At 62.4% G+C, this 112,176-nt stretch carries 105 protein-coding genes, 1 tRNA gene, 3 pseudogenes and 2 riboswitches (1 of these 111 only partly in view); of the genes and pseudogenes, 59 read left to right on the top strand and 50 right to left on the bottom strand.

The window, feature by feature from the left end:
- Positions 1–52: 52 nt before the first annotated feature.
- On the bottom strand, positions 53–394 hold the full coding sequence (locus CQ13_RS34620) for a LysR family transcriptional regulator (protein WP_057847269.1): 342 nt from the start codon (positions 392–394) through the stop codon (positions 53–55).
- 105 nt (positions 395–499) lie between these two features.
- Here CQ13_RS34620 and CQ13_RS34625 point away from each other — a divergent pair, with 105 nt between their 5' ends.
- The 7 genes from CQ13_RS34625 (at position 500) to CQ13_RS46615 (ending at position 8,077) form a co-directional block, all read left to right on the top strand.
- The gene (locus tag CQ13_RS34625) at positions 500–1,660 is read left to right on the top strand and encodes an acyl-CoA dehydrogenase family protein (RefSeq protein WP_057847270.1); all 1,161 of its coding nucleotides are present in this window, start codon (positions 500–502) and stop codon (positions 1,658–1,660) included.
- A 1-nt stretch (position 1,661) separates the two neighbouring features.
- Entirely contained in the window at positions 1,662–3,734 is a 2,073-nt protein-coding gene (locus CQ13_RS34630) for an acetate--CoA ligase family protein (RefSeq protein WP_057847271.1), read from the top strand.
- Positions 3,735–3,748: 14 nt separating this feature from the next.
- The gene (locus CQ13_RS34635) at positions 3,749–4,111 is read left to right on the top strand and encodes a hypothetical protein (RefSeq protein WP_057847272.1); all 363 of its coding nucleotides are present in this window, start codon (positions 3,749–3,751) and stop codon (positions 4,109–4,111) included.
- Positions 4,108–4,950, top strand: a complete 843-nt coding sequence (locus CQ13_RS34640) for an alpha/beta fold hydrolase (RefSeq protein WP_057847273.1) — start codon at positions 4,108–4,110, stop codon at positions 4,948–4,950. Before CQ13_RS34635 ends, CQ13_RS34640 begins: the two co-directional genes overlap by 4 nt.
- A gap of 36 nt (positions 4,951–4,986) precedes the next feature.
- Positions 4,987–6,201, top strand: coding sequence for an ABC transporter substrate-binding protein (locus CQ13_RS34645; protein WP_057847274.1), 1,215 nt, complete (start codon positions 4,987–4,989; stop codon positions 6,199–6,201).
- A 74-nt stretch (positions 6,202–6,275) separates the two neighbouring features.
- Positions 6,276–7,715, top strand: a complete 1,440-nt coding sequence (locus CQ13_RS34650; protein WP_057847275.1) for an NAD-dependent succinate-semialdehyde dehydrogenase — start codon at positions 6,276–6,278, stop codon at positions 7,713–7,715.
- Positions 7,716–7,945: 230 nt separating this feature from the next.
- A complete protein-coding gene (locus CQ13_RS46615; protein ID WP_283807560.1) occupies positions 7,946–8,077 on the top strand; it encodes a hypothetical protein in 132 nt (43 codons plus the stop codon).
- Positions 8,078–8,098: 21 nt separating this feature from the next.
- On the opposite strand, the gene CQ13_RS34655 is transcribed toward CQ13_RS46615, so the two are convergent.
- From CQ13_RS34655 to CQ13_RS34675, 5 genes are all read right to left on the bottom strand, one after another.
- Entirely contained in the window at positions 8,099–8,554 is a 456-nt protein-coding gene (locus CQ13_RS34655; RefSeq protein WP_057847276.1) for a PaaI family thioesterase, read from the bottom strand.
- Between the two features lie 236 nt (positions 8,555–8,790).
- Entirely contained in the window at positions 8,791–10,002 is a 1,212-nt protein-coding gene (locus CQ13_RS34660; protein WP_057847277.1) for an ABC transporter substrate-binding protein, read from the bottom strand.
- A 74-nt stretch (positions 10,003–10,076) separates the two neighbouring features.
- Positions 10,077–11,249, bottom strand: a complete 1,173-nt coding sequence (locus CQ13_RS34665) for an NADH:flavin oxidoreductase/NADH oxidase (RefSeq protein WP_057847278.1) — start codon at positions 11,247–11,249, stop codon at positions 10,077–10,079.
- Positions 11,250–11,310: 61 nt separating this feature from the next.
- On the bottom strand, positions 11,311–12,537 hold the full coding sequence (locus tag CQ13_RS34670; protein ID WP_245309527.1) for a CaiB/BaiF CoA transferase family protein: 1,227 nt from the start codon (positions 12,535–12,537) through the stop codon (positions 11,311–11,313).
- 16 nt (positions 12,538–12,553) lie between these two features.
- Positions 12,554–13,405, bottom strand: coding sequence for an amidohydrolase family protein (locus CQ13_RS34675; RefSeq protein WP_057847279.1), 852 nt, complete (start codon positions 13,403–13,405; stop codon positions 12,554–12,556).
- 248 nt (positions 13,406–13,653) lie between these two features.
- Between CQ13_RS34675 and CQ13_RS34680 the strand changes: the two genes are divergently transcribed.
- Positions 13,654–14,394, top strand: coding sequence for an IclR family transcriptional regulator (locus CQ13_RS34680; protein ID WP_057847280.1), 741 nt, complete (start codon positions 13,654–13,656; stop codon positions 14,392–14,394).
- A gap of 695 nt (positions 14,395–15,089) precedes the next feature.
- On the opposite strand, the gene CQ13_RS34685 is transcribed toward CQ13_RS34680, so the two are convergent.
- From CQ13_RS34685 to CQ13_RS34700, 4 genes are all read right to left on the bottom strand, one after another.
- Positions 15,090–15,875, bottom strand: coding sequence for an SDR family NAD(P)-dependent oxidoreductase (locus CQ13_RS34685; protein WP_063800224.1), 786 nt, complete (start codon positions 15,873–15,875; stop codon positions 15,090–15,092).
- Between the two features lie 177 nt (positions 15,876–16,052).
- Positions 16,053–16,277 (bottom strand): MFS transporter, encoded by a 225-nt coding sequence (locus tag CQ13_RS46620; protein ID WP_197427542.1) that lies wholly within the window; start codon positions 16,275–16,277, stop codon positions 16,053–16,055.
- A complete protein-coding gene (locus CQ13_RS46625) occupies positions 16,265–16,603 on the bottom strand; it encodes an MFS transporter (RefSeq protein ID WP_057847283.1) in 339 nt (112 codons plus the stop codon). Before CQ13_RS46625 ends, CQ13_RS46620 begins: the two co-directional genes overlap by 13 nt.
- On the bottom strand, positions 16,600–17,358 hold the full coding sequence (locus tag CQ13_RS34700) for an SDR family NAD(P)-dependent oxidoreductase (RefSeq protein WP_063800221.1): 759 nt from the start codon (positions 17,356–17,358) through the stop codon (positions 16,600–16,602). Before CQ13_RS34700 ends, CQ13_RS46625 begins: the two co-directional genes overlap by 4 nt.
- A 379-nt stretch (positions 17,359–17,737) precedes the next feature.
- On the opposite strand from CQ13_RS34700, the gene CQ13_RS34705 reads away from it, so the two are divergent.
- The 3 genes from CQ13_RS34705 to CQ13_RS34715 all read left to right on the top strand — a co-directional run bounded on the left by CQ13_RS34705 (position 17,738) and on the right by CQ13_RS34715 (position 20,267).
- Positions 17,738–18,433, top strand: a complete 696-nt coding sequence (locus CQ13_RS34705; RefSeq protein WP_057847285.1) for an ABC transporter substrate-binding protein — start codon at positions 17,738–17,740, stop codon at positions 18,431–18,433.
- Positions 18,434–18,464: 31 nt separating this feature from the next.
- Positions 18,465–19,100 (top strand): response regulator, encoded by a 636-nt coding sequence (locus tag CQ13_RS34710; protein WP_057847467.1) that lies wholly within the window; start codon positions 18,465–18,467, stop codon positions 19,098–19,100.
- 81 nt (positions 19,101–19,181) lie between these two features.
- Entirely contained in the window at positions 19,182–20,267 is a 1,086-nt protein-coding gene (locus CQ13_RS34715) for a baeRF11 domain-containing protein (RefSeq protein ID WP_245309528.1), read from the top strand.
- Positions 20,268–20,660: 393 nt separating this feature from the next.
- Here the strand turns inward: CQ13_RS34715 and CQ13_RS34720 are convergent, their stop codons facing one another.
- Positions 20,661–22,301: an alpha/beta hydrolase gene (locus tag CQ13_RS34720; protein WP_057847286.1), complete on the bottom strand. Its 1,641-nt coding sequence runs from the start codon at positions 22,299–22,301 to the stop codon at positions 20,661–20,663.
- A 124-nt stretch (positions 22,302–22,425) separates the two neighbouring features.
- On the opposite strand from CQ13_RS34720, the pseudogene CQ13_RS34725 reads away from it, so the two are divergent.
- A pseudogene (locus tag CQ13_RS34725) lies at positions 22,426–23,136 on the top strand (ABC transporter substrate-binding protein); the annotation flags it as partial.
- Here the strand turns inward: CQ13_RS34725 and CQ13_RS34730 are convergent.
- The 3 genes from CQ13_RS34730 to CQ13_RS34740 all read right to left on the bottom strand — a co-directional run bounded on the left by CQ13_RS34730 (position 23,133) and on the right by CQ13_RS34740 (position 25,654).
- Positions 23,133–23,405, bottom strand: coding sequence for a hypothetical protein (locus CQ13_RS34730; RefSeq protein WP_057847287.1), 273 nt, complete (start codon positions 23,403–23,405; stop codon positions 23,133–23,135). The pseudogene CQ13_RS34725 and the gene CQ13_RS34730 sit on opposite strands and share 4 nt — an antisense overlap.
- 583 nt (positions 23,406–23,988) lie before the next feature.
- Positions 23,989–25,359 (bottom strand): tyrosine-type recombinase/integrase, encoded by a 1,371-nt coding sequence (locus tag CQ13_RS34735; protein WP_057847288.1) that lies wholly within the window; start codon positions 25,357–25,359, stop codon positions 23,989–23,991.
- A gap of 210 nt (positions 25,360–25,569) precedes the next feature.
- A tRNA-Leu gene (locus CQ13_RS34740) sits at positions 25,570–25,654 on the bottom strand.
- A 171-nt stretch (positions 25,655–25,825) separates the two neighbouring features.
- On the opposite strand from CQ13_RS34740, the gene CQ13_RS34745 reads away from it, so the two are divergent.
- Positions 25,826–26,368, top strand: a complete 543-nt coding sequence (locus CQ13_RS34745; RefSeq protein WP_057847289.1) for a disulfide bond formation protein B — start codon at positions 25,826–25,828, stop codon at positions 26,366–26,368.
- Between the two features lie 273 nt (positions 26,369–26,641).
- Here CQ13_RS34745 and CQ13_RS41995 read toward each other — a convergent pair whose 3' ends face one another.
- Positions 26,642–26,923, bottom strand: a complete 282-nt coding sequence (locus CQ13_RS41995; RefSeq protein WP_245309530.1) for an IS110 family transposase — start codon at positions 26,921–26,923, stop codon at positions 26,642–26,644.
- A gap of 886 nt (positions 26,924–27,809) precedes the next feature.
- Here CQ13_RS41995 and tolQ point away from each other — a divergent pair.
- The 7 genes from tolQ (at position 27,810) to pal (ending at position 35,637) form a co-directional block, all read left to right on the top strand.
- Entirely contained in the window at positions 27,810–28,523 is a 714-nt protein-coding gene (gene tolQ, locus CQ13_RS34755) for a protein TolQ (protein ID WP_057847291.1), read from the top strand.
- A 37-nt stretch (positions 28,524–28,560) separates the two neighbouring features.
- The gene (locus CQ13_RS34760; protein ID WP_057847292.1) at positions 28,561–29,040 is read left to right on the top strand and encodes a biopolymer transporter ExbD; all 480 of its coding nucleotides are present in this window, start codon (positions 28,561–28,563) and stop codon (positions 29,038–29,040) included.
- A gap of 53 nt (positions 29,041–29,093) precedes the next feature.
- Entirely contained in the window at positions 29,094–30,020 is a 927-nt protein-coding gene (locus tag CQ13_RS34765) for a cell envelope integrity TolA family protein (protein WP_057847468.1), read from the top strand.
- Positions 30,021–30,092: 72 nt separating this feature from the next.
- Positions 30,093–31,424 carry a Tol-Pal system beta propeller repeat protein TolB gene (gene tolB / locus CQ13_RS34770; protein ID WP_057847293.1) on the top strand — a complete coding sequence of 444 codons (1,332 nt, stop codon included), beginning with the start codon at positions 30,093–30,095 and terminating at the stop codon, positions 31,422–31,424.
- 181 nt (positions 31,425–31,605) lie between these two features.
- Positions 31,606–33,936, top strand: a complete 2,331-nt coding sequence (locus tag CQ13_RS34775) for a putative bifunctional diguanylate cyclase/phosphodiesterase (RefSeq protein WP_057847294.1) — start codon at positions 31,606–31,608, stop codon at positions 33,934–33,936.
- Positions 33,937–34,101: 165 nt separating this feature from the next.
- Positions 34,102–34,842: an N-acyl amino acid synthase FeeM domain-containing protein gene (locus tag CQ13_RS34780; RefSeq protein WP_057847295.1), complete on the top strand. Its 741-nt coding sequence runs from the start codon at positions 34,102–34,104 to the stop codon at positions 34,840–34,842.
- Between the two features lie 303 nt (positions 34,843–35,145).
- Positions 35,146–35,637, top strand: coding sequence for a peptidoglycan-associated lipoprotein Pal (gene pal / locus CQ13_RS34785; protein ID WP_028351332.1), 492 nt, complete (start codon positions 35,146–35,148; stop codon positions 35,635–35,637).
- Between the two features lie 69 nt (positions 35,638–35,706).
- Here the strand turns inward: pal and CQ13_RS34790 are convergent, their stop codons facing one another.
- Positions 35,707–36,582 carry an alpha/beta fold hydrolase gene (locus CQ13_RS34790; protein WP_057847296.1) on the bottom strand — a complete coding sequence of 292 codons (876 nt, stop codon included), beginning with the start codon at positions 36,580–36,582 and terminating at the stop codon, positions 35,707–35,709.
- A 181-nt stretch (positions 36,583–36,763) separates the two neighbouring features.
- Between CQ13_RS34790 and ybgF the strand changes: the two genes are divergently transcribed.
- Positions 36,764–37,906 (top strand): tol-pal system protein YbgF, encoded by a 1,143-nt coding sequence (ybgF, locus tag CQ13_RS34795; RefSeq protein WP_057847297.1) that lies wholly within the window; start codon positions 36,764–36,766, stop codon positions 37,904–37,906.
- Positions 37,907–37,961: 55 nt separating this feature from the next.
- Here the strand turns inward: ybgF and CQ13_RS34800 are convergent, their stop codons facing one another.
- Positions 37,962–39,233 (bottom strand): DUF892 family protein, encoded by a 1,272-nt coding sequence (locus CQ13_RS34800; RefSeq protein WP_057847298.1) that lies wholly within the window; start codon positions 39,231–39,233, stop codon positions 37,962–37,964.
- 225 nt (positions 39,234–39,458) lie between these two features.
- On the opposite strand from CQ13_RS34800, the gene tilS reads away from it, so the two are divergent.
- On the top strand, positions 39,459–40,490 hold the full coding sequence (gene tilS / locus CQ13_RS34805; RefSeq protein ID WP_057847299.1) for a tRNA lysidine(34) synthetase TilS: 1,032 nt from the start codon (positions 39,459–39,461) through the stop codon (positions 40,488–40,490).
- A 266-nt stretch (positions 40,491–40,756) separates the two neighbouring features.
- Positions 40,757–42,679: an ATP-dependent zinc metalloprotease FtsH gene (ftsH, locus tag CQ13_RS34810; RefSeq protein WP_057847300.1), complete on the top strand. Its 1,923-nt coding sequence runs from the start codon at positions 40,757–40,759 to the stop codon at positions 42,677–42,679.
- A gap of 222 nt (positions 42,680–42,901) precedes the next feature.
- Here ftsH and CQ13_RS34815 read toward each other — a convergent pair whose 3' ends face one another.
- Together CQ13_RS34815 and metE are read right to left on the bottom strand one after the other, a co-directional pair.
- Positions 42,902–43,102 carry a hypothetical protein gene (locus CQ13_RS34815; RefSeq protein WP_057847301.1) on the bottom strand — a complete coding sequence of 67 codons (201 nt, stop codon included), beginning with the start codon at positions 43,100–43,102 and terminating at the stop codon, positions 42,902–42,904.
- 44 nt (positions 43,103–43,146) lie between these two features.
- Positions 43,147–45,522 (bottom strand): 5-methyltetrahydropteroyltriglutamate--homocysteine S-methyltransferase, encoded by a 2,376-nt coding sequence (gene metE, locus CQ13_RS34820; RefSeq protein WP_057847302.1) that lies wholly within the window; start codon positions 45,520–45,522, stop codon positions 43,147–43,149.
- Between the two features lie 113 nt (positions 45,523–45,635).
- Positions 45,636–45,848: riboswitch (cobalamin riboswitch) on the bottom strand.
- Between the two features lie 132 nt (positions 45,849–45,980).
- A riboswitch (cobalamin riboswitch) is annotated at positions 45,981–46,200 on the top strand.
- A 115-nt stretch (positions 46,201–46,315) separates the two neighbouring features.
- On the opposite strand from metE, the gene CQ13_RS34825 reads away from it, so the two are divergent.
- Entirely contained in the window at positions 46,316–49,219 is a 2,904-nt protein-coding gene (locus CQ13_RS34825; RefSeq protein WP_057847303.1) for a ribonucleoside-diphosphate reductase subunit alpha, read from the top strand.
- A gap of 25 nt (positions 49,220–49,244) precedes the next feature.
- The gene (locus tag CQ13_RS34830; protein WP_082637828.1) at positions 49,245–50,375 is read left to right on the top strand and encodes a ribonucleotide-diphosphate reductase subunit beta; all 1,131 of its coding nucleotides are present in this window, start codon (positions 49,245–49,247) and stop codon (positions 50,373–50,375) included.
- A gap of 88 nt (positions 50,376–50,463) precedes the next feature.
- On the opposite strand, the gene CQ13_RS34835 is transcribed toward CQ13_RS34830, so the two are convergent.
- A complete protein-coding gene (locus CQ13_RS34835) occupies positions 50,464–51,276 on the bottom strand; it encodes a sialate O-acetylesterase (RefSeq protein WP_057847304.1) in 813 nt (270 codons plus the stop codon).
- A 355-nt stretch (positions 51,277–51,631) separates the two neighbouring features.
- Here CQ13_RS34835 and CQ13_RS34840 point away from each other — a divergent pair, with 355 nt between their 5' ends.
- Positions 51,632–52,306 carry a TetR/AcrR family transcriptional regulator gene (locus tag CQ13_RS34840; RefSeq protein WP_057847305.1) on the top strand — a complete coding sequence of 225 codons (675 nt, stop codon included), beginning with the start codon at positions 51,632–51,634 and terminating at the stop codon, positions 52,304–52,306.
- Positions 52,307–52,394: 88 nt separating this feature from the next.
- Positions 52,395–52,820, top strand: coding sequence for an OsmC family protein (locus tag CQ13_RS34845; RefSeq protein WP_057847470.1), 426 nt, complete (start codon positions 52,395–52,397; stop codon positions 52,818–52,820).
- Positions 52,821–52,890: 70 nt separating this feature from the next.
- On the opposite strand, the gene pyk is transcribed toward CQ13_RS34845, so the two are convergent.
- Together pyk and CQ13_RS34855 are read right to left on the bottom strand one after the other, a co-directional pair.
- The gene (pyk, locus tag CQ13_RS34850) at positions 52,891–54,327 is read right to left on the bottom strand and encodes a pyruvate kinase (RefSeq protein WP_057847306.1); all 1,437 of its coding nucleotides are present in this window, start codon (positions 54,325–54,327) and stop codon (positions 52,891–52,893) included.
- On the bottom strand, positions 54,324–54,902 hold the full coding sequence (locus CQ13_RS34855) for a DUF1036 domain-containing protein (protein ID WP_057847307.1): 579 nt from the start codon (positions 54,900–54,902) through the stop codon (positions 54,324–54,326). Before CQ13_RS34855 ends, pyk begins: the two co-directional genes overlap by 4 nt.
- Positions 54,903–55,101: 199 nt before the next feature.
- Here CQ13_RS34855 and CQ13_RS34860 point away from each other — a divergent pair, with 199 nt between their 5' ends.
- Both CQ13_RS34860 and CQ13_RS34865 read left to right on the top strand, forming a co-directional pair.
- On the top strand, positions 55,102–55,404 hold the full coding sequence (locus CQ13_RS34860; protein ID WP_057847471.1) for a DUF1244 domain-containing protein: 303 nt from the start codon (positions 55,102–55,104) through the stop codon (positions 55,402–55,404).
- A gap of 321 nt (positions 55,405–55,725) precedes the next feature.
- The gene (locus CQ13_RS34865) at positions 55,726–55,998 is read left to right on the top strand and encodes a DUF2312 domain-containing protein (protein WP_057847308.1); all 273 of its coding nucleotides are present in this window, start codon (positions 55,726–55,728) and stop codon (positions 55,996–55,998) included.
- A 167-nt stretch (positions 55,999–56,165) separates the two neighbouring features.
- On the opposite strand, the gene mepK is transcribed toward CQ13_RS34865, so the two are convergent.
- From mepK to CQ13_RS34885, 4 genes are all read right to left on the bottom strand, one after another.
- On the bottom strand, positions 56,166–57,794 hold the full coding sequence (gene mepK / locus CQ13_RS34870) for a peptidoglycan L,D-endopeptidase MepK (RefSeq protein WP_057847309.1): 1,629 nt from the start codon (positions 57,792–57,794) through the stop codon (positions 56,166–56,168).
- Between the two features lie 255 nt (positions 57,795–58,049).
- Positions 58,050–60,197: a L,D-transpeptidase family protein gene (locus tag CQ13_RS34875; RefSeq protein ID WP_057847310.1), complete on the bottom strand. Its 2,148-nt coding sequence runs from the start codon at positions 60,195–60,197 to the stop codon at positions 58,050–58,052.
- Positions 60,198–60,556: 359 nt separating this feature from the next.
- A complete protein-coding gene (locus tag CQ13_RS34880) occupies positions 60,557–62,056 on the bottom strand; it encodes a sigma-54-dependent transcriptional regulator (RefSeq protein WP_057847311.1) in 1,500 nt (499 codons plus the stop codon).
- Between the two features lie 102 nt (positions 62,057–62,158).
- Positions 62,159–62,803 carry a TerC family protein gene (locus tag CQ13_RS34885; RefSeq protein WP_057847312.1) on the bottom strand — a complete coding sequence of 215 codons (645 nt, stop codon included), beginning with the start codon at positions 62,801–62,803 and terminating at the stop codon, positions 62,159–62,161.
- 585 nt (positions 62,804–63,388) lie between these two features.
- On the opposite strand from CQ13_RS34885, the gene CQ13_RS34890 reads away from it, so the two are divergent.
- From CQ13_RS34890 to CQ13_RS34945, 12 genes are all read left to right on the top strand, one after another.
- A complete protein-coding gene (locus CQ13_RS34890) occupies positions 63,389–65,266 on the top strand; it encodes a M3 family oligoendopeptidase (protein WP_057847313.1) in 1,878 nt (625 codons plus the stop codon).
- Positions 65,267–65,370: 104 nt separating this feature from the next.
- Positions 65,371–65,958 (top strand): dioxygenase family protein, encoded by a 588-nt coding sequence (locus CQ13_RS34895; RefSeq protein ID WP_057847472.1) that lies wholly within the window; start codon positions 65,371–65,373, stop codon positions 65,956–65,958.
- 165 nt (positions 65,959–66,123) lie between these two features.
- Positions 66,124–66,405 (top strand): AbrB/MazE/SpoVT family DNA-binding domain-containing protein, encoded by a 282-nt coding sequence (locus tag CQ13_RS34900; RefSeq protein ID WP_082637832.1) that lies wholly within the window; start codon positions 66,124–66,126, stop codon positions 66,403–66,405.
- Entirely contained in the window at positions 66,402–66,788 is a 387-nt protein-coding gene (locus CQ13_RS34905) for a type II toxin-antitoxin system death-on-curing family toxin (RefSeq protein ID WP_057847314.1), read from the top strand. The genes CQ13_RS34900 and CQ13_RS34905 overlap by 4 nt, the downstream gene beginning before the upstream one ends.
- A gap of 83 nt (positions 66,789–66,871) precedes the next feature.
- Entirely contained in the window at positions 66,872–67,024 is a 153-nt protein-coding gene (locus CQ13_RS34910) for an aa3-type cytochrome c oxidase subunit IV (RefSeq protein WP_057847315.1), read from the top strand.
- A 133-nt stretch (positions 67,025–67,157) separates the two neighbouring features.
- Positions 67,158–68,285, top strand: coding sequence for a Re/Si-specific NAD(P)(+) transhydrogenase subunit alpha (locus tag CQ13_RS34915; RefSeq protein ID WP_057847316.1), 1,128 nt, complete (start codon positions 67,158–67,160; stop codon positions 68,283–68,285).
- An 11-nt stretch (positions 68,286–68,296) separates the two neighbouring features.
- Positions 68,297–68,614, top strand: a complete 318-nt coding sequence (locus CQ13_RS34920; protein WP_057847317.1) for a proton-translocating transhydrogenase family protein — start codon at positions 68,297–68,299, stop codon at positions 68,612–68,614.
- Between the two features lie 43 nt (positions 68,615–68,657).
- Positions 68,658–70,055 (top strand): NAD(P)(+) transhydrogenase (Re/Si-specific) subunit beta, encoded by a 1,398-nt coding sequence (locus CQ13_RS34925; protein WP_057847318.1) that lies wholly within the window; start codon positions 68,658–68,660, stop codon positions 70,053–70,055.
- An 18-nt stretch (positions 70,056–70,073) separates the two neighbouring features.
- Positions 70,074–70,931, top strand: coding sequence for an alpha/beta hydrolase (locus CQ13_RS34930; RefSeq protein ID WP_057847319.1), 858 nt, complete (start codon positions 70,074–70,076; stop codon positions 70,929–70,931).
- A 4-nt stretch (positions 70,932–70,935) separates the two neighbouring features.
- Positions 70,936–72,033 (top strand): calcium:cation antiporter, encoded by a 1,098-nt coding sequence (locus CQ13_RS34935; protein WP_057847320.1) that lies wholly within the window; start codon positions 70,936–70,938, stop codon positions 72,031–72,033.
- Positions 72,034–72,048: 15 nt separating this feature from the next.
- Positions 72,049–72,333 carry a cupin domain-containing protein gene (locus CQ13_RS34940; RefSeq protein ID WP_057847321.1) on the top strand — a complete coding sequence of 95 codons (285 nt, stop codon included), beginning with the start codon at positions 72,049–72,051 and terminating at the stop codon, positions 72,331–72,333.
- Between the two features lie 215 nt (positions 72,334–72,548).
- On the top strand, positions 72,549–73,580 hold the full coding sequence (locus CQ13_RS34945; RefSeq protein WP_057847322.1) for a hypothetical protein: 1,032 nt from the start codon (positions 72,549–72,551) through the stop codon (positions 73,578–73,580).
- A gap of 24 nt (positions 73,581–73,604) precedes the next feature.
- On the opposite strand, the gene CQ13_RS34950 is transcribed toward CQ13_RS34945, so the two are convergent.
- Together CQ13_RS34950 and rpsU are read right to left on the bottom strand one after the other, a co-directional pair.
- The gene (locus CQ13_RS34950) at positions 73,605–74,309 is read right to left on the bottom strand and encodes a tetratricopeptide repeat protein (RefSeq protein WP_245309531.1); all 705 of its coding nucleotides are present in this window, start codon (positions 74,307–74,309) and stop codon (positions 73,605–73,607) included.
- A gap of 158 nt (positions 74,310–74,467) precedes the next feature.
- Positions 74,468–74,770, bottom strand: a complete 303-nt coding sequence (gene rpsU / locus CQ13_RS34955; RefSeq protein WP_028350145.1) for a 30S ribosomal protein S21 — start codon at positions 74,768–74,770, stop codon at positions 74,468–74,470.
- A gap of 242 nt (positions 74,771–75,012) precedes the next feature.
- Here rpsU and aqpZ point away from each other — a divergent pair, with 242 nt between their 5' ends.
- Positions 75,013–75,735: an aquaporin Z gene (aqpZ, locus tag CQ13_RS34960; protein WP_057847323.1), complete on the top strand. Its 723-nt coding sequence runs from the start codon at positions 75,013–75,015 to the stop codon at positions 75,733–75,735.
- Positions 75,736–75,759: 24 nt separating this feature from the next.
- Here the strand turns inward: aqpZ and CQ13_RS34965 are convergent, their stop codons facing one another.
- Together CQ13_RS34965 and purE are read right to left on the bottom strand one after the other, a co-directional pair.
- Positions 75,760–76,863: a 5-(carboxyamino)imidazole ribonucleotide synthase gene (locus CQ13_RS34965; protein ID WP_057847324.1), complete on the bottom strand. Its 1,104-nt coding sequence runs from the start codon at positions 76,861–76,863 to the stop codon at positions 75,760–75,762.
- Positions 76,860–77,348, bottom strand: coding sequence for a 5-(carboxyamino)imidazole ribonucleotide mutase (gene purE / locus CQ13_RS34970; protein ID WP_028350148.1), 489 nt, complete (start codon positions 77,346–77,348; stop codon positions 76,860–76,862). The genes CQ13_RS34965 and purE overlap by 4 nt, the downstream gene beginning before the upstream one ends.
- 151 nt (positions 77,349–77,499) lie before the next feature.
- Between purE and CQ13_RS34975 the strand changes: the two genes are divergently transcribed.
- Positions 77,500–78,186: a GGDEF domain-containing protein gene (locus CQ13_RS34975; protein WP_057847325.1), complete on the top strand. Its 687-nt coding sequence runs from the start codon at positions 77,500–77,502 to the stop codon at positions 78,184–78,186.
- 114 nt (positions 78,187–78,300) lie between these two features.
- Here the strand turns inward: CQ13_RS34975 and CQ13_RS34980 are convergent, their stop codons facing one another.
- The 3 genes from CQ13_RS34980 to CQ13_RS34990 form a co-directional block, all read right to left on the bottom strand.
- A complete protein-coding gene (locus CQ13_RS34980; RefSeq protein ID WP_028350150.1) occupies positions 78,301–78,552 on the bottom strand; it encodes a hypothetical protein in 252 nt (83 codons plus the stop codon).
- A 28-nt stretch (positions 78,553–78,580) separates the two neighbouring features.
- Positions 78,581–78,886 (bottom strand): hypothetical protein, encoded by a 306-nt coding sequence (locus tag CQ13_RS44795; RefSeq protein WP_197427552.1) that lies wholly within the window; start codon positions 78,884–78,886, stop codon positions 78,581–78,583.
- Between the two features lie 199 nt (positions 78,887–79,085).
- A complete protein-coding gene (locus CQ13_RS34990) occupies positions 79,086–79,292 on the bottom strand; it encodes a YdcH family protein (protein WP_028350152.1) in 207 nt (68 codons plus the stop codon).
- Between the two features lie 240 nt (positions 79,293–79,532).
- Here CQ13_RS34990 and CQ13_RS42005 point away from each other — a divergent pair, with 240 nt between their 5' ends.
- On the top strand, positions 79,533–79,718 hold the full coding sequence (locus CQ13_RS42005; protein ID WP_057858669.1) for a YdcH family protein: 186 nt from the start codon (positions 79,533–79,535) through the stop codon (positions 79,716–79,718).
- Between the two features lie 85 nt (positions 79,719–79,803).
- Here CQ13_RS42005 and CQ13_RS34995 read toward each other — a convergent pair whose 3' ends face one another.
- Positions 79,804–80,967 carry an NAD(P)/FAD-dependent oxidoreductase gene (locus tag CQ13_RS34995; protein WP_197427543.1) on the bottom strand — a complete coding sequence of 388 codons (1,164 nt, stop codon included), beginning with the start codon at positions 80,965–80,967 and terminating at the stop codon, positions 79,804–79,806.
- A gap of 198 nt (positions 80,968–81,165) precedes the next feature.
- On the opposite strand from CQ13_RS34995, the gene CQ13_RS35000 reads away from it, so the two are divergent.
- The 3 genes from CQ13_RS35000 to CQ13_RS35010 all read left to right on the top strand — a co-directional run bounded on the left by CQ13_RS35000 (position 81,166) and on the right by CQ13_RS35010 (position 87,356).
- Positions 81,166–83,871 (top strand): sensor domain-containing protein, encoded by a 2,706-nt coding sequence (locus CQ13_RS35000; RefSeq protein WP_057847326.1) that lies wholly within the window; start codon positions 81,166–81,168, stop codon positions 83,869–83,871.
- Between the two features lie 404 nt (positions 83,872–84,275).
- Positions 84,276–85,802, top strand: coding sequence for an ABC-F family ATP-binding cassette domain-containing protein (locus CQ13_RS35005; RefSeq protein WP_057847327.1), 1,527 nt, complete (start codon positions 84,276–84,278; stop codon positions 85,800–85,802).
- Between the two features lie 93 nt (positions 85,803–85,895).
- Positions 85,896–87,356, top strand: a complete 1,461-nt coding sequence (locus CQ13_RS35010) for a glycerol-3-phosphate dehydrogenase (protein ID WP_057847328.1) — start codon at positions 85,896–85,898, stop codon at positions 87,354–87,356.
- Positions 87,357–87,537: 181 nt separating this feature from the next.
- Here the strand turns inward: CQ13_RS35010 and CQ13_RS46120 are convergent, their stop codons facing one another.
- Complete coding sequence (locus CQ13_RS46120; protein WP_245309533.1) at positions 87,538–87,708, bottom strand: hypothetical protein; 171 nt, start codon at positions 87,706–87,708, stop codon at positions 87,538–87,540.
- Between the two features lie 77 nt (positions 87,709–87,785).
- Between CQ13_RS46120 and CQ13_RS46125 the strand changes: the two genes are divergently transcribed.
- Positions 87,786–88,388: an adenylate/guanylate cyclase domain-containing protein gene (locus CQ13_RS46125; RefSeq protein WP_245309535.1), complete on the top strand. Its 603-nt coding sequence runs from the start codon at positions 87,786–87,788 to the stop codon at positions 88,386–88,388.
- 24 nt (positions 88,389–88,412) lie between these two features.
- On the opposite strand, the gene CQ13_RS35020 is transcribed toward CQ13_RS46125, so the two are convergent.
- Together CQ13_RS35020 and CQ13_RS35025 are read right to left on the bottom strand one after the other, a co-directional pair.
- Positions 88,413–89,723, bottom strand: coding sequence for a tetratricopeptide repeat protein (locus CQ13_RS35020; RefSeq protein WP_057847476.1), 1,311 nt, complete (start codon positions 89,721–89,723; stop codon positions 88,413–88,415).
- 38 nt (positions 89,724–89,761) lie between these two features.
- Positions 89,762–90,261 (bottom strand): annotated as a pseudogene (locus tag CQ13_RS35025) (GlcG/HbpS family heme-binding protein).
- A gap of 169 nt (positions 90,262–90,430) precedes the next feature.
- Here CQ13_RS35025 and CQ13_RS35030 point away from each other — a divergent pair.
- From CQ13_RS35030 to CQ13_RS35040, 3 genes are read left to right on the top strand one after another with little or no spacing between them, the layout of a single operon-like run.
- Positions 90,431–91,609: an ABC transporter ATP-binding protein gene (locus tag CQ13_RS35030; RefSeq protein WP_082637843.1), complete on the top strand. Its 1,179-nt coding sequence runs from the start codon at positions 90,431–90,433 to the stop codon at positions 91,607–91,609.
- Positions 91,606–92,520: an ABC transporter permease gene (locus tag CQ13_RS35035; RefSeq protein ID WP_057847329.1), complete on the top strand. Its 915-nt coding sequence runs from the start codon at positions 91,606–91,608 to the stop codon at positions 92,518–92,520. The genes CQ13_RS35030 and CQ13_RS35035 overlap by 4 nt, the downstream gene beginning before the upstream one ends.
- Entirely contained in the window at positions 92,520–93,335 is an 816-nt protein-coding gene (locus tag CQ13_RS35040; RefSeq protein ID WP_057847330.1) for an ABC transporter permease, read from the top strand. Before CQ13_RS35035 ends, CQ13_RS35040 begins: the two co-directional genes overlap by 1 nt.
- Here the strand turns inward: CQ13_RS35040 and CQ13_RS35045 are convergent, their stop codons facing one another.
- The 8 genes from CQ13_RS35045 to CQ13_RS35075 form a co-directional block, all read right to left on the bottom strand.
- On the bottom strand, positions 93,336–94,187 hold the full coding sequence (locus CQ13_RS35045) for a carbohydrate ABC transporter permease (RefSeq protein WP_057847331.1): 852 nt from the start codon (positions 94,185–94,187) through the stop codon (positions 93,336–93,338).
- The gene (locus CQ13_RS35050; RefSeq protein WP_057847332.1) at positions 94,184–95,056 is read right to left on the bottom strand and encodes a carbohydrate ABC transporter permease; all 873 of its coding nucleotides are present in this window, start codon (positions 95,054–95,056) and stop codon (positions 94,184–94,186) included. The genes CQ13_RS35045 and CQ13_RS35050 overlap by 4 nt, the downstream gene beginning before the upstream one ends.
- Before the next feature lie 180 nt (positions 95,057–95,236).
- Positions 95,237–96,616: an ABC transporter substrate-binding protein gene (locus tag CQ13_RS35055; RefSeq protein WP_057847333.1), complete on the bottom strand. Its 1,380-nt coding sequence runs from the start codon at positions 96,614–96,616 to the stop codon at positions 95,237–95,239.
- 371 nt (positions 96,617–96,987) lie between these two features.
- The gene (locus CQ13_RS35060) at positions 96,988–97,464 is read right to left on the bottom strand and encodes a DUF2269 family protein (protein WP_057847334.1); all 477 of its coding nucleotides are present in this window, start codon (positions 97,462–97,464) and stop codon (positions 96,988–96,990) included.
- The gene (locus CQ13_RS35065) at positions 97,464–98,717 is read right to left on the bottom strand and encodes an SDR family oxidoreductase (protein ID WP_057847335.1); all 1,254 of its coding nucleotides are present in this window, start codon (positions 98,715–98,717) and stop codon (positions 97,464–97,466) included. Before CQ13_RS35065 ends, CQ13_RS35060 begins: the two co-directional genes overlap by 1 nt.
- A 21-nt stretch (positions 98,718–98,738) precedes the next feature.
- Positions 98,739–99,293 carry a hypothetical protein gene (locus CQ13_RS35070; protein WP_057847336.1) on the bottom strand — a complete coding sequence of 185 codons (555 nt, stop codon included), beginning with the start codon at positions 99,291–99,293 and terminating at the stop codon, positions 98,739–98,741.
- Positions 99,294–99,320: 27 nt separating this feature from the next.
- Entirely contained in the window at positions 99,321–99,482 is a 162-nt protein-coding gene (locus CQ13_RS42010; RefSeq protein ID WP_082637844.1) for a DUF2934 domain-containing protein, read from the bottom strand.
- Between the two features lie 311 nt (positions 99,483–99,793).
- Positions 99,794–99,973 (bottom strand): DUF3072 domain-containing protein, encoded by a 180-nt coding sequence (locus CQ13_RS35075; RefSeq protein WP_057847337.1) that lies wholly within the window; start codon positions 99,971–99,973, stop codon positions 99,794–99,796.
- 96 nt (positions 99,974–100,069) lie between these two features.
- Here CQ13_RS35075 and CQ13_RS44800 point away from each other — a divergent pair, with 96 nt between their 5' ends.
- The gene (locus CQ13_RS44800) at positions 100,070–100,456 is read left to right on the top strand and encodes a hypothetical protein (protein ID WP_057847338.1); all 387 of its coding nucleotides are present in this window, start codon (positions 100,070–100,072) and stop codon (positions 100,454–100,456) included.
- Positions 100,457–100,604: 148 nt separating this feature from the next.
- Complete coding sequence (locus CQ13_RS42015; protein WP_082637833.1) at positions 100,605–100,835, top strand: hypothetical protein; 231 nt, start codon at positions 100,605–100,607, stop codon at positions 100,833–100,835.
- A gap of 169 nt (positions 100,836–101,004) precedes the next feature.
- Here CQ13_RS42015 and CQ13_RS35090 read toward each other — a convergent pair whose 3' ends face one another.
- Positions 101,005–102,945: an AsmA family protein gene (locus tag CQ13_RS35090; RefSeq protein WP_057847478.1), complete on the bottom strand. Its 1,941-nt coding sequence runs from the start codon at positions 102,943–102,945 to the stop codon at positions 101,005–101,007.
- Positions 102,946–103,211: 266 nt separating this feature from the next.
- Between CQ13_RS35090 and CQ13_RS35095 the strand changes: the two genes are divergently transcribed.
- From CQ13_RS35095 to CQ13_RS35105, 3 genes are read left to right on the top strand one after another with little or no spacing between them, the layout of a single operon-like run.
- Entirely contained in the window at positions 103,212–103,949 is a 738-nt protein-coding gene (locus tag CQ13_RS35095; protein ID WP_057847340.1) for a CoA transferase subunit A, read from the top strand.
- Positions 103,949–104,599 (top strand): 3-oxoacid CoA-transferase subunit B, encoded by a 651-nt coding sequence (locus CQ13_RS35100; protein WP_057847341.1) that lies wholly within the window; start codon positions 103,949–103,951, stop codon positions 104,597–104,599. Before CQ13_RS35095 ends, CQ13_RS35100 begins: the two co-directional genes overlap by 1 nt.
- A 4-nt stretch (positions 104,600–104,603) precedes the next feature.
- Positions 104,604–105,257 (top strand): GNAT family N-acetyltransferase, encoded by a 654-nt coding sequence (locus tag CQ13_RS35105; protein WP_057847342.1) that lies wholly within the window; start codon positions 104,604–104,606, stop codon positions 105,255–105,257.
- A 48-nt stretch (positions 105,258–105,305) separates the two neighbouring features.
- Here the strand turns inward: CQ13_RS35105 and CQ13_RS35110 are convergent, their stop codons facing one another.
- The 3 genes from CQ13_RS35110 to CQ13_RS35120 all read right to left on the bottom strand — a co-directional run bounded on the left by CQ13_RS35110 (position 105,306) and on the right by CQ13_RS35120 (position 109,347).
- Positions 105,306–106,952 (bottom strand): ABC transporter permease, encoded by a 1,647-nt coding sequence (locus tag CQ13_RS35110; RefSeq protein ID WP_057847343.1) that lies wholly within the window; start codon positions 106,950–106,952, stop codon positions 105,306–105,308.
- Between the two features lie 213 nt (positions 106,953–107,165).
- The gene (locus tag CQ13_RS35115; RefSeq protein ID WP_057847344.1) at positions 107,166–108,191 is read right to left on the bottom strand and encodes a Fe(3+) ABC transporter substrate-binding protein; all 1,026 of its coding nucleotides are present in this window, start codon (positions 108,189–108,191) and stop codon (positions 107,166–107,168) included.
- Between the two features lie 196 nt (positions 108,192–108,387).
- Positions 108,388–109,347, bottom strand: coding sequence for a threonine/serine dehydratase (locus CQ13_RS35120; RefSeq protein WP_057847345.1), 960 nt, complete (start codon positions 109,345–109,347; stop codon positions 108,388–108,390).
- A 59-nt stretch (positions 109,348–109,406) separates the two neighbouring features.
- Here CQ13_RS35120 and CQ13_RS35125 point away from each other — a divergent pair, with 59 nt between their 5' ends.
- Positions 109,407–109,715 carry an ArsR/SmtB family transcription factor gene (locus CQ13_RS35125; protein WP_245309536.1) on the top strand — a complete coding sequence of 103 codons (309 nt, stop codon included), beginning with the start codon at positions 109,407–109,409 and terminating at the stop codon, positions 109,713–109,715.
- Positions 109,716–109,850: 135 nt separating this feature from the next.
- Positions 109,851–110,336 carry a Crp/Fnr family transcriptional regulator gene (locus tag CQ13_RS35130; RefSeq protein WP_057847479.1) on the top strand — a complete coding sequence of 162 codons (486 nt, stop codon included), beginning with the start codon at positions 109,851–109,853 and terminating at the stop codon, positions 110,334–110,336.
- Here CQ13_RS35130 and CQ13_RS46885 read toward each other — a convergent pair.
- Positions 110,275–110,485, bottom strand: a pseudogene (locus CQ13_RS46885) (metallophosphoesterase family protein); the annotation flags it as partial. The gene CQ13_RS35130 and the pseudogene CQ13_RS46885 sit on opposite strands and share 62 nt — an antisense overlap.
- Before the next feature lie 404 nt (positions 110,486–110,889).
- On the opposite strand from CQ13_RS46885, the gene CQ13_RS35135 reads away from it, so the two are divergent.
- On the top strand, positions 110,890–112,176 hold the 5' portion of the coding sequence (locus CQ13_RS35135) for a PAS domain S-box protein (protein WP_245309537.1). Its footprint extends 90 nt past the window's final position; the window shows 1,287 of its 1,377 coding nt (coding positions 1–1,287); its start codon is at positions 110,890–110,892; its stop codon lies beyond the right edge, outside the window.

Below are 112,176 nucleotides of genomic sequence, written 5' to 3' on the forward strand. Positions count from 1 at the left end.
ATAGCTTGAATCACAACCAAGCCCGGATGAGAATCCTGAATCCCAACAGACCCTAGAACGACGGCAGTCTCGGAATGAGCCATTTCGCGGCGAATGTCGTGTAGAGGCGAATCTTAAGCGGCTCGGCTTTTCCGGTGGCCGTGATGCTGGCGGTCGCGTTGGCGATGATCCGGAAGGCCGGAGCGATCTGGCGCTGAAATTCCTCCCCCTCCGACGTGAGGCGCAGTCCGTGCTTGTCGCGCTCGAACAGCCGTACGCCGAGAAAGCTCTCGAGCGTGTTGATCTGCCGACTGATCGCCGGCTGCGTAACCCGGAGCTCTGCCGCCGCGCTTGTGAAATTCAGATGCCGGGCGGCGACGTCGAAGACGTGCAGCGGGTTCAGGGGAGGCAGCATGGACCAACCATAACATTAAGTAATAGACCTATAACCGATGTTCAGTTGCAGGTCAAAGCCCGGGTTGGGAAACAGGGCGCACATTCCAGCAGGTGCGCCAGACAGATGAATTTCGAACTGAACGAAGAGCAGCAGGCATTCGCCGACTCGGTCCGCCGTTTCGCCGAGGCCAATCTGAAGGATGGCGCTCTGGAACGTGCGCACGATCCGCAATTCCCTCGCGATGTGGCGCAGCTGCTCGGCAAGCAGGGTTTGATGGGAATCGCGTTCGACCCCGAGGACGGTGGGCAGGGTGGCACACTGTTCGACAGTGTGATCGCCATCGAGCAGATCGCGTCCGTGTGTCCGCGCAGCGCGGACGTGGTGCAGGCCGGCAACTTCGGTCCGATCCGCACGTTCGTGGAATACGCGACGCCGGAGCAAAAGGAGCGGTGGCTTCCTGATCTTCTCGCCGGCAACATCTGCATCAGCCTTGGCATGAGCGAGTCCGACGCGGGATCCGCCGTCACCGAACTGAAGACCTCTGCGACCCCGGACGGCGACGACTACCTCATCAACGGCAGCAAGGTGTTCGGTACCCACAGTCCTGATGCCGCGATCTATCTCGTCTACGTGCGGTTCGGGCCCGGCGTGAACGGCATCGGCTCCGTCATCATCGAACGGGATGCGCCGGGCTTCACCATCGGCAAGCCGACGCCGTTCATGAGCGGCGAGCAGTGGAGCCAGCTCTATTTCGAGAACTGCCGCATCCCGGGGAAGAACGTGCTGCTAGGCCCGGGCGGGTTCAAGAAGCAGATCTCCGGCTTCAACGTGGAGCGCCTCGGCAATTCTTCGCGCGCCCTTGCGGTGGGCCGCTACGCCTTCAACCTTGCCCGCGAGCATGCGTTGATCCGGAAGCAGTTCGGTCGCGCGCTGTGCGAATTCCAGGGTCTGCAGTGGAAGTTCGCCGACATGACGCTGAAGCTGGAATCCGCCCAGATGCTGCTGTACCGCGCCGCCAGCGTCACCGAAGGACTGCCGTCGCCCTATCAGACGGCGATCGCCAAGCTTGCCTGCAATCAGGCCGGTTTCGACGTCGCAAACGAGGCCGTCCAGATCATGGGCGGTCTCGGCTACAGCCAGGATTCGCTCGCCGAATACTGCATGCGCCGGACACGCGGCTGGATGATCGCCGGCGGCTCGACCGAGATCCTCAAGAACCGTATCGCGGAGGACGTGTTCGAACGTCGCTTCGACCAACGTGGACAGGCAGCACGTGCAAGCTGACATGAAAAGACCGTCGCTCGGACAGGCGCTGCTCGCCCCGCGCAGCATCGCGCTCGTCGGCGCGTCCGACGACGTCTCGAAGACGTCGGCGCGTCCGCTGCGGTATCTGCGGAGCGCCGGATACGAAGGCACGATCTATCCGATCAATCCGCGTCGCGCGACGGTCCTGGGCGAACAGGCATGGCCGTCGCTGGCCGACCTGCCGTCGGCGCCGGACCACGCCTTCATCCTGACGCCCACCGAGGGAGTGATGGAAGCCGCTTCCGAATGCGCGCGCCTCGGCGTGCCGGTGGCGACGATCCTGGCCTCTGGTTTCTCGGAAGGTGGCGAAGAGGGGCTGAGGCTGGTGGCCGAGCTGCAGAAACTCTGCGCGGAGACCGGGATGCGAATTCTCGGACCATCCAGCCTCGGCGCCATCAACCTGCGCCACAAGACCATCATCACGGCCAACGCCGCGTTCGCCGAGCCCGACCCGCCGACCGGCGGCATCTTCGTCGCGTCGCACAGCGGAAGCCTGCTCGGAGCCCTGATCTCGCGCGGCAAGACCCGCAATGTCGGCTTCGCCGGGCTCGTCTCCGTCGGCAACGAGATCGACCTGTCTCTCGGAGAAATCTGTTCGGCGACGCTCGATGATCCCGAGATCACGGGCTACATACTGTTCCTCGAGAGCATCCGTCATGCACGGGATCTCCGGACCTTCGCGCTCGCCGCCGCCGAACGCGGCAAACCGGTCGTCGCCTACAAGCTCGGCCGTTCCGACGCCGCCGCCGAACTCGCGCTGTCGCACACCGGCGCCCTTGCCGGCGAAGACGATGTCGCTGCCGCCTTCCTGGCCGACTGCGGCATCGCGCGCGTGTTCAATTTCGAGACCCTCCTCGAAACCCTGCCGCTGCTGCAGCGCATGCCCGCGCGCGTAGCGGGCGCTCGCAGCAAGCGCGTTGGTGTCGTCACAACGACCGGGGGCGGGGCGGCCATGGTCGTGGACGAGCTTTCGGTGCGCGGCATCGATGTCGTGAAGCCGAGCGACGAGACGTTTGAGCGGCTCGCCGCGGCGGGCGTCAAGGCCAACCATGAACGCATCACGGACCTCACGCTGGCGGGGACGCGCTACGACATCATGAAGGCCTCGCTGGACATCATGCTGTCCGCGCCGGAATTCGACATCGTGGTCGCGGTCATCGGCTCGTCGGCGCGTTTCAAACCCGAGCTCGCCGTGAAGCCCGCCATCGACAGCGCCGCTTCGTCTAAGCCGTTGGTGACGTTCCTGGTGCCGGACGCTCCAAGTGCGCTGGCCATGCTTACGGCCGCTGGCGTGCCGAACTTCCGGACGCCGGAATCCTGCGCCGACGCTGTCGCTGCCGCGCTGCTGCGGCGCCGGCCGGTGATCGCATCGACCACGCGGCACGATACGACTGTCGCGGCGACCCGGCAGTTGGACGAACTCGCGGCATACGAACTTTTCGAGAAGGTGGGTGTGCCGCACGCGCCGGCTGTGGCGGTCGCGGTGGATGCGGTCACGATCACGCTGCCTTTCGCGTATCCCGTAGCCGTCAAGCTTCTTTCCGCGGAGATCGCCCACAAGACCGAGGTCGGCGGAGTGATCCTCAACGTCCGAACCGAGGCCGAACTCAAGGCGGCGGTGACCAAGATCTCGGACAACGTGAGGTCGCATCGCCCCGACGCGCAGGTGTCGAAGGTGCTCGTACAGCCGATGACTTCGGGTCTCGGCGAGATGCTGCTGGGTTACCGCGTCGATCCGGAGGCCGGTCCGATGGTCCTGCTCGCCGCCGGCGGCATCTACACGGAGATCTACCGCGATCGCAGCATCCGGCTCGCGCCTGTCGACGTGGATGGGGCCCGGAGCATGATCTCCGAGTTGTCGATCACGAAGGTCTTCCAGGGCTTCCGGAACAAGCCTCATGGGGACCTGGAGGCGCTCGCGCATGCCATCGTCGCGATGTCGCAGCTTGCGCATGAGAGCACGGTCGTGGTGGATGCCGAGATCAATCCACTGATCATAAATCGGGTGGGCGAGGGCGTCGTCGCGGTCGACGCGCTGATCGCGATAGCCTGAAGGGAGAAGACGCCATGATCGAAGTCCTGAAGAACAAGGTCAATGCCGACGAGACGCTAGTGAGACGCGGTCGATGGCTGTCGACTACGTTTCTGCTGGAGGTGGGCACGACGGCCTGGCTTATCAACATCGTCGAAGGCCGGGTCGTGTCGATCGTGAAGGGACCGTTCGTCATGCCGTCCTGGACCTTCGCGCTGCGCGCTTCGGAGGACGAGTGGACGAAGTTCTGGAGTCCGCCTCGGCCGGGCTCGCACGATCTGATGGCGCTGATCAAGCGTCGCGTTCTGAAGGCCGAGGGCGACCTCCAGCCGTTCATGGCCAATCTCAGGTACTTCAAGGAAGCGCTTGTCAAGCTGCGCAAGGGAGAGGCCGCATGAGCCCCCGTTTCGAACCCACCATCGGCCGCTATCTCCACCTCGAACTGTTCGAGCGCGAGCACCGCATCTACGTCGAGGAGGCCGGTCAGGGCACGCCGTTGCTGTGCCTGCACACCGCAGGCGCCGACGGGCGGCAGTACCGCGCGCTGATGAACGACGAGCGCGTCACGTTGAAGCACCGCGTCATCGCTTTCGACATGCCCTGGCACGGCAAATCATCGCCACCGGTCGGATGGCACAACGAGGAATACCGGCTCACGTCGGCTCAGTTCACGACCATGATCCTCGAAGTCATGACCGCGCTCGAGCTCGACAAGCCGATCGTGATGGGCTGCTCGATCGGTGGCCGCATCGTCCTGCATCTTGCGCTGGAGCATCCGGAGCGCTTCCGCGCCATCATCGGCCTGCAGGCCGGCGCCCACGTCGACCCGTACTACGACCTGAACTTCCTGCACCGGCCGGACGTGCACGGCGGCGAGACTTGTGCTGCGATCGTGTCGGGCCTCGTCGGACCTGACGCATCTGACGCGCACCGTTGGGAGACGCTCTGGCACTACATGCAGGGCGGTCCCGGCGTGTTCAAGGGCGACCTCTACTTCTACAAGGTCGACGGGGACATCCGCGCCCGGGTGGCGCAGATCGACACGTCGAAGTGCCCGCTATTCCTGTTGTCCGGCGAGTACGACTACTCCTGCGCGCCTGAGGAGACGCTCGCCGTCGCCAACAGCGTCAAGGGCAGCCACGTCACCATCATGAAGGATCTCGGCCATTTTCCGATGAGCGAGGATCCCGACAAGTTTCTGAGCCACCTTCTTCCGGTGCTCGAGAAGATCAACTGAACCAAACTTAACAACAAATCGAAAGGGAAAACGCGCATGAAGATCAACAAGTTGCTAGTCACCGCCGCGGTGCTGTCGTTTGTGACGGCCGCTTCAGCTGAGATCTCCAACGGCACTGTCAAGATCGGCGTGCTCACGGATATGTCCGGCCCCTATGCCGACAATGTCGGTCCTGGTTCGGTTCTGGCTGCGAAGATGGCGGTCGAGGACTACGGTGGGAAGGTCGCTGGAATGCCGATCGAGGTGATCTCGGCCGACCACCAGAACAAGGCGGATATCGGCCTTGCTTTGGCGCGCAAGTGGTACGACACCGAAGGCGTCGACGCGATCACCGAAGTTGTCTCGTCGGGCGTCGCGCTGGCGGTGCAGCAGCTGTCGCGGGAAAAGGACAAGGTGCTTCTGGCAACCGGCCCCGGCACGCCCGATCTCACCGGCAAAGCCTGCTCGCCCAACGGCGTGCACTGGGCATACGACAACTACGCGCTCGCCAACGTCGCGACCGCGCCGCTTGTCCAGAAAAGTCTCAAGAGCTGGTACTTCCTGACTGCGGATTACAGTTTCGGTTTGGCTCTGGAATCCGAGGCGGCCAAGGTCGTAATCGCCAACGGCGGGAAGGTGCTCGGCTCGTCGAAACATCCGCTGAATACGTCGGACTTCTCGTCGTTCCTTTTGCAGGCGCAGGCGTCCAAGGCCCAGGTCGTCGGCCTCGCGAATGCCGGCGCCGACATGATGACCGCCTTGAAGCAGGCCAACGAGTTCGGGCTCACCGCCGGAGGGCAAAGCATAGCCGCCTTGCTGGTGAATCTTCCGGATGTCCACGCGCTCGGCCTCGGCAGCGCCAAGGACCTGATGTTCGCCGACAGCTTCTACTGGGACGCCAACGACAAGACCCGCGAATGGAGCAAGCGCTTCATGGCCCGTTTCAACGGCAAGGCGCCGGGCAGCCTCCAGGCTGCGGTCTACGGCGCGGTGACGCACTACCTGAAGGCCGTCGAAGCTACCAAGAGCGACGTCGGTTCGGTTGTCGTTCCGGAAATGAAGAAGCTACCGATCAACGACTTCTACTCGGCCAACGCTTCCATCCGAGAGGACGGGCGGGTCATCCGCGACATGTACCTGCTGCAGGTCAAGCAGCCCTCGGAGTCCAAGTATCCTTGGGACTACTACAAGATCCTTGACACCATTGCTGGTGAAAAGGCGTTTCGGCCCCTCAAGGACGGCAACTGCCCCTTCGTCAGCGCCGCCAAGTAGGCGGCTGTTGCGGAGGCACCAACACCCGGGCACGGCATCGTCGTGCCCGTTTTTGCTCCCGACGGAGGACGCCTGTGATCGACTATCCTGCGCTCAGGCTTTTCATAGACGGTAAGTGGCGGACGGGCGAAGGCCGCGATACGCAGCCGGTCCTCAATCCGGCGACAGAAGCGGTACTCGGTGAACAGCCGCATGCCGGCGAGGCCGATCTCGACGAGGCTTTGGCGTCGTCCGCGCTTGGCTATGAGCAGTGGCGGAAGGTGCCGCCGCTCGACCGCGGCCGGGTTCTTCTGAAAGCAGCGGCGTTGATCCGGGAACGCAGCGATCATATCGCTGGACTAATCACGCTGGAGCTCGGTAAACCGATTGCCGAATCTCGCCTCGAGGTTGAGACGGCCGCCGGGATGTTCGACTGGAACGCGGAGGAGGGCCGTAGGGCCTATGGTCGCGTGATTCCTTCGCGCAATCGCTCTATCCAGCAGATTGCGGTGCGCGAGCCGCTGGGTCCGATCGCAGCGTTCGCACCCTGGAACGCTCCGGCGATCACTCCCGCCCGCAAGATTTCGAGCGCGCTGGCGGCCGGTTGCTCCGTCATCATCAAGCCTGCCGAAGAGACCCCGGCGACGGTGCTCGCCCTAGCCGAAGCTCTCGCGGATGCAGGCTTGCCAACCGGCGTGCTCAACGTCGTGTTCGGCAATCCCGCACTAGTGTCTGGTAAGCTGCTGGAATCTCCGATCACCCGCGGGTTGACTTTCACGGGCTCCACCCAAGTCGGCAAGCAACTCGGTGCGCTCGCCGTGCAGACGATGAAGAAGATGACGCTCGAACTCGGCGGACACGCGCCAGTGCTCGTGTTCGGCGATGTCGATCCGGAGGCCGCCGCTGCCTCGGCGGTGGCGGCTAAATTTCGCAATTCCGGCCAGGTCTGCACGTCGCCGACGCGTTTCTTCGTGCATGATTCGATCCACGACCGGTTCGCCGCGAAGCTCTCGGAACTCGCCGACAAGATCGTCGTCGGCGACGGTTTCGATGCGGCCGCTGAGATGGGTCCGTTGGCGCATGCGCGGCGCGTGGAATCCATAGAGCGCTTCGTCGAGGATGCGCGGACGCGCAACATAGCGGTGTCGGCGGGCGGCGAACGGTGCGGCAACCGGGGCTTCTTCTACCGCCCGACGGTGCTGTCGAACGCCGACGACGACTGTATGGCGTCCAACGTCGAGCCCTTCGGTCCGCTTGCGACCACCGCTCCGTTCTCGGGATTGGGCGACGCCATTAGACTCGCAAACAGGCTTCCTTTCGGTCTGGCGTCCTACGTGATGACCCATGACATGCGCAACGCTTCCGCGGTCTCCGAAGCGATCCAGAGCGGCAACGTCGTCGTCAACCATTGGCAGGCGTCACTGCCGGAGACCCCCTTCGGCGGCTACAAGGACTCAGGGATCGGCTCCGAAGGCGGGATCGAGGGACTCCAGGAATTTCAGACCGTAAAGTACATCAGCCAGTCGGTGGCCTGAGTCGTGCTTGGACCTTGGCGGACGAAGGGCTTCGATTCGGCGGTCTTCCGGTGGACTGCCCCTGGCATAGGTCATGGCACTAACACCGCTGGCAAACTCACCATCATGCCACTTCGCTCTGGAAATGTCCGCTCTGAGTCACAAGCTGGCGCTCGAGGACACCGAGGACTTCATGAAGGCGCTGGTCGCCGCCAACCCCGACCGGCTGGCCTGGGGCAGCGACCGGCCGCATGTCGCTACACGCCGAAGACGCCGTTCCGAAGGAGTCCGTGCTGATGGATCTGTTCAGGCGCTGCGTGCCCGACAAGGCCGTCCGCAGGAAAATCCTGATCGACAATCCGGTCCGGCTCTACGGCTTCTGAGAGCCAGAGGCCGCGAAGGAATCACGCTGGGCTCGCCACGGCGGGACTCTTGGGCCGTAGGGCCGCTGTCGAACTTGCCGTTGCGATGAGCACGTCGTTGGCGTCTCGCAGCTCGGCCTCCAGGAAGCCGATGCTACGGCCCTGTCGAACGACCTTGCCATAAGTGCGGTACAGGCCGGGATGCGCCGGAAGCAGGAATGCGACCTTGATCTCCAGGCTCGCGACCGTAATCAGGTATTCTCCGCGCAGCAGGCTCGCGGTCGCCATCGCCGCATCGAGCCAGCCCGTGACGATTCCACCCTGCACGATGCCGCCCTTGGGATGCCCTTCGGTGGAATGGCAATGCCGAGGCTCGGCATGCCATTCGACCACGACGCGATCGCGCGTCGGATCGTAGGCGACGGCGCCGACGCCGAGCAACTCCCACGCCGCCGGCCGTCGCGCCACGGTGTGCTTGATCAAGTCTTCGTAGGACATGTCTGGTGATGGCTCGCAATTGCTGGATGTTCACGAGGCGAGCCACAGCACGCCTCGCAAACAAGCCAGTAGCCCATTTGGGGCGGGACCGCGCTGAAGTCGGATCGACGCCGAGCTTCTGTGCCGCATCCATTGCCCAGTTCGGGTTAGATGAACTCTCGGCCGACGGCGACGAGGTCTGCCTTCTTGTCCTAAAGGATCGCTTCGGCTTTGGCTCGTCCATGAGGGCCTGGAGATCAGGACTTCTTCATCAGTGAGCACCTGCTTTGTGCGCGAAGAATATTGGCATCTTCGGCCGGGACGGTTGCGACCACGTCATAGAAGTCCCACGGTCCCTTCGACTGCTCCACCGTCTTTGCGCGCAGTAGATAGTAATCGTGGATGTGCATGCCGTCCTCGCGAACGTAACCCCTCTCCGAGAAGAAGTCATTCACGGGCATGGAACGGAATTTCGTCAGCACGGCAGCCGTGTCGAGCGTGCCAGCAGCTTCAACGGCCTTCAAGTAGTGCATGGTTGCCGAGTACATTCCGGCCTGGACCATCGTGGGCATGCGGCCGACCTTGTCGAAGAAGCGTTTCCCGAACGCGCGCGAGCCGTCGTTCCGATTCCAGTAGAAGGCCTCCGAGGTGTACAGCCCCTGCAGGTTGGGGAGGCCCACCGACTTGGCATCCGTGATCTGGAACAGCAGGGCGGCGACTCGCATCTTGCTCTTCTGGCCGAGCAGGCCGAACTCGTGAGCTTGCAACAGCGAGTTGGTGGTGTCACCGCCGGCATTGGCGAGAGCCAGCACGTTGGCGCTCGAGTTCTGGGCCTGCAGCAGAAACGACGAGAAATCGCTGGTGTTGAAGGGGTGCCGCACCGAGCCGGCTACCTTGCCGCCGGATTCCTTGAGCACGGCAGACGCATCGGACTCGAAGGCTTGTCCGAAGGCATAATCGGCCGTCAGGAAGTACCATTCATTGCCGCCTTGGCCCATCAGCGCCTTCGCTGTGCTGCGCGCCAGCGTGTAGGTGTTGTAGGTCCACTGGAATGTGTTGGGCGAGCATTTCTCGTTTGTGATGGCGGATGCGCCGGCCGACGACACGATCATCACCTTGTTCTTGTCCCGGACCAGATCGGCCAAAGCCAACGCGACTGCGGAGTTTCCGATATCGAGAATGACATCCACGCCTTCCGTGTCGATCCATCGCCTCGCAATGCCAGAGGCGATATCAGTCTTGTTCTGGTGGTCGGCGAATACGAGTTCGATCGGGTGGCCCAGCAGCTTGCCGCCGAAGTCGGCGATCGCCATCTTTGCGACTTCAACGGCGGCAGGACCCGCGGCATCCGCATACTGGCCCGACTGATCGTTGAGCACGCCGAGCTTGACCTGCTTCGACGCAGGCGCCTGCGCATGAGCCGAAGCAAGACTCAGGAAGACCATCGACGCGGCCAGCACATTTCTCATTTTTCACTCCCTTTGGAAAATTTGATGCTTGAAGTCAGGATTGATCTTGCGACTCTATCCGAGCGGGTGAGGCTCTATTCGGCCGCCTCGCGGTATCGCTCCACCCCGTCCAGGCTTTCGCCATTGGCACGAAGGGCGCCGCCCCATTTGGCAAGCCACCAGCCATATTGCTCGGGCCACTTCTCGAAATTGCCGGTCAGCCCGAAATGCTCTGCGGCGTGAAGCGCCCAGAACGGATCGTAGAGCATCTGGCGCGCCAGGAAGATCAGGTCGGCGCGGCCATCCTGCAGAATCGTCTCGGCGAGGTCAGGCGTGCGGATCATGCCGACCGCGCCCGTGGCGATGCCGGCCTCGTGGCGAATCCGTTCGGCGAACGGCACCTGGTAGCCGGGGCCGCGGCCGAGATTGGCGTTGGTCGATCCGGCGCGCAGGTTGCCGCCGGTCGAACAGTCGACGAGATCGACGCCGAGTTCCTTCAATTTGCGGGAGAAGATGATGCTGTCTTCGATCTCCCATCCGCCGTCGATCCAGTCCGTGGCCGAGATGCGCACGAACAGCGGCGTGGCCGAGGGCAGCGCGGCTCTCACGGCGCGCGTCACCTCGAGCGGAAAGCGCATCCGGCTTTCCAGGCTGCCGCCATATTCGTCGGTGCGGAAATTGGCGAGCGGCGAGAGGAAGGATTGCAACAGATAGCCGTGGGCCATGTGCAGTTCGATGACGTCGAACCCGGCCAGCACCGCGCGGCGCGCCGTCGCAACGAAGGCATCGCGCACGCCGATCAGGCCTTCCTTGCTGAGTGGAACGGGGGTCTGAAAACCGTCGGAGAACGGGACATCCGACGGGCCTGAAGGTACCCAGCTCTCTTCTCCCATTTCGATATCGCGATCCGTCAGATGGCTGTTGCCCCTGAACGCGCGCTGCTGGCTGGATTTCCTTCCCCCGTGATTGATCTGGATCGCGGCTTTGGCACCGTGCGATTTGATGACATGGACGACCTGGCGCATGCCGTCGATCTGGCCGTCTTCCCACAGGCCGGGATCGCCATTGGTAATGCGCCCCTTTCGGCTGATCGAGGTCTGCTCGACGAAGACGAGCCCAGCCCCGCCCATGGCGAACTTGCCGTAGTGGACCAGATGGAACGGCGTGACGTAGCCGTTCTCGGCCGAATACATCCCCATCGGCGAGACGACGATCCGGTTGCTGAACTCGACGCCGCGGAATGCAATGCTTTCAAACAACTTGACCATCTTGAGCTTCCTCAGCTAGCGGACCTGAAAATTTGTGGATCGATGTTCGGCATGGGCTTGCTCAGGCCTGTGCGATGGCGCCCGCGTGGCGGAGCGCATCGATCTCGCCACTGGACAGGCCGAGATATTCCGACAGCACCTCGCCATTGTGCTGTCCGAGGCGCGCGGACGGGATGTATTCCGGCACGGCCGCATCGTGCAGCAGCAGCGGACTGCGATGAACGAGAATGTCGCCATATTCCGGATGCTCGATCTCGCGCAACATGCCCCGGGCGTGGAGATGATTGTCCTCAATCACCTCGCGCAAGTCGCGAACCGCGGCGCAGGGCACCCGGTTGGCACGGCAAAGGTCCGTGATCTCACGCCGCATCAGCTGCGACGACCACTCGGAGACGATCTGATCCGTCAGATCGATGTGCTTGATGCGGTCAAGGACCGTCCTGAAGCGTGCATCGTCGGCCAGTTCCGGCCGGCCCATCGCGCGCGTCAATCCGGTCCAATGCGATTCGTTGACGCTGATGATGGCGACATGCCCGTCGGAGGCGGGATAGACATTATAGGGCGCCTCCGCGAGGCCGCCGTGACGGTTGCCCGTGCGAGGGGCTGCCGCTTTTCGGTTGAAGATATCGGCCAAATTTGAGGCCATCGCAGGATAGACGGTCTCGACCATCGCGATCTCGACCAGCCGGCCGCGGCCGCTTTTCTCCCGATCGTAAAGCGCGGTGAGAATACCAGCATAGAGATGAACGCCGCTGATGAAATCGGTGATGGCCGGCCCGGCCTTGACCGGAGGACCATCGGCAAAGCCGGTCACGCTCATGATGCCCGACGCCGCCTGGACCGTCAGGTCCATCGCCAGATTATCCCGGTCGGGGCCCGACAGGCCGTAGCCGGTGGCCGAGCCGTAGATAAGGCGCGGATTGATGGCGCTGAGCGCGGCATAGCCGACGCCCAACCGGTCGAGCACATCAGGTGCGTAGTTCTCGATCAGCACGTCGGCCTTTGCCGCGAGTTCTTTCAGGACTTTCATGCCTTCCGGCGATTTCAGGTTCAGGCTGATATTGCGCTTGTTGGCATTGAGCATTGCGAACGGGACGGCATTGCCCTTGCTGATACGGGCGCGATGCCGCACCGGTTCGCCGTTCGGCGGCTCGACCTTAATGACGGTCGCGCCGGCCTGCGCCATCAGGAAGCCGGCATAGGGTCCCTGGTACACCTGGCCGAGATCGAGAACGATGACGCCTTCAAGCGGCAGTTTCTTGTTGTTGTCCAATTTCTTGTTGTTCAAGGCTTACTCGGTCATGTCAGAAATTATAGAGCCGCGCCGGATTGGCGATCAGGATCTTGCGACGAGTGGCCTCGTCCGGGACGCATTCGTGCAGCAAGCGAAGCAGAACTTGATGATCGGGCCTCGTCTCGGCGCTGTGGCCGACATGCGGCCAATCGCTGCCCCACACCACCTGATCAGGCGCCGCCTGAACGATGGCGCGCATGAAGGGCGCGGTGTCCGCGTAAGGACTGCCGATACGCGTGTTGCGGTCGGCCCCTGAAATCTTGGTCCAGTAGCGGCCGGTCTTCAGCCGTTCCGTGAAAGCGCGAAAGTCGGGATGTTCGTGGCCCTTGTCGGCCATGGTCCGCGACATGTGGTCGATGACAAAATTCAGCGGAAGCTTTTCGAGTTCGGCCGCAGCGGCCGCGAGATCCGAGCTTTCGATCCAGAGCTGGGCATGCCAACCGCGCTCCGCGATGCGCGGCGCGAGCTTGACCAGATCGTCGTAGCTGGTGCCGAGCGTCGAGACCGGCTTGCCATCCTGCCGGATCATGGTGACGCGCACCGCCTTGAAACCGGCATCGGTGAGTTCATCGAGCCGGCGATCGGAGACGTCGGGCTTCAAGATCGCAACAGCGCGCAGCCTGTCAGGGTAGCGACGCAACGCGTCATAGGTGACGGCGTTGTCTTCTCCCGAGCCCACCGCGTGGACGATCACGCCGCGGGTGACGCCGAGCCTGTTCCAGAGCGCGAAAGCGTCCTCGATCGTGAACGGCCGCGCGGCCGTGAAGCGCCCCTCGGTTGCGGGCGGGAAGCGATCGAAGGGGCCGTAGATATGGAAATGACAATCGCAGCCACCCTCGGGCAAACGGATTTCCGACTGCATAACGCCTCCCTGTCATCCCGTTTGTTTTCTTGAACGGCTGCTGCACGAACGCGCGACAGCCATTGAGCGAGGAGACTATGCGGGGCTTCTTTCGGAGTCTATCCTGTTACTTATATGTAGTTCTATTTCTATGTATGTGTAAAATAAGGAAAGCCTTAACGGCTATGAGTTAAATCTTGGCCAACGATGGGTTTGACGTCGCCGAAGACACGCCTTATGGTCCAAACATCCATTACACATATATGTAAATGTCGTCAGAAGCGATCAAATCGGCCAGACGCATCTTCGAAGTCCTTGAGTATTTCGAGGATGTGAAACGGCCCGTTTCGCTGAAGGAGGTCGCAACGAAGTGCGACTATCCGACGTCCAGCGCCGCCGCCCTGCTGAAGAGCATGGCGATGCTGGGGTACCTGTTTTACGACAGCTACAATCGCACCTACATGCCGACGATGCGCATCGCCCAGATGGGCCGGTGGCTGGATGCCGGGCTGTTCGGCGACAGTGCCATCCTTGCGCTGGTCGACTTCGTTCACAAGGAACTGGACGAACTCGTCAACATCAGCACGCAGTCCGATTTGCACGCGCAGTACATTCACTGCCTGCAAACCAGCAAGCGCCTGCGCTTTGAAGTAAAGCCCGGCGAAGTCCGCCCGCTGGCGATCAGCGGCATTGGCCGCACCTTGCTCAGCGGCCATACCGACGTCGAGATCGCCCGGCTGCTGCGCCGTATCAATGCCGTCTGCCCGCCGGAAGAACACATGGAGCTGAATGCTCTGATGAAGATCGTCAACGGCATCCGGCGCGACGGCTATATGTTCTCAAAGCATATCGTCGTCCAGGACGCCGGCGTGATCGCCGTCCTGCTGCCCAAGCGCGATTTCGGACGCGACCTCGTGCTCGGCGTCGGCGGGCCGGTGTCTCGTCTTGAGGAACGGCAGGACGAAATCCTCGCTTGTATCCGAGAAGCTATCGCCAGATTCCTGCCGTGACCCGACACCTTTGATAAGAAAGAGCTGGATCCAAACCCGCAGATAAAAGCCGGTCGGCTTTATGACCGATTGCGCCGGGAGGGAAGCACCATTTGCACATCGAGTCAGGTTTGGGTCTTGGTTGTGTGCAAAACAGATGGGCCGGTCCGCGATGTGGTCGCCAATCCCTGTAGGCGGCCGATGTCTCGCGTCGGATCGTCTAATGACCGGTTAAGGTAAGTATCGCGACGCGGTATTGCGCTTTTGGAGGGACTTTCTGGCCTTCAGGCTGCGCGGGTGGCTGCAATCAGGCTCGGTTTGCCGGCGATGTTCATCACCCGTGTGAGGTTACGGGGATCGTATCATTCCGGTGGATCAAGCCGTCGTTGAAGTATGAACGCGCCTGATTGGCGGGAAGAACAAGGATCGCCGGGACCTCGCGCTCGCCGCGACGGCGCAGGTCCATGGCCTCTACGGTGCAGTGACGCATTATCTCAAAGCAGTAGAAGTACGCTGATCCAGTTGGACGAGCTGGGCTGTGCATGTCTGCGGTCCGGGTGGTCCGTTACCTTGCGCCGCGGCAACCCGCCTGCTCGCGATCATCGTAAGAATTTCTCGCAGCACTCACAGAAGTCGTGGCTCTATGCGGAGATCAATTACGACATATACGTTAGCGGAAATGAGCTGTTCCTGACAATGACGATGCGATTCGAAAGTCAGAGGAAAGCCCCGTCAATGGGCAGCGCAACGCCGGAGATGTAGCTTGCATCATCGGAAGCGAGAAACTCAATGGCTGCGGCGACCTCGTCTGCCGTGGCTGGTCGCTTGAACGGAGAAAGGCTGAGCTGTCTCTCGCGAGCCTCAGCCGACATCGCCATGAAGGCAAGATAAGCTGCCTGATTCGAATTCGGAGCGATTGTGAGCCAGGGAAGAATGGCATTGACGGTGATTCCCTCCGAACCAAGGTCTTTGGCCAGTTGTGAAGTGAAGCCAAGCACGCCGGCTTTCGCAGCTGCATAGGGCAGGCGCGCGGCAGAAGTATCTTGGGATCCCGTTCGACCTCTCGCGAGAGTGGAAGAAGTGTTGATGATGCGCCCAAATTTCTGCTCGCGCATCATCGGTACGACGAATTTGCAGAACATAAACGTACTGCGGAGATTGGCGTTCATAACGCGATCCCAATCTTCACCCGAAAAATCCTCAACCCTGCCGCCTTTTACTCCTACCGATCCGCCGGCAATATTGGCAAGAATGTCGATTCGACCGAATTCGCCTTTCGCGCTTGAGACCGCCCCTTCAACGGCCTTGTCGTCCGTGATATCGCAAACGAAAAAGCTCGTCCGAACCGTCTTGGAAAGTTCTTGCGCGATTGTTTGTAAGGCTTCGCCTTGCCTATCCACCAGAAGGAGGTTGACGTTCTTCGCGGCGAGACGTCGGGCACAGGCGGCGCCGATGCCGCTGGCCGATCCAGTGATCAAAGCTACACGCTGAACTGCGCTCATGTTTCCTATCTCATACATTTGTTTTTGCCGGCCCCTAATGCACGGCCGAATTCATTGCCATCGCGGACAGATACTCGGAATGTTTGCCAGCATCGCAAATTCCTTCTGTTTAGTCCGACATGTCATTTTGGAATAGGACACGATCAAGCTGACTAGCCTGACGACCCGTGTACCACTTCAACGATCGTAAGTTGAAGAACCCACTATGTAAATTTGATGGTTACACAGCGATCCGAGAGTCGGTCCGCAAAGCGACGACACGCTGAAGGCTGCGGAGAAATATACCTGATAGCGGCCACGCTCTCGCGGCGATACCAGATCCGACACGGTCGACATCGCCACCGCGCGCAGACCGCCCGCGCCCAATCCCTGAACGATGCGGCAGGCGATCAGCGCCTGCATCGACATGAGATCGCGCAAAGGATCGACCCGCTGACGTAAAGCAGGCTGAGAATCAGCAATAGCCTGCGCCGGCCAAAGAGGTCGCTGAGTCTGCCGGCAATGGGGATCGCAACGATCGAGGAGATTAGATAGCCGCTGACGAGCCAGCTGGCCACGGACCAGTTATTGAGGTCCGCGGCGATGCTCGACAGCGAGCCAGCCAAAATGGTCTGGTCGAGGCTCGAGACGAAAACAGCGACGACGAGACCCGAGATTATCAGCCGTATCTCGCCGGGCGTGGACACCCACTTCGCATGTTCGGCGGGAATGGGCTTGGGGTTGCTCAATGATAAACCGAGCCGCCGTCGGCAGAATAGGCGGAGCCGGTCGTGAACGAAGAATCAGGACCCGTGAGGAAGAGGGCGAGCTTGGCGATCTCCTCGACGGTGCCAAAGCGCTTCATGCCCTGCCGTTCGAAATATTGCGCGGTTCTCTGCTTCCGGTCCGTCGATCCCGACAGCGTGCGCTCGACCATCGGGGTATAGATCACTCCCGGGCAAATGGAGTTCGCCCGGATATTGAGGCCGACGAGTTCTGCAGCCAGCACCTTGGTCATCATGACCAGGGCGGCCTTGGATGTGCAATAGGCGCCAAAATTGGGCGTCTGTCTGAAGGCTGCGCCTGAGGCGATGTTGACGATCGTGCCTCGGCCGGCTTTCTTCAACTCGGCTATGACCGCCTTGCAAACGTGAAATGGTCCGTCGAGATTGATCGACATCACGTTCCGCCACTCGTCGTGGGATGTCTCCTCGAGGGATCGCCACAAACTGATCCCAGCGGCATTGACTACGCCGTCGATGCCGCCCATGGATTTCGCTGCCGAGGCGACCGCAGCTTCGACAGCCGAGGGGTCGCGGACGTCCGCTAGTACGGTCGACGACTGACTTCCGATCTGCTGCGCGGCGCGATCGAGTCCCTCTGCAGAGCGATCGAGAAGCGCGACCTGGGCGCCCTCCACCGCAAAACTGCCCGCGATGCCAAGACCAATACCAGACGCCCCCCCTGTGATGAGGATACGTCGCCCCGACAACAGATCAGTCATGTCGTACACTCCCGATTGCCGTCGATCATGACGCCGACCGCGATGCCATCTGGCGATGTCTCCTGCAAATCCACAAGCGTTGTGCGCACGCCGGTCTTCGCGATGCATTTGTCGGCGGTTGAGGCCACCCCTTGGGCAGCTTCCCGTCATCGCGTCCGCCAACGTTGCCTTTTCTTCATGAAAATTGCCTTCGCCTTATGTCGACTTCGGCGAGCGGGTTAAGTACTGCGATCATACGAGGGTTGCGACAAAGTGGCTGCTTCCAAAATGTCATGCTGTCATCGCAATTGGGAAGTTGTTCTGTTGCCCCGACAACGTCAGCTTGCTAACGCGCGACGAGGGTCTGGTCGCGGGGGGCACTGGTGACGGAGCTAGGGTCATGCGACTGAAATTGCTTTTCGCGGCGCTGCTACTTTCGGCGTCCGCTGTCACGCCGGTTGCGGCGCAAGACAAGACGCTTAAGATCGTCCTGGACACCGAGCTGCAGGTGCTGGATCCGATTGCCACCACCTCCTACGTAACCAGAACATTCGCCTACATGGTATTCGACACGCTGGTGTCGATGGACAGCAAGGGCGAGTATCGTCCTCAAATGCTGGAGTCGTGGGAAGTGAGCCCCGACAAGATGTCGTACACATTCAGGCTTCGACCGGGCCTGAAGTGGCACGACGGCACGGACGTGACGGCAGAAGACTGCGTCGCATCGCTCAAGCGCTGGGGGGCCCGTGACGGGCTGGGGCGGCAGATGTTCGCTGCCACCAAGGAAATCAAGGCCGTCGATGCTTCCACCTTCACCCTGGTGCTCAGCAAGCCATTCGGATTGGTGATCGACTCTATCGGTAAGCCGAGCAGCAACGTTCCTGTCATGATGCCTGCGCGGTTGGCCGCTACCGATCCGACCAAGCCGATTCCGGAAGTGATCGGCTCCGGTCCCTTCACGTTCGATTCCAAGAGCTGGCGACCGGGCAATATCGCCGTCTTCCTCAAGTTCAAGGACTACAAGTCCCGCCCGGAGCCCTCCGACGGGCTCGCCGGCGGCAGACTTTGCTGCCGGTCACCTCAGCCGATCGCTTGAAGGTTCGGTGCCGGCATACGGGAACGACGCCGTGAAGTGCATCGTGATTGCGGATGATCATGAAGTCGTGCGTTCCGGGCTTCGCGCGATCGTTGAAGCGCGCTCCAACTGGATCGTAACCGGGGAAGCGACCAATGGCGAGCAGGCCGTCGCGTTGACCCTGGAAACCCGGCCGGACATTGTGATTGCCGACTACTCCATGCCTATCATGAACGGATTGGAGGTGAGTCGCCGCCTCAGGGCGCTCCATCTGCGCACTGAAGTGTTGATCCTGACGATGCACGAAAGCGAGGAACTGCTGACGGAAGCCATTCTGGCGGGCGTCCGTGGCTTCCTGTTCAAGTCGGATGCCCGGAAGCATCTTATTTCTGCGATCGAAGCCTTGCTCGACGGCAGGCCCTACTTCACCAGCGTCCTGCTGGAGAAGCTGCTCCACGACTACCAGGTCAACAAGCAGAATAAATCGGACATGCTGCTGACGTCGCGCGAGCAGAGCGTGGTTCAGTTGATTGCGGAAGGGCACACCAACAGGTCCATCAGCGCAATACTGAAGCTGAGTGTGAAGACCGTCGAAACCCATCGTGCTTCGGCAATGCGCAAGCTCGGCATGTCGTCGACGGCCGAGTTAGTCCGCTATGCCATCCGTAAGAAATTGGTTGCGCCCTGAGATACTCCTCAAGGATTTCCACTATCTTGATCCGGATAGACGGTGTGAAGATCCATAATCTGCTCAAGATGGAGATTTGTCATGCTCTACGTCGACATTCCGACTCCCGTCGATCTGAAATCACTGATCTCCCATCGCGATGACATCTGCCTGTCGATCTATCTGCGAACCTCGCCACTGACGCAGGAGACCGCAGGAGATCGGATCGAGCTGAAGAATCTGGCAAAGCAGGGCATCCATCAGCTCGAAGCGGCGGGCACCGACAAGCGCCGCGTTGCTGCATTGGCCGAACATCTGGACGATCTTATCGACGATGACGAGTTCTGGCGATTCCAGGCGCGCAGCCTCGCTGTGTTAGCCACGCCCGACAACATCCGGACTTTTCGTCTACCAAACACGCTGGAGCCCGTTGTTGAGGTGTCCGATCGCTTCTTTTTGAAGCCGCTGCTGCGCGCTGTCACGTTTCCCCACACCTGTTATGTGCTGGCGCTGTCGGAAGCAGTGGTCCGCGTGATCGAGGTCCCCGCTGATTTGCCTGCGACACTTGTCAAGGTCGAGGGCATGCCGAAGCCTGCTGCCAGCGCAGTGGGCCGCTCGACCCTGAACGATCGATCACCGAGCGGTCGCATCCAAGGCGCCGAAGGCCAGAAGGTGAGGTTGCGCCAGTTCGCACGGCAGGTGGACAGTTCACTGCGCGCACTGCTTGCCGGCATCGATATCCCGCTGGTGCTGGCCGCGCTTCAGCCTCTCGCATCGATCTATCGATCTGTGAATACCTATGCGCATCTGGCACCGATAGGGATCGACGGCAGCCCTGATGCGCTCACCGACGCTGAACTTGCGGCGCGGGCCCGCTCAGTGCTTGACGATCTTTATCGTGACGAGATCGCGGCCTTCGCCAGCCGCTTCGAGGCCCGCGAGAACCAAGGGCGCGCGACCACCGATATCGCCCAGGCGGCTCGCGCAGCCACCTATGGAGCGGTTGAAACTCTGCTGGTTGACATTGATGAGGTCGTTCCCGGAAAGGTGTCCGAGGTAGATGGCAGCACGACGTTTGCTGACAGGCCGAGCGCGGGCAGCTATGGCGTGGTCGACGAAATCGCGCGGCGGGTTATCCATGCAGGTGGCCGCGTTCTCGGTGTTCGCAATCGACATCCCCGGAGGTAAGTCACTCGCCGCTGTCTTGCGCTATCCCATATAGACCGCGTCAGTCGACGGCTCAGTAGCTCGCAAGCTTGAGCGCGCTCGAGATCTCGCCCAACATGGCCTTTTCACTATCACCTACCGCAAAGCCGCCGCCGCCGAGAAATCCACCCTCAGTCGAGGCTTCGACCGCCCTCTGGCCGATCTGACGCAGCCAATTCTCAGACGCGGCAGCGTCAGCGGGCGCTTTTGAAGAAATTTGTCGGCCTTTTGATCTTTATCGCACCGGGCTTCTCGGCGGTCAGCGCTGCGGAGTGAGGCACCGAACGTGGCTCGGCAACGTTGATGGGGCATCGTTGGATAGCAGCGCTCAAGAGTCCGTCTCCGCGGCCGCTGGTGTTGGAACAGCGCCGCGGACTACGGCTTGGAGAGATGCCGCTTCAGCCGCGTGATCTGTTCCGGGGACCAGTCGCGAACTTCCGTCATCTCGATCCATGCGTCGATGTAGTGCGCCGGGGCGTAGACATGGCCGAAGCCGATCGGCGCGTCCGTCGCCATGAACATGTCCAGAGCCAGTTGAAGAAGGGTTACGACCGGGTACCAGCGCAATTGCGGCGACACGTCCGGGCCGCGCGGCGCCAGCATCCAGTCCGGCTCGCGATAGAGGCTGCGATAGTCGAAAAAGGTCGCCGGGTCGCTCGCGTATTGCAGGTAAACGAACCGCATCGGCCCCCAGGTGGCACTCGGACCCGAGGCCGGGTCGGCAGCCTCTCCGTGCTGGTTCATGAACCGCACGAACGATCCGTCACGAAACCGGGGAAGCCAAGCCGGCGATCCGGGATTGCGACGGTCGGTGAGCCAGCGCCAGAGCTTGCTCGAGTAAGGCGGCCCGCTCCAGAGTGCGCCGGCGAACGGGTCGCCCATGACTTCGATCAGGTCGATCGATTGTTCGGAATTCGTGGCACCAAGACTGATCCCGTGCAGATAAAGCTTTGGCCGGCTGTCCTTGGGAAGCGTGATCCAGTATCCGTAGATCTCCTTGAAGAGGGCGCGTGCGACATCGGCGCCATAGCCGGGCTCCACAAGCAGGTACAGCCAACTGGCGAGATAGGAATATTGCAGGGCAACGCTCGCGATGGCGCCGTCGTGCAGATATTCGACGCTGTCCATCGCAGCCGGGTCGACCCAGCCGGTGCCAGTCGGCGTCACCACGACAAGCATGGATCGCTCGAACCCGCCGACGCGCTTTAGTTCTTCCAGTGCAAGCTTGGCGCGCAGTTGCGGCGTGTCCGCCGATCGTAGTCCGACATAGACGCGAACAGGTTCGAGCGCTTCCCTACCCGAAAAGGTGCCTATGTCGTCACGGGTCGGCCCCGAGGAGATGAACTCCCGTCCCGCCCGTCCGAGTTTGTCCCAGGCGAGCAGGGAAGCCTTACTACCGGTCTTCAGAGGGTTCGTCGGCGGCTGAGTTACCGGTGCGATCAGCTTGTCGTATTCTCGGAAGGACGCGTCTGCGACACGCAGGGCGGCCCGGAAGAGAACTCCATCGATGACCAACCAGAACAGCACCGCTGCCGCGATGACGCCGATGGCGTTGGACAGCCGCCTTGGCAGGAAGCGGTTGGCTCTTGTCGCCACGAAGCGGAGCGTCAGTCGGAACAGCCGCGCGAGCCCGATCAGGATTGCGAACACCGCCAGCGCAATGAGGCAGACCTCGACTGGATGCACCGTGTCGACCGGATCGAGTTCCATCAACTCACGGATAGAATTCTGCCATCCCGCCGCCTGCCGGAGGGAGACGACCGCAACGATCGCGCAGCCGGTCGCAGCGGCAAGTTTCGCGACGCGCAAGAAGCGGCCCTTGAGCCGCAGGAGCTCCATGTAGACCCAAAGCCAACCGCCGAACACGCCGATGCCGTATCCGGCCGCCAGAGAACATCCCGAGAGCATGCCCTGAGTCAAAAAATTCCGCGGCAACAGCGTCGGCGTCAGAGAGGCGGCAAAAAGGAGCGTTCCGAGGAGAAGGCCGCCGATAGAGAATGAATGCCATAGCCTCATACGGCCGCACCTCTCAATTCCAGGCAAGTGTCAGCGTCGTCCGGCAGCTTGTTGCGAACGACCTGATGGCGCAAGCCGCGGGGACGAAGCGCACTGCACTAGCCCAACGATCGGCTCCATCCAACCTTACGCTAAGATCGGCGTGCTCTACCAGAATGACGACTTCGGCAAGGATTATCTGAACGGCATCAAATCGGGGCTCGGCGACAAGGCCGCTAAAATGGTGGTCGCGGAGTTTTCCTACGAAGTGGCCGAGCCAACCGTCGATTCGCAAATCCTCAAGATCAAGGATGTTGGCGCGGACCTATTTTTTAGTGCCGCCACGCCGAAGCCTACGGCGCAAGCGATCAAGAAAATCGCTGAGGTCGGTTGGAAGCCAGTGCAGATCGTCAGTATGAAGGCTACATCGATTGGCAGTGCGATAAAGCCGGCTGGGCTCGAAGACGCTAAGGGCGTCATCAGCACCAATTACGGCAAGGAGCCCCTCGATCCGGAATGGAAAGACGATCCGGGTGTGAAGAAATACCTCGCGTTTATGGAAAAGTATTATCCGGAGGGAGACAAGTACTCGAACTTCAACACCTATGCCTACGGCGCGGCACAGCTTCTGGTTTATGTGCTGGAGCAGTGCGGCGACGACCTGACGCGCGAGAACGTCTTGAAGCAGGCGACCTCGATCAAGGATTACCAAGCTGACTTCTCGCTACCCGGGATCAAATTTAGCACCTCGCCTACAGACTATCGCCTCCGCAAGCAGTTCAGGATGATGCGGTTTAACGGCGAACGCTGGGAGATGTTCGGTCCAATCGTGGAAGATGCAGGGCCTGCGGGTTAGCTGCTGAACTTTGCGGTCCAATCGGCGGCCTGTGGGCCGCCGATTTTTTTAGAGGCGTCTACGTCGGGATCTCCCCAAAGGTCTTGCCGACCTGCAGCACCGCCAAGAGCGCGAAAGCACTTATTCGCGATGAACCGACGAGTGGCCTCGACCTGAGCGCGTCGCACGAGTTCACCGTTTTTGCTACGAGCGGTGCCGCCGTGCTGATGGCGACCCACGATCTCTTTTACGCCAAGCAAGTCGCAAGTCGGATCGGCATCGTCCGTCACGGCAGGCTCGTACCTGCGCGGCAGCGCCCGCAATACCAGTCGGCGGCCCAGGCGTTGTCGAGCCTGACGTCATACTGCCCACATTTGTGCATCATCGAAGTGGAAGTCGCGTCGGCCGGTGCCCATTTTGCTACGGGCACAACGTGTTGCAATATTAGATTGGAGAAGTCATCTGTCGTTTACTGGTCACCACTTGGCGGACCCCGCAACGATGCTCAAATCGCTTATTACCCTTTTGGTACGACAAGGCCGCCAATTCTACGATAGCGGCGCTGCCCGATCGATCGCCGCACAAACGGTGGTTCTCGGCAGACCATCCAGACGCCACGTCTTGAGTTGGGCTTCCCCTTCGATAGCGCTAGCGTCATAAACACTGCCTACGCTCCGTACGCGAGTGGCGAGGAAGAACGTTGAGAGCTCGACCACTTCAAACGCGGCCGGCGACATTGTCGAGATCAGGCGCGCACTCGTCGAGCTCCGCCAAAATCGATCCGCTTCCAGCACGAGATGCACAAGCGTCCTATCACACGAGCTTGTCACGGATCGAACTGGGCAACATTAAGCACGCCTAACGATAGGTGAATCAGGGCCGCGCGCCTCCCTTAATCGGCATCACCTTCTTGGGATCGAGCCAGTGGTCGATCCGGTCAGCCCAATGTTGCATCAGCTTCGTGCGCGAGCCGATCAGCGCGAGCGGTCCGTGCTTCTTGTAGAGCCCTTCCACAGTAGAATTATCGAGATGCGCGAGCTGCAGCTCGACGACATCGCCATCCCATGCCTTGGCGTCCTTGATCTCTTCGTGGTGAGACAGGGTCGAGAAGGTCGTCCGGAATCCGTGGGCACAATGATCAGTCTTGGTGTCAATTCCAAGCAGCCGCAAGCGCTTGTTCAGCGTATTGTTTGAAAGTGGAGCGTCCTTCGAGCAGGAAAACACGTGCCGGCGATGGCCAGTCAGCTTCTGAACGCTGCGCAGGATTGCGAGTGCTTGCCGTGACAAAGGCACGACATGGTCCCAACCGGTCTTCATCTTGGCGGCTGGAGTAGTCCAGCGTTCGGCATCCCAATCGACCTCGCTCCACTCCATTTCATTGACCATGCCGGGGCGAGGAATAGTTAGCGCATCGAAGCGCAAGGCAAGGCCAACAACGTCACCAAACCTCGCTCTCGTCCAGGGGGCACTGATGAGCTTGAAGACGCGCGTCACGTCACGTGGTTCGGTGACGCCCGGACGCGGCGTCGAAATGTTGGCAATCATCTGCCCATTCAGGTTGCGGAAGGGATTGTAGCCATCGCCTTCGACATCGGCATAGTTGCAGATTTGCTCACCGATGCTGCGCACGCGGTCGCGCGTTTCCAGCTTTCCCTCGGCTTCGTATGAGCGCATGAAAGCGAGTACGTCCGGACGCTTGATGTCCTGCCTGCACAGCTTGCCGAAGCGATCCTTGACATAGCCAACGCGGAGCTCAAGCACTTCGATGGTCTTGGGGTCGCGCACCGCGACGATCCTGCCGCGTTTGACTTTCTCCACCTTCTTCTTCGCAAGCCACTCATCGGCCCATTGCTCGAAAGGCCGAGCGGCAGCCTGCCTGTGCTTGTCAAGTTGCTTCTCGGTGCTCGGGTCTTTGCCCTCCTTGAGCAAGTCCTTGGCCTTGTCGCGCTCGCGCCGGGCGTCGGCGAGCGAGAAGGTGCCGTCCTTGCCGTTGCCGTAAGGGCCGATTGAGTAGGTTTTCTGACGGCTGTGGAACCGGTAGCCCATCCGCCAGAGCTTGGAGGCAGCGTTGCCAGGCTTGTTCTTGTCCGGCGTGATGAAGAGATAGAGACCGAGGCCGGTCACGTCGGAAATCTTGGCGGGGCTCCACGTGCCATTGTCGAATTTCGGTCGGGCGGCGCGGCAGTCGACGTCGGTTCTGATCTGCTTGGGGTTGGCGCACGCGCCGTCGTTCTTGCGGGCCATCTGCTCAATTCCTTCGTTCGGAATAGCGAAAGTCACCGTGAACGTTTGTTCTCCCGATACCAACACGATACCAACAAATCGGACGGCTGGGATCGGATGAGAACAAACGGTGACGAACACCGATGTACGCGGAAAGGCCTATTTTTCAAGGGTTTCCGTACAGTGCGCGAACGGTTGCGGACGCTTTAGAACGGGCTTGAACAGCCTAGTTGGTGCCCCTGGCCGGAATCGAACCAGCACTCCTTGCGGAACTCGATTTTGAGTCGAGCGCGTCTACCAGTTCCGCCACAGGGGCCTTCGGACGCGAGGCTGGGATGCCGGTGCGGCGAAGCCGGCGGAATATAGCGGGCGGCGCTTCCGGGTCAACCCGCGTGGAAGTGATTGTGGGTGTCTCGACACCTGGGCGGTGGCGGGATAGGAGGCTGAAGCCTATTTTGAGCATGGACCCATGCTCCGGAGAACATCCGTGACGTCAGATGCCCTCCATTCGTCGCACGCTCGCCATCCCGCGGATCCGGTCGTCGTCGCGGCGCTGGCGATCGCGGTCGTCGCCGCGGCGACGCTGGCAGGCGCCTGGTTCTTCCAGCTCGTGCTGGATATCCGCCCCTGTCCGCTCTGCCTCGAACAGCGCTACGCTTATTATCTGGCGGTCCCGCTCGGGCTTTTGGTTGCCTTTGCCGCCTCGCGCGGGGCGCCGCGGCCGGTAGCGCTGGCCGGGTTTGCGGTGCTGCTGCTCGCGGCGCTCGCCAATGCCTGGCTCGGTGGTTACCACGCCGGCGTCGAATGGCAATTCTGGCAGGGACCGACCGATTGCTCCGGCCCGCTGGCCGATCTCGGCAGCGCCGGCACGCTGCTGCAGCGTCTCGACACGGTGAAGGTGATCCGCTGCGACGAGGTGCAGTGGCGCTTCCTCGGGCTCTCGCTTGCCGGCTACAATGTGCTGATCTCGCTGGTGATGGCGACGATCGCCATGTTGGGCATCGTGTCGGCCAAGCGGGCAGCCGCGTAGCGCCATAGGGTGGGCAAAGGCGCGATAGCGCCGTGCCCACCATTCCAACGTTCGGTGCAAGTGATGGTGGGCACGCTTCCGCTTTGCCCGCCTACCAACCGCAAGCTGATTGCCTAGCCGCAAGCGCAATCTCGATGCGCTGCTGCGACAAGGTAACGCGACGGGGCAAATCACTTCTGATTTTCAGAAATCGTGTCAAGCCCAGGAAACAAAAAGAATCAAAAACATTCCGCTTTCGTTCTCACCCAAATCAGTCGCATAACTCCGCTTGTCTCACGGCGGATGAGGGGCGAAGCTGCGCACCCGTTTTGGGTCGACGATCCGAACTTCGATGCGGGCGTCACGCAGTGCCTTGGCCCAGTCCCGTTCGTAGCCGCCGGAAGCCTCCATGACTGCCTTGCCGACCTTGTGCTTGCGAAGCCAGCGGATCAGTGCGCGCTGCCCCTCCGCGGTGCTCGGGAACGTCTGCCGTTGAGACAACGAGCGAATGCACGCATCCACCTTGTCCTTGGCCACGTCAATACCGACGACAACGACCTCATTTTGTGCCATCATCCACTCCCTTCCTTGCTCGGTCCGGGCTCGCAGCCCATGCAACTGTTCGGGTTGAGGAAGACACCGGATCTGTCCCTCGCTTCCCGACAGGCTCTCAAGGCCTTGGAGCACGAACGGGCTCAGATCCAGCGACGGGCGGTTGGTCAGAACCGCCCGTTCGCACATTCTGGCAGATCTTGCGGACACAAGAGCACGAAGTAAGCCGTAAAGCCATTGCGCAGGGAAGGCCGGGATGCTCCCGCTGTACCTGTATGCTCGTGTGCGTTTTCTTTTGCGCACTTTGCACACGAGACCGCGGGTGCGGCGCGCACCCGGTCTTCCCCGCGCCCTCTAATTTCGAGGAGCGCAAACGAAATTGCAAACCTCGGGCAGTTCATGGCGCGAGAATGCCGCGTCATATCCATCTGTCATCGTCCGCGAATGCGGACGATCCAGCATCCAAGAGACAGCAGTGATTGCACGGAGAAGCCGCGGCGTACTGGATCCCCGCCTTCGCGGGGGGATGACAGCCGGGAGGAGGTCGCAGTCACCGCCATCCCGAACGGCTCGCCCACCGGCCGCCCCGCAACCTCCGGGAGGGCCTGGAACCCGGCCCGTTGCCCCCGTAACCGCCCGGCCGCACTGGACTTCCGGCAGTGGAATTCTCTATTGGTAACCGAAAGTTAACCAAGCTTAGCGTCTGGTTAGGGACGGAATGACGCGCTGGCAGCCCTCGTTTTGACATGTTGGCAGGGGAAGCAATGCCCGGCTTTCGGCGGGCCCCCCATGCGACAGGAAACAGGCTCTCGCGCTGGCGCAAATCGCCGCGCCCGACGCGCGGCTGTGAAACCGGCGGCCATTTGCTCCCGGAGGAATTAGGGACACTTGCGTTGAGAGGATACTGCTCATGAATCCCGCCGACGTGGCTCCGTCAGCTCTGCCGCTCGTCTCGGCCGACGTGTCGCTGATCGCGCTATTCTGGCAGGCCCACTGGGTCGTGAAGTCGGTCATGATGGGCCTGCTCGCCTGCTCGGTCTGGGTCTGGGCGATCGCGATCGACAAGATTTTCCTCTATTCGCGCACCAAGCGCGCGATGGACCGCTTCGAACAGGCGTTCTGGTCGGGACAATCGATCGAGGAGCTCTATCGCGCGCTTTCGGCGAAACCGACGCAATCGATGGCGGCGTGCTTCGTGGCGGCCATGCGCGAGTGGAAGCGCTCGTTCGAGAGCCAGTCGCGTTCCTTTGCCGGATTGCAGATGCGGATCGAGAAGGTGATGAACGTCTCGATCGCCCGCGAGGTCGAGCGGCTGGAGCGGCGGCTCCTGGTGTTGGCAACCGTCGGCTCCGCCGGCCCGTTCGTCGGCCTGTTCGGAACCGTCTGGGGCATCATGTCGAGCTTCCAGTCGATCGCGGCCTCGAAAAACACCTCGCTCGCGGTCGTTGCGCCCGGCATTGCGGAGGCGCTGTTTGCGACCGCTATCGGTCTTATCGCCGCCATCCCGGCGACGATTTTCTACAATAAGTTCACGTCCGAGGTGAACCGGCAGGCGCAGCGGCTGGAGGGTTTTGCCGACGAGTTTTCAGCCATCCTGTCCCGCCAGATCGACGAACGTGCGTGAGGGCGGCCAATGACGAGCACACCGTGAGATCAAGATCATGGCGATGAACATGGCAGGTTCGGCGGGCGGCGGTGGCGGTGGACGCCGCGGCCGGCGTCGTGCCGCCGTGATGGCGGAGATCAACGTCACGCCGATGGTCGACGTGATGCTGGTGCTGCTCATCATCTTCATGGTGGCGGCACCTTTGATGACCTCGACCATCGATATCGACCTGCCCGTCGCCGGCGGCGGAAAGCAACTGCAAGCCAACGCGCCGCCGCTGACCTTGTCGGTCAAGCGCACCGGCGGGGCCTGCAATTCCAACGTCGAGCTCTATCTCGGGGATACGCTGATTCCGGCCAATGAGCTCCTGCCCAAGATCACGGCGATCAAGGAGACCCGGTCGGAGGCCGAGAGGGTGGTATACCTGCGGGGGGACAAGGACGTCTGTTACACGGATATGATGAAATTATTGGGGTATATTCGGACGGCGGGGTTCAAAGCGAATATCGTCATCGTGCCGGAGCAGGGCTCCTGAGCCATGCAGCGTCGCGCGGTGATTGACGGCGGAGCGGAAAAGCGCAGGTGAAGATCAAGGTCGACAAGACGGTGATGGCATCGGTTGCCCTGCACGTCCTCGTGCTGGGGTGGGTGATGCTGTCGTTCTCGACCAAAGCGCTCGAAATGCCCCCCGAAGAGTCGGTGGCGGTCGATGTCGTTTCGTCCGACCAGCTTGCCAAGGTGATGGCCGGCATGAAGACCGGCAAGAAGGAAAACCCGAAGCCGCTGGTCGAGAAAGTCGCCGAAGCCAAGCCGGTCGATGATGCCGTCGGCAAGATCACCGAGAAAGCGCCCGTTGTGACCGAGACCGCGGCGCCTCCGCAGCCGAAGATCGAGGAAAAGCCGGTCGAGAAGAAACCCGATCCGCCGAAGGTCGTCGAGAAGCCGAAGGAAGAGCCGAAGCAGGTCGAGCAAAAGCCCGATCCGCCGAAGGTCGATCCAATCGGCGACACCCTCAAGAAGGAAGAGAAGAAGCCGCCGCCGAAGCCGCCGGTGCAGGCCGCCAAGCCGCCAGAGCCGCAGAAGCAGAGGATCGTGGAACGTCACTTCGACCAGAACCAGATCGCGGCCCTGCTCGACAAGCGTGATCCGTCGCGCCAGGCCACGACCGGCGACACGCTGAATTCGAACGCGGCCCTCGGCACGGCCAAGGGCGCAGCCGCGGATAATTCCGCAACCTGGGGTTCGATGTTCCAGCGGCAGGTCGAGCGATGCTGGAAGAAGCCCTATGGCGGGATAGAATCGCAGAAGCCTGAAGTCGCGTTTGCTATCCGTCTGAAGCGCGACGGCACGCTCGAAGGCGCGCCGGTTCCGGAAGGCGTTCCGGCGACGCCGTTCCTGCGGGTCTATCAGGAGAGCGCGTTGCGCGCGATCATCGAATGCCAGCCGTACAAGCTGCCTGCGGCGTTTTATGAGGAATGGAAATATTTCGCGCCGGTGTTCAAAGAAAAAGTCTGATTGCGCTCGCCCGTTGGCGATCACACATGAGCAAGTATCGAAGTGATGACTGACAAAGATGGATTGCCAAAAATGCCGTTCCGCCTGAACCGCCGGCAGATCATTACCGGAATGGCTGCGCTTGGCGCGGTCGCCGGCGGTCGCAATGCCTTCGCACAGGCGCCGAAGCGGATCCCCATTCCCGAAGGTGAGTTCGTTCCGCTGCCGATCGCGATCCCGAATTTCGTGGCGGGCACGCCCGGCGATGCCGAGGTTGGCGTCGGCGTGGCGCAGGTCATCACCAACAATCTCAAGCGCAGCGGGCTGTTCGCGCCGATCGATCAGGCTGCTCATATCGAGCGCATCACCAATATCGATACCGCGCCGCAATTCCAGAGCTGGAAGCAGATCAACGCGCAGGCGCTGGTGACGGGACGGATGACGCGGCAGGGTGACGGCCGCCTGAAAGCGGAATTCCGCCTCTGGGACGTCAACACCAACCAGCAACTCACCGGTCAGCAATATTTCACCTCGCCGGAATACTGGCGGCGCATCGCGCACATCATCTCCGATCAGATCTATGAACGGCTGACCGGCGAGAAGGGCTATTTCGACAGCCGCGTTGTGTTCGTCGACGAGACGGGCTCGAAGGAGCGCCGCGTCAAGCGGCTGGCGCTGATGGATCAGGACGGCGCCAATGTCAGGTATTTGACGAGGGGCTCCGATCTGGTACTGACGCCGCGCTTCTCGCCGTCGACGCAAGAGATCACCTACATGGAATTCGGCCAGGGCGATCCGCGCGTCTATCTGTTCAACGTCGAGACCGGGCAGCGCGAGATCGTCGGCAACTTCCCCGGCATGTCGTTCTCACCGCGCTTCTCGCCGGACGGCCAGCGCATCATCATGAGCCTGCAGCAGGGCGGCAACTCCAATCTGTTCGTGATGGATTTGCGCTCGAAATCGACGACGCGGCTGACCGATACGCCGGCGATCGACACCTCGCCGTCCTATTCGCCCGACGGCAGCCGGATCTGTTTCGAATCCGACCGCGGCGGCAAGCCGCAGATCTACGTGATGCCGGCCACCGGCGGTGGGGCGCAGCGCATCTCGTTCGGCGAGGGCAGCTATTCGACGCCGGTGTGGTCGCCGCGCGGCGACTATATCGCCTTCACCAAGCAGGGCGGCGGCGCCTTCGCCATCGGCATCATGAAGACCGACGGTTCGGGTGAACGAATTCTTACTTCCGGCTTCCACAACGAAGGTCCGACCTTTTCGCCGAATGGCCGGGTCGTCATGTTCTTCCGCGACCCCGGCGGCAGCGGCGGGCCGTCGCTGTACACGGTCGATATCTCCGGTCGCAACGAATTGCGCGTACCAACGCCCGGTTTCGCCTCCGATCCGGCGTGGTCTCCGCTGTTGTCGTAATGGAACACGGCCGCGCGGGCGGCCTATCGTTACCCGGCAAGCATTGCCTAGCCTGCTGATTTTTCAGGCAGATTCCCACAATTGTAAACGATGGCAACATCTCGGTAACGATGTTCCCTCAGAAAGACTTCATCTCCAGAGGGTAAAACTACGCATCCGACAGGACGCCAGTACACCCCCCATGCAGTTCGCAAATCAGAGCGGAGAGCCCAATCAACAAACGTCGCCGTATCTTCGAGCGGCATTGATCGATTCGCTCTTCGAAACTTCCGCTCCGATGCTGACGGGCCTCGTCTTCGGAGCCGGCGCGGCAGCCATGACCGCGCTGAAGACGGGTGAAACCCTCATCTGGGCGTGTGTCGCGCTTCTCGTCTTCGCAGGCGTCGTCCGCGCGTTCGTCCTGCAGCGCTACCACGCGCGCAAATCGACCCCGACCGTTGAGGAAGCTGCGCTGTGGAAGAGGCGCCATCAGATTGGAGCGATGATCCAGGCGGCTGCGCTCGGCATATGGTGCTCCGCCACGCTGTTGGTCAGTAACGATGCTCTGGCCCATATGATTTGCTTGTCCGTCACCACCGGGATCCTGGCGTTAGGTGCGGGTAGGGCCTATGGACGGCAGTGGATATTCCAGTTGCAGGCCGCACTCATCTTCGGTCCAACGGTGATCGCGCTGGCGTTGCGTGGCACGCCCTATTACATGGCCATGTCAGTCGTGTGCGCCGCATTTCTCGTGGCTGTCCTGCAAATTTCGGCCAATTTGCACAGAATATTTATGCAGGCGCTTGTGGCACGCGAGCGCGAGGCGGCGCTGGCCGGTCAGTTCGATGCCGCGCTGAACAACATGCCACACGGGCTGTGCATGTTTCGCGCCGATGGCCGGCTTGCGGTGATGAATCATCGTTTCGCCGAGATCATGAACCTGTCCGACAAACTCTTGCAAGGCGGTGCCAGCGCGCACGACATCGTCTCCGCCTGCGTTGCCTCCGGCGCGATCTCGGCGGCGAGCGCCAGCCTCATTCTGCAGGAAGTCGAGGACTCCCGGGCCACTGATATCATCACGGCAGATCCGGACTTCAGCAAGAACCGGTCGCTGTCCTGGACGTTCCAGCCGATGGCCGACGGCGGCACCGTCATGCTGGTGGAGGACATCACCGAGCGCAAGGACGCGGAGGCCCGGATCAGCCATCTGGCCCGCTACGATGAACTCACCGAACTCCCCAACCGGGTCAACTTCCGCGACGAGATCGGACATCTTCTGGCAGCCCAGCAGGGCGCCGAACAGTTGTCGGCGCTGCTGTTCGTCGACCTCGACCAGTTCAAGCAGGTCAATGACACGCTCGGCCATCCCTGCGGCGACCAGTTGCTGTGCGCGGTGGCCGCTCGCCTGCGCGAGATGCTGCGGCCCGAGGATTTCGTGGCGCGCTTCGGCGGCGACGAGTTCGTGGTGTTCCAGCAGAACATCCAGTCCGCCGACGACGCCGCCGGTCTCGCGCGGCGCATCGTCGATCGCCTGAGCGAGCGCTACAAAATCGACAACCATCTGGTCGAGATCGGCGCCAGCGTCGGCATTGCCGTGAGCTCGCGCGGCGTCAGCGCCGACACACTGCTCAAGAATGCCGACATGGCGCTCTATCGCGCCAAGGCCGACGGCCGCGGCACCTTTTGCTTCTTCCGGGAGGAGATGGCGCAAATCGTCGAGTCCCGCCGTATCCTCGAACTGGACCTGCGCAAGGCGCTGGCCAACGAGGAGTTCGAGCTGTTCTTCCAACCGCTGGTCAACCTCAAGTCGGGCCGGATATCGACCTGCGAGGCGCTGATACGTTGGAATCATCCAGTCCGCGGCACGGTGTCGCCGACAGATATCATTCCGATCGCCGAGGACATGGGCCTGATTGTCGATCTCGGCCGCTGGATTTTGCGCAAGGCCTGCATGGAATGCATGAAATGGCCCGACGCCGTCAGCGTTGCCGTCAACTTCTCGCCGCAGCAGTTCCACCAGCGCGATGTGCTCAGCGAAGTCCGCTATGCACTCGAGGTCTCCGGCCTGCCGGCGAACCGGCTCGAAATCGAGATCACCGAATCCTCGCTGCTGCGTAACACGCAGTTGACCCACGACGTGCTGTCGCAATTGCATTCGCTCGGCGTGCGGATCTCGCTCGACGATTTCGGCACCGGCTATTCGAGCCTCAGCTATCTGCACAACTTCCCATTGCAGAAGGTGAAGATCGACCGCTCCTTCCTGGAAGGGATCGATAGCGATCGTCCGCTGACGCTGCTGCGCGGCGTGGCGCGGCTGTCAGCCGATCTTGGAATGTCGGTGGTGGTCGAGGGCATCGAGACCAACGAGCAACTCGAATTGATCAGCGCCGACGGGGCGGTAACGGAAGCGCAGGGCTATCTGTTCAGCCCGCCGGTCCCGGCCGTGCGCGTCCGGCAGTTACTCAATGCGTCGCACGGTCGCCGCATGCCTGACGACCAGCTCATCGCTGTTTCTTCGCGATCGATCGCCTGACTTCAGCGTAATCAGTCCCACTATGTTCGTGCTCTCGACGCGGCTACTCCGGGGTTTTTGCGGACTGCAAGGTTAACCCTAACGTGTCTAAGCCTTTGCAATTTTGTTAAGGAGCCGTTAATCTTTCGCACTCGTTGAAGTTGTTGTGGAAGGTTAGGAGTACAGATGAAGGCCGGAGCCGAACCGCGCACTTCGCTCTTTGGGCCGGAGTCAGGGTTGTCTGATCGTGTCGATTACCGGCTCATGGAAACTCCCGAGGAAAAAGATTGCATCTATTTGATGCGTTACAAAGCCTATCTGCATGGCGGAGTAACCGCGCCGTCAGAGTCTCAGCGCGTCAGCGATCGTTACGACGATGCGCCCAACGCCTGGATTTTCGGAATCTATGTTGACGGAGAACTCTGTAGTTCTATCCGCCTCAACGTCGTGACGTCAGAATGTCGGATTTCCGGTTCGGCCGACTTGTTCGGCGATGTTCTTCACCCGCGCCTCGATCGAGGCGAAGTTTTCATCGATCCGCTTCGCTTGGCTGCGGACCCCGAAAAAGCGAGGCAATTCCCTGATCTTCCGTATCTGACGGTGCGGCTGGCCTATCTGGCATGCGAGCATTTCAACGCCGATACCGGGCTCGCGCTCGTTCGTGCCGAGCACCAGGCGTTCTATCGCCGGGTTTTCATGTCCGAGGTCATCGCCGAACCGCGTTCGTTTCCGGGCTTTTTGCCAAAGGTGTCGTTGCTGGCATCCGATTACCGCACCGTGCGGGAAAAGGTCATGACCCGTTTCCCCATCATGCGTTCGACGTCCGTCGAGCGGCGGATGCTGTTCCAGCGCGCCGGCGAACGCCATTCCTCGCTGCGCGGAGTCGTCACATCCTTCGACCGGGCCTCGATCGTTCCGATTTCCTGAACCGGCCGGACAACGACGAACCAGACCATCCGGCGCCATAGGGCTCCTATCCGAATTCCCCAACTCGTCATTCCTGGGGCCACCGTTGCCTAAACACCGCAATCCGGTGATTTCGGCCCATGCGCGCTTGCCTTCACCCTCGCGCCACATTTACAAACCATTAACTATCGCGGTCGCTTTTCACGGTTTGTCGGCATTTGATCGGGTCTGGCAAGGTTCCATCAAGGTTGACGGAACGTTCGCTTAACCATCGACCTGTAGACCGGATAACAGTCGAAAAACGTGAGCGTTGGAGGCTCCGGAATGAAATACCAGATGCGTATCCTCCAGGGATGGAAGCTGGCGGCTGTGGTCGCTGTGGCGCTGTCGATGGGCGCCTGCGCCAAGAACAACGTCGGCGCCGATGGCGCGATGGCCAGCGCGGCAAGCCCGGGTAGCCAGCAGGATTTCGTGGTTAATGTCGGCGACCGTGTGTTCTTCGAGAGCGACCAGACCGATCTGAGCCCGCAGGCGATCGCCACGCTGGAGAAGCAGGCGCAGTGGCTGCAGACCTACAACCGCTACTCCTTCACCATCGAAGGCCATGCCGACGAGCGCGGCACCCGCGAGTACAACATCGCGCTCGGCGCACGCCGCGCCCAATCGGTGCGCAGCTATCTCGCCTCGCGCGGCATCGATCCGAACCGCATGCGCACGATCTCCTACGGCAAGGAGCGCCCGGTGGCGGTCTGTAACGACATCTCCTGCTGGTCGCAGAACCGCCGCGCCGTCACGGTGCTGAACGCCGGAGCTTAAGCCTTCGGCCTTCGCAGAATTCCTCGCAGAAATAGAAATTTCTGAACCGGCGCCTTTGGGCGCCGGTTTTTATTTTGGGCGGGCGATGAAGTCCCGGATCACCGCCATCGCCCGTTCAGGCGCATCCGGCACCACGGCATGGCCGCAGTTCGCAAACCGTTCGAACTGCACCAGATGGGCCGGCAGGGCGGCCGCGATATCCGCCTGGCTTTCGATCGGATGCATTGGATCGTCTTCGCCGCCCATCACAAGGGTCGGGCATTGAATGCGGTAGAGGTCGGGGAACATGTTGAAGGTGTGGCTCTCACCGCCCGGTTTTGCGGAAAAGTGCAGCCCCACCGCCGGCTTTCCGACCGTACGGCTTCCGAGATTCGGGTCGCGCGGCGTCCGCGTATAGATGGGGAAGGCGAGCTTTCGCCAAGCGTCGACCGCGGCCTGATCTCTCGGGCTGTCGACGTCCAGGAACCTGCTGCGCGCGAGCGCTCCCACTTCGAGCCCGCCGAAGCGCTCGAATAGCGCCACGCGCCGGTCAAGATAGGTGTCTCCAGCGGCTTCGGTGCTGATTAGCACCAGCTTTGACGGGTGATCCGGATGCCGCGTGGCATAGGCCAGCGCGACCATCCCGCCGAAGGATGCGCCGAGCACGATCGGGTCGATGATGCCCAGCGCCTCGCAGAACGCGTGCACGTCATCGCCCCATTGCGCCAAGTTCCAGCGCTCGCGCGGGCCGTCCTCGCTGCGGCCGTTGCCGCGATGGTCGAGATAGACGATCTGGGCGACATCGGCCAAGGCGGAGTAGGCAGGCTTGTAAATCGTATGGTCGAAGCCGGGGCCGCCATGAAGCAGGAGGAGCGTCGGCTTTTCCCGCATCGCCGGGCCGTCGGGGACGAATTTCGCGCCCTCGACATCGAAGAACAGCCGCACGCCGTTCACAGACACGTGCATGAGCAGGCCTCCCTCGATTTGTGAACGGTCCGCCGGACCGGGCGGCTTGTCTTGAAGCGGATACTAAACCATACCGGAATTCCACGAGGCGAATCGGAACGGCCAGTCACAATTCTGGCGTACTCCCTCTCTCAATGTGTTCTGCTTTCGTTTGACACGTGATTTTCGTCGTCAGGGCAAAATGTCACTCAGATTCCTCAATGCTGCCGGCGCCGCGGCGATTGCCGTGATGCTGGCTTTGTCTGTGCAGCCCTCGGCCGCACAGATCACGTTCCCGTGGGAGCGTTCTCCGCAAGGCTCCCCGCAGGTCCAGGCGCAATCTGACGACGCCGATCTGGAGATGCGGATCCAGCGGCTGGAAAACCAGCTCCGGCAACTGACCGGCCAGAACGAGGAACTGCAATACCGCAACCGGCAGCTCGAAGAGCGGCTGCGCCAGCTCGGCGCCGCTCCGCCGGCACCGGGCGGCCAGCCCCAGGTTGCGCAACCCAACATGGCCGCAGCGCCGCCTCCAGTTCAGCCTGGCCCGCCGCAGCAACAGGGCTATCCCCAACAAGCCTATCCGCAGCAGGGCGCTCGCCAGCCGCAGGGCTATCCGCAGGCCCAACCCGGCTATGACCCGCAACCGCAGATCGCCTCGCCGGCGCCCATCGTGCAGGAGCCGGCCCCGGCGGTCGGCGGCCGCCGCCGCGGCGATGCGTTCGACCCCAGCCAGAATCCCAACGCTCCCGGTGCGCCGCGTGCACTCGGCGGCGGCCAATTGCCGATCGGAAATGAAGCTTCGGTCGGCGCGCCCGGCGGACGCGGCCCCGGTGAGCCGCTCAATCTCGGCGGTCCGCGCGATCCCGGTGGCGCCTTACCGCCGCCCGCTGCAGCCGCACCGCCGCCCCGGGGCCCGGGGCCCGGCGCCAGCGCCGCGCTGACCCCGTTGCCGCCCTCGGCCACGCCGAAGGACGAGTTCGATCTCGGCATCGGCTACATGCAGCGCAAGGATTATGCGCTGGCCGAAGAAACCATGAAGAACTTTGCGCAGAAATATCCGAGCGATCCGCTGATTGGGGATGCGCAATACTGGCTCGGCGAAAGTCATTTCCAGCGCCAGCAATATCGCGACGCCGCCGAAGCGTTCCTCGGCGTGACCACCAAGTTCGACAAATCAGGCAAGGCGCCAGACGCGCTCTTGCGGCTCGGGCAGTCGCTGGCGGCGCTGAAGGAAAAGGAAGCCGCCTGCGCGGCGCTCGGCGAGGTGACGCGGAAATATCCGCGCGCATCTGCCGGCGTCAAAGCCGCCGTCGATCGTGAGCAAAAGCGGGTCAAGTGCTAACAGCGTCTCTGCTGCGGCCCCGGTGGCCAAAGCAGAGACCAGTTGCAACTTGCTGTTATTGTTCGGCTCGCTCGATCGCAGCCGGCATCTTCGCCACCGACATCAGCGACCGCGCCACTTGGTTGAGCAGCTGATCCGAATTTTCTTCTTCGGCGAGCGACTTGGACAACAGGGCGACGACCGCGCTGTGGCGTAATTGCTGGGCGAGATTCTTCGCTGTTGTGTAGGCGGAGATCTCGTAGTGCTCTACGCGCTGAGCGGCACCGATCAGCGCCAGATCGGCCGCGACGTTTTCCTTTTCCTCGCCCTCGGCCATGACCTCCTGACCTTCCTCGACAAGCCCCATCATCCCTTTGCAGGGTTTCGCACGGGCTGTCTTGCCGAGCAGGTCGAAGCACTCGTTGATGCGTTCAACCTGGTTCTCGGTCTCAGCGAGATGCTGCTCGAACAGCTCGCGCAATTGATCGAAGCGCGCCGCTTCGGCCATTTTCGGAAGCGCCTTGGTGAGCTGTTTCTCAGCATGCAGGATGTCTCGGAGTTCATCGATCAAGAGATCCTCGAGTCCGGCCTCATCGACCGGCGGCGAACTTTCCGTGACGATGACGGTTCCGGCGCCCGGTTCGGCCTGAATGGCCGGAGATTCCGTGAACACCCACCCGTTGCCCTCGTTCCAGGGGCCACGCGTGTCGATTTCGCCATGCTCGCCGGTGCCGGTGGAATCGTTGAAGAACTGGTCGACCAATCCCGGCGTTGGCGCAATGCGGCCGACGCTGAAGACCGGCTTGTTCATGCTTTCGAGCGCCAGGGCGAACGCTTTCATGTGGGTGATCTCGCGGGTCATCAGGAACTGCAGGGCGTCCTTCGTGCCGGCATCGTCGCAGAAATTGATTAGCCGCTCGTAGACGATCTTGGCGCGCGCCTCGGCCGCGATGTTGCTGCGCAGGTCAACATCGAGTTCGCCGGTGATCTTCAAATAATCGGCCGTCCACGGGTTACCTTGCGAGTTGAACAGGTTGACCCCGCCACCGCCCGCAATCGCGATGAGCGGATCGGCTTCGGCGGCCTGGCGGTCGAATTTCGCCGGCTTGAGATGCATCCGCGCCAGGGTGCCGACGACTTCGAGGTGACTCAGTTCCTCGGTGCCGATGTCCATCAGCAGGTCCTTGCGATCCGGATCCTCGCAATTGAGTCCCTGTATCGAATACTGCATTGCGGCGGCAAGTTCGCCATTGGCACCGCCGAACTGCTCGAGGAGCATGTTGCCAAAGCGTGGATCGGGTTCGTCCACCCGAACGGTGAACATCAGTTTTTTGACGTGGTGATACATGGAGGGCCTCGACGGTTAGGATGAAGAATCCCGAACGGCACGCTCCGCGCTTTGTTCCTAAACTAATGCGTGTGGCCGCAGCGACGCGCCAGCTCAATCGGAACTTCACTTGGCAGCAGCTGCTTGGCACCAGTTTCCTGGCAGCAGTTTGATGCGCGTGCGAAGCGCCTTGCGGTAATCGGTAGATCGCTCCAAACATAAGGTTTTCACGGCGCCGGCAGGGCTATGCCTGATTTCGACCTATCCCCCATTTCCGCGAGAGAGGCGAAACGCCTGTTCGCGCAGTGGAAGGCCGCGCCCGCGCTCGTGCTGGCGGTGTCCGGCGGACCCGATTCCCTTGCCCTCATGTGGCTTGCCGCCCGCTGGCGCCGTGCGCTCTCCCGCGGGCCGCGCCTGATCGCTGTCACCGTCGACCACGGCTTGCGGCCGGAGGCCGCGCGCGAGGCGCGCGAGGTCAAGCGTCTCGCCGGCTCGCTCGATCTGCCCCATCGCACGCTGCGCTGGACCGGGGCCAAGCCGAAAACCGGCTTGCCGGCCGCAGCGCGGGAGGCGCGCTATCGCCTGCTGGCGAAAGCTGCGCGGGCGAGCGGCGCGACGCACATCCTCACCGCGCATACCCGCGACGACCAGGCTGAGACACTGTTGATGCGGATGCTGCGCGGCAGCGGCATCGCCGGTCTCGCGGCGATGGCGCGCGAGAGCGAGCGAGAGGGCGTGTGGCTGGCGCGGCCGTTGCTGGACGTCCCGAAGTCCCGGCTCGTTGCGACGTTGGACAAGGCAAAGATCGCTTTTGCCGACGATCCCACCAATCGCGACATGAGCTTCACACGGTCGCGGCTGCGTGCATTGATGCCGGCTTTGGCGGAGGAGGGCGGTGACAGCCGAAATCTTGCGCGGCTGGCGTCAAGGCTGGCGCGGGCGAATGCCGCGATTGAAGTGCTGGCCGACGGCGCAGAGCGCTATCTTGCGGTGAGAGATCATGATGACGCCACGCGCTTCGGGTTCGATGCCCAGGCGTTTGCCGGTCTGCCCGAGGAAATCCGGCTTCGGCTGCTAAAGCGCGCGATTGACCGGGCCGGTCACGAAGGACCCGCGGAACTCGGCAAGGTCGAGGCGCTACTGGCAGTGCTGGACAACGCCATTGCGAACGGCCAAAAGCAATCAAGACTGAAACAGACGCTTGCCGGGGCCGCGATCAGCCTTACCGGAGGCCGAATTTATGTCGATGCAGCGCCGCCGCGGGGTAGCCGGGCGTGATAAGCGTTCCTATCTCCCAATATCTGCAATGTCGGGACGGAGAGCCTTAACCACCCCGGAAAGACACTGGCCTTTTGCGCCATTTTTTGACCGGGAATCGCGTTAAGATGCGTTAAATAGTCCCGTGTGGTTCCCTTGGCATTGACCCGGGCGCCACCTAGATTGGGTGCAGTGGACCGGGGATTCTCGCCTCACTACCCAAAGAATATTCTAGGGTTACTACCAAGGACATAGGGCGCGATCCGCGCGACCACGAAGGAAGATCAATGAACGCCAATCTGCGCAACTTCGCCCTCTGGGTCATCATTGTATTGCTGCTGTTGGCATTGTTCACGCTTTTCCAGAATCCGGGTCAGCGCACGTCTTCGCAGGACATCACGTTTTCGCAGTTGTTGAGCGAAGTCGATCAGAACCGCGTGCGCGACGTCGTGATCCAGGGGCCGGAAATCCACGGCACCTTTACCAACGGCTCCTCGTTCCAGACCTATGCGCCGAATGATCCGACGCTGGTGAAGCGTCTCTATGACGGCAAGGTCTCGATCACCGCCAAGCCGCCCGGCGACAACGTGCCGTGGTTCGTGTCGCTGCTCGTTTCCTGGCTGCCCTTTATCGCGCTGATCGGCGTCTGGATCTTCCTGTCCCGCCAGATGCAGGGCGGCGCCGGCAAGGCGATGGGCTTTGGCAAGTCCCGCGCCAAGATGCTGACGGAGGCCCATGGCCGCGTCACTTTCGAAGACGTCGCCGGTGTCGACGAAGCGAAGCAGGACCTGCAGGAGATCGTCGAATTCCTGCGCGACCCCGGAAAATTCCAACGTCTCGGCGGACGCATTCCGCGCGGCGTGCTGCTGGTCGGCCCTCCCGGCACCGGCAAGACGCTCATCGCGCGGGCGGTCGCGGGCGAAGCCAACGTGCCGTTCTTCACCATTTCCGGTTCTGACTTCGTCGAAATGTTCGTCGGCGTCGGCGCTTCCCGCGTTCGTGACATGTTCGAGCAGGCCAAGAAGAACGCGCCCTGCATCATCTTCATCGACGAAATCGACGCGGTCGGCCGTCATCGCGGCGCGGGCTTGGGCGGCGGCAATGACGAGCGCGAACAGACGCTCAACCAGTTGCTGGTCGAGATGGACGGTTTTGAAGCCAATGAAGGCGTGATCCTGATCGCCGCGACCAACCGACCCGACGTGCTGGATCCCGCGCTGCTGCGTCCCGGCCGTTTCGACCGCCAGGTGGTGGTGCCGAACCCGGACGTCGTCGGCCGCGAGCAGATCCTGAAAGTTCACGTTCGCAAGGTGCCGCTGGCGCCCGATATCAACCTCAAGACCATCGCGCGCGGCACGCCGGGCTTCTCCGGCGCCGACCTGATGAACCTCGTCAACGAGGCGGCGCTGACGGCTGCCCGCCGCAACAAGCGGATGGTGACGCAGGCCGAGTTCGAAGAGGCCAAGGACAAGGTGATGATGGGTGCCGAGCGCAAGTCGCTCGTCATGACCGAGGAAGAGAAGCTCTTGACGGCCTATCACGAGGGCGGCCATGCCATCGTCGGCCTGAACGTCGTCGCGACCGATCCGATCCACAAGGCGACGATCATTCCACGCGGCCGCGCGCTGGGCATGGTGATGCAGCTTCCCGAGCGCGACAAGCTGTCGATGTCGCTCGAGCAGATGACCTCGCGCCTCGCCATCATGATGGGCGGCCGCGTCGCCGAAGAACTGATCTTCGGCCGCGAGAAGGTTACTTCGGGCGCGGCCTCCGACATCGAGCAGGCGACACGGCTGGCGCGCATGATGGTGACGCGATGGGGCCTGTCGGAAGAGCTCGGCACCGTGTCCTACGGCGAAAACCAGGACGAGGTGTTTTTGGGCATGTCGGTGTCGCGCACGCAGAACGCCTCGGAAGCGACCGTCCAGAAGATCGACAAGGAAATCAAGCGGCTGGTCGAGGAAGGCTACAACGAGGCCACCAAGATCCTCACCGAGAAGCGCCAGGATCTCGAGACACTGGCCAAGGGCCTGCTCGAATTCGAGACGCTGAGCGGCGACGAGATCATCGACCTCTTGAAGGGCAAGAAGCCCAACCGCGAATCGGTCTTGGAGCCGAGCACGCCACGCGCTTCCGCCGTACCCCCGGCCGGCAAGCCGCGCCCGCGTCCCGACCCGGACCCGGGTCTGGAGCCGCAGCCCCAGGCGTGAGCGGCGCTTAATTCTGAACGACGAAAACGCGGCGGTGACGCCGCGTTTTTTTGTGCTTGTGACCGGCCCCTTTGTCGCGAATAGACGCTGGGCCATGACAAGAGCATCCGGGACGCAGCGGCAACGCCCGCGTCCTTACACTGGTGCCTTGCCGGTTCATGCGTTTCAACGGCAAGCCTGGAAACGTTTTGGCGATTGCAGACCGGGATTGATTTCGAACCTTTATGGCGCCGCGGCCGGCGCCCCAAGGTGTACGGCCAGAATGTGTTCCGGCGTCTCGACCACTTCGACCTTCTGCCCATCGCCGCCGACAAAGGCGAGCACCGTGCGCTCGCCGTCGCGCCACATGCTGCCGACGAGGGCAATGTTGATGTGGGTAGATTGCCCCGTCTCAAATCGCGTGCATTCGATCCAGAAGCGCATGACGTCCTCCTTGAATTGCCTTGATGAGAGACGGGGCGGGTAGGTTACGCCATCGCCCGCAGTTCGCGGGCGGCGGCCACCATGTTGGCGAGCGCGGGTCGGACCTCCTCCCATTTGCGGGTCTTCAGTCCGCAATCCGGATTGATCCAGATCTGGGTGTCGGAGAGCCGCTGTCGCGCCAGCTTGAGCAGGCCGGTCATCTCGCCGATCTCGGGGACGCGCGGCGAATGGATGTCGTAGACGCCGGGGCCGATTTCGTTCGGATAGCGGTAATCCCTGAACGCATCGAGCAGCTCCATCTTCGAGCGCGAGGTCTCGATCGAGATCACGTCGGCGTCCATCGCGCCGATCGCGCCGATAATATCGTTGAACTCCGAGTAGCACATGTGGGTATGGATCTGCGTTTCGTCGCGCACGCCGGACGAACAGAGGCGGAAGGCGTCGACGGCCCAGTCGAGATAGGCCTGCCATTCGGATTTGCGCAGCGGCAGGCCCTCCCGCAACGCGGCCTCGTCGATCTGGATCATGCCGGCGCCGGCCGCTTCGAGATCAGCGACCTCGTCGCGGATCGCGAGCGCGATCTGCCGGCAGGCTTCGCTGCGCGGAATGTCATCGCGGACGAATGACCAGTTCAGAATGGTGACGGGGCCGGTGAGCATCGCCTTCATCGGCTTTTTCGTCAGCGACTGGGCATATTGCCACCACTCGACCGTCATCGGCTTTGGGCGCGAGACGTCGCCGAACAGCACAGGCGGGCGAACGTAGCGCGATCCGTAGGATTGCACCCAGCCGTGCGCGGTGAAGGCAAAGCCTGCGAGCTGTTCGCCGAAATACTGCACCATGTCGTTGCGCTCGAACTCGCCATGCACGAGCACGTCGAGCCCGATATTTTCCTGCCAGCGCACGGTGCGGGCGGTCTGGTTCTGCAGATAGAGCTTATAGGCTTCGTCCGTCAGAGCGCCCCTGGCGTGCGCGGAGCGGGCGTTCCTGACGTCGGCGGTTTGTGGGAACGAGCCGATGGTGGTGGTCGGGAACGCCGGCAGGTTGAAGCGCTCGCGCTGAACGGTGGCGCGTTCAGCGAAGATGCTGGAGCGGAAGCGCATCGGTTCATTGACGCCGGCAACGCGTGCCGCGACCTTCGCATCGTGAATGCGCGGCGAGGCCTTGCGGGAGGTCGCCGCCCGGTCCGATGCCTTCAGGTTGGCTTCGACTGCTCTGCGGCCATCGGCGAGTGCCGTTCCGAGCGTGGCCAGTTCCTCGAGCTTCTGCACCGAAAACGCGAGCCAGCTCTTGATTTCGGGATCGAGCTCGGTCTCCAGCGCCAGATCGATCGGGACGTGCAGCAGCGAGCAGGAGGGGGCGATCTGCACACGATGCTTGCCGAGTTTGGCGATTGCGGGCTCGAGCCGGTCGAGAAGCCGGCTCAAATCCGCGCGCCAGATGTTACGGCCATCGATCATTCCGAGCGACAGCACGCGGTTATCAGGAACTCCGGCGAGGTCGTCGATCTGCTCCGGCGCGCGCACGAGGTCGAGATGCAGGCCGGCGACGGGCAGGGATAGCGCGGTGTCGCGGTTGGCGCCGAGACCGCCGAAATAGGTCGTCAGCATGATCTTGAGCTGCGGCACTGCGCTCGCGATCTCCGCATAGGCATAATGCAACGCCTGCTGGGCGACGATATCGAGGTCGAGCACGAGACATGGCTCGTCGATCTGCACCCATTCCGCGCCCCGGTAGGCAAGTTCGCGCAGCACCTCGATGTAAACCGGCAGCAAGCGATCAAGCAGGGACAGCGGATTGAAGCCGGCATCCTTGCTCTTGGCGAGTTTGAGAAACGTGACCGGCCCGACCAGCACGGGGCGGGTTTGATAGCCCAGCGCCTTGGCTTCCTCGTATTCCTCGATCGGCTTGCGTGAGGCGAGGATGAATTTCTGATCCTTCGTCAGTTCGGGCACCATGTAGTGGTAGTTGGTGTCGAACCATTTTGTCATTTCCAGCGCCGGCACGCCGTGCGCATCGTCATGCCCGTGACTGGCATGGCCGCAACTCGCCTCATGCGGCTTGCCTTGCGCGCCGCGGGCCATCGCGAAGTAAGTCGCAAGCGAGACCGGCCCGCCGTTCCAGCGATAGATTTCCGGGATTGCGCCGACCATCACGGATGTGTCGAGCACCTGGTCGTAGAACGAGAAATCGTTCGACGGAATCACGGTGACGCCGAGCTTTTTCTGGCGCGCCCAGTTTGCGGCGCGAAGCCCGACGCCGGCTTCGATCAGCGCCTTCTCGTCGGTTGCGCCCGACCAGAAACTCTCCAGCGCGAATTTCAACTCACGGCGCGGACCGATGCGCGGCGTGCCGAGTGAAGCAACGCGAAGTGAAGAAGTGGAGATGGTGGAAGTAGACGTAGCTTTGGAAGAAGACATTGGCTTAACCCCAAAAGTTGGGGGCAAAGGCCGAAGTGACACGTCTGGATTTTCGCGAACGGCAGAGCGCGCGCGGAAAATCGCAACCGCACCACCGGGACACCCCGCCCGTGGACGTGTATGTTGTCGAGGCAGGTCTCCTGGCTCGCGGGTCAGTGCTGCTGTCCGGCCTTCCCGAAACCTCGTGAGGTCTCAGTGGCTTTGTTGGACAGCGCTCGCCGCTTACAGTTGCGGGGGCAGCTCCGGCTTTGGCTTTGCGGCCGCACCGGCTTCCCTCTTAGCTTCGGAAGAACGTCTCCCGAAGAACCACGACGGGTCCACATATCGGCAACGCGGCAGGCGCGTCAACTCGGCGACATTCACCGGCGCGTTGTCATTGTTGTTCACAGCCGCGGGGTTCCGTCGCCGAAATTCTTGCACATCGCCCGCTCCCCCATTGACAGCCGCATCCGAATAACACCAGATATAGCCGTCACGGTCCGCCATGGCCCAACACATGGTGGCTAAGAGGGAAGCCGGTGTATCGCGCGAAAGCCGCGAAAATCCGGCGCTGCCCCCGCAACTGTAAGCAGTGAGTTGTTTCCGAATCTTACGTCACTGATGCGGCATCGCATTGGGAAGACACGGGGATAATTGCGACCTGCGAGCCAGGAGACCTGCCGCGACACCGAAAAAAAACGTCCACGGGCGGGGTGTCCCGGGGGCGCTTGCAGATTCATGCCCGCGTTTTCGCGTGGGCTAAAGCTGTAGCGTCCTCTGACATCCGGCCCCAACACCATTACGGGGTCTTTTGATGTCACTCTCTCTCGATCGCGAAGCCAACGCCGCTCCATTCATTCGACTGCGCCCCGAATCGGTTGCCGCCTCGGAAGCGCAGCCGCCGATGCAGGTGATTCGCCGCAACGGCACGGTTTCGAAATTCGACGCGAGCAAGATTTCGGTCGCGATGACCAAGGCGTTTCTCGCGGTCGAGGGGCATGGCGCGGCGGCCTCCCGCCGCGTGCATGAAGTCGTCGAGCAACTGACCGCCGAAGTCGCCGGCGCGCTGTCGCGCCGGATGAGCGAGGGCCGCACCTTTCATATCGAGGACGTGCAGGACCAGGTCGAACTTGCCTTGATGCGCAGCGAGCACCACAAGGTCGCGCGCGCTTATGTGCTCTATCGCGAGGAACGCACGCGCCATCGTGCCGGACAGGGCGTGAAGGCCGCCCAGCCATCGGAAAAGCCCTCGTTACGTGTCACGCTGGCCAGTGGCGCGCAGGTCCCGCTCGACATCGCGCGGCTGACGCTGATCATCGAAGAAGCCTGCGGCGGTCTCGAGGGCGTCGGCGCCACGGCGGTGCTCGCCGAGACACAGCGCAATCTCTATGACGGCATCAGCGAGGACGAACTGGCGCTGGCGTCGGTGATGGCCGCGCGCACACTGGTGGAGCAGGAGCCGAACTACGCCTATGTCAGCGCGCGGCTCTTGCTCGACAAGCTGCGCACCGAAGTGCTGTCTTTCGTGCATGATACGCCGACCAGCGCGTCGCAGGCCGAGATGGCCGAGCGCTACGGCGAATATTTTCCGGCCTATATCAAGGCCGGCATCAAGGCCGAACTGCTCGATCCCGATCTGGCGCGCTTCGACCTGAAAAAGCTTGCCGCGGCGCTGAAGCCGGAACGCGACCTGGCGTTCCAGTTTCTGGGTCTGCAGACGCTGTACGACCGCTATTTCCTGCATGTGCACGGCGATCGCATCGAGCTGCCGCAGGCGTTCTTCATGCGCGTCGCGATGGGGCTGGCGATGCGTGAGATCGACCGCGAGGCGCGCGCGATCGAGTTCTACGATCTCTTATCATCGTTCGACTTCATGGCCTCGACCCCGACACTGTTCAATTCCGGCACGCTGCGGCCGCAATTGTCGTCCTGCTTCCTCACCACCATCGCGGACGATCTCGACGGCATCTTCAAGTCGGTCAAGGACAATGCGCTGCTCGCAAAATACTCCGGCGGGCTCGGCAACGACTGGACCCGCGTGCGTGGGCTCGGCGCGCACATCAAGGGCACCAATGGCGAAAGCCAGGGCGTGGTGCCGTTTCTAAAGGTGGCCAATGACACCGCGATCGCCGTCAACCAGGGCGGCAAGCGCAAAGGCGCGGTCTGCGCCTATCTCGAAACCTGGCACATCGACATCGAGGAATTTTTGGACCTGCGCAAGAACACCGGCGACGATCGCCGCCGCACCCACGACATGAACACCGCGAACTGGGTGCCCGACCTGTTCATGCAGCGCGTCGAGGCCGACGGCGAATGGACTCTGTTCTCGCCGGACGAGACGCCCGATCTGCATGACCTCTACGGCAACGCATTCGCCGAACGTTACGCAGCTTACGAAGCAAAGGCGGCGCGGGGTGAGATCCGCGTGTTCAAGCAGATCCGCGCCACCGATCTCTGGCGCAGGATGCTGACCATGCTGTTCGAGACTGGACATCCCTGGATCACGTTCAAGGATCCCTGCAATCTGCGCTCGCCGCAGCGCCATGCCGGCGTGATTCATTCCTCGAACCTCTGCACCGAGATCACGCTTAATACCTCCGACGACGAGACCGCCGTCTGCAATCTCGGCTCCATCAATCTGCTCAATCACGTGCGGGAAGGCCGGCTGGACCAGGCGCGGCTGCGACGCAGTGTGACGACGGCAATGCGGATGCTCGACAACGTCATCGACATCAATTTCTACACCATCCCCGAAGCGCGCCGTTCGAACCTGCGGCACCGCCCGGTCGGTCTCGGGCTGATGGGTTTCCAGGACGCGCTGCAGGCGATACGGATTGCGATGGCTTCCGATGCGGCGGTAACGTTCGCCGATACCAGCATGGAGATGATTTCCTATTACGCCATTTCGGCCTCCGTCGATCTGGCGGCCGAGCGCGGGCGATACCCGTCGTTTGACGGCTCGCTGTGGAGCCGCGGCATCTTGCCGATCGATTCGATCGAACTGCTGGCGGAAACCCGCGGCCGTCTCGCGATGGACCGCGGCATGACGCTCGACTGGGATAGCTTGCGAGAGCGCGTCAAGGCGACCGGCATGCGTAATTCCAACGTGATGGCGATCGCGCCGACCGCGACGATTTCCAACATCTGCGGCGTCGCGCAGTCGATCGAGCCCGCTTACCAGAACCTCTACGTCAAATCCAACATGTCCGGCGACTTCACCGTGGTGAACGAATTTCTGGTGCGCGACCTCAAGGCGCGCGGGCTGTGGGACGAGGTGATGGTCAACGACCTCAAATATTTCGATGGCAGCTTGGGGGCCATCGATCGCATTCCCGGCGACCTCAAGGCGCTCTATGCCACCGCGTTCGAGATCGACAGCGCCTGGCTGATCGAGGCAGCGTCGCGGCGGCAGAAATGGATCGACCAGTCGCAGTCGCTCAACCTCTATATTGCCAACCCTAGCGGCAAGAAGCTCGATGCGCTCTATCGGCTGGCATGGGCGCGCGGGTTGAAGACGACCTATTACCTGCGCTCGCGCAGCGCGACGCATGTCGAAAAGTCCACGCTCCGGGGGACCGACGGCAAGCTCAACAGCGTCGCGTCCGCGGCGATGATGGCTCCAGGCCCGATCATCGTCGCGCCGGCCGCCACCGCGCCGGATTTAACCGGTGCGGTGGCGTGCTCGATCGATAATCCCGAATGCGAAGCCTGCCAGTAAGCAGCAAGAACAAAAGGAAACCACAATGCTCGACTGGTCCGAACCATCCGCATCCCCGCGTCAGACGCCGCCGCCCGTCGTGGTGCAATCCGTTGCCCCGGCCGAACAAACCGGCCTCGGCATGATAGATCGTCGCGGCGGACGCGTATCTGTCGACGACAAGCGGATGATCAACTGCCGCGCCGACGTCAATCAATTGCTGCCGCTGAAGTACAAATGGGCCTGGGAGAAATATCTCGCCGGTTGCAACAATCACTGGATGCCTACCGAAGTTTCTATGCAGGCCGACATCGCGCTGTGGAAATCGCGCGATGGGCTGACGGAAGACGAGCGCCGCGCCATCAAGCGCAACCTTGGTTTCTTCGCGGCCTCCGAAAGCCTGGTCGCCAATAACATCGTGCTGGCGATCTACCGCCATCTGACCAATCCGGAGTGCCGGCAATATCTGCTGCGGCAATCGTTCGAGGAGGCGGTTCATACCCACACCTTTCAATATATCGTCGAAAGCTTAGGGTTGGACGAGGGCGAGCTGTTCAACATGTATCGCGAGGTGCCGTCGATTACCGACAAAGCAGCCTGGGCGCTGAAGCACACGCAGCATCTCGACGATCCCGATTTCAAGACCGGGACGCCGCAAGCCGACCAGGCGTTCCTGCGCGATCTCGTCGCCTTCTACGTCATCTTCGAGGGGATGTGGTTCTACACGGGCTTCGCGCAGATCCTCTCGCTCGGCCGCCGCAACAAGATGGTCGGCATTGCCGAGCAGTACCAGTACATCCTGCGCGACGAGTCCATTCACCTGAATTTCGGCATCGATGTCATCAACCAGATCAAGATCGAAAACCCGCATCTATGGACCAAGGCGTTCCAGGACGAAGTCCGCGCCATGGTGCGCGAGGCGGCCGAGCTGGAAGCGGCCTACGGGCGAGACACCATGCCGCGCGGCTTTCTCGGGCTGAATGCGGCGCTGTGCGAGAGCTACATGCACTTCATTGCCAACCGCCGCTGCGCGCAGCTCGGGCTGCAGCGGGTGTTCGACGAGACCGAGAATCCGTTTCCCTGGATGTCGGAAGCGATGGACCTGAAGAAAGAGAAGAATTTCTTCGAGACGCGGGTGATCGAGTACCAGAACGGCGGTGCGCTGAGTTGGGAGTAGGGGAAGCCATACTCTCCCAACACGTCGTCCCCGCGAACGCGGGACCCAGGCCGGCCATAGCGCGCGACAAGCGTCAGATCATCAACCGCTACTTGATGAATGCCGCCCAGAGAGCGGCGTTGGCAAGCGTGCCGATCTCGTTCATGTGACAAGCGTCGGAGGCGTTGCGTCCGTCATTTCCGATCGTATCGGTATCGGGCCCTTGGCGGATGTTGAGCGCGTTATCGACAGCAGAGAGTTGACCGGCACGTACCGCAGCCGTGTTCTTCGGCTCGGCTACGCCGCATTTAGTGCTGCGTGACAGATAGAAGGGCGCATCGAACCCAGCCGCTCGAAATCGCTTTACGAGCTGATGCAACAGCGAGGCATATTGTTCTGCTGATATCGTTGACCGCGCGTCGGTTTCACCTTGCTGAAACAGAAAATGCGTCGGCGTCAGGCCCGCCGCCTTCAACTTCGAGATGGCGTTTGTGATCCAATCCGCCCGCTCATTGTTCAGAACCGAAAGCGAGGCGCTGCCAATGGCAAGGGGTACGACGATCACGCGATCGTAGCGCCCGGCCTGGATCAGGATGTCGCCGAGCCGCGTTGCAAAGCTGCCGCCTATGCCATCGGCGCCCAGCAGGGGATCGGCGGCAGCAAAGCATTTGCCTGTGAGCGGGTCGAAATTGTCGACGGCTTCGCGCGCGGTATGTCGGGCGCTTCCCCAATTGCCCGCATTGCTCTGGCCGTGCACGACAATGATTGCCGTGTTGCCGGACGTGTGGGCGCAGGACCGTTCGACACGCGCCGGCGGCGCAACCGCAGCCGAACCGGCCTGGTGGGCACTCGACGTCAGCACCTTGCCGGCAACCGTGCCGATCAGAAGACCACCAATCAGGAACGCAACAGGGCGCAACAATGGAATGCTCTCCAAGAGAGTTCAGCTTCATCGCGGGAGCACGCAGTACGTCCGCTCATCGCAAGATGGCGTGCATCAGACGGCGCTTACCGATCAGGGCCGAACTCGACCGATCTGAGGCTGCCCAACTCGGCGCATGCTAACCGGCTAGCGTTGAGAGCTTGTTAATGGTTCGCAAGCCCCGCCGGCAAAACCTCTCCCGATATCCGCGTTACAAAACCGTCTTGTCATCAGCCGTGAATAGTTGTTCACTTCTTCGAGCGATAGCGCTTTTTATCGCTCAAGACATTGAATGTGTGCGCGTTCTGGCAGGCTCCGCGGGGCTTAAGGGCGCGCCGGGGACGGAAAACGCGCCATGGTCTATCGGCGAACCCATCAGGTCGTAAAGAGACTGGCGGCGCGGCGTAGCGCCATCCTGGCGGCGGCGCGGGATACTGCGGCCGAAGGCGGTATGGCGGCGGTGCAGATCGCCCCGGTTGCGGTCCGCGCCAATGTCGCGGCCGGCACCGTCTATCGTTACTTTCCCTCCAAGGCCGAACTGATTTCCGAACTGATCGCCGAGGTCTCGCGGGATGAGCTGGCCGCGATCCGCCGTGCGGCGGATGCGGCGCCGGGACCGTCCTCGGCGCTCGCCGCCGCCGTCACCACGGTTGCCGTGCATGTGCTGTCGCAGCGCAAGCTCGCCTGGGGCATTCTGGCCGAACCTGTCGACGTCGACGTCTCGGTGTCGCGGCTTGCCAGCCGCCGCGAAATCTCCGGCGAGATCGCTGCCAGAATTGACGCCGCGGTGCGTGCCGGCCATCTGCCGGCGCAGGATACCGCGCTCGCCGCCACCGCGCTGCTCGGTGCGCTGCATGAATCGCTGGTTGGCCCGCTGGCGCCCGAGAATCTGGATGACCCCGCGAAGCTGCGCGACGCCGTGCAAACGGTCACACTTTTGGCGCTACGCGCCGTTGGCGTGATGGATGCCCGCGCCCGCGGCCTCGTGGTGCAGGCGGTGCTGCCGGCCAAGGCGCTGGTCGGGGCCTAGAAACTTCCCCCTTTGCGACGCGCCTTTGTCGCAACTATTTGCCACGCTGCGGTTTATCGACGGTCCAACCCGCGATCAGGAGCATGCAATGAGCACGACATCAGGGTCCGCCAAATGGCAGGGCGGCATCAAGGACGGCAAGGGCGCGATCTCGACCAAAAGCGGCGCGCTGAACGATTATCCTTACGGATTTTCGAGCCGCTTCGAGGGTAAGCCTGGCTCCAATCCGGAAGAATTGATCGGTGCGGCGCACGCCGCGTGCTTCACCATGGCGCTGTCGCTGATTCTGGGTGAAGCCAAGCTCACCGCCGAGCACATGGAAACCAAGGCCGACGTGACGCTGGAAAAACAGGGCGATGGTTTTGCCATCACCTCGATTCATCTGACGCTGAATGCGAAGATTCCGGGCGCCGACAAGGCAAAGTTCGAGGAGCTGGCTGGTAAAGCGAAGGCCGGCTGCCCGGTGTCGAAACTGCTGAATGCCAAGATCACGCTGGACGCGACGCTGCAGTAGTTTTGCTGCAGTTGCTCTTTCGTCATTCCGGGTTCGTCGTTTCGCGCCGCCCCGGAATGACGGAGGCCGGTCAGTTCTCCGGCTTGCCTTCCCCACCGACAGTGGCGATGCGCACCATGTTGGTGGTGCCGGGGATGCGAAGCGGCACGCCGGCGACGATGATCACGCGCTGGCCTGCGTTGGCGAAGCCGTCACGAAACGCGATCGAGCCGGCGCGGTCGACCATGTCGTCCTGGTCGTGCGCATCTTCCGCCACCACGCAATGCACGCCCCAGACGACCGACAATTTGCGGCCGGTCGCAAGGTTCGGCGTGATCGCCACCACCGGCAGCTTCGGCCGCTCCCGGGCCACGCGGATCGCCGTGGAGCCCGATGAGGTCCAGCAGATGATCGCGGATAATTCCAGCGTCTCGGCGATCTGCCGCGCGGCGTCCGCGATGGCGTCGCCGACCGTATTCTCCGGTTCGGCCCGCTGCGCCGACAGTACCGAGCGATAGGTTGGATCGCGCTCCACCTCTTCGCCGATGCGATTCATGGTCGAAACCGCTTCGACCGGGAATTTGCCGGCGGCGGACTCCGCTGACAGCATGATGGCGTCGGCGCCTTCATAGACGGCGGTTGCGACGTCAGAGACTTCCGCGCGGGTCGGCACCGGCGCCTGGATCATCGATTCCAGCATCTGGGTTGCGATCACCACCGGCTTGCCGGCGCGGCGCGCCATCCGCGTCATCTGTTTCTGCAGGCTCGGCACTCGCTCCAGCGGCAGCTCGACGCCGAGGTCGCCGCGCGCCACCATCAGCGCGTCGGAAGCATCGATGATCTCGGCGAGCCGGTCGATCGCCTGCGGCTTTTCGATCTTGGCCATGACAGCGGCGCGGCCCCGGATCATCCGCTTGGCTTCATGGACGTCCTCGGCGCGCTGCACGAAGGAGAGCGCGATCCAGTCGACACCGGTCACCAGGGCTGCTTCGAGATCGGCCCGATCTTTCGGCGTCATCGCCGACACCGGCAGGTCGGTATCGGGCAGGCTGACGCCCTTGCGGTCCGACATCTTGCCGCCGATCACCACGCGCGTTACCGCGCGTTCGGAGGAGGTCTCCTCGGCGATCAGCCGCACCTTGCCGTCGTCGAGCAGCAGCGCATGGCCCGGCCGAAGGGCGGCGAGGATTTCCGGATGCGGCAACTGCACGCGGTTGTTGTCTCCCGGCGCTTTGTCGGAATCGAGTACAAAACTCTGGCCGTTCTTCAACTGGGTCGAACCTTCGGTGAACGCGCCGAGCCGCAGCTTCGGTCCCTGCAGGTCGACGAGGATACCGATCGGACGGCCGTAGCTGCTCTCGACGTTGCGGATGGTATTGACCAGCTCGCGCATCTTGTCGTGCGGCGTGTGGCTCATGTTAATGCGGAACACGTCCGCACCCGCCTCGAACAGCTTCCGGATCATCGCGCTGTCGGACGACGCCGGGCCGAGGGTTGCGAGAATCTTGATGCGACGGAGCCGTCTCATTGCTTCGGCGCCGGGGCTGGTGGCAGACCCGGTCCGCCCGGCGGATTCGACAGGCCGGGAACCCCGCCGGGCCCCCCCGGTCCCATCGTTCCTGGAATTCCCGGCACGCGCTGCGCGGGCTGCTCGTTGGCTTCTGTCAGTTGCACGGTCCACGCTCGCTGTTCGCCTGTATCGACCTCGAAGAACCCGGTGCGGTCATAGCCGCGCGCCAGGCAGTTCTCGGTGCCCTTGATGGTGAATTCCTTGTCACGCGAACACATGAAGGCCTGCCCCGACCATTCACCGCCGCGGTCATAGTCGAGCGCGTAGATGTAATAGTAGCGCGCAACAAGAGTTCCGCGCAGCAGTGTCTCGCAACTGCGTGACGACACGTTCCACCACCCTTCAGTGGTCCAGCCCTCGGCATCCTTGTAGCCCAGCGCGATGCCGACCCGGCTGGACGTGTTGTTGCAGAGCCGGAAATCGGCCGCCGCTGGACTGCTCCACAGACACGCCACCGCAAGCAGCGGCGCAAGGCCGGCGGCGGTCACGCGAGCGGGGAGGGGAAACAAGCAGCGCGAATCTTTTCCGATCATGCAGCGAAGCTATATCAAATCATTGACGATTTCGCGTGACCCGGCAGGGCCTGTCAACGGCCGGGAACGCCTTTCCCGCGCTATGGGAAACCGGGGCTCCTTGTGAGATCGCCAATTTTGCGCGCACATATGGCAAAATCTGTGACAATTCCCACCTGATATCAATATGCTCGGCACATGTGACGCGGGATCCAAGACCATGACGATTGACGACAAAACCAGAACAGAACTGGAAGCCGCCGTTTTCCGGCGCCTGGTCGGCCACCTGCGTGCTCGCACCGACGTCCAGAATATCGATCTGATGAATCTGGCCGGCTTCTGCCGTAACTGCCTGTCCAACTGGATGAAGGAAGAGGCCGACGCCAAAGGGGTCGCCGTCACCAAGGACGAGAGCCGCAAGGCGGTCTACGGCATGCCCTATGAGGAGTGGAAGGAAAAATATCAGGGCACCGCCACGCCCGAGCAGCTAGCCGCGGCAAAGAAGGTCCATCCCGGGCATTGAGTCCTATCGCGCCGTTCAACTTACACTAGTGAGCTGGTCATTCCGGGATGGTGCGCTAGCACCAGACCTCAGATGCGCAACTGCGCATCGGGGAATCTCGAGATTCTCAGGTGCGCAATTGCGCACCATGGTTCGATGCTTCGCATCGCCCGGGAAGGACGGCATGCCCCCTTCTCCTGTGGGCGCGCTGTGGATGAGCGCGATGCTGCCTTGACGCGAGGCCCCCCGATCTTGAGGGTCATCTGCGCAAAAGCGCCGTGCGGTAACGCGTGCGGCGCTTGATCTTCGAGCATCACGATCAGTTCCACTCAGGAGTACCCGATGGCCACCTCCGCCGCCGCCGTCCAGGACGAGCCCGCGACTAGATTCGCCAAAGACCAGCTCAAGGCCATCATCGAGCGCATCGAGCGTCTGGAAGAAGAGAAGAAGACGATCTCCGACGACATCCGTGACGTCTATGCCGAAGCCAAGGGCAACGGCTTCGACACCAAGGCGCTGCGCACCATCGTGCGGATGCGCAAGCAGGATGCCAACGAGCGCGCCGAGCAGGAAACCATTTTGGAAACCTACATGCAGGCGCTCGGGATGCTGTGAGTTTCCGCTGTCCCGGCCAAGCGAACGAAGTGAGCGCGAGCCGGGACCCCATAACCACAAATGGTAATGTTGTGCAAAGCTGGGGCCAAAGCCGGCTCTAACGCGCACGTTCGGATTATGGGTCCTCGCGTTCGCGAGGATGACGGCGAATTTTGCGGAAAGGGCGCCTAGCGCAGCGCGGCGGTGCGCAGCACGAACGACTGCGTCGGCAGTTGCGCGGTTGCCGATCCCGTGAAGCGATCGCAGGTCATGCCCATCATCGGATCTTCCGAGAAAGTCATGGAGACCGCGGCATGCGGCTTGACGAAGTGGGCGCGCATCTGGGTCATCTCGGTGTCGCCGAGCACGGTCGTCGACATCGCGCTGCTGGCACTCGGCGCCAGCATCACCACCCGCATCCAGATATTGTTGCCCTGCGCGGCGGCAAGGCGGGTCGAGGTGGCGACCATGCTGTCCTGACCCTGGGCGCCTTTGGCGACAACGGTGTTGATTTCGGTCGCTGCGGCGCCGGCGTTGCGTGCCGGGCGGGCAGGGCGCGGGATAGCCGCGGAGGCGGCAACGACGTTGGCGCGATCGACCGGCGAAGAAGCGGCCGGCGCATAGGCCATTGCCTTGTTGAACGCGTCGCTGACGCTGGCGGTCGGCTGCGGATCGGTGGCGGCGGCGAGCGCCTGGCGGGCGCGGAGAGCCGCGACCTGCGCCGGGGTCGCCTGGTTCGCCGCGGTCGGTACGTCGTCCCAGAAGCCGCGGGAGTTGATGATATCGGCCGGCGTTTGCGGCCTTGGCTCGGCCTTGTCGGCGGACGCCTGCGCAACCTGCTTTGTCTCAGGCTTGGGCTCGGCTCGAGCTTTGGGCGCCGACACGATCTGGGCGTCGGCCGAGGCGAGCTGGATCGTCGCACCGACCGGCTTTGCGCGCGGGGTCGGGACCGGTTCGGCGGATTTCACAGCAGCCACACTGGTCGGTGCGGGCTTCTCGTTCTTGACGGGGGCGCCGCCGCCCTCGTCATCCTCTTCAGTCGACTTGCCGCTCCTGAACAGCGCCGCGAACAGGTTCGGCATCTTGATGGTTGCGGCACTGTCGCCGTTGCCGCGGCGTTCGATGTCGGCTCGGGCCAGTTCATAGCCCTTCATCGGACCGCCATTGGACGGCAGGTGCACCGTGCGTCCGTCCGGGAATACCCTGGCAAGCTGATCGTGGGTCATGCGCGGCCAGTGACGAACGCTGCCAGTATCGAGGTGGACGAAAGGCGATCCGGAGGTCGGGTAGAAGCCGACGCCGCCGCGCTGCAAGCGGAGGCCGGCGGCGCGGATCTGCTCCAGCGGCACGTCCGGAATGTAGAAGTCCATGGCGTGGCCGAGCATGTGCTGGCTGAAACGCGCCACGCCGGAGGAGCGGCGGCGGAGCATGGAGTTGGTGGCGGGGGAGCGATAGGCGGAGATGATCTGGATCGGCTTCTTGCCGTCGACGTCGCGGTAGACTTCCCAGATGATATCGAACAGGTGCCGATCCATCGTGGTGGATTCTTGGCTGCGCCAGTCGCGGAGGAGGTGATTGAGCTTCTTCAGCGCCTCTTCGTCGTAGCGCCCGTCGCGCTTGAAGGTGACGGTGAGATCTTCGCCGGAATGGGTATGGTGGAAGGAGAGGGTGCGGGTTTCGTTCAGCGCCGTCGCATCATGCACCGTGCCGGCACCGGCCAGCAGCAAAAGCGACGTCAAGCCGATCCGACATCCGGCCTTTGGCAGAGCAAGCGGATTGAATTGGCGCGCGAAACCAGCCAGCACGTATGAGCCCACCCAGTCGACCAGCGTTCACGGTGTTTCTTTTGCAGACCCCCGGCAAAAGACGGTGAACGCTTTCTTAAAGCAGGAGGGTTAACCGAGGTTTACCGTCCTGCCCCCAAGCAAGCCTTAACCTAACGCGGGGACTGTGGCGAAAACGTGCCCGGTGTCGAATCCGGATGGATAGTAGTTAACGTAAACAATCTCTCCGGCGAGGAGAGATTGTTGATCATGTTCGGAAATTCTGCCTTCGGGCGGTAGTGCTCCGGATTACCGGGTGAACCGCGGTTGAGGTCGCCGGCCGATCGGTGCCGGCGGTGTCACGGTCGATGGACCGCCGAACAGGCGCTCGAAGAATGACGGGCCGGAGGAGAAAGTGTTGTCGCTGGCGAAGTTGACGCCGGCCGGCAGGCTCGAGCCGGACGGGCGCGAATAATTCGGTTGGGCATGGGAGACCATGACCTCCAGGTCCCGATTGCGGTTGTTCTTGAGCAGCGCGATCATCGTGGCGTCGCGGCCATAGACGTCCTTGCGAAACTGCAACTTGCCGGCGTCATCCACGAATGCGGTCTGGTAGGTGATGTGTACCGGTATCGGCGTCGGGAATTTCAGGTCGATCTCGCTGCGGCCGTACATGCTGCGGATTCTTTCCGGCGTGTAGCGGTCGTTCGGCATCACGATGCCGAGCAGAGTCGCGGCGTATTGGTCCGGGTTCTGCACCCGCATGCAGCCATGGCTGAACGCACGCTCTTCCTTTGCGAACAGATGCTTGTCCGGGGTGTCGTGCTGATAGACCAGAAACTTGTTCGGGAAGTTGAAGCGGATGCGGCCGAGCGCATTGGCTTCACCGGGCGGCTGCGAAATGTGGATGCTGCCGTCGCGGCGGCGCTCGAGCCTCAGACCCATGCGATCCAGCACGGTCGGATCCTGCTGCAGGGCCGGCAGATACTCGTTGTAGATGATCGACGGCGGTACGTTCCAGGTCGGGTTGACGGTGATGAACTTCATCGTCTCCGTCAGCATCGGCGTCGCATGTCTTCCCGGCTTTCCGGTCACCACGCGTGTGGTCCACACTGGGGCCCCGTTCTGCATCACTTTCAGCGTGAAGTCGGGCACATTGAGAATGACATAGGCATTGCCGAGCGAGGCCGCGCCGAGTTGACGCGGCAGCCAGCGCAGGCGCTCCATGTTGACGAGTACTACGTCGATCTGCCGGTCGCGCTTCGGGCTGTTGATCGCCTTCACCGTGCGGTCGTCGAGCACACCGGTCTGCTTGAGACCGACGCTCTCCTGGAATTTGCGTACGGCGGCAGCAACCTTGGCGTCGTAATGCGTGCCGTCGGGTTTTTCGGTGACACCGAGCTTGGCGCGCAGTTGCGGCACGCGCGGGTCTTCCGGCGCGACCTCACCCTGCTTCTTGGTGGCGGCCTTGTACGCCAGCGCCGGACCCTCGGCGATGTGGATCATCGGTCCGTCGCCCTGGCCGCGCAGCTCGGCGAGCTTGGCCTTAAGGTCCTTGTAAAGCTTGTGCGGCGGGTTGTAGCCGTCGAGCGCGGCGGAAGCGTCCTTGGCGGTCGAGATGTTGGCGAGCACTTCGGCCGGATCGGTCGGGTGCTCGGGATAGAGGATGTCGCCAGCGACCTGCGACCAGTGCATCCGGCCGCTCTGGGCCTGTCGCGCATAGTCGAGCATGCTCGCGGTCAGTTTCAGTTCGGCTTCGGCGAGCTGGTCCGGCGAGGTGGCGGCGGCAAAATCCGGAACCGGATAGTCGGCCGGATTGAGGCCTTCGGCGGCGGCGTCCTTCAGGCGGGCGATCACGCCCTTGCCGCTGTCGGTCAATTTGCCGGCTTGCGTCCATTGCGGCGCATAGTCCCGCGCCGAGTAGAACTTCTCGACGGCAGCGCGCTCGTTCTTGCGGTCGAAATCGCGCAGCGATTTGGCGCCGAGCATATCGCGCAACCGGTCGGCGACCGGCTGGTCGGCCGGTGCGACGGTGCTGACCTTCACCGGCTCCTTGGCGGGTTCGGGGGCGGGCGCGGTGGCTGTCGCAGCCGGAGGCGTGGTTGTGGCGGCGTCGCTCGGCTTGGCCGCTGGCGCGGTGACGTTCTCCGTCGGCTTGATATCCGTCTTGGGTTCAGCTGCCTTCGGGGCCGTCCCCGATTCGGCCGGCTTCTCTGTGGCCTTGGCCGCATCGGGCACTGCGCCGGTCGAGTCCATCTTGAAATCGCCGATGGTGGGAGGCGGAACGTTGGCGGGCTCGGGACGGGGAATGGCTGCGTCGATCGCGAGTTCGGCAGCACTGGCGCGCGGCGTATCCGACGGAGCCGCCAGTGCTGAGGTCACGGATACCGTGAGGAAGGTTGCCGCGACGGCCATCAGCACGCGGTCAAATCCTGCACGATTCGAACAGTCACGCATCGTCACACCCCCTTGGGCGAAACTGCCCCGGCATGGAACAGTCGTTGGCATTGTTCATAGCTTGCGCGGGAAAGCGCCGGCTTCGATCGGTTTTTCAGTCGTACGCCTGCACGTCAGGATTCAAACGCAGACGATACATGTGCCCCTTTCATGCAGCCAGCGCCATGCGGGACAACTCACGACAAACTGACCTCAAACTACCCGTTTGCATTCGGGTCACGCGGTTTTGCCACGCCACCCGCCATTTGTCTGTCACCGCCAAGCCACGGTTCAAAAGCTTCCGAACGACCGATGTCCTTGGTTTGCCACGATCTTTGCCACGCGGGCGCCGTAATCGCGTAAGCGCCGTTGCTTGCGTCTCAACTGGCGTCCTGCGCGCCGCCTTCGGCCGGGTCGCTGGCGGCAGCTTCGTCGAGCTTACGATAGAGCGTGGAACGACCGATCTTAAGCCGACGCGCGACTTCCGACATCTGGCCGCGATAATGCGAGATCGCGAAACGGATGATTTCGTTTTCCATGTCTTCGAGCGGCCGCACCTCGCCGGTGGCGGTCAGTATCGAAAGGCTGCCGGCAATGGCGAGCGGGGCAATTGGTATTTCGCTACCTGACACCATGGCAGGTGCCGTCGACGGCGCGACGACCAGCGGCTCGCTGTGCGTTAGCTGGCCGTCCGGCACGACCTGGCCGAGGACTTGCGGGAAATCAGACAGGCCGAGTTGATCGCTCTCGCTCATGACGACGGCGCGATACACCGTGTTTTCGAGTTGGCGGATGTTGCCGGGCCAATCGAGCTGCGCGAGATGGGTCACGGCCTCGCCGCTGATGCCGGTGATGGTGCGGTTCTCCTCGGCGGCAAAGCGCGCCAGGAAATGCCGCAACAGATACGGGATGTCTTCGCGCCGCATCCGCAGTGGCGGGATGGTCAGTGGCAGCACGTGCAGCCGGTAGAACAGGTCCTCGCGGAACGCGCCGCTCTTCACGAGGTCGAGCAGCTTGCGGTTGGTGGCGGAAATGATGCGGACGTCGACCTTCACCGGCTTGCGGCCCCCAACCGCCTCGACGGTTCCTTCCTGCAGCGCGCGCAAAAGCTTTACTTGCGCTGCCAGCGGGAGCTCGCCGACCTCGTCGAGAAACAGCGTGCCGCCGGAAGCTTCGACGAACTTGCCCATGTGGCGTTCGGTGGCGCCGGTGAAGGCACCCTTCTCATGGCCGAACAGGATTGATTCCACGAGATTGTCGGGAATGGCGCCGCAATTGACCGCGACGAAGGGCTTTGCCTTGCGTTCGCCGGAACCGTGAATGGCGCGGGCGAACAATTCCTTGCCGACGCCGGATTCGCCTTCGATCAGAACAGGAATGCTGGAAGCTGCCGCCTTCTGCGCGGTGTGCAGCACGGCTGCCATGGTTTCGCTGCGCGTGATGATGTCCGCAAAGGTCAGCCGTCCCTCGCGGCTGTGGCGGATGCGCTGCAATTCGCCCTTGAGCGCCGAGGTGTTGAGCGCGTTGCGCAGCGACACCTGCAGCCGTTCGAAGCCGACCGGCTTGACCACGAAATCCTGCGCGCCCGCGCGCATCGCCGAAACCACATTGTCGATGCCGCCATGCGCGGTCTGCACGATGACGGGGATGCTCAGGCCTGCTTCGCGCATTTTTGCGAGCACGCCGAGCCCGTCGAGACCGGGCATTACGAGGTCGAGCACGACCGCGTCGATCGCCTGCGCATCCGGAGCCGTCAGCAAGACCACGGCCGCATCGCCGCTATCGACGACCAGGGGCTCATAGCCGCACTTCTGCACCATGTTTTCAACCAAACGGCGCTGCACGGCGTCGTCGTCGGCAATCAAAATGGTGGCAGCCATGGCTCTCCCCGCACGCTACTGAATTGTACCGAATCGGGGCAAATTTCGCCGATGCCGATTAACGTTCTCTTAAACGTTGAAAACGGCCTTGTTGAGAAGCGGCTAGAGGTTGAGGTGCGGCCACACCTCGATCGCGCCGCGATAGCACATGTCGAGAGCCACATAGAGGATGATGGCGAGGCCGACATAGGCGATCCAGCGCTGCTTCTCCAGCAGGCGCGCGATGAAGTTGGCGGCAAGCCCCATCAGCGCGATGGAGAGCGCCAAGCCGAAGATCAGAATCATCGGATGCTCGCGCGCTGCGCCCGCGACGGCGAGCACGTTGTCGAGCGACATCGACACGTCGGCGAGCGTGATCTGCCAGATCGCCTGGCCAAGCGTCTTTTGATGACCCGCTGGGGCTGATGCATCGACCGTCCCGGCAGCCGACAGATCATTCAATTTCGGCTCATGATGATGCGATGAACGCAACTCGCGCCACATCTTCCAGCAAACCCAGAGCAGGAGAATGCCGCCGGCGAGCAGCAATCCAATGATCTGCAGCAATTGGACGGTGATGGAGGCGAAGCCGATCCGCAGGCCCGTGGCGGCCAATATGCCCACCACAATCGCCTTCCTGCGCTGGGCATCGGGCAGTCCAGCGGCTGCAAGCCCGATGACGATCGCATTGTCGCCGGCGAGCACCAGATCGATCATCACGACCTGGAAAAACGCTGTCAGGGCTTCTGAGGAGATCATTTCAAACATGCGGGCCACTCCGTGAATTGGTCCAATCCGACATCGCAGTTCGCTTGAACTGCCAGAGGGGCCCGGGCTTGGACACACTAGTTAGAAAGACGCAGTCAAACTGCGAAAAAACTCATCCCGTTATTCCGGTTAGGCAAAGAGCCTGACCAACTGGTCCGGCTCTATCAGAACGCAGAACACAGCGATGAGCTGCGCTCTCTTATTCAGATCAGGTGGTTCAGTAATCATGAAACGATCAAAATATCAAGACGTTCCCGCTGAGAGCTTCAATGCAAGGCTGCGCCGGAATCCCGGCAGTACCGAAAGGCCGGAGATTGGTTCAAGGAGCGCAGGGCGGATGCCGGTCGTCGTAGGCCGATCCTGGCGCGTGGCTGGCTCTGAACTTGCGCGTTCACCTCACAGGTCGAGAAGGATTCAGTCGCATTCCGATTGACAAGCGGAACTTGGTCCAACGAACTGGGTCTTGAACCGGCGGCGTTCGCTAGGCATCTGTTAACGTACTGCGAGCCGGAAATGCACCGGCTGCTGTTCGGAGCCGAAAGCACCGCCACGCGAATTTGATCGTCACGCAATTTGAAAGTATTCATGACTGCGAAATCTGCGACATCCCGAGCCAGCAAGACGTCCCGCAAAGCCGCAATGCGCAAGGTAGCCGCGGTCCGCAAGCCGAGCGCAGCCAAATCGAAAACCGGCAAGCTGCCGGAATGGAATCTGGCCGATCTCTATTCCGGCATCGATGCGCCCGAAGTCGCGCGCGATTTGCAGCAGATGGACGCAGACTGCGTCGCGTTTGAGGCCGACTATAAGGGCAAGCTGGCGGACGGCGTCGCCCGGGACGATGGCGGCCGCTGGCTCGCCGAAGCGGTCAGGCGCTACGAGGCGATTGACGATCTGGCCGGCCGGCTCGGCTCCTATGCTGGCCTCGTTCATGCCGGCGACAGCGTCGATCCCGTGATTTCCAAATTCTACGGCGACGTCTCCGAGCGGCTGACGGCGGCCTCGCTGCATCTGCTGTTCTTCGCGCTCGAACTCAACCGCATCGAAGACGCCGTGATCGAACGCGCGATGCAGACGCCCGAGCTCGCGCATTACCGGCCGTGGATCGAGGATCTGCGCAAGGACAAGCCGTATCAGCTCGAAGATCGCGTCGAGCAGTTGTTTCACGAAAAATCCCAGAGCGGCTATGCCGCCTGGAATCGGCTGTTCGACCAGACCATCTCCGGCCTGCGCTTCAAGGTCGGGACCAAGGCGCTCGCGATCGAGCCGACGCTCAATCTGCTGCAGGACCGCGCGCCGGAAAAGCGCAAGGCCGCCGCGCAGGCGCTGGCGAAAACGTTCAAGGATAATGAGCGGACCTTTGCCCTCGTCACCAACACGCTCGCCAAGGACAAGGAAATTTCCGATCGCTGGCGTGGCTTCCAGGACGTTGCGGATTCGCGCCACCTGAATAACCGCGTCGAACGCGAGGTCGTCGATGCGCTGGTCGGCTCGGTTCGCGCGGCCTATCCGCGGCTGTCGCACCGCTACTACAATCTGAAGGCCGGCTGGTTCAAAAAGAAGAAGCTGGCGCATTGGGACCGCAACGCGCCGCTGCCGTTCGCGGCGGCTGGCACGATCGCCTGGCCCGAGGCGCAGAAGATGGTGCTGACGGCCTATCGCGGCTTCTCCGCCGAGATGGCTGATATCGCGGAACGTTTCTTCACCGACCGCTGGATTGATGCGCCGGTGCGGCCGGGCAAGGTGCCGGGCGCGTTCTCGCACCCGACCACGCCCTCGGCGCATCCGTATGTGCTGATGAATTACCAGGGCAAGCCGCGCGACGTGATGACGCTGGCGCATGAGCTCGGCCATGGCGTGCACCAGGTGCTGGCGGCGAAGAACGGCGCGCTGATGGCGCCGACGCCGCTGACGCTTGCGGAGACGGCAAGCGTGTTCGGCGAAATGCTGACCTTCAAGCGGCTGCTGTCGCAGACCAAAAACGCCAAGCAGCGCCAGGCGCTGCTGGCCGGCAAGGTCGAGGACATGATCAACACCGTGGTGCGGCAGATCGCGTTCTATTCGTTCGAACGCGCCGTGCACACCGAGCGCAAGAACGGCGAACTGACCGCCGAGCGCATCGGCCAGATCTGGCTCAGCGTGCAGGGTGAAAGCCTCGGGCCGGCCATCGATATCCGTCCCGGCTACGAAAATTTCTGGATGTACATTCCGCACTTCATCCATTCGCCGTTCTACGTCTACGCCTATGCGTTCGGCGATTGCCTGGTGAACTCGCTTTACGCCGTCTACGAAAACGCCGCCGAGGGTTTCGCCGAGCGCTATCTCGCCATGCTCGCAGCCGGCGGCACCAAGCATTATTCCGAACTGCTCAAGCCGTTCGAGCTCGATGCCCGGGATCCCAAATTCTGGGACGGCGGGCTGTCGGTCATCGCAGGCATGATCGACGAACTGGAAGCGATGGGCTGACCGGGGCGCCGGCGGCCACCAAACGGATTTGTGATGGGCCGCGGACACAATTTTTGCCGCCGTCGCCCTACATGATGTCGGTGACGACAGAAGGGGAGTGCCCCATGATCGACACCCCGACGCGGCGCGTTGTACTTGGAGCGGGCGTCTTCGCAGCCGGTTCGCTGCTCATGGTCGATGGCAGCATGGCTCAGGCCCCGCTTGCACCCACGCCGGAATGCCACGATGGCGAGGCGGCAACGCTGCCGCAAACCGAAGGGCCATTTTTCAAGCCATCATCGCCTGAGCGGATCGAACTGCTCGAAGAAGGCATGGCCGGGCAGCCGATCGAACTGGTCGGCTTCGTTCTTACCCGTGCCTGCAAACCGATCGCCGGAGCCTTGCTGGATTTCTGGCAGGCCGACGACAAGGGCCGATATGACAATTACGGTTTTCGCTTGCGCGGTCACCAGTTCTCCGATGCGGAAGGGCGCTACCGGTTGCGCAGCATCGTGCCCGGTGCCTATGTCGGCCGCACACGCCATATCCACGTGAAGGTGCAGCCGCGCGGCGGCCGCGTGCTGACCGCTCAGCTCTATTTCCCAGGCGAAGCGCTGAACCGCACTGACGGCCTGTTTCGCAAGGAATTGCTGGTGCGCACGGCCAAGAACGCCGGCTGGCTCGCCGGGCGCTTCGATTTCGTGGTCGGATAGAGCATTTTCAGGCGAAGCCGGTACCGGTTCGCGCGAACAAAGCGCGTCAACCGAGCGACGGCTCACCTTCGGCCGGAGGCAGTAGGCCCAATGAGGATGGGCCGTAAAACATTTGTTGAACCGGCTAATGGCGCATGTTATACATATTGTATAACGGAGCCTAACATGAATAAAACCCCTCCCGGCAAGAACGGGGCCTCTCGCGAATACAAGCTGGAGGACACCGCCCTTCAAATTCGGAAGATTGGCAATTCGGTTGGTGTGATCCTGCCGAAAGAGCTTCTTGCCCGGCTCAATCTCAAGGAGGGAGACAAGTTCTATCCGGTCGAGCACCCGGATGGCAGTCTGCGGCTTTCGCCCTTTAATCCCAAGCATGCGCGGACCATGGAAATCGCCCGCCAGGTCATGCACGAATATCGCGACACGTTTGCCGCGCTTGCAAAATGAGCGAACCCATCCGGCTCGATGTCGACGAAGTCATCGACATGCATGCCGAGCAACTGGCGATATTCGGCGGACCGGAAGGCATTCGAGACCGTGGCCTTCTCGAGTCGGCGATTTTGCAGCCAGTGAACCAATGGAATTGCGGGCAGACCGATATGGCAGCGCTCGCCGCAGCCTATGCGTTCGGTCTTGCCCGTAACCATGCGTTCGCGGACGGCAACAAACGCATCGCGTTCCACGCCATGATGGTTTTCCTGCGCGTCAATGACATACACTTTGCGCCCGACCCGGCGCATGCGACGGCCATCATCCTCTCCCTCGCCGCAGGCGAGGTCAGCGAAGAAAGCCTGGCCCGCTGGATCCGGGATAATTGGCCTTCCGAATGACCCGATAGGCAAGGGGCCGTTGCCCTCCCAAACGCTTTGCGGTAATTGCACGCGAGAAACGCGGATTTTGACTGAGGATACCGATGGCAGACCATAACGAAGTGGCCTACACGACCGCTGACGGCAACGACTATCAGGCCCATGAGCAGACCTATGAAGGGTTCATCATGTTGGTCAAATACGGCACCATCGCCGTCGTAATCATTGTCGCCCTGATGGGCTATTTCCTGACCTGACGCGTCGTGCCTGCACCGCCGGCCCCGGCGGTGGCCAGAAAATTCGCACGCATGCCGGTTGCGAAACCGGTATCCAACTAAGCGAAAAAAACGCTAGTTTGCTTGCGCGCGCCCGCCGCGCCGGGGAGGCCTCATGAAAATTGCCGTTGCCAAGGAAATCGATCCGTCCGAACCGCGGGTTGCCGCTTCCCCGGACACAATCAAGAAGTTCAAGGCGCTGGGCGCCGAAGTTGCGATCGAACCGGGTGCGGGCATCAAGTCGGGCCTGCCGGATTCCGAATTCACCGCCGTCGGCGCCACCGTCAGCGCGGACGCGTTGAAGGACGCCGACATCATCATCAAGGTGAAACGGCCGGAGGCCTCAGAACTCGCCAAGTACAAGCGCGGCGCGCTGGTCATCGCCATCATGGACCCTTACGGCAATGAGGCGGCGCTGAAGACGATCGCGGATGCCGGCGTCTCGGCGTTTGCGATGGAGCTGATGCCGCGCATTACCCGCGCACAAGTCATGGACGTTCTGTCCTCGCAGGCAAATCTCGCCGGCTATCGCGCGGTGATCGAGGCGGCCGAGTCCTTTGGCCGCGCGTTCCCGATGATGATGACGGCGGCCGGCACCGTGCCGGCGGCGAAGGTATTCGTGATGGGCGTCGGCGTCGCCGGCCTGCAGGCAATCGCGACCGCGCGCCGGCTCGGTGCCGTCGTTACTGCAACCGACGTGCGTCCGGCCACCAAAGAGCAGGTCGAATCGCTCGGCGCCAAATTCCTCGCGGTCGAGGACGAAGAGTTCAAGAACGCCCAGACCGCCGGTGGCTACGCCAAGGAAATGTCGAAAGAGTATCAGGCAAAGCAGGCCGCACTCACCGCCGAGCACGTCAAGAAGCAGGACATCGTGATCACGACCGCGCTGATCCCGGGCCGCCCCGCGCCAAGGCTAGTCAGCGCCGAGATGGTCAAATCGATGAAGCCGGGTTCGGTGCTGGTCGATCTCGCCGTCGAGCGCGGTGGCAACGTCGAAGGCGCGAAGGCGGGCGAGGTCGTCGATCTCGATGGCATCAAGATCGTCGGCTACACCAATGTCGCCGGCCGCGTGGCGCAATCGGCCTCGAGCCTTTACGCCCGCAACCTATTCTCGTTCATCGAGACGCTGGTCGACAAGGCGAACAAGGCGCTCGCGGTCAATTGGGAAGACGAACTGGTGAAAGCCACCGCGCTGACCAAGGACGGCGCCGTCATCCATCCGAACTTCCAGCCGAAAGCCTAAGGAGAGAAGCCATGGAGCATGTCGCCCAAGTCGTCGACCCCTTCGTATTTCGGCTGTCGATTTTTGTCCTCGCCGTCTTCGTCGGCTACTTCGTGGTCTGGTCGGTGACGCCGGCGCTGCATACGCCTTTGATGTCGGTGACCAATGCGATCTCCTCCGTGATCGTGGTCGGCGCGCTGCTCGCGGTCGGCGTGCCGATGATCTCGAGCGGCAGCGGCTGGGCGCGCGGCTTCGGCTTCGTCGCGCTGATCTTCGCCTGCGTGAACATATTCGGCGGCTTCCTTGTCACCCAGCGCATGCTGGCGATGTACAAGAAGAAGGTGAAGTGAGTGGCGTGCACCTCGTGGTGACAAAGTCAAATGGGGACCTGAGATGAACGCCAATCTGGCAGCAGTTCTTTATCTCGTGGCGGGTGTGCTGTTCATCCTGTCGCTGCGCGGACTGTCCAGCCCCGCGACGTCACGCCAGGGCAATCTGTTCGGCATGATCGGCATGGCGATCGCGATTGGCACGACGCTCGCGAGCCATCCGCCGGCGGACGGCGTGGCTTGGCTACTGGTCGTGCTCGGCATCGCCATTGGCGGCGGCATCGGCGCTGTCATCGCGCGGCGCGTGCCGATGACCTCGATGCCGGAACTGGTCGCAGCCTTCCACTCGCTGGTCGGCATGGCCGCGGTGCTGGTCGCCGCCGGCGCGTTCTACGCGCCCGAAGCCTTCGATATCGGCAAGCCCGGCGCCATTCACGCCTCCAGCCTGGTCGAAATGTCGCTCGGCGTCGCGATCGGCGCGCTGACCTTCACCGGTTCGGTGATCGCGTTTCTGAAGCTTTCCGCGCGCATGAGCGGCGCGCCGATCATCCTGCCCGGCCGGCACATCATCAACATCGCGCTCGCGTTGGCGCTGGTGTTCTTCATTTTCGGCCTGGTCCGGTCCGGCAGCGCGATCGACTTCTGGCTGATCACGATCATCGCGCTGGTGCTCGGCGTGCTCATGATCATCCCGATCGGTGGCGCCGATATGCCGGTCGTGATCTCGATGCTGAACTCCTATTCGGGGTGGGCCGCGGCCGGCATCGGATTTACGCTCGGCAATTCCGCGCTGATCATCACCGGCGCGCTGGTCGGCTCCTCGGGCGCGATCCTGTCCTACATCATGTGCCACGCGATGAACCGCTCGTTCATCTCGGTCATCCTTGGCGGCTTCGGCGGCGAAACGGCGGTCGCGGGCGGCGGCTCCGGCGAACAGAAGCCCGCCAAGCTCGGCTCGGCCGACGACGCCGCCTTCATCATGAAGAACGCCTCCAAGGTCATCATCGTGCCCGGCTACGGCATGGCAGTGGCACAGGCCCAGCACGCGCTGCGCGAAATGGCCGACGTTTTGAAGAAGGAAGGCGTCGAGGTGAAGTACGCCATTCACCCGGTCGCGGGCCGCATGCCCGGCCACATGAACGTGCTGCTCGCCGAAGCCAATGTGCCCTATGACGAGGTGTTCGAGCTCGAGGACATCAACTCCGAATTCGCCCAGGCCGACATCGCCTTCGTGATCGGCGCCAATGACGTCACCAACCCGGCGGCGGAAGAAGACAAGACCTCGCCGATCTACGGTATGCCGGTGCTGCAGGTCTGGAAGGCCGGCACCGTGATGTTCATCAAGCGCTCGCTGGCATCGGGCTATGCCGGCATCGACAATCCGCTGTTCTACCGCGACAACACCATGATGCTGCTCGGTGACGCCAAGAAGGTCACCGAGAACATCGTCAAGGGGATGTAACGCGATCGCAGGAAATTCATGACCGGGCTGAAATGGCTACTGATCATCGTTTCGGCGGGTTATATCTGTGGTCTGCTCGCGATGTTCTTCGCGCAGCGCGCCGTGCTATTTCCTGCCCCGACAAGCGTGCGCACGCCGCCGCAAGCGGCTGGCTTTCCCGAAGCAGAAGAACATGTCCTGGCCACAGCCGACGGTGAGAAGGTCATCGTCTGGCATGTTCCGGCCAAGCCGGGGCGTCCGGTCGTCCTCTACTTCCACGGCAATGGCGATTATCTCGCTGGCTTCTTCGGCCGGTTTCGCGGCCTGATCGCCGACGGGACAGGAATCGTCGCGCTCTCCTATCGCGGCTATGCCGGCTCGAGCGGGCAGCCGAGCGAGCAGGGACTGCTGCAGGATGCCGCGGCGGCCTATGCTTTCACGGCAGCGCGATACAGCGCGGACAGAATCGTTGCGTGGGGATTCTCGCTTGGCACCGGCGTCGCAGTTGCGCTGGCGGGCGAGCAGCCGGTCGGAAAGCTGATCCTGGAATCGCCTTTTACTTCCATTGTGGACGTCGCCGCGTCCGCGTTCTGGTTCGCGCCGGTGCGGCTGTTGATGCGCGATCAATTCCACTCCGACCGGCGCATCGGCCGGATCAGGGTTCCGCTGCTCATGATGCATGGCGCGCTCGATCCCACGATACCCGTCGCCTTTGGCGAACGGCTGTTCGCGCTGGCGAACGAGCCGAAACGGTTTGTCCGCCTTGCCAGGGGAGGGCATAACGATCTCGATAATTTCGGCGCGATTGAAATCGCGCGGAATTTTATCAACCTTGCGCAGGGATGGTCGCAGCATGGACGGGCGTATCTTCCGTCCACAAACCGGTTGGGAACTTGACCGCATGAGCGCACATGGGTCGATGCCGCGATCCGCCTGGACATTCCCGGCGCTGGCAATTCTGCTGTTTGGCGCGGCCACCGGCCTTGAGCTCAGCTTTACTCCCTCAGTTGGTGGGTTTTTGTTCGCGGCCACGCTGCTGGTGATCCTGTTCGGTACCGTGTTCGCAGCCGTGCATCATGCCGAGGTGATCGCCGAGCGGATCGGCGAGCCTTACGGCACGCTATTGTTGACGCTCGCCGTCACCATCATCGAAGTCGCGCTGATCGCCACCATCATGCTCGGCGAAAAGCCGCAGCCGGCGCTGGCGCGCGACACCGTGTTTGCGGTGGTGATGATCGTGTGCAACGGCCTGGTGGGCCTGTGTATCTTCATCGGGGGCCTGCGCTACCGCGAGCAGGATTTCCAAGTCTCCGGCGCCAACCTTTATCTCAGCATGCTGTTCGTGCTGTCGACCATTACGCTGATCATGCCCAATTATACGCTGACGGCGCCGGGGCCGATCTATTCGGCGGCACAGCTTGGCTTTGTGGATCTGGTCACGCTCATGCTCTACGGCGTGTTCCTCTATACCCAGACGATCCGGCACAGTGATTATTTCATCAAGGGCGGCGACGGTGCCGCCACCGAAACGTCATCCCTGTCGAACCGGATGCTGGCGCTCAGCATCGCGCTGCTGCTTATCTCCCTACTCGCCGTGGTGCTTCTAGCCAAGAAATTTTCGGTGGTGGTCGATGTCGTGACCGCGATGATCGGCGCCCCACCGGCGTTCGCCGGCGTGCTGGTCGCGATCCTCATCCTGCTCCCGGAGGGGGTCACCGCTTTCGCAGCGGCGCGCAACAACGATCTGCAGAAGAGCATCAATCTCGCGCTCGGATCATCGCTGGCGACCATCGGGCTAACTATTCCCGCCGTCGGCCTGGCCACGTACGTGCTCGACAAGGAGCTCGTGCTTGGGCTCGACGGTCAGGGCATGGTGTTGCTGCTGCTCACATTCTTCCTGAGCATTCTCACCTTCGGCACCGGCCGCACCAACATCCTGTTCGGGCTGGTCCACATGGTGGTGTTTGCCGTGTTCGTGTTTATGGTGTTCGTGCCGTAATCGGAGAAGAATGAAATGCTTGCCGCCAAGTCCGATGTTCAGGTCGACACATCAGAAGTCCGCGTTACCGAGTGGCGGCTGGCGCCGGGCAGCGCCACCGGCCACCACACCCATGAAATGGATTACGTGATCGTGCCGGTGACCTCGGGCGAGATGACCATCGTCGCGCCGAACGGCGAACGCACCAAGGCGCAGCTCGCCTCCGGCAAATCCTATTTCCGGAAGGCCGGGGTCCAGCACGACGTGCTGAACGAGACCGCAAGCGAGATTGTGTTTCTGGAGGTCGAGCTGAAGCCCTGACCGCTCCACCTCGGTTTTCAGGTTTGCTTCCCCGGGCAGGGACCACCCGTTGTGCGTGCCGCGCTGCGGCCTGGAGAAGCAGGCAGTTTTGATCGACTCTAGCCTGTTTCGCTGGGCCTGCACGGGAACTGCTGAATTGCCACCGATCTGTCGCAGTTGATCCCTCAATGTGCCTCAAAGTTCCGGCAATTGGAGGACCGCGGGGAGTGGCCGGAATGCTGAATTACGTGAAGAAATTTGCGGTGGACATCTTCCCTTCGGTGGCCGCGACGGTCATCGGGGCGTACATCGTCAACCACTACATCGTGACCAAGCCCAGCGCGGACGCTCCCGCGGCGGCGTCGTCGGCCGCCAATCCCGGCAAGGCTGAAGCCAGTTCCGGTGCCAGGACGTCCGATTCCAAGACTTCCGATGCCAAGACGTCCGAGACCACGGCCAGCGTGAGCAACCTTCCGGCCGCAGGCGTCAAAGCGAGGGGTATCTCCGAGAAGGCCATCATGGAGAAGACCGCTGCCGAACGGGCGGCGGTGGCTGATAAGGCCCAAGCGAAAGCCGAAGAAAAGTCCGAAGCGAAGGCTGACGCCAAAGCCGATGCCAAATCTTCAGATGCCAAATCCTCCGACTCCAAGTCTTCCGATCCTAAGTCCGACGTAAAATCAGCCGAGAACCCGGCCGACGCCGCCAGCAATCCGGCCGACCAGCGCCGTCATGCAGCGCTGCCGCGTGAAAAGGAAAAGATCAGGGTCGTGCTGCCGTCGCCCGTGCAGCCTGTGGCGTCCCAGGCCACTCCGGTTGCGGCGGCTGCGCCCCCGGTCGAGACTGCGGTTACTCCGGATGAACGGCGCGATGCCAACGATCTGGCGCGCGCCGCGATTGAACGCCTGCGCGCCAACGGCGAAACGTCTCCGCGCGCCCCCGAGACGGCCCGCGCGCCCGAAGCACCCAGGGTCGCAAATGCGCCTGCTGCCGTGAATGCGCCCGCGCTTCGTCCGCTGCCGCCGCCGGTCATGGTCTCAGGCTCTCCCGCTGGGGAACCCAATGGTCAGGTTTCGCCGCAGGCACGGCCGCCTTATGCTGAGGCCACCGACCCGAACCGCCCAGTCCCGCCGGCCGAAATTCCGGTCTCGCGGCCGCTCGATCTGCGTGCCGAAGTTACCGAGCCTTCCGTCCGCGAACGCGCCACGGCGGCTGCCGAGGACGCGCTGTCGACCGCCAAGTCGATCTTCCACGCGGTGCTGCCGAAATAGTCTGCGGTCTTCGACAGAAAGCCTCTAGCCGCCGGTACGCGCGAGCCCGCTTCGGGCGGCGTCGTCCTTGGGGCGGAGCGCGAGCGCACGGCCGTAGGATGTGAACGCCTTGGCCTTGTCGCCCAGGCGCTCATAGGTGACGCCGCGTGCCGACCAGGCTTGCGCGCTGTTGGGATCGGCCTGCACCGCTTCGTCCAGATCGGAAGCAGCTTCCTTTGTCTTGTCGATGGCAAGATAGCTGCTCGCCCGCGCCAGCAGCGGCTCGACCCGTTGCGGCGTCAGGCCATTGGCCGCTGTGAAATCTGCGATCGCCTGCTCATGCTGCTTGTCGGCCTGATAGATCAGGCCGCGGCCGTACAGGGCCTGCACGTTGTAGGGATCGAGTACGAGCGCGCGGTCGAATTCCGCGAGCGCTTCCTCGGCCTTGCCGGATTTGGCGAGCGTCTGGCCGCGTGTTGCGTGGCTCTGGGCATCGCTGACGCTTTGCCCGCTGATCGTGCCGGTCGGTTTCTGTTCGACGGCCTGCGGCTTTTCCTTGTCCGATCCCCACGATCCCAAGTCGAACGAACAGCCGCCGAGGGGCAGGCCGAGAACAATCGCGAGCAGCACGATGGATGCGGCCGTGAAGCGCGAAGCGCAGGGAAGTGTATTGCGGTCGGTAACGGCCATGCGGCGGAATACTCGCGCGTCGAACAGGGCATAGGTAACCCGATGGCTCGCAAAATGCATCGGTCAAAATGGCCGCAATGGCGTCGACGGCGATGTGGGTGATCGAGCAGGCCGGCGCGCGCCGATTTTCCGTCGCGCCCGAATTCTGAGGAACAAGATCGCGAAAAACAAAACGCGGACCCAAGGTCCGCGTTTTTCATTCAAATCTAGCGAACTGCTTAGCGCGGTCCGCGCGGACCTGCGCCCGGCCCACGGCCGCCAGCGCCACCACGGTCGCCACCGGGACCGGCGCCGAACACCGGCTTGGGCTTCATCGGCAGCAAGCCTTCACGCTGCAGCTTCTTGCGGGCCAGCTTGCGCGCGCGGCGCACGGCTTCGGCCTTTTCACGGGCCTTCTTCTCGGACGGCTTTTCGTAATGGCCGCGGAGCTTCATCTCGCGGAAGATACCCTCGCGCTGCATCTTCTTCTTCAGCGCCTTGAGGGCTTGATCGACATTGTTATCGCGGACGAGAACCTGCACGCGGCATCCTCTTCAATTGATCGGATAGGAATTCTGGTAAAGCGAAGGGCCGGCGAAAGGCCTGGTCCTCAACCCTGAGCGCGGGCATGTAGCAGACAAAACCGCAGATGTCCACCTGAGAAGGCGGTTTCCGGCCCCGGAAAGCTGCGAAAATCGGCGATACGAGCCCGTTTCCTCAAATAACGAGCCCTTCACGGGCCCTCCCTAACATCGAGCGGCGCAAAAACATGCGGGAGGCGACTATGAATACCAAAAAATATACCGCTGAAGCGATCGGCACGTTTTGGCTCACTTTTGCGGGATGCGGCAGCGCGGTCATCGCCGCCGGTTTTCCGGAGGTCGGTATAGGCTTGGTCGGTGTGTCCCTGGCATTCGGCCTGAGCGTCGTGACCATGGCCTATGCGATCGGCCACATCTCCGGCTGTCATCTCAATCCCGCCGTCACGATCGGTCTCGCGGCCGGCGGACGGTTTCCTGCGCAGCAGATCGTTCCTTACGTGATCGCGCAGGTGATCGGCGCTGTCGCTGCCGCGGCGTTGCTCTATGTGATCGCAACCGGCGCGCCCGGCTTCGATCTGGCCAAGGGCTTCGCCTCCAACGGCTATGACGCGCATTCGCCGGGTCAGTACAGCATGGTGGCCTGCTTCATCACCGAAGTTGTGATGACCATGATGTTCCTGTTCATCATCATGGGCGCCACCCACGGCAAGGCGCCTGCCGGCTTTGCGCCGCTCGCCATCGGATTGGCGCTGGTGATGATCCATCTCGTGAGTATCCCCGTCACCAACACGTCGGTGAATCCCGCGCGCAGCACCGGGCCCGCGCTGTTCGTCGGCGGCTGGGCGCTGACGCAGCTCTGGCTGTTCTGGGTTGCGCCCTTGATCGGCGGTGCGCTCGGCGGCGCGATCTATCGCTGGCTCAGCGAGGAGCCGGCCGGCGTCGTGGAAGGCTTGAAGACGGCCTGATCTGCAAACGCGCTCGGCGGCGAGCTACTTCTTGCTTGCCGGAGCCACCTCAGTGACATGGCCCATCTTGCGGCCCGGCCGCGGCGTGCCCTTGCCGTAGAGATGAACCGTGGCGCCGGGAACCGTCAGCCACTGCTCATAGTCGAGGATATCGTCGCCGATCAGATTGGTCATGGTGACCTGGCCGTGACGAATCGGCTTGCCGAGCGGCCAGCCGGCAATCGCCCGGATGTGCTGCTCGAACTGGGAGACCGACGCGCCGTCGAGCGTCCAGTGCCCGGAATTATGCACCCGCGGCGCGACCTCGTTGACCAACACGTGCGGTCCGCCGTTTCCGGCAACGACGAACAGCTCGACCGCGAGCACGCCGACATAGTCGAGCGCATGGGCGATCTTCTCGGCAACGGCTCGCGCCTGTGCGGCCAGCTCATCCGATATCGCGGCCGGCACGCGCGAGAATTTCAGGATGTGATCGCGATGCTCGTTTTCGGTGACGTCGTAGCATTCGACATGGCCATCCGCCGATCGCGCGGCGATCACGGAGATCTCGCGTTCGAATGAAACGAAGGCTTCGAGGATCGCGGATTTGGTGCCGAGTTCTTCCCAAATGCGGACGGGGTCGTCACCCTCACGAATGATCGCCTGGCCCTTGCCGTCATAGCCGAAGCGGCGGGTCTTGATCACGGCGGGAAGGCCGATGCGGGCAATGGCGCTTTGCAGGGTTTCCGCCGACGACACGTCGGCATAGTCCGCGGTGTCGATGCCGAGTCGCTTGACGAAATTCTTCTCGATCAGCCGGTCCTGCGTGGTTTCGAGAATTTTCTGCGCCGGCAACACTGGACGGCGCGCAGCCAGCACCATGGCGGTGGCGGCCGGCACGTTCTCGAATTCATAGGTGATGACGTCGACATCGTTGGCGAACAATTCGAGCGCCTCGACGTCGGCATATTCGGCGCAGGTTGCGTTCAGCACCACGTCGAAGGCGGGCGAGTCCGGGTCCGGCGAAAACACCTGGCATTTGAGGCCGAGGCGCGCCGCGGCCATGGCCAGCATCCGGCCCAATTGTCCGCCGCCGAGAATCCCGATGGTGTCGCCCGGCTTCAGCTTCACCTTGTCTGAAACCGTCACGCCGAACCCTCCGGGCGCTCCTTGACCGCATCCGTCTGCTGCTTGCGCCAGGCGGCCAATCGCGTCGCCAGCGCCGGGTCATTCAGAGCGAGCACGCTTGCTGCGAGCAGTGCGGCGTTGATGGCGCCGGCCTTGCCGATCGCCAGCGTGCCGACGGGAACGCCGGCCGGCATCTGCACGATCGAGTATAGCGAATCGATCCCCAACAGCGCCTTGGATTCGACGGGAACGCCGAACACGGGGAGTTCCGTCAATGCCGCCGCCATGCCGGGCAGGTGCGCCGCGCCACCGGCTCCGGCAATGATGACCTTGAAGCCTTGAGCCTTGGCGCCCTTGGCGAAGGCGAACAGCCGGTCCGGGGTCCGATGGGCCGAGACGATGCGTTTTTCGCAGTCGATCCCGAGCGCCGCCAAGGTCTCGGCGGCGTGGCGCATGGTCTCCCAGTCGGACTGGCTGCCCATAATGATGGCGATCGGTGCGGTCATCTCGTCAATTCTGTTCGGGAATCCAGAAACATAGGCCGATTATAGGGTCGGCCCGGGGCTCATCCAAGGCGTGGCAAGGGATTAGGAATGGACTATCCTGTCTTGGTGAATCCCGGCAAGCCTTCATAAGCGTGCCTGCACAGGGAAGGCCATGAAGAAGAAAACCAGGGCGACCGCCTCCAGGGCCGGAAAACGCCCCAAAAACGCGGCTTCCGGGCGAAAATCCGCACCACGGCGATCGCCGCCACCAGCATCTCGGCCGCCGGCAGCTTCCAACGAAACCAAGACGACGATTCGCCGGCTAAAAGCGGAGCTCGCCCGGACTCAGGCGCAGATCGAGGAACTTCAGGCCTCCGCCGATACCGACTTCCTGTTAGGCATCCCGAACCGGCGCGGTTTCGAGCGCGAGCTCAGGCGCGCGATCGCCTATATGAAGCGCTATCGCGCCTCCGGTGCCCTGGTCGTGCTCGATGTCGATCGGCTGAAGCCGATCAACGACGCCTTCGGACATGCCGCGGGCGACCAGGTGCTCAAGGCCGTTGCCGCGGCGCTGCTGGCGCAGGTGCGCTCTTCCGACATGGTGGGCCGGCTCGGCGGCGACGAGTTCGCGCTGCTGTTGTGGAATCTCAGCGAAACCGACGCCAGGGCCAAGGCGGCCGCGCTGGAGGAGGCGATCGATCGCCTCAGCTTCGTGTTCGATGGCCGCACCACTACCGCGGGCGCTTCCGCGGGCGTCTCGGTGCTCGATACCCACTCCGAAGCCGGTCGTGCGCTGGAAGCGGCCGACAGCGCCATGTATGTGCGCAAGGCGCTGCGGCGGCATGAGGCAAAGGCGTAGAGTAGGCAAAGGCGCGCTTCGCGCCGTGCCCACCATCGGACGAGCATGGAAGAAAAGTTGGTGGGCACGCTTGCGCTTTGCCCATCCTTCAAAAAATTCCGATCGACGATCTGGCTAAAGCCCGCTGAGGTCGTCCGGCACGTTGCCGAACTTGCGCAGCAGTTTCGCATCGCCGAATTCACCCATCATCGGATCGCCGCTGCGGCTGAAGGCAACGGCGCCAATGCTGCCGGCCATCCGCGACATCGTCTCGGCGCGCCGCAACGCGGTGGTCGGGCTTTGGCATTCTTCCGCGGCGCCCGCCACCGGCGAGCCGCTATCGTCCTGCAGGAATGGCATTGCGACGTAATAGGTGACATCGGCCATTGTATCGCTCCAGTGTGATCGCTCCGGATCAGGCCGCGTTGCTACTCGCACGTGGTCTTTGTTTTGACGCGTTTTCTGCCGCAGATAAGTCTACGCAATCTGCGCAAGCTTGATTGCTATGCGAACCGGTATCCACTTCGCTCGAAAACGCTTTCGCCGGTACACAGCCGGCTGCTATCGCGGCCTGCAGAGCCTCCAGTTCGATTTCCAGATACTCGTTCGCCATGATCAGCGCCTTGATGGTCGAGCGCAGATTACCGTCGCACATCGCAATCGCCTGATCGCAGGCCTGCTCGTAACGGTTGTTGTCGGACAGGGACGGTTTGGTGGACATGGCTGTACTCCCGAGGCTGGCAGACGGATATGTTCTCTTTTTGTTCTAGTCGAGTCAAGCCGCATTCGCCAACCGCGAGGCCCTTTTTGCTGGCCGACTGGCAAGCCATCGCGCCGCGGCGTGTGGATGTCGGGGAAAAGAATCTGCGAAGGCGGACTGGTTGCGCGCCGAACTAGCCGGAGCACGGCAAGCGCAACGATCAGGCGATGATGTCGGGCGTGATCTGGTCTTCGATGAAGGCGATGCGGTCGCGCAACTGCAGCTTGCGTTTCTTCAGCCGCTGCAGCCGCAACAAGTCCGGCGCCGGCGACTGATGCAGCGCGTCGATCGCCGCATCGAGATCGCGATGCTCCTGCTGCAGCCTGGCGAGCTCGGTTTCAAGCTCGCGCTCATCATCGTCGGTCATGGTCTACGTTAGCTGAAAGCGCGATCAGGTTGCGAACGGATTCTTCGGAAGCTGGCGGTGAATATCGTCCCTGCGAGGCCGCTCCGCAAGCCGATCGGGTTCCATAGTCACGATTGGTTACAGATAAATCCGAAAATATGAGAGGCCCCGATTCCGGATACCCATCGACAGATTCGGCGGCTGGTGTACACTCCCGCGTCCGGATCGAATCTGAGGTTTCACCCACCGAGGAGATTTCGTATGGCACTACAGGCGCATCTTGTTGAACTTGAACGTAAGCACAAGATTCTCGAGAATGAATTGCACGAAGCGCTCGTGCACCTTTCCACAGACGACCTGCAAATTGTCGAGTTGAAGCGCCGCAAGTTGATGGTCAAGGATCAGATCGAGCGGTTGAAGCAAACCGCCGACGAAACCCTCCACTAAGTGTCCAGCAAAGTATCGAAAATCCCCACACGGCCGGATGGGCGCCGATGCGCTCGTCCGCCTGTCGGTGATGTTTCGGCCTTCGTCACAGCTCTGCCAGCGCGCCGACGTGATCGGCGATCGCGAGCGATGACGTCAATCCCGGCGATTCGATGCCGAACAGGTTGATCAGCCCGGCGATGCCGTGATCGGCAGGACCCTGGATGAGAAAATCCTGCGTGGCGACGGCCGGCGGCACGATTTTCGGCCGGATTCCGGAATAGCTCGGCATCAGCGCGCCGTCCGGCAGCGTCGGCCAATAGCGCCGGATCGCGGGATAGAATCGCTCGGCGCGGGCGGGGTCCACCGCATAGTCGATGCTCTCGACCCATTCGACGTCGGGGCCGAACCGGGCCTGTCCGGCCATGTCGAGGGTGAGGTGCACGCCCAGCCCACCGGGCTCGGGCACCGGATAGATCAGGCGCGAAAATGGAGCCCGCGCACTGCAGCTAAAATAATTGCCCTTGGCGAGATAAGCGCAGGGAATCATTTCGATCGGCATACCCTCGATGTTGCGCGCCACCGCAGGCGCGCCCAATCCGGCCGAATTGACGAGCAGGTTGCACGCAAGGGTCATCGGCGCATCGCCGCCGGCTTCGATTTCAATATGACCGGCGTTGGTTCGCGCGTGCAGCAGCGGGGTGTGGAATGCGAAAGCCGCGCCGGCTTCTTCCGCATCGCCCCGCAGCGCCAGCATATAGGCGTGGCTGTCGATGATGCCGGTGGACGGCGACAACAGCGCCGCGTCGCAATTCAACGCCGGCTCCAGTTCGCGCGCCGCTTTGCCGGTCAGCAACTGCATGTCGTCGACGCCATTGGCCTCGGCATGCGCCCGGATCGATTGCAGCTTCTCGGTTTCCTTCGGCGTCGTCGCCACGATCAGCTTGCCGCAATTGCGATGCGGAATGCCGTGGTCGCTGCAGTATCGATAGAGCGCGCGCTTGCCGCTGACGCACATCTGCGCCATCAGGCTGCCGGCACGGTAATAGATGCCGGCATGAATCACCTCGCTGTTGCGCGAGGAGGTGACGGTACCGATGCCCTCGGCGGCCTCGAGCACGACCACTTCGCGGCCCGCCTGGGCCAGGCGCCGTGCGATCGCGAGCCCGATCACCCCCGCTCCAATGACGACGCAATCGACCTTGTCCATGTCAGCTTCAGGCCTGGAAATCTGGCGCAGGAATCGGCGCTTGCCGCGCTCGGCAATCATCGTTCCGTTCGGTGGAGCTCTCGAACAACCCGTTGGTTTGCCTCGAAATACGCAGTAAACGCAGTCCCGTTAGCGAAGCATTAATCATGTCGGGCCAATTGCCGTAATTTGGGTCATATTTTAGAATTGTGCGGGTAGTCGTTTACCCGATCCAAACCCGTCAAGCCAGACACTCCGCCCGCAAACCTCGGGTGGGTAATGGCTGACAGCAACCGGCAGGCAGGACGGAAGAATTCGGTTCCGGCGCAGGCCCTCGTCTGTCTGCTCGCCATTGCTGCGCCGTGCGGGCTGGCATGGGCGGCCGCATCCTCGAGCGGCTTTGCGCCGGCGAGCCATATCGGCGAATTCGATCCCACGATGGTCTGGGAGTTCCTGATCGGCGGGATCGTCGTCGCCTCCTTCCTGGCTGCGATCGGTATCTGGATTTTGTCGGCGCTGCGCAGGGCGAAGCGCGCGCAATTGCAGCGCAGCGCGTTCATCAGTTCGGCGCTCAACAACCTCAACCAGGGCGTGATGATGACCAACGCGCAAAACCGCGTGGTCTTCTGCAACGACCGTTTCCTCGAAATGTACGGGCTGAGCCGCATCGAGATTTCGAGCAACATGACCGGCCGCGAACTGCTTGAACTGCGGCGCGAACGGGGACTGCTCAATCTCACCGTCGAAGAGTTCGGCAAGCTTGCCCGCCGCCCGGAAGGTGTCGTCACCGAACTGCCTGGCGGCCGATCGGTGTTGTCGAAGATCTTCAGCCTGCCCAATGGCGGGACGATCGGAACGCACGAGGATTGCACCGAGCAGCGCCAATTGTCGCGCAAACTGGCATCGACCACCAAATTTCTGGAATCGGTGCTCGACAACGTTCCGGTCTGCGTCGCCGCCAAGAACATCGAGGACGGCCGCTATATTTTCGCCAACCGTGCGTTCGAGCGATTCTCGCGCTTCTCCCGCGACCACATCATCGGCAAGCGCGCCGACGAAATCTTCACGCCCGAAACCGCAAAGAGCATCGAGGCGGCGGACCAGGGGGCGCTGAACGCGCCGGAAGGTTACCAGCGCAGCGAATACATCGTCGAACGGGGCGATGACAAACGCGTTCTCTCCTCCAACCGCGTGGTCGCGCGCAACGAGAACAACAAGCCCGAATTCCTTATCGCGCTGTTCGACGACGTCACCGACCGCCGGTCACTATCGCGCGAACTCGAAAGCACCAAGAAGTTCCTCGAACTGGTGGTCGACAATATCCCGGTATCGCTGATCGTGGAGCGCGTTAGCGATGGGCGCTACCTGCTCGCCAACCGCAGCGCCGAGACCATTCTCAATCGTCGCCGCGAGGATGCCACAGGCTTGACGGCCGCCGACATCTTCAATCCGCGCGAAGCCAAGCTGATCATCGCGCGCGACGAGGCCGCGATCAAGAAACGCGGCCTGCTCACCGAAGAGCACCCGATATCCACCAAGGACGGGCTGCGGCTGTTCCTGACCCGCCGCATGACGGTGCTCGACGAGGTCGGCGAGCCGCAATATCTGATCAAGACCCATGAGGACGTCACCGATCGCCGCCAGACCGAGTCGCGGATGGCGCACATGGCCTACCATGACGGCCTGACGGATTTGCCGAACCGCGCCGCCTTCCTGCAGGCGTTGGCCCAGATGATCGAGGCCTGTGCCGGCACGGACGAGGAATTCGCGGTGCTGTGCGTCGACCTCGACGGCTTGAAGGAAATCAACGACGTGTTCGGCCACGCAATGGGCGACAAGCTCCTGATCGAGGTTGCGGGGCGCGTCCAGGCCTGCGCCCGGGGTGGCGTGGTGGCCCGGCTCTCCGGCGACGAGTTCGGCCTGATCATCGACGGCAAGCAGCCGGAGGCGGGCAAGGCGCTTGCCGAAAAACTCGCGCAGACGATGTCGGACGAGTTCGTGATCGACGGCAAGTCGGTGCGGACCGGGGTGACGACCGGCATCTCGGTATTTCCGCATAATGGTTCGGATGCGGCTTCGCTGCTGGCCAATTCCGGCGCGGCGCTGTTTCGCGCCAAGCAGAAGTCGCGTGGCTCGATCAGCATTTTCGAACCGGAGATGGACCAGCAGATCCGCGACCGCCGCGTGCTGCACCAGGACCTCTCGATGGCGATCAGGAACGGCGAATTGTCGCTGTACTACCAGCCGCAGGCCGCGGCGGGCGCGACGATCGCTAACAGCAAGGTCATCGGCTTCGAGGCGCTGGCGCGCTGGATTCATCCGGTGCGCGGCTTCGTGTCGCCCGGCGATTTCATTCCACTTGCCGAAGAAAGCGGCCTGATCGTCGAAATGGGCGTCTGGATCCTGCGCGAAGCCTGCCGGGAGGCTGCCTCCTGGCCGGTGCCGATGCAGATCGCCGTCAACCTGTCGCCGGCGCAATTCATGCATGGCGATTTGGTCAGCCTGGTGCATTCGATCCTGCTCGAGACTGGCCTCGCGCCCGACCGGCTCGAGCTCGAAATCACCGAAGGCGTGCTGATCGAGGATTTTGACCGCGGTCTGGCACTGCTACGGCGGCTGAAGGCGCTCGGCGTGCGCATCTCGATGGACGATTTCGGTTCCGGCTATTCCTCGCTGAGCTATCTGCAGGCCTTCCCGTTCGACAAGATCAAGATCGACCGCGCCTTCGTCATGAATCTCGGGCGCAATCCGCAATCGGCGGCGATCGTGCGCGCCGTCATCGATCTCGGCCACGGCCTCGAAATGTCGATCGTTGCAGAAGGCGTGGAGACCCAGGAACAGCTCAGCTTCCTCGCCGACGAGGGCTGCGACGCGGTGCAGGGCTATTTCCTCGGCAAGCCCCAGCCTATCGGGCACTACGCCGGGCTGGTCGGCCGCAGTGCCGCAAATGCCGTCGAGACTGCACGCAAGCTCGCCAGCGCCTGATTTCGCGAAGCTGCCTCATCCTGCTCTCACGACCGATCATGCCAATGGCTGCGTGACCTCGCGGCCTGTTCGGATGTGAGCTTCGACCGCGCCCCGGCTTGCCTTCCATTGCGGCCCTGGCTATTTTCGCAGCCCATCTGAATCGAGAAAGGAGGGCTGCGCGGTGACGAAATTTCTCCGGCACTATCGCCAGCGTGGCCCCGTCAACGCCCTGCAAATGCGTTTGCAGGGCTGACCAGAGACCTTTCGCAAATCTCTTCCTGGTCTGCCCCGTCGCAATGCGGCGTCGAACGTCTGCTCGCTCGCGCCTGCATTTTCGGTAACTCGCCGCGCTCCGACACCAACATCCGGTGATGGCTGCATGCCCCGGACGTCGTGATCGCCGGCAAGACCAAGGATAGATCATGACCGTCATCAACATCCGCAATCTCGGCGTGACGCTGAATGCTCCGCTGTTTTCCCGACTGAACCTTGTCGTTAATGCCGGTGACCGTATCGGGCTCGTCGCAGCCAATGGCCGCGGCAAATCCACGCTGCTGCGCTGTATTGCCGGCCTGATGGAGCCAGGGGAAGGCGAGGTCACCAGATCGCGAGGACTGACCATCGGGTATGTCGAGCAGGAGGTGCCGTCGATGCTGATGGATACGCCGTTTGATGCGGCGGTGCTTGAGGCGCTGCCCGTCGACCGACGGGCAAGTGAAAGCTGGCGAGTCGAAATGGCCCTGGAGTCGCTGGAGGTGCCTGAGGCGCTGCGGCGGAGGCCGCTGAAGCAACTGAGCGGCGGCTGGCAGCGGCTTGCCTTGCTTGCCCGCGTCGTCGTGACCGAGGTCGACGTGTTGTTGCTCGACGAGCCAACCAACCATCTGGACCTCGCCCGAATCCGTCAGCTTGAAAACTGGCTGAACGCGCTGCCGCGCGACTTGCCGTTCGTGATATCGAGCCATGACCGTGCCTTTCTCGACGCGACCACGAACCGCACGGTATTTTTGCGACCCGAGCAGTCACAAATATTTTCGTTGCCCTATACTCGGGCCCGCGCCGCGCTCAGCGAGGTGGATGCATCGGATGAGCGGCGCTACCAACGTGACGTAAAGGCGGCCCAGCAGCTTCGCCAGCGCGCTGCAAAGCTCAACAATATCGGGGTCAATTCCGGTAGCGACCTCCTGTTGCAAAAGACGAAGCAACTGAAGCAGCAGGCCGAGAAGCTAGAAGATTCAGCAAAGCCCGCGCACCTGGAGCGATCCGCAGGGACTATCAAGCTGGCCAATCGCGGAACGCATGCCAAGGTTTTGATTGCGCTGGACGATGCCGCCGTCGCCGCCCCGGACGGCAGGTTGCTGTTCAAGACCGGCAAGCAGTTCGTCTGCAAGGGAGACCGGATCGTCCTTTTGGGATCGAACGGGGCGGGCAAGACCCGGCTTGTCGCGATGCTGCGCCAGGCGATCGAAAGCCCGGAAGCCATGCAGGCCGGTATCAAGGTTACGCAGTCGCTTGCTCTCGGCTATTGCGGCCAGGATCTTGCCGATCTTGCTGATGCAGACACGCCGATGCGCACGATCGTCAGCCGATTTGACGTTGGTGATCAGCGGGCACGCGCATTGCTCGCCGGCGCAGGCCTGTCGGTTGCGATGCAGAGCCGTCCGATCGGCCGGCTTTCCGGCGGACAGAAGGCGCGTCTCGGCATGCTGTTGCTGCGGCTTGCCCAGCCAAACTTCTACCTGCTCGATGAGCCTACCAATCACCTGGATATCGAGGGACAGGAGGCGCTGGAAGACGAATTGCTGGAGCATCAGGCAAGCTGCCTGCTGGTTTCACATGATCGCAACTTCATGCGAACGGTCGGAAACCGGTTCTGGCTGATCGAAAAAAAGAAGCTGGTGGAACTGGAAGGGCCGGAGCGCTTCTTCGCATCGATCGGCGCAACCGGCTGAGCGGCGCTTGATTCATTTCGAGGAGCGGCATCTACTTTTGGCCATCATGACCGAGTGTAGTGAAATCGGCTTCTCTCCAGTCACCCATAGCGTATGGCGGACTACGATCTCGCGATCATTGGCGGCGGGTTGAACGGCGTCAGCATCGCGCGGGACGCCGCCGGTCGCGGCTTGCGCGTCATCCTGCTGGAGCAGGGCGATCTCGCCGCGGGCGCCTCGTCGGCCTCGCCGCGGCTGATTCACGGCGATCTGGCAAGCCTTGAGCGCAGGCACTTCCTGCGGGTTCGCACAGCGCTCGCCGAGCGCGATATCTGGCTCAGGATCGCGCCGCATCTGGTGCGCCCGATGCGCTTTGCGATTCCCGCCCATTCGGATGAACGCCCGGACTGGCAGTTGCGCTCATGGCTTCTGTTGTACGACCGGCTGGCCTCGCGCAGCGGTCTGCCGGCCTCGGCGACTGTCGACGTCACGCATCATCCGATCGGCAACGCGCTGAAGCGGCCGTTCGGCACCGCCTTTGAGTATTCAGACTGTGTCGTGGACGATTCCCGGCTGGTGGTGCTCACGGCCGTCGATGCCGCGGCGCGCGGCGCGGTGATTCGCACCGGCGCGCGCTGCACCCGGGCCGAACGGGGCAATGAATGGCGACTGGTGACGATCGATCGCGGCTTTCGCCAGGTGATCACGGCAAGGGCGATCGTCAACGCCAGCGGCGCCTGGGCGTCGTCCGTCGCCGAGACGGTGTTGCGCGTGCCGCCGCCGAAGGTTGCCGCCGAGCAGATGGACCAGATCGTGGTCCGCCGTCTGTTCGACAGCGACAATATCTATGTATTCCAGAACCGCGATGGACGGCTGATTTTCGCCAGCCCCTATGAGCGCGATTTTACCCTGATCGGCACCGCCAGCCATGCTTTCAAGGGCGATCCCGCCATCGTTGCGATGGCGGCCGGTGACGTCGCCTATCTTTGCGATGCGGCGAACCGCTATTTCCGCGAGCGCATCGAGACGGTGGACGTGGTGCGTACGCTTTCCGGGGCCAACATGGTGCGGAACGCCGCGAGCGGACGCGACGGGGCGATGACGCTCGACAACGGCCGCGGAAAAGCGCCGCTGCTCACGGTGTTCGGCGGCGACGTCACGACGTCGCGGCTGCGCGCAGAGCAGGCGGTCTCGAAGCTGACGCCGTTCTATCCGATGTCGCCGCGCTGGACCGCAACGGCGCCGCTGCCCGGCGGTGATTTTGCCTGGGACCGCTTCGACAACGAAGTCGACGAAGTGCGCGAGCGCTGGCGGTTTCTCGGCGAGGATCAAGCGCGGCGCCTGGTCGCGGCCTACGGCTCGAACGTCAAGGCGATCCTGGGCGACGCCAAAGAGCGCGGCGAACTCGGCCTTGCTTTCGGACCGGAATTGACGGGCGCAGAGGTCCGCTATCTCATGCAACGGGAATGGGCGCGCTTTCCGGACGATGTCTTGTGGCGGCGCACGAAGCTTGGCCTCACCATGCTGCCGGAGGACCGTGACGCGCTGGCGGCGTTCATGGCAGCGGCCGTCTGACGAATGGGTGGGACATGCGGGGCGTGATCAGGCCAACCGTTTTCCTGGCGATCATCGGCTTGCTCGGGGGAATAGCCTATCGCTATTTCATCGACGATCCGATCGAAGCAACGCCGTCGTACTATCTCCGGAGCAGCCTGCACGGGATGGGCATAACGCTGGCCGCCTGGGGCGTTCATCTCTACTTCACGTCGCGACGAAGTGAGTGGATCAGCAAATGGCCGTTGCTGATGGATCTGGCGGTGCGCTCCGCGACCATGGCCATCGTCGTCGCGAGCGCGGCGCTGGTCTTGCAGGTAACGCTGTACTGGGAATGGATCGAGACGAACTGGCTGACGGAGAAGTTTCCCATTGTCGTTGCGTTTAGCTTCTTCGCGTCGCTGCTCGTGCTGTCAACCTTCGAACTGACACGGCTGGTCCGGCAGCCGCGTGCTGTTCAACGTAGCGCTCGGCCGATACCGAAGTCCGGTACGGGAAGCGCGCGTGCTGATGTTTCTCGATCTCGCAGGTTCGACCTCGCTCGCGGAGACGATGGGCGAATTGCGCGTGCAGGGCCTGCTCACCCGCTTCTTCTTCGACATCGATGGTGCGATCGTCGCGCATGGCGGCGAGGTTCACGCCTATGTCGGCGATGAGGTCATCGTGACGTGGCCGCTCGATGACAGGATGTCGGGGGGACGCTGCATCGAATGCTTCTTCGCGATTGCCGACAGCATAGCGGACAAAGCTGACTCTTATCGGCAAGAGTTCGGCATAGTGCCGAGCTTCCGCGCCGGCCTGCATGCCGGTTACGTGGTGATCAGCGAGTGCGGCAGCTCACGCCGCCAGCTTGCCTATTTCGGCGATACCGTGAACGTGACGGCGCGGCTGCAGGAGCACTGCAAGGAGGTTGGCCGGAACTTGCTGGTGTCTTCCGACCTGCTGCGCCACATGAAGCTGAAGCCGGTTTTCGCCGTCGAAGCGCTTGGAGAGGTTCGCTTGCGGGGGCGGGCGGCGGCAATCGAGGTGTTTGCCGTCGAGCGACGTGGCTGATCGTCGCGACCTGCTTGACCTCGCCTAGTTTCGCTGCGCTTGCCGCGACCAGGCCTCGTCACGCGCCGAAGGCCTACGGTCAAGCCGGGCCGAGACGCGGCTCGCGGCCGCTTCGCCGCGACCGGCGCGAAGGTACGCCACGATCAGCGTGTCCTCCCACAATTCACGCTGGGCGTGGCTGCCGCCGATCCGCGTCAACTCGGCAAGGGCCGGTTCGAGCAGGCGGATCGCCGCCGCATTGTCGCCTTCCGCAAACGCCCGGATCCCGCGGCAAAGGTCGATGGCGGCCTGCCCCGGCAACAGCTTGCCGTCGGCTGCGCGTGCTTCGAGCTGCGCCAGTCGCGTCTCCAGCGCATCGCTGCCGGTCATTGCGGTGGCCAGCGCAAAATGAGCGTCGGCAAAATGCGCGCCGGCTTGCGGAAAGTACTTTTCGCCGTACGCGGCGATATCCCGCCAATGTGCCTCCAGCCCGGTCTGGCCGGCCAGCGCAAGCCGCCACAGCAGCGAGGCACCGTCGGTGAAGATGTTCAGCGGCGGATACGGCCGGCCCGCCGGCTTGATATGCTGCTCGTAGATCCCACGCGCGCCGTCGAGATCGCCGGCGTCGAGCAATGTCAACGCGACGTGCCAGGCCAAGTGCCCATGCAGAAAGCTCTGGCGGTCATGCGCGGGCATCCATTGCGAAAGGAAGCCGCGGCCGGCCTCCATGTCGCCCTGCTCGAACATCGCATGCGAGAGGCCATGTGCCGCGTTGGCGTTGGCCGATCGCAGCTCCATCGCGCGCTCGGACAGGCTCCGGCCGGTGGAGAGATTTCCCGCCTCGGTGTGCGACCAGCCGAGGTAGCTGACAAACCACCAGTCCTCGCCATAATGGCGTGCGTGGCGTTCGCAGATCGCGAGCTTGGCCGCGTCGTGATCGGGACGGCCCGAGAACGCGTAGAGACCGAACGCGCCGAGCAGGATCGACAGCACCTGCGCATCGCGCGGATATTCGTCGAGATGCGCCTCGGCGCCGGTCACCGCGATCTTCGGCTTGCCCTCGATCACGGCGGCCATGATCTCGACATGGCTTTTTTCGCGCGGGGTGGCGCCGGCGGCCAGTTCGCGGGCTTGCACCGCGACCGCACGCGCCTTGCTGCCCTCCATGTTGAGCTGATGCAGCCGGGCGCGGCCGATATGCGCCAGCGCAAAGCCGGGATCTTCCGCAATCGCCTTGTCGAAGGCGTCCTCGGCACCATGCCACGCCGACAGCATGCAGTCGACGCCGTCGCGATAATGCGCCGCGGCGCGATCCGAGGCGGTTGTCAGCGGGAGGTCATATCTGTCGCGGTTCATCGTTTTTGTCCTGGGCGCGCGCGATGACATCGTCAGGTCTAGAAATCGAGCTTGTCGCGTATGGCATCGATGCCTGCCTTGGCGCAGGCTTCGTCCGCGTCGCCGCCGGGAGCCCGGAGACGCCTACAGCGCCCACCAGTGAACCTGCCGCTTCGACCGTCAGCCCGCCGCCGATGATGACGGCGCCCGGCAGATCACGGATTCCGGACTGCATCATTCCGGGCTGGCTGTTGGCAACGAGTTCGGTTGTGCTGGTGCGGAAGCTGACGGCCGTCCACGCCTTGCCTGAGGCGGTCGAAACCGTATGTGCGCCTGCAAAGCGGTCGCGCAGCAGTACTTGCGTCACGCCGAAGCGATCGACGACGGCGACCGTCACCTGAAAGCCGCGCTTGCGGCAATCCGCCAGCGTCGCGCGCGCCAGATCGAGCGCCACCTCGGGGCTCAGCGATTTGTAGGTGACGAGGGCTTCCTGGGCGGCGGCCGAGCTGGCGAGCAGGCAAGAGATCGCCGTCGCTGCCACCAAATTCCAAACGGTCATCAATCTCTCCCGATCATTCCCATCGTGCGCGGCGGCCGAGTTTCTGCGAATTTCGAACCTTACCAGAGACGGGAGCTGCATCCAGAATATTGTGGCTGCTTGTTCCGGGCCGGTTGAGCGGATAGCGATCCGCCGCTAGCGTGCGGCCATGACGGCGCAGGCAAATGACATGAGCGGGCAATCGCCTGAGATCGACACAGCGAAAATCAACACGGCCGTGGCGCAGGCGACGGCGCCGGCCAACGACACGCCGTTGCTCCGCGTCGAAGGCGTATCAAAGAAATTCGGCGATTTCCGCGCGGTGGACCGGCTCTCGCTCGACATCAAGGCAGGCGAGTTCTTTGCGCTATTGGGCCCGAGCGGCTGCGGCAAGACCACGCTGCTCAGGATGCTTGCCGGGTTCGAGACCCCAGACGAGGGCCGCATCCTGCTCGGTGGCCGCGATATCGCGCCGGTGCTGCCGCATGAGCGGCCCGTCAACATGATGTTCCAGAACTATGCGCTGTTTCCGCATCTCTCGGTCCGGGACAACATCGCGTTCGGCCTGAAGCGCGCCGGGATGGCGGGCGCCGCCATTGATACCCGCGTGGGCGAGATGGTCGCGTTGGTCAAGCTCGAAGGCATGGAGAAGCGCAGGCCGGATCAGCTTTCCGGCGGCCAGAAGCAGCGCGTGGCGCTGGCGCGCTCGTTGGCGCGGCGGCCCAAGGTCCTGCTGCTTGACGAGCCGTTGGCCGCGCTCGACAAGAAGCTGCGCGAAAGCACGCAGCTCGAATTGATGGAACTGCAACGCCGCCTCGGCATGACTTTCATTGTCGTCACCCACGACCAGGAAGAGGCGATGACGATGGCGAATCGGATCGGCGTCATGGATGCCGGCCGGCTCGAACAGGTCGCCACGCCGCGCGATCTCTACGAGGCGCCAGCCTCGCGCTGGGTCGCCCAGTTCGTCGGCGACGTCAATTTGTTCGACGGCGAGGTCACCTCGCAGGAAGACCATCGCCTGACGATTGCGACCCGCGACGGCGGAAGCATCGTGGTCGCCGAGCCGCGCGATCTCATCGGCAAGACGATGGTCTCGGTCGCGATACGCCCCGAGAAGGTTAGGCTGTCGCGCCGCGACCCGGCATCGGATGCGGGCACCTTGCAAGCGGTCAACCGGCTGGAAGGCGTCGTGACCGATGTCAGCTATCTCGGCGGCTCGACCGTCTACAAGATCAAACTCGATTCCGGCGCGGTGGTGCGCTCCTCGATCGCCAATACGGCGCGGCTTGATATCGACACGTTGAGCGCGGGTCGGCGCGTGGTGGCGTGGTTCACGCCCGACGATTGCATGGTGCTGGAGAAATGAGCGCGCGCCGCATCTTCGCGCAGCCGGCGCGGTATGCCGCCATCGCGCCCTATTTGTGGATGGTGCTGTTCTTCCTGGTGCCGTTCGGGTTCGTGCTGAAGATCAGCCTGTCGCAGACCGCGATCGCGCAGCCGCCCTATGTGCCCGTGTTCGATTTCTCCGAAGGATGGGCTACGATCAACGCGGCCTTCGCGCAGTTGTCCTTCGATAATTTCAGGCTGCTGATCTCGGACAGTCTCTACATCAGCTCCTATTTGCGCAGCGTCGTTGTTGCCGTAACCTCGACATTGATCCTGCTATTGATTGGCTATCCGATCGCCTATGGCATGGCGCGGCTGCCGCAGCGCTGGCAGCCGATCGCGATGATGCTGGTGATCGTGCCGTTCTGGACCTCGTTCCTGATCCGCATCTATGCCTGGATCAATATTTTGCAGCATGACGGGCTGCTCAATAAAATTCTGCTCGCGCTGCATCTGGTTTCGTCGCCGGTGGTGTGGCTCTCGACCGATACTGCGATGTATCTCGGCATCGTCTATTCCTATCTGCCGTTCATGATCCTGCCGCTGTACGCGACGCTTTCGAAGATGGACCCCTCGCTCTTGGAAGCCGCAAGCGATCTCGGTTCGTCGCCGCTTCAGGCGTTCTGGCTGGTGACGTTCCCGCTGTCCTTGCCTGGGGTCGGCGCCGGCGCGCTGCTGTGCTTCATCCCTATCATCGGCGAATTCGTGATCCCCGATCTTTTGGCCGGCTCCGGCTCGATGATGATCGGCCAGACGCTGTGGCTCGAATTCTTCACCAACAAGGACTGGCCGGTCGCCGCCGCCGCCGCGGTCGCCTTGCTGGTGCTACTGGTGCCGCCGCTGTTGCTCTATGACCGGCTGCAGCGCCGCACGTTGGAGGGTGCGAAGTGATGGCGCGACGTGTCGGCAGGATCTCGCCGTTTAACATCACCGCGCTCGCGCTGGGGATGGCGTTTCTGTATCTGCCGATCGTGATCCTCGTGATCTATTCCTTCAACGCCTCGCGGCTGGTCACGGTGTGGGGCGGCTGGTCGCTGCGCTGGTATCATGAGTTCTTCAACGACCGCGCCATGCTGGATGCGGCATGGATGAGCCTTCGCGTTGCCGCGGTATCGGCCACGATCGCAACGTTGCTCGGCACGCTCGCGGCAGTCGGGCTGGTTCGCGGCGAACGCTTCAGGGGGCGGACGCTGTTTTCCGGCATGCTCTACGCGCCGCTGGTGATGCCCGAGGTGATCTCAGGGCTGTCGCTGCTGCTGTTGTTCGTGGCGCTCAACGCCGAGCGCGGCTTCTGGACCGTGACGATCGCGCACACCACGCTGACGATGTGCTTCGTCACCGTGGTGGTGCAGTCGCGCCTTGCCTCGCTCGACCGCAGCCTGGAAGAGGCCGCGATGGATCTCGGCTGCGATCCGGTGCAGGCGTTCGTTCGGGTGACGCTACCACTGATCCTGCCTGCCATTGCCGCAGGCTGGATGCTCGCCTTCACGCTCTCGCTCGACGATGTCGTGATCGCAAGTTTCACCACCGGTCCCGGCTCGGCAACGCTGCCGATCCGGATCTATTCCGAGGTGCGGCTGGGGGTGAAGCCGGAGATCAACGCGATCTGCACCATGGTGATCGCGCTGATCGCGGTGCTGATCGTGATCGCTTCGCTCGCTGCGAAGCTGTCGAGTTCGGAGGCTAAGAGCGCGGCGCCGCTGTAGTCACGACTTCACCGCGCCCGCCGTCAGCCCGCCCACCATATACCGCCTGAACGCGTAATAGATCGCAGCCGGCGGCAGCGCGTAGATGAAGCCGGTGGTCATCAAGAGTTCCCACGGCGAGTCGTCCGCGGCCAGGAAGTTGCCAAGCGCCACGGGGAGCGTGATCTCGGTATCCCTCGACAGCAGCAGAAACGCGTAGAGATATTCGTTCCAGGCGAGCAGGATCGCGTAGGTGCCGATCGCAACCAGCGAGGGCATCATCAGCGGCACATACACTAGCCGGAATAGCTGCAGCGTGGTGGCGCCGTCCATGGTGGCGGCTTCATCCAGTTCGACCGGCAGCTTGTCGGACGCCTGTTTCAGAACCCAAATCGCGTAAGGGGAGGCGATCGTCACCATCGCGAGAATCAGCGACCAGTGATTGTTGAGGAGGCCGTAATTGCCCATGGTGCGGTACATCGGCACGGCAAGGAATGCCGCCGGGATGAAGTAGGTGAACAGCGCCAGATTCATCACCCAGCGCCCGCCGGGGACGCGCAGCCGTGAGATCGAGAAAGCGGCTGCGGTTGCTATCATCAGGGTGAGTGCGCCGGCAGACAGCGCGATCACCACCGAATTGAAGAACTGGATCCAGAAATCGCGCAGGAAGTAGTGCTCCTGGTAGAACACGATCTTGAAGTTATTCAGCGTCGGATGTGCGGGCCACAGCTTGCCCGAAAACGCGTCTTCCTTCGGTGAGATCGCGAACAGGAACATGTGATAGATCGGCACCAGCGTCCAGATCAGCACGGGAATGCCGATCAGAAGCAGTTTCGCCTCGTTGCCGATTTCTTTGAGAGAGGGCAGCTTCATCGCGACAACCGTTTCATCATGAAGTAGACCAGCGGCAGCACGAACGGCAGCGCGCAGACGATGGAGGCCATCGCTAGCGAGAGTTGGTCGAGCCGGAGATAGCGGATACCGAGCGTGGCGAGCACATGGGTGAGGTCGGCAGGGCCGCCGCCGGTGAGCAGATACACGCTGTTGAAGTCGCCCAACGTCCAGATCATCGAGAGCAGCGTGCAGGTGATGTAGAGCGTCTGCATCGACGGCCAGGTGATGTAGCGGAACTTCTGCGACCAGCTTGCGCCGTCGACCTCGGCGGCCTCATACAAATCGTGCGAGATCGCGAGTCGCCCGGTCATCAGGATCAACGTCCAGAACGGCAGCGATTTCCAGATGTGCACGCCGATCGCCATGGCGAGGGCGACGCTCGGGTCGTTCAGCCAGTTCGGGCCGTCCTCGGCGGTAAACTTGAAGATCAGTTGGTTAATCACGCCCCATTCCGGATTGAGCATGAAGCGCACGGAAAGAATTGTCGGGATCGACGGCACCGCCCAGGGCAGGATGAACAGCACCGACAGCCATTTGATCCAGCTGCGCTGCTGGGCGAAGAAGCCGGACAGGAACAGCGCGATCGCCATTTTCAGATTGATGCCGACCAGGAGGAAGATCAGCGTATTGACGGCGGCGCGCGCGAAGATCGGGTCGTGATAGAGCGCGACATAGCTCGCCGGATGCCGCGCCAGCCACAGCCCGTAGCCGACGGGGTAGACCACGAAGGCCAGGAACACCAGCAGATAGGGGGCGATCATCACGATGCCCCAGACCTGCGGCGTGGTCAGCCGTGCCGATAGCGGCGGGCTTGGTATCGCGTGATCGCCCGAAAGCGTGATTGCCATGGTCGTCCGTACTTACAAAAGTGAGGCGGCCGCAAGCTGCGGCCGGTGTGTTCGTTAACCCCGCCCTGCTTGCGGGGAGAGGTCGAAGCCGAGGGCTTCGGGTGAGGGGGGACCGGACTCACCCCAACCCTCTTCCCGCGAAGGGCGGGGAGAGGGAGGCGTGGCCCTGTGCTCTTCGTATTAGCCGGCGACCTGCTTGATGCGGGCGATCAGTTCGTCGACGGCCTTGTCGACCGGCACCTTCTCGCTCACCACGCGGTTCATCGCCTTGGCCCAGACGTTCTCGTTGTTCAGGATCGTGAACTTCCAGTTCTTGGTGAAGTCGAACGGCGTGGTGCCGCCCGTGAACTGATTGTACACCGCCTTGCGATGCCGGTCAGCCTGCCAGAACGGGCTCTGCTGGCTGGCCGTCGTCACCGGGAACCAGCGGCCGAGCGCGCCTTCGATATAGGGCCGCACGTTCTCTTCCTGCAGCAGGAACTTGATGAACTCCTTGCCCTCGGCCTTGTTCTTGGCGACCGTGAACATCAGGCCGGTCTTGACGTCGGAGCGATACTTGATCGGCGTGCCGTCAGGCTTGTTGGGGAAGGACGCCGTGATGATGGTCTCATCATAGTTCTTCTTGCCGAGCGCGCGCTGCTCCGGCGTCAGCGCCGGGTTGTTGGCGTCGTCGAGCCATTTCGCCGCGATCGAGATCGTGAAGTTGTGCGTCATCACGATCGTCTTGTTGTGGAAGGCGACGTTGTTGTCCGGATCCTTCCAGGTGGTGGAGGAGGGCGGCGTGCAGCCCTTGATGTAGGTGTCGGTGTAGTCCTTCATCGCCTTGATCAGGTTTTCCCGCACCTTGGGATCGTCGATCAGGAGCTTGCCGTCGTCATCGACCAGCTTGACGTTGTAGGCGTCCATGAAGGTGTAGAACGACTGGAACGAATCGGTGGATTCCACGCCCATCGGCTGGCCGACGGCATAGACGCGCTGACCGGTGGCCTTGCGGCTGGCGGCCTGCACCTTGTTGCACCAGAACGACCAGTAGTCTTCCCATTTGGTCGGGATGTCGCTTTCCTTGAAGCCGGCCTGTTCCAGCATGTCCTTCCAGATCTGGACGTGCATGCTCTGCTGCTTCAGCGGAAAGCCGTAATAGCCCTTCTTCTTTGTCTGATCGTTGTAGAGAAAGGTGGTTTCCAGCGTGTTCGGCGCGAATGCCGACTTCATCGGCAGCAGGATATCGGAGAGATCCTCGAGCTTGCCCTCATATGCCCACTTGCCCTGCGCCTGCACGTCATAGCTGTCGGAATAGGCGACATCAGGCACGGTGCCCGAATCCAGCGCCGCCACCGTCTTCGGAATCATATCCTGGATGGCGTATTGCGAAAGCTCGACCTTGATGCCGGTCTTGGCCTCGAATTTCTTGATCGCCTCTAAGAGCGCATCGTCCTCGGACTTGTAAAAGCCCTTGCCGAACCAGACCGTGATGGTCTTCTGCTGGGCGAGCGCGGGCGCCGTGGCGTAAAACAGGCCGACGGCTGCGACCGCGAGCGAAACTGATCTCCTGGATATCACATTGTTCTCCCTGAAAACGCCGGCTTGTTAACCGGTTGGATAAAAGACTAGCCCATGCGCGCGACGCGATCCAGATGGGGCAGTGCAAACTTCTGTAGGGGGATGTTCGCGGCGCAAATGCGGCAAAAGATGTCTGCGCACGCGTGGGCGTTTTGATTCAACCATTTTGGTTCAATCATTTGCGTCCTTGCCGGGGAGCATGGCCGACCGACGTTTTAGCGCGGCGCCACTTGGCATCGAAGACGCTAGCTGGGTTCAGCGGCGAGTAGCCCGCATGAGCGCAGCGATATGCGGGGAAAATGAAAGCCCCGGATGTCGCGGCGCTCATCTGGGCCACGCCTGCTGGGCTGATTTTCTGCTTTTTATCGTTATCAGAAAACCCCGATCTGCGGCTTGGCGATCATCAACCACATTATGATCGCCACCGCAGTGAACGCCGGAATGCCAAACGCGAACCATAGCCAAAAAATCCGGTGATATTCTTTCGGCAGCGGCTTGCCCTCTGCCGTTGCGATCACGGCGAGGTCGCGCAGGCGCATTTGCATCCACACCACCGGCAGCCACAGCGCGCCGGTGAGGACGTACAGCACGATCGACCAGACGATCCATCCGTCCCAGAACGAATAGCCGACGTTCAGCACAAGCAGCGTGCCGGTGATGGGCTGCACGACGACGGCGGTCGCCGTGAAGATGAAGTCGGCAATCACGACGATGCGGGCGACGCCGGCGATCACGGCCGGCTTGCCGCCGAGGTGAGCCGCCAGCATGAAAAAGGCGATGCCCGCGCCCGTGCCGAGCAGCACAGCGGCGCCGACGACATGGAGATATTTGAGGACGAAATACAGCATCACCGGTCCTCGAGCACGGCCAGCGCTGCGAAATGCAACACGATGATCGGCCAGATCTTCAGCATCGGCCCCAGCGGATCGGCCCAGAGCCGCGGCACCAGGATGGTGCCGATGATCGCGTAGGCGAAGGAAATGGCGATGGCCGCATAGAGGCCGTAGCGGCTCGTTGGCCTGTAGGCGATCGCAAGTCCAATGACCAGATCGGCCAGGGCGCCCGCGATCACGGTAAGCACGGCAGCCGTTCCTTCCACGCCGCCTTCGCCCATCAGGCCCATGCCATAACCCCAACCCGGCCCCAGCGAGACAAACGCGGTCGAGAGCCAGAACAGGGATAGGACGACAAAGATCGCGGGCTTGACCAGGTACATGCCGGCAAACCAGCGTTCCTGCACGGACGCCGGCTCAGCGGCGAAAAATTCCGGAAGGCTTTTTGGATGAAGCCCGAGCCGCTGCATGTCTTCGAGATTGCCAATGGCGCCGCGCACCATCTCGCGCTCGGCCGTGCTTCTTACAGGAGGCCGCCAGCCGAGATACGAAATCATGTCGCCAAGCTTGTACATGAGGCTTGAAGCGAACTGCGGTAGGCGTATCTCCCGTGCCGATGGCCAGCGGCACCAACGGCGGATCAGCGCAACGACCGCGCCGAATGAATAGCGATGCGGGCCGACCAGCTCGATAATCTGTCGCGTGGGCGCGGCGGGGTCGAGAAAATGCTCCACAGTCCGTACCACGTCCTCAAGCAGGACGATCTGGAGCTGTCCGGTGTTCGGCATCACAGGAACGGCGGGCAGCGCCGCCAGTCCTCGCATCAGCGCGCTGGCGCCATAGGCCGCGCGGCCGATCACCACGGAAGGCCGCAAGATGACCCAATCGAGATCGCGCTCCATCAGCGCCTTGTCGCCGGCCAATTTGGATCGGGAAAAATCGCTCGGGGTTTCGCGGTCGACGCCGATGGCGGAAAAATGGATGACGCGACGGATCTCGAGCTGCTCGCAAGCGGCAAAGAGGTTTGCGATGCCGCGATGATGCACCATTGAGGTGGAATCGCCGGGGCTGTCCTGGAGCACCCCTGCGCAATTCACGACCGCCTCGATGCCATCGAGATGCGGCAGCCAATATGCGGGCGACTTCGCCTCGGAGATATCGACGTTGCCGCTTCTGCTCATCGAAACGACGGAATGACCGCGCGAGGACAGATGAGCCACGATTGCCGATCCGATCAGTCCGGTCCCTCCTATCACGGCAATTTTCATGACATGCTCCGCATTAAGAAGTCACGCCCGCTTACGCCAACGTAAGCCCCGAACGAATTCCTCCAGAAAAGGAAGCGCCTCAAATAGCACGGAGGCAGCCAGGAAACCGGCGACGAATTGCCAGGGCAGCGGATTCCGCTTGAGGACTAGGTCGAAGCGGGCAGCCTCCGGACCAAGTCCCCATAGGCTGAGAAATTGCGGCCAGTTCAGCGCAATGACGATGAGCATGGCAGTGAGAGGCATCAGCTCGAGAAAACTATGGACATGCTGTTCGATGGGCGTGATGGACCGCCTGTGACTGGCGAATGTCGTGTCCCACAAGGCCGTCAACTGGTGCAGAACGAAACAGACAATCATGGTTGCGATGATGAGCGCATTGATCTCAAAGAACATCGCCGCCAGGAGGGGAATGCCTATCTCTGCCAACATCAGCAGATGAAGAAGCGATTCCTTGTAGCCGCTCGTCACTTCGATCCGCGAAGCGCGATGACAGAGGTAATCGGCAAAGCCGGCCACTAGCCACACCGGCAGGACGAAATACAACAATATCGTTTCGGCTGCAGCGGGATGAGACATCGGCTTTTCCGGCCAAGCAGTTCCCGTTTACAGCGTGTCGGGGGTGCGGACGGGCGAGGATTTGTCCTCATTCCGCAGCTCCTGCTCAGCCAGACGCCAGAATTCGTGCTCTTTGCCTTCGGGCCTGCCATTGCGCTCCCAGATCTCATAGGCGCGCTTTTTAATTTCCTGTTCGGTTGGCTCGGTCATCGATGTCTCCTCCATCCATCTCTGTACGATAGGCGTCGCATCGCCGCTCTCGGCGGCCGGAGATGTCACGTCGGAGCTTTCGCCTGTCGCCAGGCGGCGATCCCTTTTCCTCGCAGTGGAGTCAGGACATCGCGCCTGCACGCGGCACCGCGTGACGGCTTTCGTTCATTGAGGGATAAGCACGCAGCGAAGAGCAATGTTCCTGGATCAAACGGGCTTAGGTCGGTTTTGGATTGAAGGCGGCACGTCGATTTGAGCTGTGGCGGCGCTCCATGTCCCTTCGTCCCGTACAGGGGGACCGGGCAGGCGGCTCAGAACGAATTCGCCAGTTCGATCTCCGCCTTCAGCGCGGCAATCCGCCGCCCGGCTTCCCTGGCCGTCAGGTTCCTCTCGAATAGTTTGGGCTGATAGGCCTCGGCGCTGAGCGTGCGCAGCGTCGCCAATTGGCGCGGCGTCATCGGTGCATCCACCTGGTCCGGTAGCTGGGACATCTGAAACCCCAAAGAATCTTCGATTCGATCCGAACTCTTAACTTGAAATTTGTTCTTTATTTGTTCTTATGGAGTTCTACCGCAGCGAGGTGGCCCATGGACAACAAATTGAATGAAATTCGCAGAAAAATCAGGTTCTTACGGTCGGAGATGCTGAGCGCGGAGGATAACATCCGTAAACAGCTCAACCGCGATGAGGACTGTTCGGAAGCAGCAATGCGTCTGATGGCCATGCGGGTCACCATGGTCGGCCTCATCGGCGAACGGAACCGGCTTGGCGGCGAAGAGCGGCTGCTCAATGTCGATGAGCGGCTGAAGCTGGATGCCCGCTCGGTCGGCAGGAAGCCTGCGATCGGGGCGTCAGAGCGTTTTCCAGCGAAGTGGGAACCGGTTCGCGGCAAGAAAACGCGTCAAATAGAAAATCCAGAGCCCCGTTCCGATTCAATCGGAGCGGAGAAGGCTCGAGGCCGCCGTGAGCGATGACGCCATTCAAGCCCCTGCGCCGGCGGATTGCCGAACTGGATCAGCTTGCTCGTCAGCTCAATCAATCCGGCCTGGATAACGCGCGGGCGCAGCTCCTGCTCGCGCGCAAGCGGGCGGAGTTGGAAGATTTCATCAACAGAGGCCGGCGATGTCAGGACCGCTCAGATGGTACGACCCCAACGCAGATAACCCGCCGTGGCTAAAAGCCCTGGCGGAGGTTCGGATCCGGGCGACGCGGGAAGGATGGTGCCATGCCCATGTCCAGGCGATCGTTGTCGCCATCGATCAATATGCCGAGGCGGCGCTGGGCAATCGGGATTACTTTCTCAACAAGCCGCATAGCATCGGTGGTCGCAGCAGCAACAACAACGTTCCCTGAAGGTCGCTTGCGATGGAATTGAGCGTAATAATTGGAGGAGGTTGGATGTTTGAGCGATGCGGCTCCTTCACGCGTTCACGTTGGTGATCGCCGTTGCAGCGGGAGCTGCCGCATTGGTCGATGTCGTCGCTATGTTTTCTAGCTACCAAGGCCAGTAGATGGGGTAACGTTAGTTCGCCTTGGCCGGTGCATTGGCCGGTGCGTCCGCCGCCGCCTCCGGCACCGCCTGCCGCGATCCTCCACCGGTAAACCGCTCGATCACCGAGCGCACCGCATCGCGCGTCTTGCGATCCTTCACTGCATCGAGCAGGGGCGCTGCGCCCGGCGAGCGGCGGATCAGGCTCTCCGGATCGGGAAACACCAGCGGATCATCCCACGGGCCCTGCACGACGAAGGGCAGTTCGAATCCCTTATCGCCGGCGCCGGCCGACGTCAGGCTGGCGATGCCCTTGAGGTCGTATTCGCGTGATGGCACCGAAGCGGTGCCGGTCAGCGTCAGGCGCGTGGTCGGTCCGTTGACGCGGATTTCTTCGACGGTGGCGATGCCGTCGTTGAAGTGCACCGAAACGGTGAGGTTGTCGTAGGGTGTCGTGCCGGAGCGGAAATTGCCGCCGCCGGATAGCGGCCGCCGCTCCAGCCGCTTCAGCAACTGCTCGACATTGAAGCCGGCGATCGCGCCGTCATGACCGGTGAGCGTCGCGGTGCCGTCGAGCGAGGAGGCGAGGCCGAACGGGCTCGAGCCGGATGCCATCAACGAGACGCCGAGATTGCCGCGGCCGGAAAGCTTCGTGATGCCGAACAATTCACTGGCGCAGGCCTGCAGATCGACATCGGTGAACTGGAACTGCGCCTTGACGTCGGCGATCGCATCCGAACGCGCAATGCCGAACGAGCCCTTGGCGATGCCGCCATACATCTGCGCTTCGCCGATCGAGAGCGCCAGCGCGCCGCCGCGCAGATTGGCGCCGAACGCGGTGCGACCGAGTCTCGTCGGGCCGACCGTCACCCTCGCCGCCGACAGACGCATATCGAGGTCGGTGGCGGAGAGCGAGGTGAGGTCGAACAATTGCCGGTTCCAGTCGCGCGCGCCGCTCGCAAGCAGGCGGACGGTCGAGATATAGGGCGTGAAATCCAGGTTGCCCGCGGCGAGCGTCGCCTGCAGCGTCTGGCGGCCGTTGTTGGCAACCGTCATCACGCCCTCGGCGACGTTGCCGTCGAGTTCGACATTCACATTCGTCAGCGCAACCGAGGCGCCGACGACATTGGCGCGGGCCCTCAGCGCGAAGCGGCCGAACCCGCCGCTGCCGGGCACCGGCTGCCCCATCCAGCGCAACGCGTTGCGCAGCGACACGCTGTCGACGGTCACCGTGCCGTCCATCATCAGGCTGGTGCGGTTGGCCAACGAGCCGTCGAAGGCGAGTTTCAGGGGCGCGCTGACCAGCCGCGCCTTCAGACCCGAGCGATCGCCCGAGAGCATCGCGACGAAGTCGCTGGCCGAGATCGAGCCGTCGACGCGTTCGCCGCGCCAGTCGAATTGTCCGGTCGCCGCGAACGAGCGCGAGATCGACGGCCAGGCCAGCGAGAGATCGATGTCGCTGAGCTGTTCGGTGACACGGTTGGCGGCATCCTCGTATTTGAGCACGCCGTCCTGAATCCTGATTTCCGAGAACGATACCTGGTTTTCGGCGCCGGGCTTCATCGTGCGCGCGATGCGTTCGACGAACGGCGTCCAGTTGCTCTGGCCGCCGACCTCTCTGACGACGCGGATATGCGGCCGCAACATCATGACGTCCGCGATTTCGAAGCGGCGCAGCAGCAATGGCAGCAGGCGCAGATTTGCGGTCAAAACCTCGACCTGCAGCGCGGGGTCGGTGGTGCCGCCGCCCTTCAGCCCGACATTGTGGAACGAGACATGACTGCCCGGAAACACCGATACGTCGATCGCGCCGGTGACGACCAGATCGAGCCCGGTGACGGCTCGGATCTGCGCCTCGACCGCCTGCCGCAGCGCGTCGCGGTTGATGAACCAGGAGGTTCCGATCAGGGCGAGCACGGCCAGGCCGAACAGCGTCGCAACCGGTATCCCGAGGCGCTTCATTCCTTGGGCCATCGTCAGTGACATATCCGGATCTGGTTAAGCCGAACTCGGGTTGCTGCTAAAGGATCTCAGTTGATTAGGGCAGGCGGCGCAAACGTTAACCCCGTGCCAACCCACACAACTTGAAGGCTTTTCTTGACGCTTTCAAGGCCGACATGGCGTTCGGTGGGCAGTTCGGCGGCATAATCCACCCGTCATTGACGCACCGCGAAGAATTCGCCTAATAATCCGAAGATAATGCCGGCATTCGGCCGTTCCCTCCATCAGGTCAAACATCCATGAACAAGGTTTACCCCGACGCCAGATCGGCACTCGACGGCGTTCTCAAGGACGGCATGATGATCATGTCCGGCGGTTTCGGTCTGTGTGGTATTGCCGAGACCCTGTCGGACGCGATCCGCGATTCCGGCGTCAAGAATCTGACGGTGGTTTCCAACAATGCCGGCGTCGACGGCATCGGGCTGAGCCGGCTGCTGGAGACGCGCCAGATTAAAAAGATGATCTCGTCCTATGTCGGCGAGAACAAGCTGTTCGCGCAGCAATACCTCGCCGGTGAACTGGAACTCGAGTTCAATCCGCAGGGCACGCTGGCCGAACGCATCCGCGCCGGCGGCGCCGGCATTCCGGCGTTCTACACCAAGACCGGCGTCGGCACGTTGATCGCCGAGGGCAAGGAAGTGAAGGAGTTCGACGGCGAGAAATACATCATGGAGCGCGGCCTGTTCGCCGATCTCGCCATCGTCCACGCCTGGAAGGGCGACACCGCCGGCAACCTGATCTACCGCAAGACCGCGCGCAATTTTAACCCGATGATGGCGACCGCCGCGAAGATCACGGTGGCGGAGGTCGAGCACCTGGTTCCGGCCGGCGAACTCAATCCCGACCACATCCACACGCCCGGCATTTTCGTCAAACGCATCATCGAGGTCGGCACGGCCAAGAAGCGCATTGAGTTCCGCAACACCCGCCCGCGCCCATCGAGCGCGTCCGCGGCGGCAACGGGAGTAGAAATCTGATGGCCTGGACCCGCGAACAGATGGCGGCGCGCGCCGCGAAGGAACTGCGCGACGGCTATTACGTCAATCTCGGTATCGGCATTCCGACGCTGGTTTCGAACTACATCCCTGCAGGCATCGACGTCAGCCTGCAGAGTGAGAACGGCATGCTCGGCATGGGCCCGTTCCCCTATGAGGACGAGGTGGACGCCGACCTGATCAACGCCGGCAAGCAGACGGTCAGCGAATTGCCGTCGACCAGCTATTTCTCGTCGGCCGATTCGTTCGGCATGGTGCGCGGCGGCCATATCGATCTCTCGATCCTCGGTGCGATGCAGGTGGCGCAGAACGGCGATCTCGCCAACTGGATGATCCCCGGCAAGATGGTGAAGGGCATGGGCGGCGCGATGGACCTCGTCGCCGGCGTCAAGCGCGTCGTCGTGGTGATGGAGCATTCCGCCAAGGACGGCCCGAAGCTCTTGAAGAAATGCAACCTGCCGCTGACCGGCGAGCGCGTGGTCGACATGGTGGTGACCGATCTTGCGGTCTTCACCATCGACAAGCACGGCAAGGACGGCATGGCGCTGATCGAGCTCGCCGACGGCGTCACGCTGGACGAGGTGAAGGCCAAGACCGAAGCCGAGTTCCGCGTCGCGTTGAAAAACGTCTGACGTGATGGCGGGGCGGTCGCAACCTGCGATCCGTCCCGCGCGTCCCGAAGACGCAAGCTTCATTGCCCGCAACATCCTGTCGTCGCAGCGCGGCCCGTTCCCGCGCGGCTGGTTCGACATCGCGCTTGGCTGGGACGAGCCGCAATGCCTTGCGTTCGTCGAATGCATCGCGATCGCGCCAACGCAATCGTGGTGGCACATCACCCAGTTCATCGTCGCTGAGGTCGAGGGTGAGCCGGCGGCATCGCTCTGCGCGCTGCCCGCGGCCGGTACCGAGGCCGCTGCGCGGGCGGTGATCAAGGAGGTGGCGGCCGCGATAGCGCTGAGTGCCACCGATCCGACGGTGGTCTTCCGGCGTGGCGCCTATGGAGCGAATTGCTGGGTGCAGGGCGGTGAGGGCGACTGGCTGATCGAGCATGTCGCCACGCTGCCGGAATATCGCGGGCGCGGGCTGGTGCAGGCGCTGATCGGGCATGCACTCGCGGCCGGAAGGGCTGCAGGATTCGCGCACGCATCGATCTCGTTTCTGATCGGTAACGAGGCGGCAGAGCGATGCTATACGAAAGCGGGTTTTTCCTTTGCCGAAGAAAGACGCGATCCGGCGTTCGAAGCGTTGACCGGTTCGCCGGGCTTCCGTCGCTTTACGCGCGGAATTTAGGCATGTGTCGTCCGTGCGTTCGCAGGGACAACGAGAGTGTTGCTCGACCTACGCCGGCCCGGCCGGTACGTCCGAAAATCGCGTCAGCCACGCCACCGGACCGATACTGGCGGCGACGATCAGGAGCGCGGCGAGCGCGCCTTCCTCGAAGCTGCCGCGGCTGGCGTACTGGTAAATCGAGGTCGCCAGCGTTTCGACGTTGAGCGGCCGCAACAGCAGCGTCGCCGGCAATTCTTTCAGGCAATCCACGAATACGACGATGACCGCGCCGAGCATGGCGGGGCGCAAGAGCGGCAGATGGATCAGCCGCATCGTCGTGGTCTGGCCGGCGCCGGCGGCGCGCGCGCTGTCGTCGTAGTCGTGCGGGATCCGCTCGAACCCAGCCTTGATGAATCCGGTCGGCACCGCCAGAAACCGGATCACATAGGCGATCACCACGGCAGCACCTGAGCCGACCACGATCAATCCCGGCAGCGATTGTCCAAGCCATCCGGCGAGCGCGTTCAGCCCGTTGTCGATGGCGAGCACCGGCGCGAGCAGGCCGAGCGCCAGCACCAGCCCCGGCAGCGTGTAGCCGGTCTGCGCGATGTTCATTGCGACGAAGCGCAACCCATTCGGCCGCCAGCGCCACGCGAGAATGGTCGCAAAGCCGAGCAGCAGCGCGGTCAACGTGGCTATGCTTGCGAAGGCGACCGAGTTGAATGCATCGCGCCACAGCGCTGCGTCGAAATTGGCAAAAAGCCCGCGCTTGAAACTCTGCTGCGCGAGATACAGGAGCGGCACGAGGAATCCCAGCACCACCGGCAGCAGGCAGGCCGCGAATGCATATCCGCCCTTGATGCCGGTGAGTGGGGTGCGCGGCGTGAGCCGCGGGCTTTCGGCGGAAAACTCCGTCGTGACATTGCGGCGTCCGTAACGTTCGACCGCGATCAGGCCGGCCACGATCGCCAGCATGAAGCAGGACAACTGCGCGGCGCCGGCGAGGCTGCCGCGGTTGAGCCAGGTCGTGAACACCGACACCGTGAGGGTACGGACACCCAGATATTCGCTGGCGCCGATGTCGTTCAGCGTTTCCAGCGATACCAGCGCGACGCCGACCGCCAGCGCGGGACGTGCCATCGGCAGCGAGATACGCCAGAAGGTGGTCCAGCGGCTGGCGCCGAGCGTCTTTGCGGCCTCGGCGAATTCCGCGCTCTGGTACTGGAACATCGTGCGCGCCGAAAGATAGACGTAGGGGTAAAGCACCAGCGCGATCACAACGACCGCGCCCGGCAGCGAGCGCAAATTCGGAAGCATGCGCACCGCGTCCTGCAGCGGAAGCCAGTGCGCGAGTGTCTTGTGGACCAGGCCCAGCGGCTCGAAAAGGTCGACATAGACGTAAGCGGCGAGATAGGTCGGGATCGAAAGCGGCAACGGCAGCAGCCACAGCAGCATTTTCCGGCCGCGGAATTCATGCAGCGAAACCGTCCACGCCGTGCCGGTGCCGATCGCAAGCGACAGGGCAGCGACGCCGCCGAGCAGGAGCGCGGTGTCGAGGATGGTGGCCGGTAGCACGTAGTCGATCAGGTGCTGCCAGACGTCAGGCGCCGGCTGCAGCGCGAGCGCAATGATCGAGATGACGGGAGCTGCAACGAGGATGGCGGTCGCAACCGCAATCGCTGCCGCGATGCGGCCCGAGCGCGTGACCGGATTCACGTCTGCACACGCTGGTGGAATGGGCCGAGATGAATCCGCTTGTGGATGTGGGCTCCCTCCCGCCTTGCGGGGGAGGGCGGGGGAGAGGGGTAGCCACGAGCGATGCTGCCCGTGTGGCTTACCCCTCTCCCTAACCCTCCCCCGCAAGGGGGAAGGGGACGCAGTCGTGCCAGGCGAGAGATCACAATTTTAATCCTTCGCCCACCCAGCCGTTCAATTATCGAATCCGACCTTGTCCACCAAAGTCGCGGCCGCCTTGCGGTTGGCGGCGATCTTGGCGATCGGCAGCGGGTCGGCTGTGAGCTTGCCGTAGCCTGCAATCGTCGGATTGACGGCGACGCCGGCGCGAACCGGATACTCGTAGTTTGAATCGGCGTAGATCTTTTGCGCCTTTTCACCGACCAGCCATTCGATCAGCTTGACGCCGTTGGCCTTGTTGGGCGCCTGCTTGGCCAGCAGCACGCCGGAGAGGTTGACGTGGGTGCCGCCGCCTTCGAAGGTCGGCAGGACCACCTTCGTTGCTTCCGCCCACGGCTTCTTCTCGGGATCGTTGTTCATCATCAGCGCCCAATAGTAGGTGTTGGCGACGCCGATGTCGCATTTGCCGGCCGCGATATCGCGCGCGACTTCGCGGTCGCCGCCGGACGGCTTCTGCGCCAGGTTGGCCTTGACGCCGCGCAGCCATTCCTCGGCTTTGGCCTCGCCGTATTTGGCGGTATACGCCGCGAACAGCCCGTTGTTGTAGATGTGCTGGCCGGAGCGGATGCAGATCTTGCCCTTCCACTTGGGATCGGCGAGCTCTTCATAGGTGAGCTTGTCCTGCTTGACGCGGTCCTTCGAGGCGTAGATCACCCGCGCGCGCATCGAAATGCCGGCCCAGTGGCCGTCCGGATCGCGATACTGCGCCGGCACGGTCTCGTCGATCACCACCGACTTGATCGGCTGGGTGACGCCGGCCTGCACGGCCTCGTCGATGCGGCCGATGTCTACCGTCAGCAGCACGTCGGCGGGGCTGTTGGCGCCTTCCGCCTTCATGCGCTGCTCGAGACCAGAGCTTGCGGAGACCACATTGACCTTGATGCCGGTGTCCTTGGTGAAGGCATCGAACAGAGGCTGGATCAGCTTGGTTTCGCGGTAGGTGTAGACGTTGACCTCGCCGTCGGCGGACGCCGTCGAGGCTCCGAACGCGGTAAAACAAAGCAACGCTGCGGTTGCGGTGGTAGCACGAATATTGATCATGGGGCTGCCCGACAATTCTGATGAAGATGCCCGTCTCAGTAGCGCAGCGGCCATGGTGCCGTCAGCGACCGGATGTCGCGAACGGCTCGATTTAGAAGGATTCCACGCTGTAATTTAGAGCGATTCCAAACATGGCGAGCCGTCGCATCATGCGACCCGTGAAGTCCGGCGGGGACGCAGATAACCGGGGCACGACCTATCGGCTGTCAGCAGCAAGATCGAAATCGACAGTGTTGCCGCCGCTGATAACGACTGCAATGCGTTCGCCGGCGGCGGGCTTGTAGGCGCCCGACACGATCGCGGAGAACGCTGCTGCGCCGCCCGGCTCTGCAACGATGCGCAAGGCGCGCCAAAGCGTCGCCTGTGCGTCGGCGATCGCGGCGTCGGAAACCAGTACGGTCTGTCGCGCGTATTTCCGGACGATCGGGAAGACCCGTTCACCCACACGCCGCGGCGCAAGCGAATCCGCAGCCAGCCCGCCGGCCTCGGCATCAACGGGATGGCCGGCTTCAAGGGCCCTGGTCAACGTGGGCGATGCATGCGGCTCGACGCCGACCACCTTGATGCGGCCGGCATACCATGCCGCGATCCCGGCGATCAGCCCGCCGCCGCCCACGGATGCGAGCAGGGTATCGATATCCGGTGCCTGCTCCGAGAGCTCAAGGCCGATCGTTCCCTGTCCTGTGATGGTTTCGTTCTGGTCGAAGGCCGGCACCGGCAGTGCGCCGGTTTGCTGCGCCCATGCCTCGCTGGCGGCGAGCGCATCGGCATAACGCTCGCCCTCGATCGTGAGGTCGGCGCCGTAGTCCCTGATACGCTGTACCTTCGCCGGCGAAGAGACGCTAGGCACGAAGATCTTGGCCGGCTTGCCGAGCTTCATCGCCGCATAGGCGACGGCCGCGCCGTGGTTGCCGCCGGACGCCGCCACCACGCCGGCCTGCGGCACATCGCGGGTCAATAGATTGGCAAAAGCGCCGCGCGCCTTGAACGAGCCGGAGTGCTGCAGGAGCTCGAGCTTGAGCGTCAGCGTATGGCCGGGAAGCCCGAACTCGGCGCCATCGACGTCGACCATTGGAGTCCGTCGGATAAAGGGCCGGATCAGCCGCTCGCATTGGACGATCATTTCCGACGTTACGGCATCTACCGGCGCGTCCATAAGGCACTCCCACTCATTGACAGGAATTAGTCATTTAGCTAATTAGCAATATGCCTTCTTTGCAAGACGACGTCGAGTCTGCTTTTCGCGCGCTCGCCAACGATCGGCGGCTTTTGATCCTGGAGTGGCTGAAACGCCCCCGGGCGCATTTTCGCGAGCAGGTCGACGGCGATCTCGTCAAAGACGGCGTGTGCGGAGTGTTGATTGCCGAAAAGCTCGGCGTCAGCCAACCCACCGTTAGCGAGCACCTGAAAATACTGTCGCTGGCGGGATTGGTAAGCGCCAAGCGCGTCAAGCAGTGGACGTTCTACAAGCGCGATGAAGCGCGCATCGCTAAGCTGAAAGCGGCCATGCTCGAAAAGATATGATGTTCGGTCGTGAGCCGCGTCCGTGCGTGCCGCCGCCGACTTTCCGTGCCAACATTTTGAGCAGCGAAGCGCACGTTATCCGTTCGACCTTGGCATCATCAGTGCCTAGCCTTGGCTGGAGCGGAGATGATGCCAATGCGCGCGGTAGTGGACTATTGCACCGGAGGAGCGAAGCGAGAGGTATCGGCAGGCACGCTCGTCCTTCATGAAGGCAGCAAGACCGGACATCTGTTCGTCCTGCTCGAGGGAAGGCTCGAAGTCGTCAAGGGCGACAGCGTCGTGGCCGTCCTCAGCGAGCCGGGGGCGATGCTCGGGGAAATGTCGGTGCTGCTCGAGCAGCCCCATACGGCAACCGTGCGCGCCGCTTCCGATTCGGTGGTCTACGAGTTCGACGACGCCGAGGCGTTCCTGCGCGACCAGCCGGCGGTGGCGCTGTTGATCGCGCGGTTGCTTGCACAGCGCCTCAATGTCGCGACCACCTATCTCGCCGATCTCATGCATCAGTATGGCGACCACGGTAACCATCTCTCGATGGTCGGCGAACTCCTGCAGAGCATGATCAACCTGCCGCCGACGCAGGTCTCGCCAGGCTCGGATCGGCAATCCGACCCAAGGATGTAAGCCAGGCCGGCGGAATCTCGATCGGCGCCGCCGGCCGCAGCAAGGGCGCGCGCAGGTCGATGCGTTGCGCCTCGCCGGCCGCAATCCAGAACGCCCTCATCGAAGTCGAGCACGATGAAGACCGGCGGACGGCCGTGCTGCAGGCCGGCGAACGACGCTAAGTGCCAAGACCGGACGTCGCGATTGTCTTTCCGCATCGCCGCGCCGGACCCTATGTAACTTCCAAGGTGCATACGACGGCTCGTTTCCCTGCGCCCGCTCCACTATTTATCCGCAATTATAGGGCAGCTTAGCAGCGTCCTGATCCAGGACGACCGCAGCACGTACCGGTCGCGCTTAGGGGCTCGCCGGCGAACGGTCTGGGAGGTATTGTACCTCAAGAGCGGCCCGAGCAGGTCAAGCGCCGGCAGGGCAGCTCAAAGCGGCTCTAGGCCCAATGGTCGACGCATCTAACTTGCATTCCATGCTTTCCACGGCTGAGTTGCGCCGGCGTCCGTCGCGTGCTCCCGACCATGAAGCCGAGAGCAACGCCCTAATCGCCTTGGCGGAGTCGATGACCTCGTCGCCTCAAGGCATCTTGCAGAAGCTCGCGGATACCGCCCTTACCCTGTGCCGTGCGCACTCCGCCGGGCTCAGCCTGTTGGAGGAGGGCGACCAGAAGAGAAATTTTCACTGGCGCGCTATCGCCGGACAGTGGGCTTCTCACATTGACGGAGGAACACCGCGCGACTTCGGCCCGTGCGGCACGGTCCTTGACCAAAACGTCGCGATGGTATGCTCACATCCCGAACTCGACTTTCCCTATTGGACATCCATCAAGCCTGTCCTTGAGGAAGGATTGCTGATTCCCTTCTACATCAAGGGTGAGGCGGTCGGCACAATCTGGATCGTCGCACACGACACGAGTCGTCGCTTCGACGCAGAAGACCTGCGCGTGTTGACCAGCCTAGGCATCTTCGCAGGGGCCGCCTATCAGACCTTGTTGTCCCTAAACGCGACGCAGCGGATTGCCTCCATCGTGGAATCCTCTGACGATGCCATCGTCAGCAAGGACATCAACGGCGTAATCGTCACGTGGAACAAGAGCGCCGAACAAATCTTCGGCTATACGGCCGAGGAAGTGATAGGCAAACCGATCACAATTCTAATCCCGCCGGATCGGCATGACGAGGAGCCCGCAATTCTCGAACGTATCCGAGGTGGTGAGCGCATCGAGCACTATGAAACAGTTCGTATGCGCAAGGATGGAAGCCCGATCGATATTTCGCTGACCGTTTCGCCCATCAAGAATGCGGAAGGCAAAATCATCGGCGCGTCGAAAATCGCCCGCGATATTACCGAGCGCAAGCGCAGCGAAGCGCAAATCATTGTTCTCGCTCGCGAAGCCGAACACCGAGCCAAAAACGTGTTGGCTACTGTGCAGGCGATCGTGAATCTTTCCGACTCCGAAACACCCGAAGGTCTCAAACACACAATAACGGGTCGCATCCGGGCGCTCGCGAACGTCCACACGTTGTTCGTGGAATCTCGCTGGACCGGAGCCGAGCTTCACAGTCTGGTCAAGGAGGAGCTTGCCGCCTATTGTCGAGAGAGCGAGGGTCGCGCGCGCGTTGATGGTCCTAACGTAGTTATGCGGCCGGACATCGCTCAGACAGTTGCGGTTGCCCTGCACGAGCTTGCGACCAACGCGGCCAAATACGGGGCTCTGTCAGTAGCCGAAGGAAATGTTCAGGTCGAGTGGTCGTGCGCGTCAGATGGATGCCTCGTTCTTCGCTGGACCGAGGCGGGTGGCCCGCCGGTCAAGCCACCGATGCGTCATGGCTTCGGCACGCGCGTGATG

The organism is Bradyrhizobium retamae (assembly GCF_001440415.1).
In the GTDB taxonomy this organism is placed as follows: Bacteria; Pseudomonadota; Alphaproteobacteria; order Rhizobiales; family Xanthobacteraceae; genus Bradyrhizobium; species Bradyrhizobium retamae.

What these genes read in the sequence shown, in the direction of transcription:
- CQ13_RS34620 (WP_057847269.1), bottom strand. Translation starts at nt 394, where the DNA reads ATGCTGCCTCCCCTGAACCCGCTGCACGTCTTCGACGTCGCCGCCCGG.
- CQ13_RS34625 (WP_057847270.1), top strand. Translation starts at nt 500, where the DNA reads ATGAATTTCGAACTGAACGAAGAGCAGCAGGCATTCGCCGACTCGGTC.
- CQ13_RS34630 (WP_057847271.1), top strand. Translation starts at nt 1,662, where the DNA reads ATGAAAAGACCGTCGCTCGGACAGGCGCTGCTCGCCCCGCGCAGCATC.
- CQ13_RS34635 (WP_057847272.1), top strand. Translation starts at nt 3,749, where the DNA reads ATGATCGAAGTCCTGAAGAACAAGGTCAATGCCGACGAGACGCTAGTG.
- CQ13_RS34640 (WP_057847273.1), top strand. Translation starts at nt 4,108, where the DNA reads ATGAGCCCCCGTTTCGAACCCACCATCGGCCGCTATCTCCACCTCGAA.
- CQ13_RS34645 (WP_057847274.1), top strand. Translation starts at nt 4,987, where the DNA reads ATGAAGATCAACAAGTTGCTAGTCACCGCCGCGGTGCTGTCGTTTGTG.
- CQ13_RS46615 (WP_283807560.1), top strand. Translation starts at nt 7,946, where the DNA reads ATGTCGCTACACGCCGAAGACGCCGTTCCGAAGGAGTCCGTGCTGATG.
- CQ13_RS34655 (WP_057847276.1), bottom strand. Translation starts at nt 8,554, where the DNA reads ATGTCCTACGAAGACTTGATCAAGCACACCGTGGCGCGACGGCCGGCG.
- CQ13_RS34660 (WP_057847277.1), bottom strand. Translation starts at nt 10,002, where the DNA reads ATGAGAAATGTGCTGGCCGCGTCGATGGTCTTCCTGAGTCTTGCTTCG.
- CQ13_RS34665 (WP_057847278.1), bottom strand. Translation starts at nt 11,249, where the DNA reads ATGGTCAAGTTGTTTGAAAGCATTGCATTCCGCGGCGTCGAGTTCAGC.
- CQ13_RS34675 (WP_057847279.1), bottom strand. Translation starts at nt 13,405, where the DNA reads ATGCAGTCGGAAATCCGTTTGCCCGAGGGTGGCTGCGATTGTCATTTC.
- CQ13_RS34680 (WP_057847280.1), top strand. Translation starts at nt 13,654, where the DNA reads ATGTCGTCAGAAGCGATCAAATCGGCCAGACGCATCTTCGAAGTCCTT.
- CQ13_RS34685 (WP_063800224.1), bottom strand. Translation starts at nt 15,875, where the DNA reads ATGAGCGCAGTTCAGCGTGTAGCTTTGATCACTGGATCGGCCAGCGGC.
- CQ13_RS46620 (WP_197427542.1), bottom strand. Translation starts at nt 16,277, where the DNA reads ATGCAGGCGCTGATCGCCTGCCGCATCGTTCAGGGATTGGGCGCGGGC.
- CQ13_RS34700 (WP_063800221.1), bottom strand. Translation starts at nt 17,358, where the DNA reads ATGACTGATCTGTTGTCGGGGCGACGTATCCTCATCACAGGGGGGGCG.
- CQ13_RS34705 (WP_057847285.1), top strand. Translation starts at nt 17,738, where the DNA reads ATGCGACTGAAATTGCTTTTCGCGGCGCTGCTACTTTCGGCGTCCGCT.
- CQ13_RS34715 (WP_245309528.1), top strand. Translation starts at nt 19,182, where the DNA reads ATGCTCTACGTCGACATTCCGACTCCCGTCGATCTGAAATCACTGATC.
- CQ13_RS34720 (WP_057847286.1), bottom strand. Translation starts at nt 22,301, where the DNA reads ATGAGGCTATGGCATTCATTCTCTATCGGCGGCCTTCTCCTCGGAACG.
- CQ13_RS34735 (WP_057847288.1), bottom strand. Translation starts at nt 25,359, where the DNA reads ATGGCCCGCAAGAACGACGGCGCGTGCGCCAACCCCAAGCAGATCAGA.
- CQ13_RS41995 (WP_245309530.1), bottom strand. Translation starts at nt 26,923, where the DNA reads ATGATGGCACAAAATGAGGTCGTTGTCGTCGGTATTGACGTGGCCAAG.
- tolQ (WP_057847291.1), top strand. Translation starts at nt 27,810, where the DNA reads ATGAATCCCGCCGACGTGGCTCCGTCAGCTCTGCCGCTCGTCTCGGCC.
- CQ13_RS34760 (WP_057847292.1), top strand. Translation starts at nt 28,561, where the DNA reads ATGGCGATGAACATGGCAGGTTCGGCGGGCGGCGGTGGCGGTGGACGC.
- tolB (WP_057847293.1), top strand. Translation starts at nt 30,093, where the DNA reads ATGCCGTTCCGCCTGAACCGCCGGCAGATCATTACCGGAATGGCTGCG.
- CQ13_RS34775 (WP_057847294.1), top strand. Translation starts at nt 31,606, where the DNA reads ATGCAGTTCGCAAATCAGAGCGGAGAGCCCAATCAACAAACGTCGCCG.
- CQ13_RS34780 (WP_057847295.1), top strand. Translation starts at nt 34,102, where the DNA reads ATGAAGGCCGGAGCCGAACCGCGCACTTCGCTCTTTGGGCCGGAGTCA.
- pal (WP_028351332.1), top strand. Translation starts at nt 35,146, where the DNA reads ATGAAATACCAGATGCGTATCCTCCAGGGATGGAAGCTGGCGGCTGTG.
- CQ13_RS34790 (WP_057847296.1), bottom strand. Translation starts at nt 36,582, where the DNA reads ATGCACGTGTCTGTGAACGGCGTGCGGCTGTTCTTCGATGTCGAGGGC.
- ybgF (WP_057847297.1), top strand. Translation starts at nt 36,764, where the DNA reads ATGTCACTCAGATTCCTCAATGCTGCCGGCGCCGCGGCGATTGCCGTG.
- CQ13_RS34800 (WP_057847298.1), bottom strand. Translation starts at nt 39,233, where the DNA reads ATGTATCACCACGTCAAAAAACTGATGTTCACCGTTCGGGTGGACGAA.
- tilS (WP_057847299.1), top strand. Translation starts at nt 39,459, where the DNA reads ATGCCTGATTTCGACCTATCCCCCATTTCCGCGAGAGAGGCGAAACGC.
- ftsH (WP_057847300.1), top strand. Translation starts at nt 40,757, where the DNA reads ATGAACGCCAATCTGCGCAACTTCGCCCTCTGGGTCATCATTGTATTG.
- CQ13_RS34815 (WP_057847301.1), bottom strand. Translation starts at nt 43,102, where the DNA reads ATGCGCTTCTGGATCGAATGCACGCGATTTGAGACGGGGCAATCTACC.
- metE (WP_057847302.1), bottom strand. Translation starts at nt 45,522, where the DNA reads ATGTCTTCTTCCAAAGCTACGTCTACTTCCACCATCTCCACTTCTTCA.
- CQ13_RS34825 (WP_057847303.1), top strand. Translation starts at nt 46,316, where the DNA reads ATGTCACTCTCTCTCGATCGCGAAGCCAACGCCGCTCCATTCATTCGA.
- CQ13_RS34830 (WP_082637828.1), top strand. Translation starts at nt 49,245, where the DNA reads ATGCTCGACTGGTCCGAACCATCCGCATCCCCGCGTCAGACGCCGCCG.
- CQ13_RS34840 (WP_057847305.1), top strand. Translation starts at nt 51,632, where the DNA reads ATGGTCTATCGGCGAACCCATCAGGTCGTAAAGAGACTGGCGGCGCGG.
- CQ13_RS34845 (WP_057847470.1), top strand. Translation starts at nt 52,395, where the DNA reads ATGAGCACGACATCAGGGTCCGCCAAATGGCAGGGCGGCATCAAGGAC.
- pyk (WP_057847306.1), bottom strand. Translation starts at nt 54,327, where the DNA reads ATGAGACGGCTCCGTCGCATCAAGATTCTCGCAACCCTCGGCCCGGCG.
- CQ13_RS34855 (WP_057847307.1), bottom strand. Translation starts at nt 54,902, where the DNA reads ATGATCGGAAAAGATTCGCGCTGCTTGTTTCCCCTCCCCGCTCGCGTG.
- CQ13_RS34860 (WP_057847471.1), top strand. Translation starts at nt 55,102, where the DNA reads ATGACGATTGACGACAAAACCAGAACAGAACTGGAAGCCGCCGTTTTC.
- CQ13_RS34865 (WP_057847308.1), top strand. Translation starts at nt 55,726, where the DNA reads ATGGCCACCTCCGCCGCCGCCGTCCAGGACGAGCCCGCGACTAGATTC.
- CQ13_RS34875 (WP_057847310.1), bottom strand. Translation starts at nt 60,197, where the DNA reads ATGCGTGACTGTTCGAATCGTGCAGGATTTGACCGCGTGCTGATGGCC.
- CQ13_RS34880 (WP_057847311.1), bottom strand. Translation starts at nt 62,056, where the DNA reads ATGGCTGCCACCATTTTGATTGCCGACGACGACGCCGTGCAGCGCCGT.
- CQ13_RS34885 (WP_057847312.1), bottom strand. Translation starts at nt 62,803, where the DNA reads ATGTTTGAAATGATCTCCTCAGAAGCCCTGACAGCGTTTTTCCAGGTC.
- CQ13_RS34890 (WP_057847313.1), top strand. Translation starts at nt 63,389, where the DNA reads ATGACTGCGAAATCTGCGACATCCCGAGCCAGCAAGACGTCCCGCAAA.
- CQ13_RS34895 (WP_057847472.1), top strand. Translation starts at nt 65,371, where the DNA reads ATGATCGACACCCCGACGCGGCGCGTTGTACTTGGAGCGGGCGTCTTC.
- CQ13_RS34900 (WP_082637832.1), top strand. Translation starts at nt 66,124, where the DNA reads ATGAATAAAACCCCTCCCGGCAAGAACGGGGCCTCTCGCGAATACAAG.
- CQ13_RS34905 (WP_057847314.1), top strand. Translation starts at nt 66,402, where the DNA reads ATGAGCGAACCCATCCGGCTCGATGTCGACGAAGTCATCGACATGCAT.
- CQ13_RS34910 (WP_057847315.1), top strand. Translation starts at nt 66,872, where the DNA reads ATGGCAGACCATAACGAAGTGGCCTACACGACCGCTGACGGCAACGAC.
- CQ13_RS34915 (WP_057847316.1), top strand. Translation starts at nt 67,158, where the DNA reads ATGAAAATTGCCGTTGCCAAGGAAATCGATCCGTCCGAACCGCGGGTT.
- CQ13_RS34920 (WP_057847317.1), top strand. Translation starts at nt 68,297, where the DNA reads ATGGAGCATGTCGCCCAAGTCGTCGACCCCTTCGTATTTCGGCTGTCG.
- CQ13_RS34925 (WP_057847318.1), top strand. Translation starts at nt 68,658, where the DNA reads ATGAACGCCAATCTGGCAGCAGTTCTTTATCTCGTGGCGGGTGTGCTG.
- CQ13_RS34930 (WP_057847319.1), top strand. Translation starts at nt 70,074, where the DNA reads ATGACCGGGCTGAAATGGCTACTGATCATCGTTTCGGCGGGTTATATC.
- CQ13_RS34935 (WP_057847320.1), top strand. Translation starts at nt 70,936, where the DNA reads ATGAGCGCACATGGGTCGATGCCGCGATCCGCCTGGACATTCCCGGCG.
- CQ13_RS34940 (WP_057847321.1), top strand. Translation starts at nt 72,049, where the DNA reads ATGCTTGCCGCCAAGTCCGATGTTCAGGTCGACACATCAGAAGTCCGC.
- CQ13_RS34945 (WP_057847322.1), top strand. Translation starts at nt 72,549, where the DNA reads ATGCTGAATTACGTGAAGAAATTTGCGGTGGACATCTTCCCTTCGGTG.
- CQ13_RS34950 (WP_245309531.1), bottom strand. Translation starts at nt 74,309, where the DNA reads ATGCATTTTGCGAGCCATCGGGTTACCTATGCCCTGTTCGACGCGCGA.
- aqpZ (WP_057847323.1), top strand. Translation starts at nt 75,013, where the DNA reads ATGAATACCAAAAAATATACCGCTGAAGCGATCGGCACGTTTTGGCTC.
- purE (WP_028350148.1), bottom strand. Translation starts at nt 77,348, where the DNA reads ATGACCGCACCGATCGCCATCATTATGGGCAGCCAGTCCGACTGGGAG.
- CQ13_RS34975 (WP_057847325.1), top strand. Translation starts at nt 77,500, where the DNA reads ATGAAGAAGAAAACCAGGGCGACCGCCTCCAGGGCCGGAAAACGCCCC.
- CQ13_RS34980 (WP_028350150.1), bottom strand. Translation starts at nt 78,552, where the DNA reads ATGGCCGATGTCACCTATTACGTCGCAATGCCATTCCTGCAGGACGAT.
- CQ13_RS44795 (WP_197427552.1), bottom strand. Translation starts at nt 78,886, where the DNA reads ATGTCCACCAAACCGTCCCTGTCCGACAACAACCGTTACGAGCAGGCC.
- CQ13_RS34990 (WP_028350152.1), bottom strand. Translation starts at nt 79,292, where the DNA reads ATGACCGACGATGATGAGCGCGAGCTTGAAACCGAGCTCGCCAGGCTG.
- CQ13_RS42005 (WP_057858669.1), top strand. Translation starts at nt 79,533, where the DNA reads ATGGCACTACAGGCGCATCTTGTTGAACTTGAACGTAAGCACAAGATT.
- CQ13_RS34995 (WP_197427543.1), bottom strand. Translation starts at nt 80,967, where the DNA reads ATGATTGCCGAGCGCGGCAAGCGCCGATTCCTGCGCCAGATTTCCAGG.
- CQ13_RS35000 (WP_057847326.1), top strand. Translation starts at nt 81,166, where the DNA reads ATGGCTGACAGCAACCGGCAGGCAGGACGGAAGAATTCGGTTCCGGCG.
- CQ13_RS35005 (WP_057847327.1), top strand. Translation starts at nt 84,276, where the DNA reads ATGACCGTCATCAACATCCGCAATCTCGGCGTGACGCTGAATGCTCCG.
- CQ13_RS35010 (WP_057847328.1), top strand. Translation starts at nt 85,896, where the DNA reads ATGGCGGACTACGATCTCGCGATCATTGGCGGCGGGTTGAACGGCGTC.
- CQ13_RS46120 (WP_245309533.1), bottom strand. Translation starts at nt 87,708, where the DNA reads ATGGGAAACTTCTCCGTCAGCCAGTTCGTCTCGATCCATTCCCAGTAC.
- CQ13_RS35020 (WP_057847476.1), bottom strand. Translation starts at nt 89,723, where the DNA reads ATGAACCGCGACAGATATGACCTCCCGCTGACAACCGCCTCGGATCGC.
- CQ13_RS35030 (WP_082637843.1), top strand. Translation starts at nt 90,431, where the DNA reads ATGAGCGGGCAATCGCCTGAGATCGACACAGCGAAAATCAACACGGCC.
- CQ13_RS35035 (WP_057847329.1), top strand. Translation starts at nt 91,606, where the DNA reads ATGAGCGCGCGCCGCATCTTCGCGCAGCCGGCGCGGTATGCCGCCATC.
- CQ13_RS35040 (WP_057847330.1), top strand. Translation starts at nt 92,520, where the DNA reads ATGGCGCGACGTGTCGGCAGGATCTCGCCGTTTAACATCACCGCGCTC.
- CQ13_RS35045 (WP_057847331.1), bottom strand. Translation starts at nt 94,187, where the DNA reads ATGAAGCTGCCCTCTCTCAAAGAAATCGGCAACGAGGCGAAACTGCTT.
- CQ13_RS35050 (WP_057847332.1), bottom strand. Translation starts at nt 95,056, where the DNA reads ATGGCAATCACGCTTTCGGGCGATCACGCGATACCAAGCCCGCCGCTA.
- CQ13_RS35060 (WP_057847334.1), bottom strand. Translation starts at nt 97,464, where the DNA reads ATGCTGTATTTCGTCCTCAAATATCTCCATGTCGTCGGCGCCGCTGTG.
- CQ13_RS35065 (WP_057847335.1), bottom strand. Translation starts at nt 98,717, where the DNA reads ATGAAAATTGCCGTGATAGGAGGGACCGGACTGATCGGATCGGCAATC.
- CQ13_RS35070 (WP_057847336.1), bottom strand. Translation starts at nt 99,293, where the DNA reads ATGTCTCATCCCGCTGCAGCCGAAACGATATTGTTGTATTTCGTCCTG.
- CQ13_RS42010 (WP_082637844.1), bottom strand. Translation starts at nt 99,482, where the DNA reads ATGACCGAGCCAACCGAACAGGAAATTAAAAAGCGCGCCTATGAGATC.
- CQ13_RS35075 (WP_057847337.1), bottom strand. Translation starts at nt 99,973, where the DNA reads ATGTCCCAGCTACCGGACCAGGTGGATGCACCGATGACGCCGCGCCAA.
- CQ13_RS44800 (WP_057847338.1), top strand. Translation starts at nt 100,070, where the DNA reads ATGGACAACAAATTGAATGAAATTCGCAGAAAAATCAGGTTCTTACGG.
- CQ13_RS42015 (WP_082637833.1), top strand. Translation starts at nt 100,605, where the DNA reads ATGTCAGGACCGCTCAGATGGTACGACCCCAACGCAGATAACCCGCCG.
- CQ13_RS35090 (WP_057847478.1), bottom strand. Translation starts at nt 102,945, where the DNA reads ATGGCCCAAGGAATGAAGCGCCTCGGGATACCGGTTGCGACGCTGTTC.
- CQ13_RS35095 (WP_057847340.1), top strand. Translation starts at nt 103,212, where the DNA reads ATGAACAAGGTTTACCCCGACGCCAGATCGGCACTCGACGGCGTTCTC.
- CQ13_RS35100 (WP_057847341.1), top strand. Translation starts at nt 103,949, where the DNA reads ATGGCCTGGACCCGCGAACAGATGGCGGCGCGCGCCGCGAAGGAACTG.
- CQ13_RS35105 (WP_057847342.1), top strand. Translation starts at nt 104,604, where the DNA reads ATGGCGGGGCGGTCGCAACCTGCGATCCGTCCCGCGCGTCCCGAAGAC.
- CQ13_RS35115 (WP_057847344.1), bottom strand. Translation starts at nt 108,191, where the DNA reads ATGATCAATATTCGTGCTACCACCGCAACCGCAGCGTTGCTTTGTTTT.
- CQ13_RS35120 (WP_057847345.1), bottom strand. Translation starts at nt 109,347, where the DNA reads ATGGACGCGCCGGTAGATGCCGTAACGTCGGAAATGATCGTCCAATGC.
- CQ13_RS35130 (WP_057847479.1), top strand. Translation starts at nt 109,851, where the DNA reads ATGCGCGCGGTAGTGGACTATTGCACCGGAGGAGCGAAGCGAGAGGTA.